Genomic DNA, 112,417 nt, shown 5'->3' with positions numbered 1-112,417 from the left:
CGACGATCAATTGTCCGCCCGTTTTCATTTTGCTGCTCTCTCCAGTTCGGCAAGGATTTCCTCAGTGTGCTCGCCGAGACGCGGCGAGGGGCGCTCATAGACGAGCGGCGTGCCGGACATCACCATCGGCGCACGTACCGAAGGCAGCAAATTGCCATGGCCGTCCTCCAGGTCGAGCTTCATGCCGCGCGCGATCGTCTGCGGGTCGGCGAACATCTGGCCGATCGTGTTGATCGGGCTTGCCGGCACGCCGGCTGCCTCGAGCTTCGCCAGCAGCGGATCGCGATCCCACGTGCTCAGCTTCTCGATGATCCGCTCGCGCAGCTTGGCGCGATTGGCGACGCGGGCGGGGTTGGTGGCGAAATCGGAATCGGCGGGCAACTCGGTCAGCCCGACCGCTGCGCAGAACTTGGTGAATTGTCCGTCGTTGCCGACCGCGAGGATGATATGGCCGTCCCTGACCGGCAGCACCTCGTAAGGCGCGATGTTCATATGCGCGTTGCCCATCTGCACGGGCGACTTGCCGGAGACCAGATAGTTGAGATTCTGGTTGCCGAGCGCCGAGATCTGGCTGTCGAAGAGCGCCATGTCGATATGCTGGCCTTCACCGGTCCTTTCTGCGTGGCGGAGCGCCGCCTGGATGGCGATCACCGAATAAAGGCCAGTGAACAGGTCGGAGATGGCGACGCCCGCCTTCTGCGGCTCGCGGCCGACCTCGCCGGTGATCGACATCATGCCGGCCATCGCCTGGATGATGAAATCGTACCCAGCGCGGGGCGCGTAGGGCCCGTCCTGGCCAAAACCGGTGATCGAGCAATAGACGAGACGCGGGTTGATCCTCTTCAGGCTTTCATAGTCGAGCCCGTATTTCTTGAGACCGCCGAGCTTGAAGTTCTCGATCAGCACGTCGGCCGTGGCGACGAGGCGGCGGAGCGTGTCGGCGCCCTCGGGCTTGGAGAAATCGATGGCGACCGAGCGCTTGCCGCGATTGCAGGAATGATAGTACGCCGCCGAAAGGTTCTCGCCGTCATGGCTCATGACGAAGGGCGGGCCCCATTTGCGGGTGTCGTCGCCGCCGTGCGGGCTCTCCACCTTGATGACATCGGCGCCGAGATCGGCGAGCAACTGCCCGGCCCAGGGGCCTGCCAGGATGCGAGCGAGTTCGATGACGCGGATGCCTTTCAGCGGGGGTTCAGCCATGGATCACCGTGAAGGGTTGAAAGCGCAGCGTCTACCAACAGAGGTCGCCCCTGTCACGACCCATGCAATGGGCCAATGCCGCTAGGTTTCAGCGTATGATCCGCCCAGGCGGCGAAATCATTCATGATGATGTCGCGGTTGACCTCGTTCAGGCTCTCGTGGCGGGTGTCGGCGTAAACCTTTGAAACCAGATTCGAAAAGCCCATTTTGTCCATCCGCCGGGCAAGGTGGTGAACCGCTTTGCCGTGGTCCGATGCCGGATCCTTCCCGCCGCCGATCAGATTGACGAAGAGGTCGCGGCGCACGCCGGCGAAGCTAGAATCCCTGCCGGCGTAGAGCGCCAGGTTGACCACATCGCGCCACATGGAGACCGAGGCATCCCAGCCGCAGAGCGGGTCAGCGATGTATTTGTCGACCTCGACCGGATCACGCGACAGCCAGTCGAACAAGGTCCGGTGATTGGGTACGGCCTTGCCCCAGGCCTGGAAGGTCAGCTTGGGCAGCAGCCGAGATGGCACGTCGGAGCCCAGCCGCATCCTTTCCCAGCCCAGGATGGCCAGGGCCAGCCGGCCGAGCAGGCCTTGCGAGAAATTGCCGTTCCAGATTGCGGCGGCATGGACGCGATCGGAATGGCGGAGCACGAAATTCAGCGCGATCGAGGCGCCGAGCGAGTGTCCAAAAGCGATGACCGGCAATCCCGGATGTTCAACGGCGATCAGATCATGCACCGCGCCGACATCGGCAATCACCTTGGCGATGCCGTCGGTATCGGCGAACCGGCCGAGCGGCGCATCGGGCGCCTTTGTCGCGCCATGGCCGCGATGGTCATGGGCGTAGACATGGAAGCCGCGCGCGCCGAGGAAGTCGGCAAAGCGGGCGTAACGCGCCGCATGCTCGGCCAAGCCGTGATTGATCTGGATGACGGCGCGCGGGGATAGTTGCGCATGTTTCACATAGAGGTTGAGGTCGGCCCCGGTCGGTGAGGCCAGCCTGGTCTGCTTGTCGAATGGCATGTCTCGCTCCCTTGGCGACTGATGGGCGAGGGCTTCGGCTGCGTCAAGAGTGCGAGATCCTTTCGAGCCTATGGAGTGCGCTTATCGCTCTCCTGGGGATTATTTTCGCGCGACGACAAAGATCGCAATTCTGACACGTCGCCTGTTCTAATGTGGCGAATCCGATACGGTTCGATGATCGCCGGGAGAGCGGGAATGCGGGTTTGGGCAGTATGGGGTTCGGTTGTTCTGGCCCTGGTTGGCGCCGGCGCGGCTCAGGCCGATGTGAGGATGAGCGGCACCTTCGTGGCCGACAGCGCCTGTCCGGCAACGCAAGCCATCAGGAGCGGCAAGAACTCCGGCAACGTGTCTACCGAAGCGGGACAGACCTATCAGCTTCTGGCAGGCAACAAGGACGAGCCCACCCATTATCTCATCCAGGTTCCTGGCGCCGATCCGGAGCGACGCTGGGTGAAGATCGGCTGCGGTCATGTCACCGGCAGCAGCGCGTCCGCCACGCCCTCGCCGGCCGATCCGATGAAGCCGTCGCAACCTGGTTCCGGCAAGCCTGAATATGTGTTCGCGCTGAGCTGGCAGCCCGCATTCTGTGAGACCAAGGCCAACAAACCCGAATGCAAGGCGCAGAATCCCAACGAATTCGACGCTTCGCACTTCACGCTGCATGGGCTGTGGCCGCAGCCGAACGGCAATTTCTATTGCCAGGTGTCGGCGGCCGACAAGGCCAACGACAATCCCGCGCATTGGGGGGATTTGCCGCCCGTCGAACTCGACGTCAACACGCGCGCCGAGCTCGACCAGATGATGCCGGGCACGGCGTCCAAGCTGGAGCGCCATGAATGGATCAAGCACGGCACCTGCTACGGCAAGAGCCAGCAAGAGTATTTCTCCGACGCGCTCAATCTGATGCGCGCGGTGAACGCCTCGCCGGTGCGCGATCTTTTTGTCAAAAACATCGGCAAGCAGCTGACATCGGAGCAGATACGCAATGCCTTCGACCAGGCCTTCGGCAAGGGCGCCGGCGACCGCGTGCGCGTCTCCTGCCTTGTCGATCCGTCGAGCGGAAGGCGGTTGATCGGCGAGCTGACGCTCGGTCTCTCCGGTCCGATCGCCCCCGACAGCAAGCTCGCCAGCCTGCTGATCGCCTCGGCGCCGACGAGCAAGGCGGGCTGCCCGAAGGGCATGGTGGACGCGATAGGGTTTCAATAGGGCGCGTGCCAGGCCCGGATCTGGCCGCCGAACCGAGCATGATCGCCGGCTGGTGAAGATCGCGGCGTGCCGAAAGCGATTGCCGTTCGGCGCTTCATCGCCTACATAGCGCGCAACTCCACCCAATTCGACAGTTCAGTTTCAGGGAAAGCGCGCGTGGCTCGCCAGTTCATCTATCACATGTCAGGCCTGTCGAAGGCCTACGGCACCAAGAAGGTGCTCGATAACATCCACCTGTCCTTCTATCCGGACGCCAAGATCGGCATCCTCGGCCCCAACGGTTCGGGCAAGTCAACCATCCTGCGCATCATGGCCGGGCTCGACAAGGAGTTTCAGGGCGAGGCGTGGCTGGCCGAAGGCGCGACCGTGGGCTACCTCGCTCAGGAGCCGCAGCTCGACAACAGCAAGACCGTGCGTGAAAACGTCATGGACGGCGTCGCCAGGAAGACCGCCATCATCGAGCGCTATAACGAGCTGATGATGAACTATTCCGACGAGACGGCGGACGAGTCGGCCAAGCTGCAGGACGAGATGGACCGGCTGAACCTGTGGGATCTCGAGCAGCAGGTCGAGATGGCGATGGACGCCCTGCAGTGCCCGCCGGCCGATTCCGAAGTGACCAACCTCTCGGGCGGCGAGCGGCGCCGGGTGGCGCTCTGCCGGCTGCTTCTCGAGCAGCCCGACCTTTTGCTGCTCGACGAGCCGACCAACCATCTCGACGCCGAGACCACGCAATGGCTGGAAAAGCACCTGCGCGACTATCCGGGCTCGGTGCTGATCATCACACACGACCGCTACTTCCTCGACAACGTCACCGGCTGGATTCTCGAGCTCGACCGCGGCCGCGGCATTCCCTACGAGGGCAACTACACCAAATATCTGGATGCCAAGGCCAAGCGCCTGATCCAGGAAGGGCGCGAGGACGACGCCCGCCAGAAGGCGATCTGGCGCGAGCGCGAATGGATCCAATCCTCGCCGAAGGCGCGCCAGACCAAGTCCAAGGCGCGCATCAAGGCCTACGAGGAATTGGTCGAGCAGTCGCAGAACCGCAAGCCGACCGACACGCAGATCGTCATCCCGTCGAGCGAGCGCCTCGGCAATGTCGTCATCGAGGTCGAGGGCCTCAACAAGGGCTTTGCCGACGAGCTTTTGATCGAGGATCTGTCGTTCAAACTGCCGCCGGGCGGTATCGTCGGCGTCATCGGCCCGAACGGTGCCGGCAAGACGACGCTGTTCAGGATGATCACCGGCCAGGAAACACCGGATGCCGGCTCGATCCGCAAGGGCGAGACTGTGAAGCTCGGCTATGTCGACCAAAGCCGCGACGCGCTCGACCCGAACAAGACGGTTTGGGAAGAGATCTCGGGCGGCGCCGAGGTCATCAAGCTCGGCAAGCACGAGGTCAACAGCCGCGCTTACTGCTCGTCCTTCAACTTCCGCGGCGGCGACCAGCAGCAGAAGGTCGGCAATCTTTCCGGCGGCCAGCGCAACCGCGTGCATCTGGCCAAGATGCTGAAGGGCGGCGGCAATGTGCTGCTGCTCGACGAACCGACCAACGATCTCGACACCGAAACGCTGGGCGCGCTTGAAGATGCGCTCGAAGCCTATGCCGGTTGCGCGGTGATCATCAGCCACGACCGCATGTTCCTCGACCGCATGGCGACCCACATGCTCGCCTTCGAGGGCGACGCGCATGTCGAATGGTTCGAAGGCAACTTCGAGGAATATGAGAAGGACAAGCTGCGCCGCCTGGGCGCGGAGGCGGCAACCCCGCACCGCATGACGCACAAGCGGCTGACGCGGTAACAAAGTCCGTGGGCGGCGAACACATATGAGGCTCTGAAATGGCTGACTGGTCCGCCGCCCAATATCTGAAGTTCGAGGACGAGCGCACGCGGCCCGCGCGGGACCTGGCAGCACAAGTCCCGGTCGATTTCCCGCGCCGCGTCGTCGATATCGGCTGCGGTCCGGGCAACTCGACGGAGCTGCTGGTCGAGCGCTGGCCGGATGCGGAGGTCAGCGGCTTCGACACCTCACCCGACATGATCGAGAAGGCGAAGGCGCGGCTGCCCAACGTGAATTTCGCTCTAGCCGATGCTTCCGCATGGCAGCCGGCACAGCCCGTCGACGTGATCTTCGCAAACGCGGTCTTTCAATGGCTGCCGGAGCATCCGGCGGTGTTCCAGCAGCTGATCGGGCTGCTCGCGCCGGGCGGCGCCTTGGCCATCCAGATGCCCGATAATCTTGGTGAACCCTCGCATCGGTTGATGCGCGACACCGCGGCCGAGATGCCGTTCTCGGCCAAGCTCAGGAGCGCCGCCCGCGCGCCGCTGCCCCCGGTTTCCTTCTACTACGATCTTCTGTCGCCGCTCGCCGATCGCGTGGATATCTGGCACACGATCTACAATCATCCGTTGGCCAATGCCGAAGCGATCGTCGAATGGGTCAAGGCGACGGGGCTGAAGCCGTTCCTCGATCCGCTCGACGCGGACGAGAGAAAGACATTCCTCGAAAGCTACACCGCAAAGATCGCAAAGGCCTATCCGAAGACGGCGACCGGCAAGGTGCTGCTGCGCTTCCCGCGCATCTTCATCATTGCCAAGCGGGCCTGACCGTTTCCGGTCAACTCATCGCGATAGCCGGAACTGCGATTTAGGCTGGCATAAACCGGCCAAATGCGACAAGGGTAGCGCGCTCCGGCACAAAGGCCGTGCCTCGGACGGATTGGACATGCATCGCGTCATCATCAGCGGCATCGGCGCCGAAATCCCCGAGCCTGTCATCACCAATGAAGAGCTGGTCGAAAGCTTCAACAGCTGGGTCGACACCGAGAATGCGCGCCGCGCCGTCACAGGCGAGACGCTGCTGCAGAAGTCGGACAGCGACTTCATCGTCCATGCGTCGGGCGTGCAGACCCGCCATGTGATCGAACGCGAAGGCATCCTCGATCCAACCCGCATGGCGCCGCGCATTCCGGCCCGGCCGGACGACGCGCTGTCGCTGCAGGCGGAGTTCGGCATCGCTTCGGCCAAAAAGGCCATCGCCCATGCCGGCGTGGAAGGCTCGGATATCGATCTGGTGATCTGCTCGGCCTCGCATCATCAGCGGCCTTATCCGGCGATCGCCATCGAGATGCAGCAGGCCCTGGGCACCAATGGCGCCGGCTTCGACATGGGGCTCGGCTGCTCTTCCGCCGCGGCGGCGCTGCACATCGCGGTCAACCTGGTCAGGGCAGGGGCGCACAAGCGCATCCTGGTGTCGACGCCCGAAATCATCACCGGCCATCTCAACTTCCGCGACCGGCAGACGCATTTCATCTTCGGCGACGCCTCGGTCGCCATGATCGTCGAAGGGCTCCACCAGGGCGAGAAGCGGCCGGGACGCTTCGAGGTGCTCGACACGCGCACCTGGACGCAAATGTCGAATAACATCCGCACCAATCTCGGCTACCACACCCGCACTGCCCAGGACGATCCCTACCAGATCAAACTCGAGGGCAACCTGATCAAGCAGGTCGGCAACAAGGTGTTCAAGGAAGTCACGGTCGCGGGCCACAAATTCATCGTCGAGTTCCTGGCCGAGCATGGTCTGACGCCGCAAGGCATCCGCCGCTTCTGGCTGCATCAGGCCAATGCGCGCATGAATGCGATGATCCTGAAACTCGCCTTCGGCCATGATGTCAACCACGACCGCGCGCCGATGGTGCTGGAACGCCTCGGCAACACGGCGGGCGCCGGCGCCATCGTTGCACTGTCCGAAAATCATGCGGACATGAAGGCCGGCGATTTCGGCCTGCTCTGCGCCTTCGGCGCCGGCTATTCCATCGGCGGCGCGCTGCTGAGGATGTTGTAAACCGGCTCAGGCGGGGACGAACGGCACCAGCATCGGCACGCGCCTGGCATAGTCGTCATAGGCGGGGCCGAGCTCGCCGCGCAGGAAGCTCTCCTCCAGCCTGGCCTTGACGACGATGCCGACAAGCAGCAGGGCAGCGCCGGCAACACCCCAGACAGTGCCCTTGGCTACCATGGTGGCGAGGATCGACACCAGCAGGCCGGTGTAGATCGGGTGGCGGACCAGCCGATAGGGACCGGTGTCGACCACGCGGTGATCGGCTTTGGCGGTGACGGTGCCCGACCACAGCCGACCGAGATGCAAGCGCGCCCACCAGGCGAAAGCGATGCCGATCGCGATCAGGGCGACGCAGATCCAGCCCTCGGCAAGCGTCGGCGTCCACAGCCGCAATCGGCCGACATAGCCGTGCGCCGGCGCGAACAGCAGAAAGGTGCCGGCCAGCCAGAGAACCCGGTAACGGGCCTCAGCCTTGAAGTCCGCGCGCTTTTGCGCTGGATCGGCCCACGCGGCGGCCAGCACCCAAGACACCACCCAGGCCAACCAGAGCGCGGCGATCGCATGTTGAACCTGCATGATCTGAACCCTCCCAAGTTTCGCGCCGCCATTTACGCCGCCGGCGCGGCGGCAATGCGGCGGAACGTGAAAGCGTGCGGCATCTTCAGGTAAGAAAGTCGTGATCGCCATCAAGCGCTGTGATCGGATCATCAGCGCTTTCGACTGGACCGAGTAGCCGAGCGTCTCTAGACCAACACTATGCAGGAAACGAACCTAGAGCTTTTTCCGTCGGCGGAGCCGACGGCCGACATCGTCGCCGGCCGCAAGCTGACAGCATTGGCAGCGGCACTCTATGCCGCTCCGTCCGATCATTTCGAGTCAAGGCCCGTGGACGAATTGCGCCTTGGCTTCGACGGGATCGAGGGTGACTTCCATGCCGGCGCGACGCGGCGCTCCGGCGGGCGCGAGCCCTGGTACCCGCGCGGCACCGAAATGCGCAACGAGCGGCAATTGTCGCTCGTCGCCGCGGATGAGCTCGCCATCGTCGCCCACCGCATGGGCCTCGAGGAGATCAAGGCGGAATGGATCGGCGCCAACCTGATGATCGAAGGCCTGCCGCATCTTTCGATGCTGCCGGCGGGGTCGCTGTTGTTCTTCAAGGGCGGCGTGACGATCAAGATCGACGGCCAGAACAAGCCCTGCCGGGTCGCCGGGCAATCGATCGCCCAACATGTCAACGCGGCGGATCGCGACGCGACGGCCTTGCTGTTTCCGAAGACGGCGAAGAGGCTGCGCGGTCTGGTCGCCTGGGTCGAAAAACCCGGCATCATCAGGACCGGCGAAGAGATTTCGGTGCGGGTGCCGGAGCAGTGGATCTATCGCGCGTGATCGGGCTTCGGCTTTGGATATCGCCGGTTCAAGTCTCGCTCTGAGTGAACTGTGGCAGTGGCTTTGGTTGTCATCCGTAGCGCACTGCGCTCGACCAGGCCGGATCCTCGTGCTTTTGCCAGTAGAGGCGCATCAGACGCTCAGTGATCGCCCCGACCTTGCCATCGGCAACCGGAGCACCGTCGATCATCGTGACGGGCATGATGCCGCCGGCCGTCGAGGTGATGAAGACTTCGTCGGCTGACTTGAGCGCGGCCACGCTGACATCCGCGGCAACCGCGGGCAGTCCCGCCTCGGCGCACAGGTCAAACACGGTGCGGCGCGTTATGCCGGGCAGCACGCCGACGGCGGGCGTGGTCAATTTGCCTGCCCTGACACAGAACACGTTGAAGCCTGGACCTTCGGCGAGGTTGCCGTTGAAGTCGAGCACCAGCGCCGTGTCGGCGCCGCGGTCATAAGCGTCGTAGAGCCCGCGCACCAGGTCCAGCCAATGGTAGTTCTTGATCGAGGGATCGATCGAGGCAGGTGGGATACGGACTTTGTCGCTGATCGCGACGTGGAGGCCGCTTCGCAATTGTTCGGCATTGGCGACCGAGCCGAAGGGGACGGCGAAAGCCATGAACCGGTTGATCGCCTGACGCGGATCGCGGCTGAAGGTCGGCGAGGCGCCGCGCGTGCACAGCATCTCGACATAGGCGGCGCGATGGCCGGACAGCGCGACGCAATTGTGCAGGATTTCGGCAACGCCGTCGCGGCCGAACGGGATGGTCATGCGAAGCTTTTCCAGCCCGCCGAAGAAACGGTCGAGATGCAGATCGAGACGGAAAAAGCGGCCGTCCCAGACATGGACCGTGTCGTAAGTGGCGTCGGAATGCAGAAAGCCCCAGTCCAGCACCGACACCTTTGCCTGCTACATCGGCAGATATTGTCCATCGAGGTAAGCGACGCCGTTGGGATAGGCATGCGGATCGAGATGATGCTCTGACAGAACGGGTAGTGGCGCGGCAGGCGCGGGGGCGGCTTGGCTCATTCGCTCCTTCTTCGTCGTTGTGGAAAGGCAGGCTAGCGTCCCGCTTCGAATGAAGTAAGAGCTAGGCCAACGGCGCTGTCTAGCCTAGCCTGTGCTTTACTCGTCCTCGTCATCCTCTTCCAGCAGCCGCGTCGCGCGCCAGCGGGTCAGCACCTCATTGGTCTCGTCGATGACAAAGAAGCGTGCCGAGTCGCGGTCATAGCCTTCGGCCAGCAGTTTGTCATAGTCGGTATGGGTGTGGCGGACATGCGCGATGGTTGCCAGCCACACCGCGATCGTCGGCGGCAAGCTCTTCATATGCACGGCTCCGGCATCGGCGCGGATTTTTTCCATGTCGGAATAGGGGGCGAGCGGTAAGAGCGCGGTGAGCGCCTTGGCAATCGCGCGGCGGCGGCCGGTCGGCGCGCTCATTTCTCCTCGCGTCCGGCAATGGCCGCCTCAGGGAAGGCATCGGTCGACGCATAGTAGGGCTTGATGTCGACGACCGGCGTGCCGTCGAGCACGTCGATGGCGTCGATCTCGATCCGGCCTTCCTCGATATCGAGCGCGACGAGCTTGGCGATGTGCAGGCCGACAGGGTTCGGCCGGGCAGGGGAGCGCAGCGAGAAAACGCCTTTCGGTTCAGCCGCATGGCGCGGTTTCTGCACAATCAGATTCCGTGGGGCATGATCGAGCCAGGACAGGATGACGATGTGGCTGGCGCGATCGAGGTTCTGCAGCCCCCGGCGGTAGGGCTTGTCGATCAGGATGGCCGCAGTCCGGCCGGTCTCGCGGGCGGCGCGCATGTTTTTGGGACAATCCTCGCGGCTTGTCCAAGGCGAGGCGATCCGGCCGATGAAGACGACATGGCCGTCCGGCGGCAGATCGGCCGGGTCGTTTTCCAGGAGCGTCTCGTCCTCGCGTCTCTCGAACATCGTTCAATCAATCCGCGCACGCATGGCCTGCAATGCGCGGATCATGGCTGCGCCATTTTCTTGTCCGGGAGCGACATAGCGCTTGCCAGGCTTTCAAATTCGACATAAACATATCTTTATATCTTTCAGCGAGAACCTTTCATGCATGTCACGCTCGACACGATGGTAGATACATTGAAGGCGGCTGCCGAATCCAGCCGCCTGCGCATTCTGGTGCTGCTGTCGCGCGGGGATCTCACGGTCTCCGACCTTACCGAAATCCTTGGCCAGTCGCAGCCGCGCGTCTCACGGCATCTGAAGTTGCTGCTCGATGCCGGGCTGATCGGCCGCTACCAGGAAGGGTCCTGGGCCTTTTTCAGGCTGTCGGACACAGACAGCTCGCGCGATTTCGTTCAGCGGCTCGTCTCGGGCGTGCGCGAGGCCGATCCGCAGGTGGTGCGCGACCTGGAGCGGCTGGCCGCTGTCAAGCGCAAGCGGCAGGACCGGGCCGCGGAGTATTTTTCGGAGAACGCCGCCAGCTGGGATCGCATCCGCTCGCTGCATGTGCCGGATCGCGCGGTGGAAGCGGCATTGCTCAAGCTTGTCGGCAAACGGCCGTTCCAGTCGATGCTCGACCTCGGAACCGGAACGGGCAGGCTGCTGGAGATCTTCGCGCCGCTCTACCGGCGCGGCGTCGGCATCGACATGTCGCGCGAGATGCTGACCGTGGCGCGCGCCAATCTCGACAAAGCCGGCGTCGCCAATGCGCAGGTGCGCCAGGGCGACATCTTTTCGCCGCCGGTCGAGCGCAACGCCTTCGATCTCGTCACCATCCACCAGGTGCTGCACTATCTCGACGATCCGGCCCGCGCCATCGGCGAGGCCGCGAGGCTGCTGCGTCCGTCCGGCAGGCTGGTGATCGTCGATTTCGCGCCTCATAATCTGGAGTTCCTGCGCGACCAGCACGCGCATATGCGGCTCGGCTTTTCCGACCGGCAGATCGCCGACTGGTTCGAGGAGGCAGGGCTTGACCTCGAAGAGAGCCAGGAGTTCGAGCCGCGCGGCCAGGCCGAAGCGAGACTCACCGTCAAGCTCTGGTTGGGTCGCGATCGCCGCCTGCTGATCGCCGATCCGTCCAACGACACACTTCCAGCAAGGGAAACAGCCTGATGAACCAGTTCCGCTTTTCCCGCCGCCCCGACATTGGCGACAAGGTCCGGGTTTCGTTCGAGTTCTTCCCGCCCAAAACGGATGAGATGGAAGCAAGGCTCTGGGACACCGTCACAAGGCTCGAGCCGCTCAAGCCGCGCTTCGTCTCGGTGACCTACGGTGCCGGCGGCTCGACCCGAGAGCGCACGGCGCGCACCGTGAAGCGCATCCTCAACGAGACGACGCTGACCCCGGCGGCGCATATGACCTGCGTCGACGCGGCCCGTTATGAGGTCGACGCCGTCATCCAGGAATTCGCCGACTTTGGCGTCACCCGTTTCGTCGCCTTGCGCGGCGATCCGGCAGCAGGCGTGGGCACCGCCTATCGTCCGCATCCCGATGGTTATGCGAACGGCGCCGAACTGGTCGGGGCGCTGAAGAGCGTCGGCGATTTCGACATCTCGGTCTCGGCCTATCCGGAAAAGCATCCGGAAAGCCCGGACTTCGCCACCGACATCGATATGCTGAAGCGCAAGGTCGACAATGGCGCGACGCGGGCGATCACCCAGTTCTTCTTCGACAACGACCTCTACGAGCGCTATGTCGAGCGCGCGCGCCGCGCCGGCATCTACATCCCGATCGTGCCGGGTATCCTGCCGGTGCACAACTTCACCCAGGTCGCCAATTTTTCCTCCCGCTGCGGCGCGCTGGTGCCGGCCTGGCTGGCCGAGCGCTTCGAAGGGCTGGAGAACGATCCGCAAACGCATGCACTGGTGGCCTCAGCGGTCGCGGCAGAGCAGGTCCATGATCTGGTCGAGCGCGGCGTCGGCGATTTCCATTTCTACACGATGAACCGTGCCGATCTGGTCTTCGCCGTCTGCCACATGATCGGCATCCGCTCGCATGAGGCGGAGGCGGCCGGCTCGGCCGCGGCCTGATCAAACTCGCCGAAAAGTGTGCAGCGGTTTTGCGAAACGACATGCATTCAAAACAATGATTGAAACGGAAAAGGCCGGGCGGAACCCGGCCTTTTCGAATCGGTTGGACTCATCCTCGGTGCTGGTCTTCCCGGCTTCGGCGGGTCAGGGAAGAACGCCCATGATAAGGGCGCCGATGAATGCAAACGCAGCACAAATCATCAATGCGTTGATTGGCCTCGTCAGTCCCATGCCATAGCCTCCTCTTAAGAGCTATGGCCGGAATCTAGAGTCATTTGGGTCACAGGCAAGCGGAAAATGTGCTGCATTGCGACGTGATTGTGGAATTTGCGACCTCGAATTTGCCGTTAGCCATTGAAACTCTTCGGCAAAAATCGATCCAAGAGTTTGTGAATAAATTATGGCGAAGCCGTGGCATGGCACCGCTACCATCGGCCGAACAGGCGCCCGTCAATGGTGATCAGACCGACTCCGATCAGCGCCATGCCGCCCATTTCGAAGAGCTGCAGCCGCTCGCCCAGAAACAGGAATCCGAGCAGCACGGCACTCACCGGTACGATCAAAGTGACCAGCGAGGCGTTGGTGGCGCCGGCCGAGGCCACGAGGTTGAAATAGAGGATGTAGGCAAAGGCTGTGGAGAGCAGGGCCAGCCCGAGCACCGCGGCCCAGACCGGCGGCGAGACCGAAAACAGCCCGGCTGGGCCGTAGGCAATCAGCACGACGGGGATCATGATGATGGTCGATGCGGTCAGTTGCCCGGTGGCGATGACCGGCGAAGGCACCCCCTTGAAGCGGCGCGCGATCATCAGGGCAATCGCGTAGGACACCGAGGCGCCGATCAGCGCGAACTTGGCCCAGGCCGGCTCGCCGAGGCCAGCAGCCAAACCAGGACTGATCATGACAGCTGTTCCTGCAACGCCGAGCGAGATGCCGGCCAGCTTGTTCCAGGACAGTTTTTCGTCAGCGGTGAGCGCATTGGCGAGGAGCAGCGTCCAAAATGGCGTCGTGGCATTGAGCACAGAGGCAATACCGGCGCCGAGCTCGGTCTGGCCGGCGAAGATCAGCGAAAACGGAATGACATTGTTGGCCAACGCCAGCAGGAAGAACAGGCCGGCGTGGGGAAAGGCGAGACGGAAGGACGGGCCGCGGATCGCCAGATAGAGCTGAAGCGCGGCCGCCGCGATGGCGACGCGAAACAGCACCAGCGCCAAAGGATGGATCTCCGCCACGGCAATGCGGGCAAAGAAGAAGGAGCCGCCCCAGATCGCGCCGAGCAGCAGGAGCTGCGCCCAATCTCTGAGCGTCATCGGTCCGCGTGTCGGCGCGGCGCCAGCCGCCATCGTCATGTCGTCACCCCTCCCATGCCGATCGCTCCCTCAATCCGCCGAACCAACTCCAACCGATATACGGTTCGGTGGCAAGGGCCACCCGAAACCTGCCCAATGGTTTAGCGTGGCGCAAAAGGGTGCGGCCGCTCGCAGGCGAAGGCGAGACACAGAACTGTTTTCTTTGGCGGCTAGCTAGGATTAATTGTGCGCGCCGAGATCAAGGATTCGTCCATGCAGCGATTCGAAAATGCCCGCGAGGCGGCACTGGCGCTTCGTCCGGACGATCCGGTCTATTGCTTCCGCCCGCAGGTGCTTAAGGCCGATGCTTTGCAGTTCATGGGCATGTTCCCGGGCAAGACCGCCTATGCGGTCAAGACCAATGGCGAGCAGATCGTGCTGAAGACGCTGGTCGAGGCCGGCGTGAGCGCCTTCGACGTCGCCTCGCCCGGCGAGTTCGCCGCTGTGCGGGGGGTCTCGCCCGAGGCCGAAATGCTCTACATGCATCCGATCAAGGCGCAGTCGGACATCAAGCTGGCGTTGGAGAAATACGGCATCCGCGTGATTTCGCTCGATCATGAGGACGAGATCACCAAGCTGACGCGCGTGGTGCGTGCGCTCGACATCGATCCCGGCGCTCTCACCGTCTTCGTGCGCATCCAGACCAAGGGCCACGCGGCCTATGAGCTGTCCAAGAAATTCGGCGCCGGTCCCGCCAATGCGGTGGAGCTTGCCGAGCGGCTCAACCGTACCGGCTACAAGGTCGGGCTGTGCTTCCATGTCGGCAGCCAGATCGAGGACCCCGACACCTACGAGCGCGCGCTGGCCTCTGCCGACTGGGTGCGCAACCGGCTGACCTTCGACATTGCCGGGCTCGACGTGGGCGGCGGCTTTCCGGCCGAGTACGGCCACGATCCCAACCGCAAACACATCGAGATGCCGTCGCTCGGCCAGCTCATGTCGCGGCTGGCCGGCGACCTCAAGGAATACCGGTTCGACGAGATGCCGCTGGTCGCCGAACCCGGCCGCGTGATCGTGGCGCGCTGCCTGTCGCTGATCGTGCGCGTGCTCTTGCGCAAGGGCAAAAGGCTCTACATCAATGACGGCATCTGGGCGTCGCTCTCGGATTCATGGACCGGCAAGATCACGCTGCCGGCGCGCTTCATTCCCGATCCGGCGATCCGCACGCGCAATGGCAGCGACAAGACGGTCGTGCCGTTCAAGGTTTGCGGCGCAACGTGCGATTCCGTCGACATCCTGTCGCGCCCATTCTGGCTGCCGGAAACGGTCGACACCGGCGACTGGATCGAGATCGGCCATATCGGCGCCTACTCGCTGTCACTGAGGACGCGATTCAACGGGTTCTATCCCGACACGTTCGTGGAGGTGACGACGCCGTTCGACGAGGGCGACGCGCCGCAAGGTTTCGCGAGCTTGGAGACGATGGCGGATTGAGCTCCCCCTTCTCCCCTTGGGGGAAGGACAGGGCGCTACAATTTCGCCAGCAATTCCGGCGTCGGCCAACCGTCCACGGCCATGCCGAGCCGCATCTGCTCCTTGCGGATCGCTTCGCGGGTATTCGTGCCGAGGATACCGTCGACCGTGCCGACATCGTAGCCCTTGGCCTCAAGCTTGGTCTGCAGGGCCTTCATCTGGTCACCGTTGAGGCCGGGCTCGGGCTTGCGCGGATCGAATTGCGGCGCCCCGGCCAGACGGGTCGCCAGCACCGCAGCGGTGAGCGCGTAAGTGAAGGACTGGTTCCATTCCAGATAAACGTCGAAATTGTCGTAGGTCAGGAAGGCTGGACCCTTGCGACCCATGGGCAAGGCGAGCCCGGCCTTCAGGCCGTTGTCGACGAGCGGCGTGCCGTCCGGATTGGTCACGCCCCATTGGGCCCATTGCGACAGCGGCAGCTTGTTGGTGCGGCCGGTCTGGTCCCAAGGCATGTCGTCGGGAACACGCACCTCCTCGACCCAGGGCTGGTCGCGCTTCCAGCCGCGCGACAGGATTTTGTCGGCCGTGGTCATGATCACGTCCGCCACGCTCTTCCGGAGATCGACCTTGCCGTCGCCGTCGCCGTCGACGCCGCGGGCGAGATAGTCGGTCGGTAGAATCTGCGTCTGGCCGATCTCGCCGGCCCAGGCGCCCTTGACGTCGGCCGGCAGCACGCCGCGGTCGATCAAGGTCAGCAACGGCACCAATTGCGGCCGGAACAACTGAGGGCGGCGGCAGTCATGCGCGAGGGTGACCAGCGCGTCCAGCGTGTGGAAATCGCCCTGCACGGCGCCGAAATCCGTCTCCAGTCCCCAGAACGCTGTGATGACGGCCGGCTGCACACCGAATTCCTTGTCGGCGCGCGCGAAGACGTCGGCATATTTCTTGAGGTTGGCCGCGCCCTGCTTCAGGCGATAGGCCGAGATCATGCGGTTCGAGAATTGGGTGAAGGTCTGGGCGAACACCCCTTGAGCGCGGTCGCGCGCCAGCACCTTTTCATCGATCGCGGCATTTTCCAGCGCCTTCAGGCCAACGGCGCCGACGCCGGCTGCCTTGGCTTCCGCGGCCACGCCCTGTTTCCACGCTTCGAAATCGCCGCCGCATTCCTGCGCCACCGCAGGCCAAGCGAAAGCGCCGACCAGCAGCGCCGCCAGGATTTCAACGCGCAATCGCATCGCTTCCCTTACGAGACCGGGGCATGATCACGGCCGGGTGCGGACGCATCATGCGTAGATTTCAAAATTCAGGAGCGCCGTGCGGCACCCCGGTGGGGTGCGCCGCTCCGCATCGCCAGCGGTTGCAACTATCACCGCCCGCCATGTCGAAAGCAGGCAAGGGGGCCGATGTCAACGGGTGTTCTGCCGCAGCCACTTGTTCCAGGCGGCTTCCGAGCCGTTGAAAACATTGATGTCGGACTTGCCGGTCATGCCGGGCACGATGCCGGTTCCGGTGTACTGCCAAAAGGTGAAAGGATGGCTGCCATACTTCTGGCGCGGATGGCCGGCGACCGAGCGCAGCCAGTAAGGATAGCCGCGGAACGTCGCCAGGTTATTGTCATCGAAGAAGTCGAGCGACGTATAGATGATCGGCTTCTTGCCATAATGGCGCTCGACGATCTCGAGAAAGGTGGTCATCTCGCTGCGCACCGTCGCGGGATCGGGGCGCAGTCGGCAGGTCGGGGACTTCGGGTTCCATTCCATGTCGAGCACCGGCGGCATCGCCGACGGATCTTTCGGAACATTGGCGATGAACCAGCGCGCCTGGGTGGCGGCCGGGGTGCAGAAATAGAAGAAATGATAGGCCGCGCGCGGGAGTCCGACGGCCTTGGTGCGTGCCCAATGCTCGTTGAAATAATCGTCGAAGCGATCGCCGCCCTCGGTCGCCTTGATGAAGGCGAAGGAGATGCCGCTGGCCTTGGCCGTCGGCCAGTCGACAGAGGTCTGGTATTTTGAGACGTCGGTGCCGTGGATCGCATAATTCCACGGCGCGCCGCTGTCCCATTCATGCGGTTTGGAATCTTCGAAACGGGGCGCGCGCAGGGCGACCGTCTGCGATGACGGCGCCAGCGGCGATAGATCGTCCACGGTCGAGCAGGCGCTCAACAGCGTCAGCATCAGGATGGCCGCAAGACGGCGCATGATATCCCCCGAGCCGGGATCAGCCGGCCGCTGATGGGTCCTTCACTGATGGTGGTCGCTTCCGCAGGCCCCCTCCGGACGGTCGCCCCACAGGACCGCCCAGTCTCTCCGTTCATCGCCGAACATGGTTGATAATCCATTGACGGCGCTCGACATCGACCATGATTTTGGAGAAGCAATGGCGGCAAATCAATGACATAAAGCGAACCGGAAAACCCAAGGGCGGAAAGATGCGGGCTGTCGTGAAGTTCATCAAATGGCTGTTCGGCCTCATTGTGCTGGCGGTGATCGCGCTCTTCGCCTGGCTCTACTTTGCGCCGCCCGAACTGATCCGTGTCGGCTCGGGCTATGCGGCCAAGATCGTCTGCTCCAACGTGTTCATCGCCGGCCGCGACCCGAATGAAGTGCTGGCCGTCGACGTGCAGGCGCCGGGCCATCCGCTGCTCAAGCTGATGAAGGTATCCGTCGACAAGGAAAGGGGCCTTGTTTCGGCGGGCCTGCTTTGGACGCTGGGCAAGAGCGTCGCCGTAGAGCGCCACGGGGTCGGCTGCGCGTCGGTTCCGGATGGCGACACCGGCAGGGCGCGGCAGACCTCCGTCCATATCGAGCCTTTGGCGGTGGCCTCGCAGGATGCGCTCTGGCCGGAGGGCGAAAGGGTGGACGCCCTGCAAAACCCCTCCGTCACGAAGATCGTCGACGATGCCGCGATGGTCGGGACAGGCATGCGCGCGGTCGTGGCGGTGAAGAACGGCCGCATCGTCGCGGAACGCTATGGCGAGGGTTTTTCGGCCAAGACGCCGCTGCTCGGCTGGTCGATGACCAAGACGGTGAATGCCGCGATCGTCGGCACGCTGGTCAAGGACGGCAAGATGGCGCTCGACAAGAAGGGCCTGTTCTCGCCGTGGAAGGCCGACGGTCGGGCGGCGATCAGCCTTGCCGACATGATGGCGATGTCGAGCGGGCTGGAGTTCAACGAGGATTATGGCGACGTCGCCGACGTGACGCGCATGCTCTATCTCGAGCCGGACATGGCGGGCTTTGCCGAGGCCAAGCCGCTCGGCGGCGAGGTGGGCAAGGCATTTTCCTATTCGAGCGGCACGGCCGTCATGCTGTCGCGGCTGTGGCAGGAGGCAATCGGCGACAAGGCGAAGGCGCTGACCTGGCCGCGCACGGCGCTGTTCGAGCCGCTCGGCATGCACAGCGCGGTGCTCGAAACCGACGAGCGAGGCACTTTCGTCGGCTCGTCCTATCTCTACGCCACGGCGCACGACTGGGCCCGCTTCGGCCAGTTCCTGCTGCAGGGCGGTGTCTGGAACGGCGCGCAGATCCTGCCCGCCGGATTCGTCGACTGGATGCGGCAGCCGGCGCCGGCCTCGAAGGTCTACGGCAACGGCCAGGTGTGGATCGAGGGTCCGGGCGATGAGGAGAATCCGGGCGCGGGCGCTGCCGCCGGCCTGCCCAAGGACACCTACTGGATGGAAGGCCATGACGGCCAGACGGTGGCCATCATTCCGTCGGAGCAATTGGTGGTGGTGCGGCTCGGGCTGACACCTGCCAAGCTCGGCTATCGGCCGCAGGCGATGGTGGCCGCGCTGGTGAAAGCTTTACACCAGTAAGGCTCTCTACATCCGAGCTCCGATGACGCCGAGCCAGGCATAGCCGCGATAAAGCGTTCTGAAACGGAAGGTTGCGCCGGTCCGTTTCGACTCCGAGTCAAGGACGTCGCGCAGCGAGGCGCGCGGCGTGACATGGAATTTCCGCAGCCAGCCGCGCAGCAAGGCCCGGAACCAGTTTGGCAGACCTTCCTGCTGGCCGAAATCGACGACATGCAGCGAGCCGCCGGGTGCGAGCGCGGCAAGCGCGGCCGACACGGTCTTCTCCCAGCCGGGGATCATCGACAACGAATAGGATATGAAGACACGGTCGAAGCGCTCGATGCCGAAGAGCGCCGCCGGATCGAAATCCGTGGCGTCGCCGCGCGCCAGTTCGACCCTGTCGGAGAGACCTTCGCGAGCGATAGCCGCGTTTGCCGTCTCCAGCATCTCGGCCGAGATATCCAAACCGAAGAAGCGGGCGTCTGGATAGCTCCGGGCGGCAAGAACGATGTTGCGGCCGGTACCGCAGCCGAGCTCGAGCACGGTGCCGCCTTGCGGCACGTCGAGCTCCGCTATCAGCCGGTCGCGGCCGAGCAGGTAGTATTTGCGGGTAATGTCGTAGATATGGCGCTGCCAGCGATAGACGCCATCCATCAGATCGGCATGGCGGACCGGCAGCTCCGTCGTGCTCATGCGGCGCGCTTCACATAGAGATGGAAGCCGCCATAGATCGCCGAGCGATCCCTGGCCGAGAATTCGCGCGAGGCCTCGGCTTCGTAGCGCCACTGGTCGAGCAGGGAACTGGAGACGCGGCCCGGCAGCAGGCTGGGCTCGGCCGCGGTGCGGAAGATCACGCGCGCGCCAACCGAGGCCGTGCGGGTGATCTCGGTCCACAGATCGTTGAGCAGGTCGTCGGTCATCCAGTCCTGGGCATCGAGCAGGACGAAGCGATCGACCGAGCCCGCATCCTTGCCGGCGAGGAATTTGATCAAGTTGGCATGATGGATGGCGACGCGTTCGGTGTTGGCGCGGATCGTCCTGTAGTTGCGCTGTTCCAAATAGGCGGGCAGGGCTGCCTCGCCGGGCTGCGGATAGCGGCGGGCAAAGGCCTGCCAGGCGAAATAGTTGTTCTTCAGCGGGAAATCGCAGGCGAGCTTCTCCAGCCGCGCCTTCAAGACGCTCGCCATCGAACCGTCGCCGGACGTGATCAGCGAGTCGTACTGTGCCGGCGGGATACCCAGACCGAAAAGCGAGGCCTTGCGCGATGTCGCCCAGCGTAGCAGCTTTTTGTCGAAGACCGGCGCCAGCTCCTCGTTAAAGAAACGGCGCTGCTCGCCGATGTTCTCGGCCTTCATGATGCCGGCCGGATCGACACCGAACAGTTTTGCCACACGATGGCCCATGGCGATGAAGAGGCCAAGCAGGCCGGTCTGGTAGAAGTTGCGGTCGAAAACCGCGATGCGGCGGCGGCCGCGCCAGTTCCTGCGCTCCCAGTAGTGACGGCTGACCGGGTCGAGATGCGGCGCGATGAAGCGGTCGTAAGCTTCCGAGTTGTGGCTGGTATCGGCTGCGCCGAAGAAGCGGAACAGATCGCCCTGCGAGGGCAGATGGCGCACCGCCTCCAGCTTCATGCGGTTCAGCGCGATGTGCGCGGCGTTGAGGTCGACGGCGTCGATCCGGGCCGGCGAGCGGGTGAGGTAAGCCAGAATGTTGCAGCCGCCCGACGCGATTGTGACGACGCGATGGCCGGCGCCAAGCTGCATGGCGTCCATGTCGACATCCGGGTCTTCCCAGATCTGGGGATAGACGAGGCCGGAAAACAGGAAGGCGAAAAGCCGCTCGGAAATGCCGTCCTTCGACAGGGCGCGGTTCTGGTAGACGGCCTTTCCAACTTCCTTGCCGCGTCGAAAAACGAGTTCTCCCGATACATCCGACATGGCAAGCTGATTCCCCGTTTGCATTGGCGCAAGCGGGTAGCGCAGCGTTGTGACAGGCGGGTGACAGGCTGCTGACGCTGAGTCTTAGGCCTTGCCGAATCCGCCGGGCGTCGGCGTGACGACGATGACGGCCTCGCCGGCGTCGAGCGTGGTCTGGTCGCAGGCCTTCAGCACCTCGATCGAGCCGTCGTTGCGTCTGACCTTGGTCGAGCCGGCCTCGCCGTCGCCGCCGCCGTTCAGACCCTGCGGCGGGCGGTTGCGGTGTGAGGAGAGGATGGCGCATTCCATTTTTTCGAGGAAGCGGATCGTGCGTTTGGTGCCGTTGCCGGCGTTCCATTTGCCCTTGCCGCCGGAACCGTCGCGGATGTGGAAGTCTTCCAGCACGACCGGGAAGCGCAGTTCCAGCACTTCGGGATCGGTAAGTCGCGAATTGGTCATATGCGTGTGGACGCCGGAGGTGCCGGCAAAGCCGCGGCCCGAATTCATTTGGCCGGCCGGCGAGCCGGAGCAGATCGTCTCATAATATTGGTATTGCCGGTTGCCGAAGGTGAGATTGTTCATTGTGCCTTGCGCGTTGGCCATCGCGCCCATGGCGCCGAACAGCGCGTTGGTGACATGCTGCGAGGTCTCGACATTGCCGGCGACGACGGCGGCAGGGTAGGAGGGTTTGAGCATGCAACCGTCGGGGATGACGATGTTGATCGGCCTGAGACATCCGGCGTTCATCGGGATCATGTCCTCGACCATGACGCGGAAGACATAGAGCACAGCGGCTCGCGCCACCGGCTCCGGCGCATTGAAATTGTTCTTCATGACCTTCGAGGTGCCGGCGAAATCGACCGTCGCGTCGCGCCTTTGCCGATCGACGGTGATCTTCACTTTGATCACCTGGCCGGTGTCGGTGGCATACTCGTAGTCGGAACTGTCGGGCAGCCTTTCCAGCACGCGGCGCACGCTCTCGGCGGCATTGTCCTGAACATGGCCCATATAGGCCTCGACGACAGCGAGGCCAAAATGCGCGACCATCTTGCGCAACTCCGCCACGCCCTTTTCGTTGGCGGCGATCTGCGCCTTGAGGTCGGCGATGTTCTGGGCGGGATTGCGGGCAGGATAGGGATGGTCGGTGAGGAGCGCCTCGAGCTCCTCCTCGCGGAAGCGGCCGCGATCGACGATGCGGAAATTGTCGAACAGCACGCCTTCCTCGTCGACGGTTGTGGCCAAAGGCGTCATCGAGCCCGGCGCGGTGCCGCCGACATCGGCATGGTGGCCGCGCGAGGCCGTCCAGAAGAGGATTTCCTTGCGTGCGTCGTCGAACACCGGCGTCACCACGGTGATGTCGGGCAGATGCGTGCCGCCATTGTAGGGCGCGTTGAGCGCAAAAACGTCGCCGGGATGGATATCGCCTGAATTCAGGCGGATGACGGTTTCGACCGAGCGGTCCATGGACCCAAGATGCACCGGCATGTGCGGCGCGTTGGCGACCAGCGCGCCATGGCGGTCGAACACGGCGCAGGAAAAATCGAGCCGCTCCTTGATGTTGACGGAATAGGCGGTGTTCTGCAGCGTGACGCCCATCTGCTCGGCGATCGACATGAAAAGGTTGTTGAAGACCTCGAGCATCACCGGATCGGCTTTGGTGCCGAGCGCCGCCTGTCGGGCCTTTTTCTCTATGCGCCGCAGCAGCACATGGTTCCTGGCCGTGATCTCGGCCTGCCAGCCCGGCTCGACGACGATGGTCTGGTTCGGCTCGATCACGAGCGCGGGGCCGGCCATCTTGTGACCAGGCTTCAAATCCTCGCGACGGAAGATGCCGGCATCGCGCCAGGCGCCGTCGGCGAAGAATTGCCGGGACTGCCAGGGGCTTCCCACCTGGTCTTCGAGCCCTGATTCACTTTCGTCGCGGCTGGCGGTCCCGACATCGCTGCCTTCGACGCCGACTGCCTCGACGATCATCGGCTTGTCTTCGTAGACGAAGCCGAATTGCGCTTGATGGGCGGCCTCGAAATCGCTCGTGGCGCGAAAAATCGAGCCGTGCTCGAAGTTGACCGGCAAAGTTGTGTCGGTGCCGTCATAACGGATCTGCAGGACCGGCTTTGAGGCGATGGCGTCTTGCGCAATGCCTTGCACTGCAAGCTCGGCGATGACGCCCTGGTGCAAGGTCGCAATCAGGTCCTCGATCGAGGAGCGGGACTCTTCGGCGAGCGGCTTCAGCAACGCCTGCTGGCGCGAGGCGAAAACCGTCGACAGCCCGATGCCGTAAGCCGAAAGCAAGCCGGAGAAGGGGTGGATAAGCACCGCTTCCATGCCGAGCGCATCGGCGACGAGGCAGGCATGCTGGCCGCCGGCGCCACCGAAACAGTTCAGGAGATATTCAGTGACATCGTAACCGCGCTGCACCGAAATCTTCTTGATGGCGTTGGCCATGTTCTCGACGGCGATGGTGACGAAACCCTCGGCCACCGCTTCGGGCGAGCGTCCATCGCCGATCTCGGCGGCTAAAGCCGCGAATTTTTCGCGCACGGCGGCGACGTCGAGCGGCTGGTCTTGACCGGGGCCGAAGATCGCCGGGAAGACATCGGGCTGCAGCTTGCCGAGCATGACATTGGCGTCGGTGACGGCGAGCGGGCCGCCGCGTCGGTAAGCGGCCGGGCCGGGATTGGCGCCGGCGGAGTCCGGGCCGACGCGGAAGCGACCGGCCTCGTAGTGCAGGATCGAGCCACCGCCGGCCGCGACGGTATGAATACGCATCATCGGCGCGCGGATGCGAACGCCGGCGACTTCAGTGTCGAAGGCGCGCTCGTATTCGCCGTCATAATGGGCGACGTCGGTCGAGGTGCCGCCCATGTCGAAGCCGACGACCTTGTCGAAGCCGGCGAGCTTCGCCGTCTCGACCATGCCGACGACGCCGCCGGCTGGGCCGGAAAGCAGCGCATCCTTGCCTTGGAACATGTCGGCGGCGGTCAACCCGCCCGATGACATCATGAACATCAGCCGCGGGCCGGCGCCCAATTCTCCCGCCACCCTTTCGACGTAGCGTGACAGGATCGGCGACAGATAGGCGTCGACCACCGTGGTGTCGCCACGACCGACCAGCTTGATGAGCGGCGAGACCTCGTGGCTGACCGATATCTGGCTGAAGCCGATCTTGCGGCAGACTTTCGCGACTGCCTTTTCATGGTCGGGATATTTCCAGGCGTGCATCAAGACGATGGCGACCGCGTCGATGCCGTCGGCCTTGGCCTGCTCGATGGCCGGGCGGCAGGCGGCGATGTCGAGCAGGCGCTCGACGGACCCGTCCACGCGCACGCGCTCGTCGATCTCTACCACCCGCTCATAGAGCTGTTCGGGCAGGATGATCTCCTTGGCGAAAATATCCGGCCGCGCCTGATAGGCGATGCGCAGCGCGTCGCGAAAACCCCTGGTGATGAGCAGCAGCACGCGGTCGCCCTTGCGCTCCAGCAGCGCGTTGGTAGCGACAGTGGTGCCCATTTTTATGTCGCCGATGCGCTCCGCGGGGATGGCGGCGCCGGTTTTCAGTCCAAGCAGTTCGCGGATGCCCTGGATAGCGGCATCGGCATAGGCCTCAGGGTTCTCCGACAAAAGCTTCCGGGGATGCAGTCGGCCTTGCGGATCGCGGCCGATGATGTCGGTGAAGGTCCCGCCCCGGTCGATCCAGAAATCCCATTTGTTGGCTACGGCGTCCTGCATGCTGCTTATCCGTTACCTGCGACAACCCGTTCTGTTAGTTCGCCGTTTTGGCCCCGGCAACCATGCGCTTGGTGTTACACATGGAAACGCAACGTTACGAAACCCAGGTCAGATTTCTGCATTTCCTCTGCGACGTTCACCGAAACGTGAGCGTTTGCTGAAGGAGAGATACCATGAAGAAGCTTATTCTGGCGTCTGTTTCGGCGCTCGCCCTGCTGGGGGTCGCGGCTTGCAGCGACAGCAGCACCGACAACACCACCACGCAGAGCACCAACCCGCCGGCCAACGAACAGCCAATGAAGCCGGCTACCCCTGACCCTTCGAAGCCTGCTGAACCGGCTCCGGCAACACCTCCTGCTGCGCCCGCGCAGTAGAAGTTCATCCACTGAAATCAGGAAGGCCGGCCCCTGTGCCGGCCTTCCTTTTGGCGGGACTGTCCCCAAAGTCGATCGACCTGCGGCATCGTCCCGGCTTGATAGCGGTGCCCGGTTCGCACTAAGAAGCCGCATGTCGATTTGGGACCGCCTCGGCGACTTCATCGCTCGTGTTTCGTTGTCGGCGTCCTCGGGCGTCGGCGATGTCGTCGAAGCCGTGCGGACCGTGTACTCGGGCGACCCCGATCTACGCCGGCGCGTGGCCTTCTCGGTGGCGATGATCGCGCTTTCGGCCAAGATGGCGAAGGCCGACGGCATCGTCACCCAGGACGAGGTGAGGGCCTTCCAGGAAATCTTTGAGGTGCCGCCGAGCGAAACGCGCAATGTGGCGCGCCTCTATGACCTCGCCAAGCGCGATGTTGCCGGATTTGAAATCTACGCCCAGCGCATGTCGCAGCTTTGCGGTTCCGGTCATGCGAATTGCAAGATGCTGGAAGACATACTCGACGGGCTGTTCCACATCGCCAAGGCGGATGGCCTGGTTCACGAGAGGGAAGGGCAATTCCTGCATCGCATCGCCGAGATTTTTCAGATCGATGAGGCGCATTACCAGGCGATCCTGGCGCGCCACGTCAATCTGGGCGCCGCCGATCCCTATGTGGTTCTCGGCGTCGAACGCGGGAAGCCATTCGAGGAGGTCAGGAAGCGTTATCGCAAGCTGATCTCCGACAACCATCCCGACCGGCTGATCGCGCGCGGCCTGCCGCAGGAATTCATCAAGATCGCCACGACAAGGGTCGCTGCGATCAATGCCGCCTATGAGATGATCGAGCGGGGCCTCAGGCACGTATGAGCGGTTTCTTGCCCGACCAGCCGGGTGCCGAGGTCAGGCTATCGCCGAATTTCGGTCCGCGACGCGAGACGCTCAGGCCCGACATGATCGTGCTGCACTATACCGGCATGCCGACGGGGCCTGAGGCCGAGGCCTGGCTGTGCGATCCGGCAAGCGAGGTATCCTCGCACTATCTTGTGCATGAGGACGGCCGCATCGTGCAAATGGTGCGCGAAAGCGACCGCGCCTGGCATGCCGGCAAGAGTTCATGGTTCGGGTGCACCGACATCAACTCCTGCTCTGTCGGCATCGAGATCGTCAACCCCGGGCATTCGCTGGGCTACAAAACCTTCCCGAAGCGGCAGGTCAAGGCCGTGATCGATTTATGCGCAGGGATCGCGGGCCGGCATTCCATTCCACCGCAAAGGGTGCTTGCGCATTCCGATGTGGCGCCGGGACGCAAGGTCGACCCGGGCGAGAAGTTTCCCTGGAAGGCGCTCTTTGCCGCCGGTGTCGGCCATCTGGTTCCCGCGGCTCCGATCAGGACGGGCGCGGCGCTGAGGGCGGGCGACGCAGGTGCTGACGTGGAAGCCCTGCAATCGATGCTGGCGCTTTACGGCTACAGCGCCGAGATATCGGGTGTCTTCGACCGCCAGACGGAAATCGTGGTGGCGGCGTTTCAGCGGCATTTCCGACGGCGGCTCGTCGACGGCGTGGCGGACGGTTCGACGATCAGCACGCTCCAAAGGCTTTTGGCTGCGATAAAGGCAGCCCCTTCCAAATAGCCTGCCAAGCTGGCTAAATTACAATTTGTCATACAAAGTGAATTGCCTCGCCTTTATTGGCGCCAATTCGGTCTCCAAACGCATCTCCCGCAAGTTGTCGGGCATCTATCCCTCCAAGATGCTCCGGTGTTGGATTGGCCCCGCCGCGTGAAATTCTTCGCGCGGTTCTAACAGAACAGGAATACATGCAAAGATTGACCGTTGTAGCGGCAGCCGTTGCTGCCGGAGTGATGACTTTTGCCTTCAGCCCAGCGAACAGCGCCCCCCTGAGCCTCCGGGCGGCGGACAATGGGTTTGCTGCGACCCCCTCAAAGCCCAAGGCTGCGCCAAGCGCCAAGACTTCGACGGCCAAGAGAGCTACCCCGGCGAAGGTGCAGAAAGCCGCCGCAGCGCGGTCCGCGAAATCAAGAGTCAAACGCTACGCAAAGCGCAGCAGGCAAACCATCGACCTGACCGCGACAGCTTCCATCCGTCCTGAAAAGCCCGCCTTGTCTTCTTCGGCAACTGGCGACGGCCAATATTCGGCGATCATCGCCCGCTATGCGGCAAGCTACGGCGTGCCGGTGTCGCTGGCCAAGGCCGTCATCACGATCGAGAGCAACTTCCGGCCCAACATGGTCGGCGGCGCCGGCGAGATCGGCCTGATGCAGATCAAGCCGGCGACGGCCCGGATGATGGGCTATACCGGTTCAGTCAAGGGACTGTTCGATCCCGACACCAACATCAAATACGGCATGAAGTACCTCGCCATGGCGCAGGGGCTAGGTGGCGGCACCACCTGCGGTACCATCCTCAAATACAATGCCGGCCATGGGGCGACGCGGATGAATCCGATTTCGGCCGCCTATTGCAGCAAGGTGAAGGTGCAGATGGCAGCGCTCGGTTCGCCTGTCTAAGCGGGACAGTTGCCTTTTTTGTTGCGTTTTCAGGCGCGAATCCTTTTATACGCCCTTGCCAGCTGGCCGGGCGGCCGCGCCCGCAAGAGCCGAAAGGCTGCGGGTGAGGAAAGTCCGGGCTCCATGGAGACACGGTGCCGGCTAACGGCCGGCGGGGGAGACCCCAGGGAAAGTGCCACAGAAAGCAAACCGCCGCGGCATTCGCCGCGGCAAGGGTGAAAGGGTGGGGTAAGAGCCCACCGCGCGACTGGCAACAGAAGCGGCACGGCAAACCCCACCGGGAGCAAGACCGAATAGGGGCGGTGCGAAGGGAAACCTTCGAGGGCTGTTTCCGGCCCACCGCCCGGGTAGGTTGCGTGAGGCGCATGGCGACATGCGCCCAAGATGAATGGCCGCCACGTTCCCGCGCCGCAAGGCGTGGGGGCCATACAGAACCCGGCTTACAGGCCAGCTGGCATTTTCCTCCACAGCGTTCCGAGCCGCTCAGCCGTCAAGCCGGTCCAAAGACGCCTCGATCGCCTGCCAGAGCTCTTCCACCGGCTCGCAGCCGACGGCCAGCCGCACGAAGCCGGGCGGCACGGCATCGCCGCGCTTCGATCGCCGCTCGGCCGATGTATGGACGCCACCAAACGAGGTCGCCGATTCAATCAGCGCGCAGTTGTTGATGAAATCCTCGGCCTTCTCTTCCGAAGCCAGTTCGAACGAGATGAGAAAGCCGAAGCGCTCCATCTGGGCACGCGCCAGATTGTGCGAGGGGTCGCCCTCAAGGCCTGGAAAGCGCAAGCCGCTCACGGCGCGATGCCCCTTGAGCCGGCGGGCGATCGTTTCCGCCGAGGAGCACATGCGATCGTACCGCACCTCAAGTGTTTCAAGGCCGCGATGCACGAGCCAGGCCTCGAACGGCCCGGGAATGCCGCCGGCGGTTTCTCGCCAGGCCCTGACCTTGGCGATAATATCCGGATCACGGCTGGCGACATGGCCGAACAGCACATCCGAGTGACCGTTGATCGCCTTGGTGTCGGCCGAGACCACGATGTGGGCGCCAAGGTTGAGCGGGCGCTGGCCGAAGGGCGTCATCGTCGTGTTGTCGACGATGAGGAGCGCACCTTGTTCGTGGGCGGTCTTGGCTACGGCGGCGATGTCGCAGATATCCAGCCTTGGGTTCGAGGGGGTTTCGACGAAGACCAGCCGGTAGCCGGCGAAGCCGCCGTCGAGCATGCTCGATGTCGGCCTCACGTCATAGGCGATGCCGAGCGGTTTCAGGAAACGCTCCGCCAGAGCCCGCGTCGTGCGGTAGCCGTCCGAGGGCAAGAGGATGCGGTCGCCAGATTTGACCAGCGCAAAGAACGTTGCCGAAATCGCCGCCATGCCCGACGGAAAGGCGATGCACTGCGCATCTTCGAGATGACCAAGCGCATGCTCGACCGCGTGCCATGTCGGATTGCTGAAGCGGCCGTATTGATCGAAGCCCGTCGCGTCGCCCGGCGAATGAAAGATCGAGGCCATTGTCAGCGGCAAAGGGATCGGATCGCCCTTGGCGAAATCGCCGCTGCGCAGATGGGCAAGTGTCGCGGCGCGTGACTTCGCGGTTTCGGACATTGGGCGCATTCCTTCACTGAACTGACGTCCGAACGCTAGGCGTGCCGGGCCTTCGCGGCAAGCCGCGTCCTTTTGGGCCAGAGCCTTCTAAACGCTTCGTTAGGCTTAATGGACGATAAAGACGACACGTGCCGCGAGCCTGCGCTTTTAGGTTGTGGCATGCGTGTTTGTGATGCCTCTTCCCGTTGACGCCCACATTACCCCATGATATCCCATTCCCATCAAGCTTTCGTTCCGCGTCAGGGTGAAGCGTACGCCAATCGGGCAGTCGCGGCGGCTGCGCGTTTGCCGGTTTTCGCCTTGGTGAATGAAGCGATTTGTCGCGAGGCGATGCGCGGCGGCGACGCGGAGAAAAACATGGGCAGGGGTGCGGCGGCGACAGCGGCTGTAAGGCGTAGTGGACCGATTTCTGTCAAACGCAGTGAACAGGATCGATGCGAAGGGGCGGGTATCCGTTCCGGCGCATTTCCGTTCGGTCGTGCAGAAACGTGGCTATGCGGAACTCTATGCGCTACGCTGCCTCGACCTTCCGGCGATGGACGTCGGCGGGCTCGATCTGCTCGACCGCTACGAGCAGCGGATCGCGCTGGAAGATCCCTTCCTGCAGACGGCGGACGATATGTCCTTCTTCTGCCATGGCGACGGGACGTTCCTGAAACTCGACCAGGACGGCCGCATCACGATGACCGATTTCATCCGCGAGCACACGGGCATCTCGAACGAGGTGGCCTTTGTCGGCCGCGGCAATTTCTTCCAGATCTGGGAGCCGGGCCGACTTGCCGCCTATGGGGCGCAGGCTCGAGCCAGGCTTTTGCAGCTTCGGCAGGGGACGAAGCCCGGGGAGCGACCGGAATGATGACTGGCCACGGCGATGATCCTCACGCCGTTGGCGGACTGGTCCGTCACATTCCGGTCCTCCTTGCCGAAGTGCTGGAGGCGCTTGAACCCAAGGCGGGCGAGACGATCGTCGACGGCACGTTCGGCGCCGGCGGATACACCACCGCCATCCTCGAGCGCGGCGCCTCGGTCGTGGCCATCGACCGTGATCCGGATGCGATCGCCGCGGGCAAGGCTCTGGAACAGCAGGCCGGCGGCAGGCTGAAGCTCGTTCAGGAGCCGTTCTCGACCCTGGACAAGCATGTCGAAAGCGCCGACGGCGTCGTGCTCGACATCGGCGTCTCGTCGATGCAGCTCGACCAGGCCGGGCGCGGCTTTTCCTTTCGCGCCGACGGACCGCTCGACATGCGCATGGCGCAGGCTGGCCTGAGCGCCGCCGACGTCGTGAACACCTTCAAGGCGGGCGACCTTGCCCGCATCTTCGGCTTTCTCGGCGAAGAGCGGCATGCCGGCCGCATCGCCCGCATGATCGAGGCCCGGCGCGAGAAGCGGCCCTTCGAGCGCACGCTCGATCTTGCCGACGCCATCGCCACCCATGTCGGCCGCGCGCCGAAGGACAAGATCCATCCCGCCACCCGCGTCTTCCAGGCGCTGCGCATCTTCGTCAATGACGAGCTCGGCGAGTTGGCGAGCGCGCTGTTCGCCGCCGAGCGGGTGCTGAAGCCGGGCGGCAGGCTCGCCGTCGTGACCTTTCATTCGCTGGAGGATCGCATCGTCAAGCGCTTCATCGCCGATCGCGCCGATGCGGCCAGCGGATCGCGTCATATGCCGGACGCGCCGGCGCGGCTGGCGACCTTCCGCAAATCCGGCGGCGGGGTGACGCCGGGAGAGGCCGAGATCGCCGGCAATCCGCGGGCGCGCTCGGCGAGGCTGCGCGCGGCAATCCGCACCGGCGCGCCTGCGCGCGCCGGCGACTTTTCGATTTTCGGCCTTCCAAAGCTTCCCGCCGTCGAGCGGCCGGGGGAGAGGTAAGCACGTGTTTCGCACCAGCGATATAGTCCTGATCGCCGTAATGGTCTCGGCGGCGGCATTGACCTACAAGACCAAGCGCGAGGCCGAGGACCAGCTGGCGGCGGTGCAGAAGCTGCAGGCGCAGATCCGCTACGAGGAAGACACAATCGATCTTCTCAAGGCGGACTGGAGCCTGCTCACCCAGCCGGCGCGGCTGCAGAAGCTTGCCGAAATCTACAAGTCGCAGCTCGGGCTCGAGCCGCTCAACGCCCACCAAATCGGCGGGCTCGACGACGTGCCGATGAAGCCGCTCAATATCGAGGACCTGTCGTCGCAGCCGCTCGGCGGCATGGCCGACAATTCGGGCAAAGGGCCGTCGGACGGCAAGGATCCGGTGGTGACCGGGAGCACCGTGCAATGATCAGCAGGCTTCCAGGGATCGGCAACCTGCTGAAGCGCCGAAGCAAGGCAGCTGAGGACGGCTCGATCGTCGTCGACGCCGCCCGCAAGGCAACCGGCGGCAAGGCCAAGACCCGCATCGTCATGACGATGGCGGTGTTCTTCACCATCTATTCGACGATTGCCGGCCGACTGGTCTATCTCGGCCTGCAGAATCCGGACAATTCGGGTGGTCCGCAGAGCCGCGTCACTGCATCGCGGCCGGACATCGTCGACCGCAACGGCGAGGTGCTGGCGACCGACATCAAGACGGCGTCGCTGTTCGCCGAGCCGCGCCGTATCGTCGACGCCGACGAGGCGATCGAGAAGCTCTCGACCGTGCTTCCCGAGATTGACTACGAGCAGACTTATCACAAGCTGAAGAGCGGCGCCGGCTTCGTCTGGCTGCAGCGGCAGCTGACGCCGAAGCAGCAGGCCGACATCATGGCGCTCGGCATCCCGGGTCTCGGTTTCCGCACCGAAAAGCGCCGCTTCTATCCGAGCGGCGAAACGTCATCCTACATTGTCGGGCTCACCAACATCGACAATCAGGGCATCTCCGGTATGGAGAAGTACATCGATGACCAGGGCCTGACCGATCTGCAGGCGTCAGGACTGGCGGTGGCCAGGGATCTGAAGCCGGTGAAGCTGTCGATAGACCTGCGCGTCCAGCATGTGGTGCGCGACGAGGTGGCGACCGGCATGGAACGGTTCCACGCGATCGCGGCCGGCGCGGTGGTCCTCAATATCAAGACCGGCGAAGTCCTGGCCATGGCCTCGGTGCCGGATTTTGACCCCAACAATCCCTACAATGCTCAGGAAAAGGACCGGCTGAACCGTATGTCGGCCGGGCTCTACGAGATGGGCTCGACCTTCAAGAGCTTCACCACCGGCATGGCGCTCGATTCCGGCAAGGTGACGCTGGAGAGTCGCTTCGATGCGTCGCGCCCGATCAGGATCGGCCGCCAGACCATCCATGACTTCCACAGCAAAGGCCGTGTGCTTTCGGTGCCCGAAGTGTTCATCTATTCGTCCAACATCGGCTCGGCCAAAGAAGCCGAGGCTGTCGGCATCGAAGGGCATCGCGAGTTCCTGCATCGGCTAGGCGTGCTCGAAAAGATGCAGACGGAATTGCCGGAAGTGGCGCGCCCGACCGAACCGAAAGTATGGAAGCAGGTCAATTCGATCACCATCGCCTTCGGCCATGGCGTCTCGACAACGCCCCTGCAGACTGCCGTCGGCTGCGCCGCATTGATGAGTGGCTATTTGATCGAGCCGACTTTTCTGCCGCGCACGGCCGAGCAGGCGATGGAGGTGGCCAAAAGGGTGGTCAAGGACACGACCGTGGAAGGGATGCGCTATCTCTACGCACTCAACGCCGAGAAAGGCTCGGGCAAGAGCGCCAGGGTTCCGGGTTACCGCGTCGGCGGCAAGACGGGCACGGCGGAAAAGGTCGTCAACGGCCGTTATTCGAAAGAGAAGAATTTCAACGCCTTCGTCGCCGCCTTTCCGATGGACGATCCGCAATATATCGTGCTGACCATCGCCGATGAGCCGAAGCCGGAAAAGCCCGGCATGGGCGCCACCGCCGCCTCGAATGCCGGCATCATGGCAGGCAACATCATCAGGCGTGCGGCTTCGATGCTTGGCGTGAAGCCAGATTTCAGCCATGAAAATGGTGCAACGCTGGTTTCCTATCAGTGATTCTTGGGGCGCGCCGGCAACTGCGCGCTATTTTGTTGCGGTGAACGGGACTCAATGTATCTGAAAAATCTAGCCGGTATCCTGCCTGTCGAGGGAACAGCTTCCCCCGATCTGGAGGTTACCGGTCTCTCCTCCGATTCCCGCCAGGTAAGACCGGGCGTCGTTTTTTTCGCGCTCGCCGGCAGCAAGGCTGATGGCTCGACCTATGCCGCCGATGCCGCCGGCCGCGGCGCTGCCGCAATCGTGGCGGCCAAAGGCAATACAATCTCCGGTCTGTCGATCCCGGTTCTTGCCGTCGATGATCCCCGTCTGGCATTGGCGCTGAGCGCGGCGCGCTTCTTCGGCAAGCAGCCTCGGACGATGGTCGCCGTAACCGGGACCAGCGGCAAGACATCGGTTGCCGCGTTCACCCGCCAGATCTGGGAGCAGGCAGGTTTTGCCGCCGCTTCGATCGGCACGACCGGCGTGGTGGCGCCGGGCCGCAACGAATATGGCTCATTGACTACGCCCGATCCGGTCGCGCTGCACGAGTTGCTCAAGGAACTGGCGGAGGCAGGGGTAACGCACGCCTCGATGGAGGCTTCCAGCCATGGTCTCGACCAGCGTCGGCTCGACGGCGTCAAACTGGCCGCCGGCGGCTTTACCAATCTCGGCCGCGACCACATGGATTACCATCCGACGGTCGAGGATTATCATCGTGCCAAGCTGCGTCTGTTCGACACGCTGCTGCCGAAGGGGGCGCCGGCCGTGATCTTCGCTGACGATCCCTGGTCGCAGCCGACGGTTCATGCCGCGCGGGCAGCGGGCCTCAATGTTCTGACCGTCGGCCGCCACGGCGAATTCCTGACGCTGAAGCGCGTCGAGCATGAGCGGCGGCGCCAGCGTGCCGAGGTGGAGGCCGATGGTGTGCTTCACGAGATCGACCTGCCGTTGGCAGGTGATTTCCAGATCGCCAACGCCCTGGTTTCGGCCGGCCTCGCCATCTCGACTGGAACATCCGTTGATAAGGCATTGGCCGCATTGGAGAAACTCAAAGGTGCGCCGGGCCGCCTCGACCTTGTGGGCACGACGGCCGCCGGCGCTCCGGTCTATGTCGACTACGCGCACAAGCCCGACGCGTTGGAAAATGTCCTGACCTCGGTTCGTCCGTTCACCACGGGCCGGGTCGTTGTCGTCTTCGGCTGCGGCGGCGACCGCGATCGCGGCAAGCGGCCGATCATGGGCGAGATCGCGACCCGGCTCGCCGATGTCGTCATCGTCACCGACGATAATCCGCGCACGGAAATCCCCGAAACCATCCGCGCGGCAATCCTTGCCGCGGCGCCCGGCGCCATCGAGATCGGCGACCGCCGCAAAGCGATCCACGAGGCCGTCGCCATGCTCCATGCCGGCGATACGCTGATCGTTGCCGGCAAGGGGCATGAGGAAGGCCAGACGATCGGCACCGAAACCTTCCACTTTTCCGATCACGAGGAAGTGCGCGAGGCGCTCCAGGAGCGCGCCGCATGAGCTTGCTGTGGACGTCGCAAGCGCTTGTCGAGGCCATGGGCGGCAGGCCGATCGGCTCGCTGCCGGAAGGCATCACCGGCATTTCGATCGACAGCCGCAGCCTCGAACCGGGCAACGCCTTCTTCGCCATCAAGGGCGAGACGATGGACGGCCACGATTTCGCGACCGCCGCAGTGAAGGCGGGCGCTGCCGTGCTGGTCGTCGCCGAGGGCAAGCTGCCGTCGCTCGGCCGGCTGACGGCGCCGATGATCGTCGTGCAGGATGTGCTTGCGGCGCTGGAAAAGCTCGGCATTGCGGCGCGCGCTCGCTCACGGGCCAAGATCATCGCGGTGACCGGCTCTGCGGGCAAGACGACCACAAAGGAAGCGCTGCGCCATGTGCTGTCGGCGGTGGGCAAGGTGCACGCCTCGGCGCAGTCGTTTAACAATCACTGGGGCGTGCCACTTACCTTGGCGCGCATGCCCGCAGACTGCGACTACGCGATCTTCGAGATCGGCATGAATCATCCGGGCGAGATAAGGCCGCTGGTCAAGATGGTGAGGCCGCATGTCGCGATCGTCACGCTGATCGCGGCCGCCCATCTCGGCTTCTTCAAGAATCTCGACGAGATCGCCATGGCCAAGGCCGAGATTTTCGAGGGCATAGAGGCCGGCGGCGCCGCGCTGCTCAATCGCGACGATCCGCGTTGGAAGCTGCTCGGGAAAGTGGCCAAGGATGCAGGTGTCGAGCATGTCTTCGGCTTCGGCGAGAACGCCCGCTCGGCCTTTCGTCTTATTGGCTGCGACCTTTATGCCGATCACTCCGATATCGCGGTCAAGATCGGCAAGAGGGACGTGACGGCCCGTGTGGGGGCGCCCGGCCGCCACATCGTGCAGAATGTGCTGGCGGTACTTGGCGCCGCGCAACTGGTCGACGCCAATCTCGACAAGGTCGCGGCGGCGCTCGCCGATCTTTCGGCCGAGCGCGGGCGCGGCCGGCGCCACATTTTGCGCCATCCGAACGGTCCGATCACGCTGATCGACGAGAGCTACAATGCCAATCCGGCGTCGATGGCGGCAGCCATGGCGCTGCTCAACGCCACGCCGGTATCGGGCGAGGGCAGGCGCATCGCCGTGCTTGGCGACATGCTGGAACTCGGCAGCCATTCGGCGAAGCTCCACGCGGCCCTTGCCGAACTTATTGTCGGCACAGAAACGCGCAACGTCTTTCTCGGCGGCCCGGAGATGCGGGCACTGGCCGAGGTTTTGCCTTCGGATGTCGAAACCGAGTACCGGCCAGGAGCCGAAGAGCTGAAGCCCGTCGTCATGTCGGCGATCAGGCCGGGCGACGTGGTGATGGTCAAGTCGTCGAAAGGCATCGGCTTTTCAAAGCTGGTCGAGGCATTGCTCGGCAAATTTCCGGCGGAAGCCGCAACCATTGAACCGACCTGAGGTCGGGATCCGGGGGACCGATGCTCACTTTACTCGTTGATTTCGCGGACAAGATCTCGGCCTTCAATGTCTTCCGCTACATCACCTTTCGCACCGGCGGTGCGCTGATCACTTCGGCGCTGATCGTCTTCATATTCGGACCGACCATCATCAATTCGCTGCGGCTTCGCCAGGGCAAGGGCCAGCCGATCCGCGCCGACGGACCGCAGACGCATTTCAAGAAGGCCGGAACGCCGACGATGGGCGGGCTGATGATCCTGTCCGGCATCATCGGCTCCTCGCTTCTGTGGGCAAACCTCTCCAGCATCTATGTCTGGGTGGTGCTTTTGGTCACCGTCGGCTTCGGCTCGATCGGTTTCTACGACGACTATCTCAAGGTGACGAAACAGTCGCATCTGGGCTTCTCCGGCAAGGCGCGGCTGGCGATCGAATTCGTTGTCGCCGGCATCGCGGCCTGGGTGATCATGCATAACGGCCAGGCGCCGTTCTCGTCGTCGCTGACCTTCCCGTTCGCCAAGGAATTCCTGATCCATCTCGGCTGGTTCTTCGTGCCGTTCTCCTGCTTCGTGATCGTCGGCGCCGGCAATGCGGTGAACCTGACCGACGGTCTGGACGGGCTGGCGATCGTGCCGATCATGATCGCTGCGGCGTCGTTCGGCGTCATCGCCTATCTTTCCGGCAACGCGGTGTTCGCCGAGTATCTGCAGATCCATTTCGTTCCCGGCACCGGCGAACTGGCGGTCGTGCTGGGCGCCGTCATCGGCGCCGGCCTCGGCTTCCTGTGGTTCAACGCACCGCCGGCCGCAATCTTCATGGGCGACACCGGCTCGCTTGCCATGGGCGGCCTGATCGGCACCATCGCTGTCGCCACCAAGCACGAGATCGTGCTGGTCATTGTAGGCGGCCTGTTCGTGGTGGAGATCCTGTCGGTCATCATCCAGGTCGGCTATTTCAAGATGACCGGCAAGCGCGTCTTCCTGATGGCACCGATCCATCACCATTTCGAAAAGCTCGGCTGGACCGAAAGCCAGGTGGTGATCCGCTTCTGGATCATCGCCGTCATCCTGGCGCTGGTCGGCCTCTCCACCCTCAAGCTCAGATAGGATGCCCGCTTGATCGCCGCCGCTTCATTTGCAGGCAAACGCGTTTCGCTCTTCGGGCTCGGCGGGTCGGGGATTGCCACCGCGCATGCGCTGATCGCCGGCGGCGCCGAGATCCTCGCCTGGGACGACAATCCGGACAGCGTCGCCAAGGCAGCAGCCGCCGGGATCGCGACCGGCGACCTGCGCGGCGCCGACTGGTCGCGCTTTGCGGCCTTCGTCCTGTCGCCCGGTGTGCCGCTCACGCATCCGAAGCCGCACTGGACGGTGGAACTGGCGCGCGGCGCCGGCGTCGAGGTGATCGGCGATATCGAGCTGTTCTGCCGCGAGCGCATCCAGCGCGCGCCGGCCGCACCCTTCGTCGCGATCACCGGCACCAACGGCAAATCGACGACCACAGCGATGACGGCGCACATCCTGAAGTCGGCCGGACGCGACACCCAGATGGGCGGCAATATTGGCCGCGCCATCATGACGCTCGATCCGCCCGAGGCCGAACGGCACTATGTGGTGGAGTGCTCTTCCTACCAGATCGATCTCGCGCCCTCGATCAATCCGACCGCCGGCATCCTGCTCAATCTGACGCCCGACCATCTCGACCGCCACGGCACCATGGCCCATTACGCCTCGATCAAGGAAAGGCTGGTCGCCGGCAGCGACACCGCGATCATCGGCGTCGACGATTCCTGGTGCGCCCAGATCGCCGACCGGCTGGAGCGGGCAGGCCGGCAAGTGATCCGCATTTCCAAGCGCCTGCCGCTGACCGACGGCTATTTCGCTGACGGCACGAATCTGATGGAAGCCGTGCACGGTCGCTACAGCCGCATCGCATTCCTGGAAGGCATCGGCTCGCTGCGCGGCCAGCATAATGCGCAGAACGCGCTCGCCGCCGTGGCCGCCTGCCTCAGGGTCGGGCTGGAACTCGGCGAGATCCAGGCGGGGCTGGAAAGCTTCCCGGGGCTGGCGCACCGCATGGAGCAGGTGGGCCGCAAGGATCATGTGCTGTTCGTCAACGATTCCAAGGCGACCAATGCCGATGCGGCGGCTCCTGCGCTGTCGAGCTTCAACCGCATCTATTGGATCGCAGGCGGCCTGCCCAAGGAAGGCGGGATAGAGCCGCTGCGCGGTTTCTTCCCACGCATCGCCAAGGCCTATCTGATCGGCGAGGCCGCTCCCGCTTTCGCCGCCACGCTCGGCGAGGCGGTGCCTTACGAAATTTCCGGAACGTTGGCGGCCGCGGTCGAGCACGCCGCCCATGACGCCGCGGGCGACACCGGCGGCGAGGCCGTCGTCCTGCTTTCGCCGGCCTGCGCCAGTTTCGACCAGTTCAAGAATTTCGAGGTTCGCGGCGAAGCCTTCAGGCAAGCTGCGACTGCTATTGATGGGGTGAAACCCATCGGAGGGCCACGTTGATGCAAAGCCGTCTCGACAAAAGTCCGGTCGCAACCTGGTGGTGGACGATCGATCGCTGGTTCCTGGCGGCATTTCTGTCGCTGATGGGGCTCGGCATCGTCTTGTCCTTCGCCGCAAGCCCGGCGGTCGCCGAGCGCATCGGTCTCGACAGCTTCCACTTCGCCACAAGACAGATCATCTTCACCATCCCGGCGCTCGTCGTGATGCTCGCGGTTTCCTTCCTGGAAGCGCGACAAATAAGGCGCATGTCGCTGGCGATGATCTGCATCATGCTGGTGCTGATGGTGGCGGTTCTCTATATCGGCGTCGAGGTGAAGGGCGCGCGGCGCTGGGTATCGCTGGCCGGGCTCTCGATCCAGCCGTCCGAGTTCCTGAAGCCGGCCTTTGTCATCATTTGCGCCTGGCTGTTTGCCGAGCACAAGCGCCAGCCAGACATTCCCGGCAATCTGTTCGCCATGCTGCTGCTGGCCTTGGTGATCTCGCTGCTGATCGCGCAGCCGGATCTCGGCCAGACCATGCTGGTGCTGGGCACCTGGGGCGTGATGTTCTTCATGGCCGGCCTGCCGTGGTTCTGGATCGTCGCGCTGGGGGCTGCCGGCGTCGGCGGCGTGTTCGCGGCCTATACAGTGTTTCCGCATGTGGCCGCCCGCATTGACAAGTTCCTCACCGGCGAAGGCGACACTTTCCAGGTCGACATGGGCCGCGAGGCGCTGATCAATGGCGGCTGGTTCGGCGTCGGCCCAGGCGAGGGCACGGTGAAGCGGGTCATCCCCGACAGCCACGCCGACTTCGTGTTTTCGGTCGCGGGCGAGGAGTTCGGGCTGATCATGTGCTTCTTCATCATGTCGATTTTCGCTTTCATCGTGCTGCGCGGATTGAGCATCGCGCTCAAGGAGCATGACGACTTCACCCGTTACGCCGTCGGCGGGCTCGTCACCATTTTCGGCTTGCAGTCGGCCATCAACATGTGCGTGAACCTACAGTTGATGCCGGCCAAGGGTATGACGCTGCCCTTCATTTCCTACGGCGGCTCCTCGCAGATCGCGATTGCCGTCTCGATGGGCATGGTGCTGGCGCTGACGCGCAGGCATCCCGAAAAGCGCAAGCAGATTGGCTACGCCTTCTCGCAGCGCGCCATGCCGGCGGAATGAGGCGGGATGTCGAGGGGTGTCATCCTGCTGGCGGCCGGCGGAACGGGCGGACATCTGTTCCCAGCCGAGGCGCTTGCGCATGAGCTGATCGAGCGGGGCTGGGAGGTGCATCTTGCCACCGACCGCCGCGCGGAGCGCTACTCCGGCCACTTTCCCGCCGCCGCGATCCACTCCATCCGATCGGCGACTTTGGGCTCGAAGAATCCCTTCGCCGTGCTCGCCGCCTTCTGGGCGATCTGGCAAGGCGTGCGGCAAGCGGGGCGTGTCATCGCCAGGATCAAGCCCGACGTCGTCGTCGGCTTCGGCGGCTATCCGACATTGCCGCCGCTCTATGCGGCGACACGGCGCAAGGTGCCGACGCTGATCCATGAGCAGAACGCCGTCATGGGACGTGCCAACAAGGCGCTGTCGAGCCGGGTCGATGTGATTGCCGGCGGGTTCCTGCCCGAGGGGGAAAGCGCGGCCGGCGCCAAGACGGTGACCACGGGCAATCCTGTGAGGCCGCAGATACTTGAAGCGGCGAAATCGCCTTATGTCGCGTCGGATGCCAGCGAGCCGTTCCGCTTCCTGGTCTTCGGCGGCAGCCAGGGTGCGCAGTTCTTTTCCGATGCTGTGCCGGCGGCGATAGCGCTTTTGCCCGAAGCGCAGCGCAAGCGGCTGGCGATCACCCAGCAAGCGCGCGCGGAAGACGTGGCGCGAGTGAAGACCGCCTATGCCGATCTCGGCGTCGACGCGCAGGTCTCGCCCTTCTTCACCGATATGGCGGCGCGCATGGCGGCCGCACATCTGGTGATGTCGCGGTCCGGTGCCTCGACCGTATCGGAGATCGCGGTCATCGGACGCCCGGCGCTGCTGGTGCCTTACCCGCATGCGCTCGATCACGACCAGGCGGCGAATGCCGCGGCACTTGCCTCCGCCGGTGGGGCCGAGGTCCATCAGCAATCGACGCTCTCGGCCGAGCGGATCGCCGCGCTGGTCGGCGGGCTGATGGAGGATCCCGGCCGGCTGACCGCAATGGCCGCGGCTGCCCGCTCGGCCGGAAAACCCGACGCGGCGCGGTTGCTCGGCGATCTCACAGAGGCTATTGCGTCCGGCAAAACGGTTTCCGACTACAGGAGGACGCGCGCATGAAGATGCCGCAGACGATCGGCCTCGTGCATTTCATCGGCATCGGCGGAATCGGCATGAGCGGCATTGCCGAGGTGCTGCACAATCTCGGCTACAAGGTGCAGGGCTCGGACCAGGCGGACGGCGCCAATGTGCAGCGGCTGCGCGACAAGGGCATCGAATGTTTCGTCGGCCACAAGGCCGAGAACATCGGCGAGGCCGAGGTGGTCGTGGTGTCGACCGCCATCAAGAAATCCAACCCAGAGCTCAAGGCGGCGCGCGAGAAACTGCTGCCGGTCGTGCGCCGCGCCGAGATGCTGGCCGAGCTGATGCGCTTCCGCCAGGCGGTCGCCATCGGCGGCACGCATGGCAAGACGACGACCACCTCCATGGTCGCGACGCTGCTCGAAGCCGGCGGGCTCGACCCGACCGTCATCAATGGCGGCATCATCAACGCGTATGGTACCAATGCCCGCATGGGTGACGGCGAGTGGATGGTGGTCGAGGCCGACGAGAGCGACGGTACCTTCCTCAAGCTGCCGGCCGACATCGCCGTCGTCACCAACATCGACCCCGAGCATCTCGACCACTATGGCAGCTTCGACAAGGTGCGCGAGGCCTTCCGCCAGTTCGTCGAGAACGTACCGTTCTACGGTTTCGGCGTGATGTGCACCGACCATCCGGAGGTGCAGGCGCTGGTCGGCAGCATCGAGGATCGGCGCGTCATCACCTATGGCGAGAATGCCCAGGCCGACGTGCGCTTCGCCAATCATCGCATGGACGGAGCTACATCCGAGTTCGACGTGGTGATCCGCGACCGCAAGGGGCGGGGCACGACGACGATCACGGGTCTGCGGCTGCCGATGCCGGGCCGCCATAATGTCTCCAACGCGACGGCAGCGATCGCGGTCGCGCACGAGCTCGGTCTGTCCGCCGAAGCCATCAAGAAAGGCCTGTCATCCTTCGCCGGCGTCAAGCGGCGTTTCACGCACACCGGTTCCTGGAACGGCGTCGAGGTCTTCGACGATTACGGCCACCACCCGGTGGAGATCGCGGCGGTGCTCAAGGCCGCGCGCGGGGCCACAAAGGGCCGCGTCATCGCGATCGCGCAACCGCACCGCTTCACCCGGCTGCACGACCTGTTCAATGAGTTTTCCGTCTGCTTCAACGATGCCGACACGGTCATGGTGGCGCCCGTTTACGCGGCCGGCGAGGAACCGATCGAGGGCGTGACCTCGGACGCGCTGGTGTCGCGCATCCGTGCCGGCGGCCATCGCGACGCGCGCTATATCGAAGGCCCGACGGCGGTCGGGCCGGCCGTCCGCGAACTTGCCAAGCCCGGCGACTTCGTCATCTTCCTTGGCGCCGGCAACATCACGCAATGGGCCTATGCGCTGCCCAAGGAACTCGGTGGGGCCCCCTCATGATGCGCGGCCAGGACCTGATCGACAAGCTCGGCGACAAGCTTGCCGGCCTGCGCGGCCGCGTCACGCCCAATGCCGAGATGGACAAGATCACCTGGTTCCGTGCCGGTGGGCTGGCGGAAGCGCTGTTCCAGCCGGCCGACGAGGAGGACCTCGCGGCCTTCCTGCGCGCGGTGCCGGAGGAAATCCTGATTACGGTCGTCGGCGTCGGCTCAAACCTTCTGGTGCGCGACGGCGGCATCCCCGGTTTTGTGGTGAGGCTCTCCGCCAAGGGCTTCGGCGAGGCCGAAGTCACCGGATCGACCACCATTAAGGCTGGCGCGGCAACGCCGGACAAGCGTCTGGCTGCCGTGGCTTATGAAGCCGGCATCGGCGGGTTCCATTTCTATCACGGCATTCCGGGCGCTGTCGGCGGGGCGCTGAGGATGAACGCTGGCGCCAATGGCGTCGAGACGCGCGAGCGCGTGGTCGAGGTGCAGGCGCTCGATCGCGCAGGCAATGTCCATACGCTGAGCAATGCGGATATGGGCTATGCCTACCGCCATTCGTCGGCGCCTGGCGGGTTGATCTTTACCTCCGCCATCTTCGAGGGCATCCCGCAAGACAAGGTTGCGATTAAGGCGGCGATGGATGCCGTGCAGAACCATCGCGAGACGGTGCAGCCGATCCGCGAGAAGACCGGCGGTTCGACCTTCAAGAACCCGGAAGGCTCGTCGGCGTGGAGAGAGATCGACAAGGCCGGCTGCCGCGGGCTGATGATCGGCGGCGCGCAGATGTCTCCCATGCACTGCAACTTCATGATCAACACCGGCACGGCGACCGGCTACGATCTCGAATATCTCGGCGAGACGGTGCGCGCGCGGGTGCTGGAAAATTCGGGCATCCGCCTGCATTGGGAGATCAAGCGGCTGGGCAACTTCCGGCCGGGTCACGCGGTGCAGGAGTTCCTGGGCCAGCTTCTTTAGCTCGCTGCGATGTTCAAGTAGTGCTTGAACTTGCGTCGTCGGCGACGCCGTCAAGCGTTACCGCAAAGACTCAACAAACACACTTTTCTCGCCCGTTTTCGCGGAAAGTGAATCTCTCGGAATCATAGGTACTTGCCAGGGAATCAACTCTCTGATTCTCTGCTCTAAAGCGTTTCCTGATTTGAGTCGTTTGACGCGTTACCCGCGTTTTCCGTCTGGGGGGGCAACCTGCCGGAAGACTCGGACTCAATGTGCGGAAATGTTGCGTGCGGAAATATTGGTTGCAGGCCCGGCGTGAAAGGGGAAGGCGGGATGAAGAAGAAGCATGTGGCTGTTCTCCTGGGGGGATTTTCCTCGGAGCGGCCCGTGTCTCTGTCGTCGGGGAAGGCATGTGCGGATGCGCTCGAGAATGAAGGCTATCAGGTCACCCGCGTCGATGTTTCGCGCGATGTCGGGTCTGTGCTTGCCGAGCTCAAGCCCGATGTCGCCTTCAACGCGCTGCATGGCCCGTTCGGCGAGGATGGCACCATCCAGGGAATTCTCGAATATCTCGGAATTCCCTACACCCATTCGGGCGTGCTCGCTTCGGCGCTGGCCATGAACAAGGAGCAGGCCAAGAAGGTCGCCAAGGCGTCCGGCATTCCCGTCGCGGAATCGAAGGTGGTCAACCGCTTCTCCGTCCAGAACAAGCATCCGATGAAGCCGCCTTACGTGGTGAAGCCGGTCAATGAAGGCTCGAGCTTCGGCGTCGTCATCGTGCACGAGGGGCAGTCGCATCCGCCGCAAGTCATCGGCTCGTCCGAATGGAAGTATGGCGAGATCGTCATGGTCGAGCGCTACATCCACGGGCGCGAGTTGACCTGCGCGGTGATGGGTGACGTGGCGCTCGGGGTCTGTGAAATCATCCCGACCGGTCATTCCTTCTACGACTACGATTCAAAGTACGTCCCGGGTGGATCAAAACACGAAACCCCTGCAAAAATTTCACCGAATATTTACCAAAAAATACAGACACTGGCCCTCAAGGCTCATCTTGCTATCGGTTGCCGGGGCGTTTCCCGGTCGGACTTCCGTTACGACGACCGTCACTCCGAAAACGGCGAGGTTGTCTGGCTCGAGATCAACACCCAGCCGGGCATGACGCCGACGTCTCTGGTGCCTGAAATCGCCGCGCAAGCGGGGCATTCGTTCGGTGAATTGTTGAGTTGGATGGTGGAGGACGCTTCGTGTCTGCGTTGAGGTGGGGCCAGGGCAAGGGCCGCGGGACTGGGCCCGCGCTGTTCGGCGTGCCGCTATCGTTCGACCATTTCGTGTTGCCGCGCCAGCTGCGGCGGCCGGTGCGTTTGCTTGCCCGTCTCTGCGATGGCGAGTACGAGGCGCCGCGCTTCTCGGCTGCGATCCTCTCGGCTGCCTTGTTGGCTTCCGCCGGAGCCTACGGGGCCTATCTCGGCGGCTACGCCGACAGCATCGTGCAGGGCGTGACGGCCCGAACCGGTTTTGCCGTCGACCAGATCAAGGTCGTCGGCAATCGCCAGACTTCCGAGATCGATATCCTGGACCGCCTCGGCCTCGATGGCTGGACGTCGCTGATCGGCTTTGATGCCGAGGCTGCGCGCGAGCGCATCGCGACGTTGCCCTGGGTCGAGGTTGCGGCGGTGCGCAAGATCTATCCTCACACGCTGGAGGTCCGTGTCGAGGAGCGTGAGCCCTTCGCGCTCTGGCAGCAGGGCAATTCGCTTTCGGTCATCGAGCGGTCGGGCGAGGTGATCGCGCCGTTCTCGGGCGGCAAGCAGGCTTTGCTGCCGCTGATCATCGGCACGGGCGCGCCGGCCAAGGCGCCGGATTTCCTGGAGAGGATCAAGCGCTATCCCGAGCTGGCGGCGCGGGTCAAAGGCTATATTCGTGTCGGCGAGCGGCGCTGGGATCTCAAGCTGGAGAACGGCATCACCGTGAAGCTGCCGGAAGACGGCGAGGATCAGGCGATCGCCGAGCTCGTCAAGCTTGACCATGATAACGGACTGTTGACGCGCGACATCGCTGCCGTCGACATGAGGTTGTCCGATCGCCTGGTCGTCGAGCTCTCGCCGGAAGCGGCGACGCAGCGCGAAGCCGCGCTCAGCGACAAGCCGAAGACCCTGACGAAACGCAAGCCGGAGACGAAGATATGAGCTGGCTTGGCGGCGGCGGTGATGCCTCTTCGCGCCGGTCGGGCACGCTGACGGTGCTCGATGTCGGCTCGAGCAAGGTCTGCTGCGTGGTGGCGAAGCTGAAGCCGCGCGAGGACGGCAAGCTGTTGCGCGGCCGCTCGCATCGCATCCAGGTGATCGGCATCGGCCATCAGAAGTCGCAGGGAGTTAAGTCGGGCGTCGTGGTCGATCTCGACCGCGCCGAGCATGCCATCCGTCTCGCCGTCGACGCCGCCGAGCGCATGGCGGGGCTCACCGTCGATTCCCTTATCGTCAACATGACGGCCGGCCGGCTGAAGAGCGAGGCCTTTTCGGCAACCATCAATCTCGGCGGCCATCAGGTCGAGGAAGCCGACATCAAGCGCGTGCTCGCTGCCGGCGCGAAGCAGGCGCTGCGGGCCGAGCGAGAGGTGGTTCATTCGCTTCCCGTCGGCTTCTCGCTCGATGCCGAGCGCGGCGTGCGGGATCCCCGCGGTATGGTCGGGGAGACGCTGGGCGTCGATATGCATGTGCTGACCGGCGATGCTGCGCCGATGCGCAATCTCGAGCTTTGCATCAACCGCTCGCATCTGTCGGTCGAGCGCATGGTGGCGACGCCCTATGCCAGCGGTCTCGCGGCTTTGGTCGACGACGAGCTCGAAATGGGCGCGGCCTGCATCGATATGGGCGGCGGCACGACCACGATTTCGGTGTTCTCGGAAGGCAAGTTCGTGCATGGCGACGCCATCGCTATCGGCGGCAATCATGTGACGCTCGACATGGCCAAGGGGCTGTCGACTTCGCTCGACGCCGCCGAGCGATTGAAGGTAATGCATGGCTCTGCGCTGCCGGGCAGTGCGGACGACCGCGACCTGGTTTCCATCCAGCCGATCGGCGAGGAGGGCGAGCTGCCGCTACAGATCCCGCGCTCGGTGATGACGCGGATCATCCGGGCGCGCATCGACGAGACGCTGGAGCTTTTGCGCGACCGGCTGAACAAATCGGGCTACGGCAACGCCGTCGGCAAGCGGGTCGTCCTCACCGGCGGCGCCAGCCAACTGGCGGGCCTGCCGGAGGCGGCGCGCCGCATTCTTGGGCGCAACGTGCGCATCGGCCGGCCGCTCGGCGTGGCAGGCCTGCCGGAAGCGGCCAAGGGGCCGGCGTTTTCGACCCCGGTCGGGCTTCTGATCTATCCTCAAATGGCGAGCTTCGAGAGCCATTCGGCGAAAGGACTTTCCGGTTTCAGGATGACCGGAACGGGCGGAAAACTGCATCGCATGGGTCAGTGGTTGAGAGACAGTTTTTAATTTGACGGGGACAGCCCCAAAGGCGGCCGCAGCGGCGAGGCGGCGGGAAAGGCAAAGGACGGAGACTATGACCATCAATCTCAAGAAGCCGGACATCACCGAGCTTAAGCCACGCATCACCGTGTTCGGTGTCGGCGGCGGCGGCGGCAACGCGGTCAACAACATGATCACAGCCGGCTTGCGCGGCGTCGAGTTCGTGGTGGCCAACACCGACGCGCAGGCGCTGACGATGTCGAAGGCTGAGCGGCTGATTCAGCTCGGCGCGCATGTCACGGAAGGCCTCGGCGCCGGCTCGCAGCCGGAAGTCGGCCGCGCGGCGGCGGAAGAGTGCATCGACGAGATCATCGATCATCTGTCCAACACGCATATGTGCTTCGTCACCGCCGGCATGGGCGGCGGCACCGGCACGGGCGCTGCACCCGTCGTTGCCCGCGCGGCGCGCGAAAAGGGCATCCTCACCGTCGGCGTCGTCACCAAGCCGTTCCATTTCGAGGGCCAGCGCCGCATGAAGACGGCCGACATGGGCATCGAGGAACTGCAGAAATGCGTCGATACGCTCATCGTCATCCCCAACCAGAACCTGTTCCGGCTGGCCAACGACAAGACCACCTTCGCCGATGCCTTCGCCATGGCCGACCAGGTACTCTACTCCGGCGTTGCCTGCATCACCGACCTGATGGTCAAGGAAGGCCTCATCAATCTCGACTTCGCCGACGTCCGCTCGGTGATGCGCGAGATGGGCAAGGCGATGATGGGCACCGGCGAGGCTTCGGGCGAGGGCCGCGCCATGGCCGCCGCCGAGGCGGCGATCGCCAACCCGCTGCTCGACGAGACCTCGATGAAGGGCGCCAAGGGCCTGCTGATCTCGATCACCGGCGGCCGCGACCTCACCCTGTTCGAGGTCGACGAAGCCGCGACCCGGATCCGCGAGGAGGTCGACCAGGACGCCAACATTATCCTCGGCGCCACCTTCGACGAGGAACTGGAAGGCGTGATCCGCGTCTCGGTGGTCGCTACCGGCATCGACAAGTCGGCGGCCGAAATCGCCGCGGCGCCAATCTCCATCCGCGCGCCGCAGAAGCCGGTCGCCCGTCCCGCGGCACCTGTTCAGGAAAGCCGTCCCGCACCGGTTCAGCAGCAGGCCTACGAGCCGCGCGCCGTCGATCCGGTTGCCGAGGCGATCCAGCTTGCAGAGGCGAACGCCGCCGCGATGGCACAGCCGCGCCCCGCGCCGGTCGACGACTTCCGCCCGCAGAGCAAGATCTTCCAGGCTCCGCCGGCCCAGCCTCAGCCGCAGCCGATCGCCCAGCAGCCGGTCATGCAGCCCGCGCCGCAGCGCGAGATGCCGCAGCCTGTGGCTGCAGCGCCGCAGCGCATGCCGCGCGTCGAGGACTTTCCACCGGTCGTGAGGGCCGAGGTGGAGGCCAAGAGCCGCCCTGCGGATCATGAGAACAGCGGACCGATGGGGCTGATCAAGCGGCTGACCAACGGCCTGACCCGCCGCGAGGAAGAGCCGGCCCGGCTGCAGCCGGCGCAGCCGCGCGAGCCGAAACTGCGCCAGGCGGCACCGGAAATGCGCCGCCTCGCCAGCCAGGACCCGCAGCTCTATGCGCCGCGCCGCGGCCAGCTCGACGACCAGGGGCGCCTCACGCCTCAAAGCCGCACGGTGCAGGAAGACGACCAGCTGGAGATCCCGGCGTTCCTGCGTCGCCAGGCGAACTAATCGTTAAAGCGCGCCGCCTATGCGGCGCGCTTTAAGCAATGTTTGATAATGTCGTTCTCCCAAAACCGCTGTGCACTTTCGGGCAGAACATACACTAACGATATATAACAGCTGTTAACAGGCGGGCGAGAGATCGTCTGTCTGTTGCCTTTAAAAGTTATAGAAAAACAACGCATTACGAGTGCTTTTTCGCTCAGGGCAGCGGTTACACGGGGTAAGAAACCGTGATTTGGAGTCTCACAGACGGGCCACTATCTTCGCGTCGGACTAAAGTCGGTTTGCCGGGATTCGGGGAGTTGGCCCTGCCTGCCGATACATCAGAGCCGCTGCCTTGCTCATTCGCCGCTTTTGCGCGCAGGCCAGATGATCCGTCGGGCCGATAATGCCTAAGGCTGACAAGCGGACACAGGCGGTTTGGGCTTATGGGGTTTGTCTTGCACGACTATCAGACGACAGTTAAGGCGCGCGTGACGCTGACCGGCACCGGCGTCCACAGCGGCAAGCCCGTCACCGTTCATTTCCTGCCCGCCGACGCCGATACCGGCATCGTGTTCCACCTCGCGAATGGCGGCGAGTTCCGCGAGTTCCGCGCGCTGGTCTCCGAGGTCGGCGCCACCGACCTGTGCACCATGCTCGGCGATCCGGTCGGCCAGCATATCGGAACCGTCGAACATCTCATGGCGACGGTGTTCGGACTTGGCATCGACAATCTCATCATCGAGATCGACGGTCCGGAAGTCCCCATTCTCGACGGCAGCGCGGTGGCCTTTGTCGAAGCCTTCGACCAGGCGGGGATCGACACGCTTTCGGTCAAGCGCCGCTATATCCGCGTGGTCAAGCCGATCCGCGTCGAAGCCGGTGCATCCTGGGCCGAGTTCCGCCCCTATGACGGCACGCGATTCGAGGTCGAGATCGACTTCGAGAGCCCGGCAATCGGCCGCCAGCTCTTCGCCTCCGATATCAACCCCGACATCTTCCGCCGCGACATCGCGCGGGCCCGCACCTTCGGCTTCATGAAGGATGTCGAGCGGCTGTGGGCCGCCGGCTACGCGCTCGGGTCGTCGCTGGAGAACTCGCTGGTCATCGGCGACGACAACCGCGTCATCAATGTCGGCGGACTGCGCTATCCGAACGAATTCGCCCGCCACAAGACGCTCGACGCCATGGGCGACCTGGCGCTTGCCGGCGCGCGCTTCATCGGCTGCTTCCGCTCCTATCGTGGCGGCCATCGGATGAACGCGGCGGCGCTGCGCCGCCTGCTTTCGGACCGTACGGCCTTCGAGATCGTCGAGACGCGGCGCCGCGAGCGCGGCCGGGTCGCCGAAATGATCGCCGTCAGCGGACCGGTCTACGCGCCCTGGGTCATCTGATTTTTAACGATTTTCGGGCTTTGTAGCGAAGCCGGTGTTGCGCAAATGCATCACAAACCCGTGAAATCGAGCGGCTTTGGGGACGGTCCCAAACCGCCACAAAAATGTGCGATTGGCCGGACATAGCGTTGCCGGGCAAGGGGATAATGGTTTATGGCTGCGGCCGGGACCGAAACGACGCCGAAAGGGCGGAATCCAAACATGTTTTTTTCGCGAGTTGGTCAATCGAAGGCGCCGTATCGGGCTGTTTTCCTGGCGTTTTCGTTGGTCGCCCCGTCGCTCATGCTGTCGGCCTGCATGTCCTCCGAAAAGGACGTCAATCTGGCGACCTATGTCGACCACACCGAACCCGCAGACGTTCTCTACAACCAGGGCCTCGCCAATCTGAATGCCGGCCGCCTCGATGAGGCGAGCAAGAAGTTCGACGCCGTCGACCGCCAGCATCCCTACTCGGAATTCGCCCGCAAATCGATGGTGATGGGCGCCTTCGCCGATTATCGCGCCGGCAACTATGACGAGGCGATCGGTTCCGCCAAACGTTACCTGACGCTCTATCCGTCAACCGACGATGCCGCCTATGCGCAGTACATCATCGGCTTGAGCTACTACCGGCAGATCAAGGACGTCACCCAGGACCAGAAGGAAGCGCGCCAGACGGTGCAGACCATGCAGGACCTGGTGACCCGCTGGCCGAATTCCGAGTATGTCGACGACGCCAAGGACAAGATCCGCTTTGCCACCGACCAGCTCGCCGGCAAAGAGATGCAGATCGGCCGCTACTATCTGGAACGCCGCGAATATATCGCCGCCGTCAAGCGCTTCCGCACCGTGGTCGAGAACTACTCCAACACGCGCCATGTCGAGGAGGCGCTCGCGCGACTGACCGAAGCCTACTACGCGATGGGCCTGACTTCGGAAGCGCAGACAGCCGCAGCGGTGCTCGGCCACAACTATCCGGACAGCCAGTGGTACAAGGATTCCTACAAGCTCTTGCAGAGCAACGGGCTTGAACCGCGCGAGAATGCCGGGTCGTGGATCTCCAAGGCCGGGAAGCTGATCACCGGCGCCTGACACTTCTGATGCTGTCCAGACTGTCGATCCGCGATATCGTCCTGATCGAGAAGCTGGACATCGACTTCTTGCCTGGGCTTTCGGTGCTGACCGGAGAGACCGGCGCCGGCAAATCCATCCTGCTCGATGCGCTGTCGCTGGCGCTTGGCGCGCGCGGCGACGCTTCGCTCGTCCGCCATGGCGCGGCGCAGGGCCAGGTCATCGCCGTGTTCGACGTGCCGCGCAACCACCCGGCGCGCGCGCTGCTTGCCGACAACGACATCGAGGATGATGGCGACATCATCCTGCGCCGCGTGCAGACCGCTGACGGCCGCACCCGCGTTTTCGTCAATGATCAGCCGTCCAGCGTGACCCTGATGCGCGACGTCGGCCGCGCGCTCGTCGAGATTCACGGCCAGCATGACGAGCGGGCGCTCGTCGATCCCGGCGCCCACCGCGAATTGCTGGACAGTTTCGGCGGCCATCTCGGCGCCGTGCGCGGGACGGGCGAAGCCTGGCGCTATTGGCGGAACTGCGAACAGGAGCTTTCGCGGCACCGCGCCAAGGTCGAGGCGGCGGCGCGCGAGGCCGATTATCTCAGGGCCTCGGTCGCCGAGTTGGCGAAGCTCGATCCGCAGCCGGGCGAAGAGACCGAGCTTGCCGAATTACGCGCCCAGATGATGCGCGCCGAAAAGATCGCGTCCGAGATTCACGATGCGCAGGATGTGCTGTCGGGGCCGTCTTCGCCCCTGCCGCAGCTCGCCAGCCTGCTCAGGCGGCTGCAGCGCAAATCGGGCGAGGTGCCGGGCCTGCTCGACGATGTGGTCAAGTCGCTGGACGAGGCAATGATCTCGCTCGACGCGGCGCAGTCCGGCGTCCAGACAGCACTACGCGCCACCGAATACGATCCGCAGCGCCTGGAAAAGGCCGAAGAGCGGCTGTTCTCGCTGCGCGCGGCCTCACGCAAGCACAATGTCGCGGTCGACGATCTGGCGCAGCTGCGCGACACGATGGCGGCCGACCTTGCCGATCTCGATGCGGGCGAGGAACGCCTGCACGGGCTGCAGAAACAAGCAGCCGCCGCGCGCGAAGCTTACGACATAGCCGCGGCGCAGCTCTCTTCGCTGCGCCATGCGGCGGCGGCGGGCCTCACCAAGGCGGTGATGGCCGAACTGCCGGCCCTCAAGCTCGAGCGGGCGGAGTTCATCGTCGAGATGGTGAGCGATGCCGATGGCCGCATGGAAGAAGGCATCGACCAGGTCGAGTTCTGGGTGCGCACCAATCCGGGCACACGGCCCGGGCCGATGATGAAGGTTGCGTCCGGCGGCGAGCTGTCGCGCTTCCTTCTGGCCCTGAAGGTGGCGCTTGCCGACCGCGGCTCGGCGCCGACCCTGGTCTTCGACGAGATCGACACCGGCGTCGGCGGCGCCGTGGCCGATGCCATCGGCCAGCGGCTGGCGAGGCTGTCGAAGCGGGTGCAGGTGCTTTCGGTCACGCATGCGCCGCAAGTGGCGGCGCGCGCCGCGACGCATTTTCTAATCTCGAAGTCCGGCGGCAAGGACCGTGTCGCCACCGGCATTGCCGAAATGGATCGCGCGGCGCGCCAGGAAGAGATCGCGCGCATGCTGGCCGGCGCCACCATCACCGATGAAGCGCGCGCCGCCGCTGAGCGGTTGCTGCGCGAGAACACGGCGGCAGCCTAGGCTTCTTGATTCCCCGGCTGGAATGCCGAGTCAGCAGGTGGCTGCATCCTGCTGTTCGGCAATGATTTTTGCGCAAGCGGACTCCTCCATACCGAATCCTGATTTATAGTGGCCCGCCACAATTCGAGGACCGCGCTTCATGTCTGAAAAACCAGTCGATTCGCTGAGCGAAAGCGAGGCCGCGGAGGAGCTGAAGCGGCTGGCGGCGGAGATCGCCGAGCACGACCGGCGCTACCATATGGAGGATGCGCCCACGATTTCGGACGCCGAATACGACGCACTGGCGCGGCGCAACCTTGCCATCGAGGGGCGCTTTCCCGATCTCGTTCGCGAGGATTCGCCGTCGCGTCGGGTCGGCGCGCCGCCGGCGGAAGGCTTCACCAAGGTGCGGCATGCCGTGCCGATGCTGAGCCTCGCCAAGGCCTATACCGACCAGGACGTGGCCGATTTCATCGAGCGTGGCCGGCGCTTCTTCGACCGCGACAAGGACCTCGATATCGCCTTCACGGCGGAGCCGAAGATCGACGGGCTATCGGCATCACTGCGCTACGAAAACGGCATCTTCGTGCAAGGCGCGACGCGCGGCGACGGCGCGGTCGGCGAGGACATAACCGCCAATCTCAAGACCATCGCCGACCTCCCGAAGAAGTTGCAGGGCTCGGGCTGGCCGGAGGTCATCGAAATCCGCGGCGAGGTCTACATGACCTACGCGGAGTTCGAGGCTTTGAAGCAGCGCTCGGCGGCTATTGGCGGCCAGGACTATGTCAATCCGCGCAACACGGCGGCCGGGTCGCTGCGCCAGAAGGATCCAGCCGTCACCGCCAGCCGCAATCTGAAATTCTTCGCCTATGCCTGGGGCTACACGACGGCGGATCCCGCTCCGACCCAGTACGATTCCGTGCAGAAGTTCCAGGAATGGGGCTTCAAGATCAGTCCGCTGATGGTGCGGGCAAGGTCGATCGACGACCTCATCGGGCACTACCACCGGATCGAGGAACAGCGTTCTTCGCTGGGTTACGACATCGACGGCGTCGTCTACAAGGTCGACCAGCTCGAGCTGCAGCGCCGCTGGGGTTTTGTGACCGGCGAGCCGCGCTGGGCAGTTGCCCACAAATTCCCGGCCGAACAGGCGATGACGACGGTCGAGAAGATCGACATCCAGGTGGGCCGCACCGGCACGTTGGCGCCGGTGGCGCGGCTGGCGCCGGTGACGGTCGGCGGCGTGGTGGTGGAAAACGTCACGCTGCACAATGAAGATTACATCAAGGGTTTTGACAGCAACGGGCAGCCAATCCGCGACGGCATTGACGTTCGCATCGGCGACACGGTGGTGATCCAGCGGGCAGGGGACGTCATCCCGCAGATCGTCAGGGTCCTCATCGACAAGCGGCCGGCCGATGCGGTGCCGTATGAGTTCCCGCACACCTGCCCGGTCTGCGGCTCGCCGGCGACGCGCGAGATCAACGAGAAGACCGGCAAGGAGGATTCGCGGCGCCGCTGCACCGGCGAGCTGATCTGCGCAGCGCAGGCCGTGGAGGGGCTGCGCCACTTCGTGTCGCGCGGCGCGCTCGATATCGAGGGCCTCGGCGCCGAGAACATCGACCTGTTCTTCAATGCCGGGTTGGTGAAGACCGCCGCCGACATCTTTACGCTGAAGGACCGCCGGCCGGCCGTCACCAAGGCGTTGGCGGAGCGGCGTGAGGAGCAGGCCAGACTGCGCGAGGCCGCATCGGGCAAGACGCGCAAGAATGTGCGCAGCATTGAAGATCGCAACTACGAAGGCCTCGACAAACTGTTCGCAGCCATCGACGCGCGCCGCGAGCCGGAGCTCGACCGCTTCATCTTCGCGCTCGGCATCCGCCATATCGGCGAGACGACGGCGGCGGTGCTTGCCCGCCAGTTCTCGACCATCGAGGAACTGATCCGCGTCGGCAAGGAGACGGCGAAGGCGCAGGATCCGCATGACGTGTTCCCGTCGATCAACGGCATCGGCGATACCGTGATCAACGCCTTGCGCGACTTCTTCGGCAATGAGCGCAATGACGACGTGCTCGATGCGCTGCTGGCGCAAGTCCATCCCAAGCCCTATGTGGTCGAGATCTCGGCCGGCAGCGAGGTATCCGGGAAGACGGTGGTGTTCACCGGCACGCTGGAAAAGATGACGCGCTCCGAGGCCAAGGCGATGGCGGAGCGCCTGGGGGCGAAGGTCGCCGGCTCGGTTTCGGCCAAGACCGATCTGGTGGTGGCGGGTCCGGGCGCCGGCTCCAAGCTCAAGGTTGCGAGCGATCTCGGCATCGAGGTGATCGACGAGGACACCTGGCTGCAGCGCATCGGCAGGGGCGGCTGATGGCCGGAGCGTTCAAGGGTTTTGGCGAGAAGGCCATTCCGTTCCTCAAGGCGCTCGACTTCCACCAGAGCCGCGAATGGTTTCAGGAAAACCGCGGTCTCTACGAGAGTGAGCTGCACGAGCCGTTCTGCGATCTCGTCGAAGCGCTCAGCGAGCGTTTCGCGGCGGCGGGACTTGGCCTGCGCGGCGACCGCAAGAAGTCGCTGTTCCGCATCAATCGCGACGTTCGCTTCTCCAAGGACAAGCGCCCCTATAATCGGCACCTGTCGGCAATCCTGTCGCCAGACGGCACCAAGATGGAGCAGGGCGTGTTCTATGTGCATATCGGCCTCGAGCGCTGCTTTGCCGGCGTCGCCTGGTGGCAGCCCGGACCGGAGTTGCTGCAGGCGATGCGCAAGGCGATCGTGACGAAGCCGGCCGCCTTCCGCGCCATGGTTTCAGCGCTGAAAAAGACTGGGCTGGAGCTGGATAGGGAAGATTGCCTGAAGCGCGCGCCGCGTGGTTTCGAGGACGTCAGCGAAGCCGATCTCGCGCAAGCAGTCCGCAACCGCCATTTCGTGGTGCGGCATAATATTGATCCCGAAACCATCTACATGGCGGCGCTAGTTGACGATCTCGTCGGCTTCACCTTGCGCGCCAAGCCGCTGCTCGATTGGGGCAGGGCGATCCAGGGCAAGGCTGCCTGAGCCGCTCAAAGCCCGGCAATCAGTTCCGCTGATCGTCGGCTCAAGCGAATTGGTGTGACAAGCGGGGCGACGCTCCCTAAATCAAGCCGCTCAAGGGAGCAGTTGGATGACGGCGGAAGCAATCTCCGAAAGCCGTGCGAGGAGCGATTTCTGGGACGGCGTGCGGCTGTCGATGCCGGTCGTCGTCGCCTCCGCGCCGTTCGCGATCCTGTTCGGCGCGATTGCCGTGGACAACGGGTTTTCGGTCCTGGAAGCATTCCTAATGAGCGCGCTGATCTTCGGCGGCGCCAGCCAGATGGTCGGCATCGAATTGTTCGGCCAGCATGTCGCGCCCTGGCTGATCGTGCTCTCGATCTTCGCGGTGAATTTCCGTCACGTGCTCTATTCCGCCGGCATCGGCCGGCGCATGGCGCATTGGCCGCTGCTGCAGCAGGCGCTAGGCTATTTCATCCTGACCGATCCGCAATATGCCGTGGCCGAGGCGCGCGCGGCCTCCGGCCGATCGGTCGGGTTCGTCTGGTATCTCGGGCTCGGCCTGCCGGTCTATGTGTTCTGGGTGGCCGAAAGCGCGCTCGGCGCGGTCTTCGGCAAGATGATCCCGGACACCCATGCGCTGGGCATCGATTTCCTGCTGCCGATCTATTTCCTCGGCCTGGTTCTCGGCTTCCGCAAGCGGCCACTTGGCTGCCGGTGGTCGTCGCCAGCGCGGCCGCCTCGATCGTCGCCTACAAGACGGTCGGCTCGCCCTGGCATGTCTCGATCGGCGCCATTGCCGGCGTGCTCCTAGCGGTGATTCTGCCGCCGCATCATAGCGGCGTGGGGCAGCGCACATGAGCACGACCTTCTGGATCATCCTCGCCGGCGCCGTCGCCACCTATCTCACCCGTGTCGGCGGCCATCTCGTCATCTCGCGCTTCGAGACCGTCCACCCGCGCGTCGAGGCCGGCCTCAACGCCGTGCCGGCCGCTGTGCTGACGACACTTGTGGCACCTGCCGCGCTCGGCGCCGGACCGGCCGAATGGGCAGCGCTGATCGTCACCGCGCTGGTGTCGCTGCGCGGCGGCCTGATGGCGATGTTTTTGGCCGGTGCCGCGGTGCTGATTCTGGCCAGGCAGTTCGTCGGCTAGAAGTCAGATCTTGGCGTCGTGCGGCAGCGGGGCCGTGGCTTTCTCCAGCCAGGCCAGCGTCTCGCCGTCCACCATCGGACCGATCTCGGCCAGAACCCGCGCGTGATACTGGTCGAGCCAGTGCAGTTCGTCGCGGGTCAGCAAGTCGCTGCGGATGAGGCGCTTGTCGATCGGCGCCATCGTCAGCGTCTCGAAGCCGTGCATGGCGATGTCGCCGCCCTCGATCTGCTCGGCAGGCGTGACCAGGATCAGGTTCTCGATGCGAATGCCGTAGGAGCCTTCCTTGTAATAGCCCGGCTCGTTGGACAGCATCATGCCGGCAAGCAGTTTCTCGGTGCCGGTGCGGGCAATGCGCTGCGGGCCCTCATGCACGGCGAGGTAAGAGCCGACGCCATGGCCGGTGCCGTGGGCGAAGTCGCAGCCATGCTTCCACAGCGCCACGCGGGCAACGGCATCGATTTCCGAACCGCGCGTGCCGGCCGGAAAGCGCAGCGTCGAGATGCCGATCATGCCCTTCAGCACCAGCGTGAAGCGCTCGCGCATCTCTTCGGTCGGCTGGCCGATCGGCACGGTGCGGGTGATGTCGGTGGTGCCGTCCTGGTATTGTCCGCCGGAATCGAGCAGGAACAGCTCGCCGCTTTGGAGCTTGCGGCTAGTGGCGCGGGAGACGCGGTAGTGCATGATGGCGCCGTTCGGGCCGGCGCCGGAAATCGTGTCGAAGGAGACGTCGCGCAGCGGCATCTGCGTTTCCTCTCCGGTCTGGCGCCGCACCTCCTCGAGTTTGGTCACGACGTCGATCTCGTCGAGCGTATCCGGCTGCTGCCGGTCGAGCCAGCAGAGCAGCTTGGCGACTGCGGCGCCGTCGCGACGATGCGCGGCGCGGCTGCCGGCGACCTCGGCCTGGTTCTTGGTGGCGCGCGGAATGCGGGCGGGGTCTGGCGCAGAGACAACGGTGCCGCCATTGCCCTCGACCAGCATCTTGAGCTTTTCCGCCGCCAGCACGGGATCGAGCGCGATTTTTGCGCCGCCCTTGGCGAGGTTGGCGACCGCCGCTTCGAATTCGCCTGGATCGTGCGGATCGGCAAGCTGGGTGAGATAGGCCGCGACCTGGCGCGAAAATTTGCGCTGGTCCATAAAGAGTTGATGCTTGCCGTCGGCGGCAAGAATGGCGAAGCCGAGCGCCAGCGGCGTATGCGCCACATCACCGCCGCGGATGTTGAAGGCCCAGGCGATGGAAGAAGGGTCGGTGAGCACGGCGTGCGTCGCGCCCTCCTTTTCGATCGCGCCCGCCAGCCGCGCCAGCTTGTCCTTGGCGAGCTCGCCGGCGAAGGCGATCGGGTGGAGTTCCACCAGTGCGCGCGGCGGCTCGGGCTGATCTTCCCAGATGATGTCGATCGGATTCTTGTCGAGCGGCACCAGTGTCGCGCCGGACTGCTCGGCCGAGGCTTTCAATGCCTTGATCTCGCCGATCGTGTGCAGCCAAGGGTCGAAGCCGAGCCTAGCCCCTTTGCCGAGATTGTCCTTGATCCAGGAGGCCGGCGGATTGTCGATGAGGCTCTCGACAGTGAAGATCGAAAGATCGACCTCATTGCGCACCTGCAGCGTGTAGCGGCCGTCAACGAAGATGAAGGCGCGGTCGCGCAGGATGATGGCGACGCCCGCTGAGCCGGAAAAGCCGGTCAGCCATTTCAGCCGTGCCGAGCGGTCGGCGACATATTCGCCCTGATGCTCGTCGGCGCGCGGCACCATGAAGCCGTCCAGCTTGTTCTCGGCCAGCCATTGGCGCAGCGTCGCCACGCGCGGCTTGCCGACAGCCGGATCGCCGGCGGAATCAAAGGTCTGGAACATTTTTCCGCATCTCCTCGAATGGCTCGCGCGACCGTAGCGCAAGGTCTTCGAAACCGGAATCGATTTCGACAGGGCCAGTCTTGAACGATCCGGTTTTCAGCGCTTGAGGTGGATGGTCACCCAGCCCTCGCGGTGCAAGGTGCGGACGTGGCGGAAGCTCTGGCCGACATAGGCCGAGATCACCGCATCGCGCTGACGGTCGAGAACGCCGGAGAGCACCAGCGAGCCGCCGAGCCTGATGTGCCTGGCCATCTCGGGCGCCAACCGCATCAGCGGGCGCGCCAGGATATTGGCGACGATGAGGTCGAAGGGCGCGCGCCTGGCGAAGATCGGATGGTGGAAGCCGGGCGCCGTCACCGTCTCGACAAGCGCCTTCACGTGATTGAGTCGCGCATTGGTCGCAGCGACGCGAACGGCGACCGGATCGATGTCGGTCGCCAGCACCGGGATGTGCGCGAGCTTGGCCAGCGCTATCGCCAGCACGGCACTGCCGGTGCCGAGGTCGAGCGCGTTGCCGGGGCGTTCGCGCACCACCACCTGTTCCAGCAGTTCGAGGCAGCCGGCCGTGGTGCCGTGATGGCCGGTGCCGAAGGCAAGACCCGCCTCGATCTCAATGGCGAGGTCACCGCTGCGGCGCTTGTCGCGATCATGCGCGCCGTGGACAAAGAAACGCCCGGCGCGGACCGGCTTCAGTCCTTCGAGCGAGCGTGCAACCCAGTCGATGTCGGGGAGCGCCTCGCGCTCGACCTGCTTCGGCAGGGCCAGGTCCGCGAGTATGCCGTTGATCCGGACTGCGACGGCATCGACATCGCCATCGGCATAGAGCGACACTTCGTGGATGTCATTGGCCTCGTCGACCTCCAGCAGGGCAAGCGGCAGGCCTTCGTCCTCGAAAGCTGCATCAAGCGCCGCGAAGATGCGGTCAGCCTCGGCCTTGCCCGCCGTGAAATGGAACCTGGTCTGCCCCATCAGGGCGACTCATGTTTGAGCGTGATCATTTCCGAGAACCGGTTCCATTTGTTGCTACGCAAACCTTCGGTTCGGGATCACGCCTGGCCGCCTGCTGCGAGCCGCTTCAGCTTCGCAATAGCCGTGTCGGCGCTTTCGCCATAGGCGATGGTGCCGGCGAACTCGCCCTTGGCGTTGAGGAGCAGCACGGAGGCCGTGTGGTCCATCGTGTAATCGCCGTCGCCGGTGTCGACCTTCTTCCAGTAGATGCCGAAGGCCTTGGCCATTGCATGCACCTTGTCCGGGTCGCCGGTGATGCCGGTGATGCGGTCGGAGAAATTGCCGACGTAGGAATTGATGATCTGCGGCGTGTCCCGCTCCGGGTCGACCGTGACGAAGTAGGCGTTGAGGTTCTTGCCGCTGTCGCCCATCGTCTTCAGCCAGCCGGCCATTTCGAACAGCGTTGTCGGGCAGACTTCCGGACAATGCGTGAAGCCGAAGAAGACGACGCTTGGGTGGCCCCGGAACGCGGCCTCGGTGATCGGCGCGCTCTTCTGGTCGATCAGTGTGAACGGTGCGCCGTAGGGCTGGCCGCCATAATGGCCGCGATACCAGTCGAAAGTGAGCCAGCCGATGCCCGCCGCCATCAGGACGAGGATGCCGACCAGAATTGAGCGCATCATCAGAAACTATCCGTTGCGATCGTCGCGGCCCGGCGGATCCGGCGCGAGCCTGTTCGGCGACAGTCTTAGCGGTTTGGCGGCGCGCGCGCAAAGAGGTCGCGTTGCCGCAACCACGAGACCTGCCGCCTCCGTCGCGACGATCATCGAATGGCTTGCAAATGCCATTGTCCTGTCCCACCTGACATCGGCTAAACGCAAAACCCGAGGAGGCTTCCTTGCGAAAACTGATCGGCTTGATTGCCGCCTGCATTGCCCTCGGCGCCGGCGCAGCGATGGCGGACGAGGTCGGCAAGGTCGGCGTCGACTGGGTCGGCAACGACATCATGATCGATGCGATCAAGGATCCAAAGGTCGACGGCGTCACCTGCCACGTCGCCTATTTCGACCGCAGCATCATCGATCGGCTGCACAAGGGCAACTGGTTCGAGGATCCGTCGGACTCGTCGATCTCCTGCCGCCAGACCGGGCCGATCACCATCGGCGACATCGACATGAGCGAGCGCGGCGAAGAGGTGTTCAAGCAGGGCCTCAGCCTGATCTGGAAGAAACAGGTGGTGAACCGCATCTACGACAAGAAGAACGAGACGCTGATCTATCTCTCGCATTCGCGCCAGGTCCAGAACGGCTCGGCGAAGATGTCGGTCACGACCGTGCCGCTCTATGGCCAGAACGTCGTGTGGACCAAGGGCAAGCCGCAATTAGGCTCCGATCCGCCCGGATGATTGGTCCCGCTTGCCGGGGCAATCGCTCGGGCGTAAAGCCGCGCCATGGACCGTCCTGAACATCTCGTTGCGAAGGATCCCGAGCCGCGCATCCATCCGACCGCGGAGTTGAAGGGGTGCAAGCTTGGCCGCTATGCATCGATCGGCGAGCGGGTGATCCTGCGCGACGTGACGGTCGGCGATTTTTCCTATTTCGAGCGTCATTCGGAAGCGATCTACACGACGATCGGCAAGTTCTGCTCGATTGCCGCCAACAGCCGCATCAACGCGCTCGAGCATCCGATCGAGCGGCTGACCCAGCACAAAGTGAGCTACCGGCCCAACGAATATTTCCGCTGGCTTGGCGTCGACGCGGCATTTCGAGAGCGGCGGCAGGCAAAGCCGGTCAGCATCGGGCACGATGTCTGGATCGGCCATGGCGCCGTCATCATGCCAGGCATCACGATCGGCAATGGCGCCGTCATCGGTGCCAACGCGGTGGTGACGCATGACGTGCCGCCTTACGCTGTCGTCGCCGGCGTTCCGGCCAAACCCTTGCGCCAGCGCTTTAGCGCCGACGTGGCGGCGCGCATTGAAGACCTCGCCTGGTGGGACTGGACGCCGGAAAAACTCGCCAGGGCGATCCCGGACATGCAGTCGTTGCCGATCGAGGCCTTCCTCGATCGTTGGGAAAACGCCGCGACCTGAACCCGTGAAGCGCGCCCCTTCCGCCATGCGGGGGGTGGCCCGGCGGAAGGGCCGGAGGTAAGCCGCCGTGAAGCGGAACGAGCAGGCTTTTCGACCTGCACCGGCACCATGGCAACAACGCATAAGGTGTTTTTTCGTCGTCATGCGCCTCTCGCGTGTATGCGATTGCAGGCGGAAAATCGGGCCGGCGGGAACCGGAGAGGCCGGCCCTTGTTTCTCTCGAAATGCCGCGCTCTTGCGTTTTGTGAGGACTGGATGATCGAAAAGCTTTTCACCAAGGTTGCCAATTGGGTGGCTCACCTGGCCGGTATGCCTTTGACTTTTGCCGTCTGCGTTCTGATCGTGGTGATCTGGGCGGCGACTGGCCCGGTCTTCGGCTTCTCGGATACCTGGCAACTGGTGATCAACACGGGGACAACCATCATCACCTTCCTGATGGTGTTCCTGATCCAGAACACGCAGAACCGCGATGGCGCCGCAATCCAGACCAAGCTCGACGAGTTGATTCGCGTCAGCGAGGCCCACAACCATTTCATCGGCATCGAGCACCTGACGGAATCGGAGGTCGAGGAGATCCGCGCCAAATGCGAAGCGGCGGCAAAACGGCACGACCGCAAGATCGCCGAAACAGCGGCCAAGCAGGCTATGACGATAAAAAACGGTTCCGGGCGCGACCGCAAGATCGCTGAGGCGGCCGCCAAGAAGACCGTGCCAGGGAAGGCAAGCTCCAAGAAGAAGGCGCCGCCTGAACGGCCCGTCAGCGGTTCATAAAGGCGGCGAAAGCGTCCTTGTGATCCGGATGCCAGCGCGACAAAGCTGGGCGGTTTTCGATGATGTCGCCGATCGCCCAGGCCATGCGCTTTTCATCCATGGGCCGAGCGACCTCGTTGTCCGGGCAAAGAATGTAGAAGTCGTCCTGCTTGAGCGATGCCAGCATGAAATCGATCACCTGCTCGCCCGTCCAGGCGCCGACCGGCTTTTCCGTCGCGCCCTCGGTCAGGCCGGTATAGGTGAAGCCGGGGATCAGCAAATGCGCGGAAAGCTTCGCTCCAGGCTCGTTGCGCAGCGTGTGGGCCAGGCCCTCGGTGAAGGTCTTTACGCCCGCCTTGGAGACGTTGTAGGCGAGATTGCCGGGCGGCGTGGTGATGCCTTGCTTGGATCCGGTGTTGATGATCAGGCCGGGCTCGCCCGCAGCCAGCATGCGCGGCGCAAAGGCCTCGACACCATGCACGACGCCCCAGAAATTGATGTCCAGCAGCCGCTTCCAGGCATCACGGTTTTCCCACGGCTTGCCGGGATTGTTGCCGACGCCGGCATTGTTCATCAGCACCGAAACCGCACCGAACGCACCGTAGGCGAGGTCAGCGAGCCGGTCGACTTCGTCGGCCTTGGAGACGTCGGTGGGGATAGGGAGAACGGCATCGTCCCCGGCAATGACGGCGACCGCCTGCCGGGCCTGGTCGAGGCGCACGCCGCCTATGTCGGCAAGCACGGTCTTCATGCCCATGGCCGCGAAGCGCTTCGCGGCGGCCAGGCCTATGCCGCTGGCGCCGCCGGTGATGACGGCGATATTGCCGGAGGCGAAAGCGGGCAGGGCGGTCTGGATTTCGGCGTCGCTGGTCATGGTTGATGTCCTTATTCCGGGTCGAGCCGAACTTAACGCCGGTCAGGGGCGAGGCAAGCCTTGATCGCTGCAATGATCGACGGCGGTACCGCCAATGGGTTGACCGCAGCAGCTTGCCCCGCGCATGCTGCCGGAAAAGGAGTTCGGCATTGACCGATTGGATCGGAATCCTGAAGGAGCAGACCGCCACCGGCGAACAGATGGGCCGGGATGTGCCGAAGATGCTCGCCAACCCCGATATCAGCGAGGCGCAGGTCAAGACCCTGTTTTCGGCACTGGAGCAACAGGCGGACTTCGCGGAAAAGCTGCGCCTGGCGCTGGAGAAGTTCGGCCATGACTTTCCCGTCATCAAGGCCGCAGAGCGGCTGGAAGAGCGCTATGCCGACCTTGCCGCCTCGGCGGCAGAAAAACTGAAAGCGATGCGGCAGTAAGAACCCGCTATCTTTCCACGAGACGCTCGAACCGCCTGTCCGGCGTAAACCAGGTAATCGCAACTAGTTTGCGGCGAGACTGTTCCCCGACAGGCCGGGCAGGGTAACCTGATAGACCAGGAAGGTGGTGTCGACATCGGCGCCATCCTCGGCCTTGTACGGGGCACCAACCTGGAAGCCGTCCTGGGTGAGAAAGTCGTTGTCGTTGGCGACGAACAGGAAATAGTCGTCAGGCAGCTTCGGGTCCAGCACGCTCACCAGCGACATCGCCTCCCACTTCTCCGAGAGGTTGTTCCTGTCGTTCGGCGCGCCGTTGTGCAGGCCGAAACGGCCGAGTTCGCCCTTGTCGTTGATGTCGATGAACGAGGTGAGCTTGGCCGGCGTCACCGACGGATCGAGCACGCCTTTCGGCGCAACCGGCTTGTCGGCGGCGTCGAATGGGCCGTTGGCGATATCGGTGGCCGCGGACAGGTCGACGATCTCGATCTTGCGGTAGACCGATTCGGCGTCCTTCAGCCCCTGGCCGTTGCCGCTGTCGCGTGCCAGCATCAAAAAGCTCTTGTCGGACAGCGCCACGATCTCGCTCTGCGCGGCCACTTTGGTCTTGCCCTTGGCGTCCTTGAACACCGGCAGCGGTACGACATATTCGTGCGCCAGCTTGAGGTGGGCGAGGTCGGAGGCGTCATAGACCAGCGCGCGGGTGTTCCGGCGGGTCGAGCCGGAATCGCCGCCATCCTGGCGCGGCGCCGACTGCAGCACGGCGATCAGGAACTTGCCGTCCGGCGTCATCGACATGCCTTCGAGGCCTTGATTGTTCTGGCGGCCGGTCTCGGGATCCTTGGGATCCGGCTCGGCGGCACCCGGGCCAGGATTGTCGGAAGCGAAGTTCGGCTTGCCATGGCGTATCGGCACCAGGGCCGCCGGCGGCTGCGTCGCCGACATCAGGCGGCCGTCGGCCGAAAAGCGATAGATGTTGGGGCCATATTCGTCGGAAATGAACATGGTGCCGACGGGCAGGCGCACGACCGCCTCGTCGTCGAGCGAAAGCTTGCCATTGTCGGCCTGCGGCAGGATCGGCATGTCGCCGGCAGCGGGGCGCACGCCGTTGAGCGGGTCGAGGCCGGTGGCGTCGGCGCCCTTGTCGTCGGTCAGGAGCATGGTGTCGACGAGCGTTGCCTTGACGCCCGACTGTTCCTGGCCGGCGGCGGGCGCAGCACCCGGAGCGGTCGGGGTCAGCTCGATTGCAATGGTGTTCAAGCGGGGCCGGTAGTCTGGTGCCGGCGACGTTGTAGCCGCGGTCCGGCAGCAGCCAGAGCGAGCCTTTGTAGCCGGCGCCGTCACGCGCCCAGCTCTTGGCGTCGATCGCCATGCCGGAGCCCGAACCAAAGGTCTCGCCGAACTTGTCCTTCTGGCTGGCGGGGATGCGGCCAACGCCGACCAGCCCCTTGTTGACATAGCCAACACCCTCGGCGAGCGCAGGGCTCAGCACGGTGAACAGGGCGATTGCCGCGCCAAGCGCGACGGTTCGGTTGAGGTGCTTCATGATGTCGCCATGTGACGAGCAGAGCCGGAATGGTGTCACATCGGGTCTAGGACGCGAACATGATACTTGCGTGACAGGAGTGGGGCTCCTTCCTTCTCCCCATGTGGGAGAAGGTGGATCGGCGCGCAGCGTCGAGACGGATGAGGGGTGTTCCAGCGGAGCGAGACGTTGGCTTTCTCTGGAGCACCCCTCATCCGTCGCCTTCGGCGACACCTTCTCCCGCAAGGGGAGAAGGAGAGGTGCTCAATCGCTCTCGCGCGCGACGAGCTCCAGCGGCCAGACTTCGCGGATCGTGCGTGGCCCCTCCGGACCGGCATGGGCCGGGAGTGACGCCAGCAGCATCTCGGCCAGCCGCCGGCCCATCGGCTCCAGCGCCGGACGGAAGGCGGTCAGCGTCGGCGAGAAGTAGCGGCAGAGCGGCGTGTCGACGATGACGATCACCGCGATGTCGTGGCCGGGCCTGATGCCCATCTCGGCCAGTGCCTTGCAGCCGCCGAGCGCCATCGCGTCATTGTTGAAGATGATGGCTGTCGGCCGGTCCTTGGAGAGCATCACACGCGGCGTCACCTGGTAGCCGCCGGTCTCGTTGATGAAGCCGTCGGCGATCAGGCCGGGGTCGACCTCGATGCCATGCCGTTTCAGAGCCTTGCGGTAGCCGTCGAGGAACAGGTAGCCGAAGTTGAGATCAAGCGAAGGGCGGATGGCAGCTATGCGGCGGTGGCCGCGCGCAACCAGCCGGTCGACGGCTTCATCACCCGCCCTCTCGAAATCGATATCGAGCGAAGGATAGGTGTCGCCGCCGGATTGACTTCGGCCAAGCGTGGCGAAGGGAAAGCCGGCCTTGCTCAGATAGTCGATCCGATCGTCTTCCCGCCGTGTATTGGCCAACACGACCGCGTCGGCCCGGCGCGTCTCAACCACGCGGCGCAGCCGCTCCTGCTGATACTGGCCGGGCTCGCCCATGACGACCATCAGATCCAACTCATGCTCGGCGAGCCGCGCCTGCAGGCCGGTCAGGAACGGAATGAAGAACGGCTCGCCATATTGCTGGTCGCCGGGATGCGGTTGCAGCATGAAGGCGATCGAGCGGGTGGCGCCCTGGCGCAGGCTGCGGCCCGACTGGTTGGGCGAATAGTTCAGCTTCCTGGCCGCCTCGAGCACGCGCTGGCGCGTCTCCGCATTGACGTCGGCGCGGCCGTTCAGCGCGCGCGACACGGTGCCGATCGAAATGTTCAGGTGACGCGCGAGATCGTGGATGCTGGACGCCAAGGCAGGTTCTCCCCCTGACTTCGCTAGCACCGGCCGTCCTTCAGGCCAAGCAGTGGATGTCGATTTTCGCGAGCAGGTGATTGACATTCTACGCCATCGGGTGTGTTCTCGTAAACGTTTACGGAAAAACGTTTACGGTGAAGCCGGAAATGCCGTGACACTCGGCCTGGAGGGGCCGAGCGGAGGAGGAGCGCTGGATGATGAAGGTCGTCCTGGTCGGGTGCGGAGCCATGAGCAGGCAGTGGCTCGATGCCGCGAGGCAGATCGACGGGCTTGCCATTGCCGGCCTTGTCGATCTCGATGCCGAGCGGGCGCAGGCGAGGGCGCGCGAGTACGAGCTCCCCAATGCCGTCATCGGCACCAGCCTCGATGCCGTTCTCGATCAGACCCGGCCCGATGCCGTGTTCGATGTCGTGGTTCCTGCTGCGCGGCGCCAAGTCGCGCTTTCGGCCTTTGCCCATAACTGCCATCTGCTCACCGAAAAGCCGCTTGCCGACAGCCCAGAAAATGCGCGCGCCATCATCGAAGCGGCGCGCCGCGCGGGGCGGGTCCATGCCGTGGTTCAGAACCGGCGCTATGTCGCCAATGTCAGGCGGATCCGGCGGTTCCTCGATTCCGGCGCCATCGGCAAGCCGACCAGCATCCATGCCGACTTCTTCGTCGCGCCGCACTTCGGCGGCTTTCGCGAGGAGATGCGCCACGTGCTTTTGCTCGACATGGCGATCCACACGTTCGACGCCGCCCGCTACATGGTCGCCGGCGAACCGGCCGGCGTCTATTGCCAGGAGTGGGAGCCTGCCAATTCCTGGTACCGTCAGGGCTCGTCGGCCAGCGCGGTGTTCGATTTCGGCGGCGGCAAGGTCTTCACCTATGCCGGCTCCTGGTGCGCGGACGGTTTCCGCACGAGTTGGGAAGGCAGCTGGCGCATCGTCGCCGAGCGCGGCAGCCTGTTGTGGGACGGGCATGACGGGTTGAAGGCCGAGGTGGTTGCATCCGGCCGCGACGGTATCATCGACAAGACCCAGTCGATCGAGGTGCCGGCGCTCGACGCGGCCGACAGAGTCGACGGCCATCTCGGCATCATCCAGGATTTCATGCGCGCGATCGAGACCGGCACCGAACCGGAGACGCGCGGCACCGACAACATCAAAAGCCTAGCCATGGTCTTTGGCGCCATCGAAAGCGCAGAGACCGGACGCCGCGTCGCAATCGCAAAGGAAACGCCGTGATGCCGAACCCGCTTCTCGACATCAGGATCGGCGCCATGGTGCGAGCCAATCTCGACGACCCGGCCGTCTATGTGAAACAGATCCTGCCGCTCGGCTTCGAGAGCATCCAGCCCTTTTTCTGGCAGACGCTGGGCGGCAAGGACCTAAAGCGCCTGGCGGGCGAAATCCGCGAAGCGATCGGCGATGCGGACGTCGCCGTCTCATCGATCGGCGTGTTCGGCAATCCGCTGGAGAACGGCGAGGTCGACCGCGGCGTGCTCGCGGCGTGGGAGACCGTCATCGACAACGCACATCTGTTCGGCACCACGATGGTCTGCGGCTTCACCGGCCGGCTGCGCGGCAAACCGCTGACCGACAGCCTGCCCCGTTTCCGCGAGGTCTGGGGGCCGCTGGCCAGGCGCGCCGCCGACAAGGGCGTGCGCATCGCCTTCGAGAACTGTGCGATGGACGGCAACTGGGCGAGCGGCGACTGGAACATCGCCCACAACCCGGACGCCTGGGAGCTGATGTTCAACGAATTGCCCGACGACAATCTCGGGCTCGAATGGGAGCCCTGCCACCAGCTCGTCTATCTGATCGACCCGATTCCGCAGATTCGCAAATGGGCGCCGCGTATCTTCCACGTCCACGGCAAGGACGCCACCGTGCGCTGGGACGTGATCCGCGAGCACGGCGTGTTCGGACGCCTGCCATTCGTGCAGATGCGCAGCCCCGGCTTCGGCGACAGCGACTGGACCCGGGTGATCAGCGAATTGCGGCTGGCCGGCTACAAGGGCGCCATCGACATCGAAGGCTGGCACGACCCGGTCTATCGCGGCGACCTCGAGATGACCGGTCAGGTGCGGGCGCTGGGCTATCTGAAGCAGTGCAGGGGAGGAGCCAGCTACCTGCCCAATCCGGTGTGAGGACCGGCCGGCGGGAGGAGCCGGCCACCAAGACTACGGCCGAAGCAATCGTCGAAACCCTCCGTTGCGAGGGACCAAAAGGGAGGAACGTGCATGAGCATCACGACCAGAAGGACTGTTCTGCGCTCGACCGTCGTGGCGGCCGCCGCGGCGCTCTGCGCCTCGATCTCCACCTTGCCGGCAAAGGCGCTTGACGCCCAATGGTGCAAGGACGTCCATATCCGCTTCTTCGTCGGCGGCGCCGAGGGCGACGCCTTCGGCACCATCGTCTACAATGGCGCCAAGCAGGCGGCGGCCGATCTTGGGCCGAAGGTCGACTACATCTTCTCCCAGTGGGATGTCGAGAAGATGGTGCAGCAATTGCGCGAGGCGGTCGCGGTCAAGCCGCAAGGCATCGCCATGATGGGCCATCCGGGCGATGCCGCGATCATGCCGCTGGCCGAGCAGGCGCATAAGGACGGCATCAAGATGATGTACCAGAACGTGCCGGTGCCGAAGGTGGTGGAAGCATTCGGCGGCGGCTATGTCGGCGCGCAGCAGGAGCAGCAGGGCCGCGCGCTCGGCGCCGAGGCGTTCAAGCTCGGCAAGCTCAAGGCCGGCGACAAGGCGATCATGATCGGCCCGTTCGAGAACGAGAATCGCGGTGCGCGCGAGCGCGGCACGGTCGCGGCGCTGAAGGAGGCGGGTGTCGAGGTGATCCAGCTGTCCTCGCCGCCGAGCGGCGAGTGGGCGTCCGATCCGAACCTCGCCATTCCGGTGATCACCGCGGCTCTGCTCAACCACCCCGACGTCAAGGCGGTCGGCTATCCCGGCGGACAGATGCTCGGCAACGTCGCCACCTATATGCAGGCGGCGGGACGCAAGCCTGGCGACATCTTCAACTTCGGCTTCGACACCAGCCCGCAGATCGTCGAAGGCTTCAAGGGCGGCTGGGTGCAGCTCACGGCCGACCAGCAGCCGTTCCTGCAGGGCTATCTGCCGATCCTCAGCCTCTGCCAGCAGGTGGTGCTCGGACTGGCGCCGATGAATGTCGACACCGGCGCCGGTTTCGTGACGCCTGAAAATTATCAGGTCGTCTCGGAGCTCGCCAAGCAGGCGCTGCGCTAACCTCCCAGGCTGCCGGCCGGGAATACGCCCGGCCGGCCGGATCGCCGGCAAGCGGCCGGCAGACAGACAGTTCAAGCGAGGATCGCATGGGCGAACGCATCATCGAACTGCGCGACATCACGAAATCCTATGGCCAGGTCTATGCGCTGGGCGGCGTCAACCTCAGCGTCGACCGCGGCGAGGTGGTCGGGCTCATCGGCGACAACGGCGCCGGCAAATCGACGCTGATCAAGATCCTATCCGGCGTGGTCAAGCCGACCAGCGGCGACATCCTCGTACGCGGCAAGCCGGTGACCGGATGGAGTGCCGCCCGCTCGCGCGATGCCGGCATCGAGACGGTGTTCCAGGACCGGGCTTTGGCCGTGCAGCAAACGATCGTGCGCAACATCTTCATGGGCCGCGAGCTGACCGGCTTCATGGGCTGGCTCAAGGTCGGCAAGGAGATCGAGGAGGCAAGCCGGCTGATGCGTGAGATCGGCTTCACCTCGAAAGTGTTCACGCCGCATTCCATCGTCGGCCAGCTTTCGGGCGGCGAGCGTCAGGGTGTGGCGATCGCGCGCGCCATCTACAAGCAGGCGGAGCTGATTATCCTCGACGAGCCGACGACGGCGCTGTCGCTGACGGAGACCGCCAAGGTCTTCCATTTCGTGCGCCAGGTGCGGGCGAGTGGCCGCTCGATCCTGTTCATCGGCCACAACATTCATCATGTCTTCGACATCGCCGACCGCTTCGTGGTGCTCGACCGCGGCAAGGTGGCGTTGACGGCTGACCGCAGCGAGGTCAAGTCAGCCGACGACCTCATCAACTTTATGGAAGAGATCGCGCATCCGGGTGGCCTGCCAGGGCTACACGAGGCGGGCGGAGCGGAGCAGAGAGCGTGATGAGCAAGGCCATGGAACCCGATCTGCAAACACCTCTGGGAAGGGCAAGCGGCCCGACAGAATCAGGCAAGCAGTGGAGTCATCCTTCCGATCACTGGCTGCGCGGCTTCGTCCTCGACAATCGCGCGGCGCTAGGCACGCTCGCCGTGTTCATCGTCATGATGGCGATCTTCATGATCGCCAACCCGACCGTCTTCACCACCTGGTATCTTTACAGCTCGGTGCTGACGACGCTTCCCGTCGCGCTGTTCGTTGTCGTGCCGCTGGTCTTCGTAGTCACCTGCGGCGAGATCGACCTATCGTTCCCGGCGACGATGGGTTTCGCCTCATGGGCCTTCGCGATCGTCGTGCAGGCCGGCTACGATCCGTTCCTCGGCATCGCCGCGGCGCTTCTCACCGGCACGCTGCTCGGCTTCCTGGTCGGATCGCTGGTGGTCTATGGCGGCCTGTCGTCGCTGATTGCCACGCTCGGCATGAACTTCCTGCTGCGCGGGCTGATCCAGATCATCAACGAGGGCAAGTCGACGGCGCTGACCAGTCTGGCCGACAGCTCAGCTTACGCGATCTTCTCCGGCCAGCTCTGGGGCATCCCGGTGCAGATCTTCTGGGCGATCGCCTTCGTCGTGTTTTCGGCGCTGCTCTACAACCGCCACCGCTTCGGCGCCCAGGTCAAGGTGGTCGGCGACAATCCGGACAGCGCCAAGCAAATGGGCATCGACGTTCAGCGCGTCCGGGTCAAGGTGTTCGTCTTCACCGGCATCGGGGCGGCGATCGCCGGAACCTTCTCGGTGATGATCAACTTCACCTGGTGGCCGACGGCGGGCGACGGCTACCTGCTGCCGGTGCTGGCATCGGTGTTCGTCGGCGGCACGCCGACCTGGGGCGGTATCGGCACAGTGGTCGGCGGCGCGATCGGCGCGGTCACCGTGTCGTTCATCCAGACCGGCGTCGTCGCCGCGGGCCTCAGCGGCTTCTACGTGCAGTTCTTCAACGGGCTGATCATCATCCTGTCCCTGCTCGGCCACAAATGGAACCAGGCGCGGTATCGCTGAGAGGCTGCGGTTTTCGGACGGTAATCCGTTGGCGGCCGCCGCTCAAACGCTGGTGACAAACCCGTCCAGCACACGTTTCTGGCCGGCCTTGTCAAAGTCGATGGTCAGCTTGTTGCCGTCGATGGCGGCGATATTGCCGTTGCCGAATTTCTGGTGGAAGACGCGGTCGCCGAGCTTGAATGGCGAAGGTGTGTCGGCGACCGATTTGGCGACCAGCTCGCCTTCGATGGTGCGGCCTTTCACCGAGGTGCGGCCGGCGCCATAGCCGCTGTCGGTCTCGCCATAGCCGATGCGTTCGACCTGGTGGCCGGAGCGTGTGCCCCAGTTGCGGTCGGTCGCTTCGGTGCGGTTCGCCTGCGCGCGCTGCCAGCCGGGTGTCGCATAGGTGTTGGAGAAGCTGCCGGATTTTTCCGCGCCGATATTGTCGAAGCGCGAGGCGCCGTAGGGATTCTGCCGGCCGCCGCCGCCGCGGCCTGAGGCGAAGGAGCCGCCGCCATAGGGATTGCCATAGCCGCCATAGGAATTGCCGCCATCGGCGACATCGACATGGGCTTCCGGCAATTCATTGACGAAACGCGACGGAATGGTCGATTGCCACAGGCCGTGGATCTGGCGGTTTGAGACGAACCAGACGTGCAGGTTCTTTTTCGCGCGCGTCAGGCCGACATAGGCGAGGCGGCGTTCTTCCTCGAGGCCGGAGCGGCCGCCTTCGTCCAGCGCGCGCTGATGCGGGAACAGACCTTCCTCCCAGCCGGGCAAGAATACGGTCTCGAATTCAAGCCCTTTCGCCGAATGCAGCGTCATGATGGAGACCGCATCGAGCGATTCGCCCTGCTCTGCCTCCATGACCAGCGCGACATGCTCGAGGAACGAACGCAGGGATTCATACTCCTCCATGGAGCGGATCAGTTCCTTAAGGTTCTCCAGCCGCCCGGGCGCTTCGGCCGAACGGTCGTTCTTCCACATGTCGGTGTAGCCGCTCTCCTCGAGGATGGTCTCGGCGAGCTCGGTGTGCGGCGTGGTCTCCAGCGCCTTCTGCCAGCGCTCGAAATTGGCCGCGACCTCGCGCAGCGCGGCGCGCGGCTTCGGCTTCAACTCGTCGCTTTCGGCGAGTGTCGCCGCGGCCTCAAGCATCGGGATTTGCATGGCGCGCGCGGTGTCGTGGATCTGGCGGATGGTGGCTTCGCCGAGCCCGCGCTTCGGCACGTTGACAATGCGCTCGAAGGCAAGGTCGTCGCCGCTGTTGGCGACGACGCGGAAGAAGGCCAGCGCGTCGCGGATTTCCAACCGTTCGTAGAAGCGCGGGCCGCCGATGACTCGGTAGCTCAAGCCGAGCGTGATGAAGCGGTCTTCGAAGGCGCGCATCTGGAAGGACGCGCGCACCAGGATCGCCATATCGTTGAGGTTGTGCTTTTGCCGCTGGTAGGCCTCGATCGCCTCGCCGATGGCGCGCGCCTCTTCCTCCGAATCCCAGGCGGCATGGACATGCACCTTGTCGTCCTCGGGGTCGTTGCGGTCGGTGAACAGCGTCTTGCCGAAGCGGCCCTCATTGTGGGCGATGAGATGCGAAGCCGCACCCAGTATATGCGCGGTGGAGCGGTAGTTGCGCTCCAGCCTGATGATGGTGGCGCCGGGAAAATCCTTGTCGAAGCGCAGGATATTGTCGACCTCGGCGCCGCGCCAGCCATAGATAGACTGGTCGTCGTCGCCGACGCAGCAAATGTTGACAGTGGATTGACGCCGGTTTCCCTCCCCCTTGAGGGGAGGGTGGCCGGGTGAAGCCCGGTCGGGAGGGGTCCTCGCGGCAGTGCTCGACGCTCCGGCGCCTGATGACTGGGCGGCGCCTTCCGCGGCGACCCCCTCCGTCCGCTTCGCGGACACCTCCCCCTCAAGGGGGGAGGATTGCGGCCTCTGCGCCAACAGGCGCAGCCACATGTATTGCGCGGTGTTGGTGTCCTGGTACTCGTCGACCAGGATGTATTTGAACTTGCGGTGATAGTCCCTCAGCACGTCCGGATAGGCGCGGAAGATGCGGATCGGGTGATAGAGGAGATCGCCGAAGTCGCAGGAATTCAGCGTCTGCAGCCGCTCCTGATAGGCCTTGTAGAGCTGGCGCCCCTTGCCGTTGCCGAAGCTGCGCGCGTCGCCTTCCGGAATCTCGTCGGGGCCAAGGCCCTTGTTCTTCCAGTTGTCGATCATCTGCGCGAAGGTCTTGGCCGGCCAGCGCTTGTCGTCCAGATTTTCGGCCTGGACCAGCTGCTTGATCAGCCGCACCACGTCATCGGTATCGAGGATGGTGAAATCGGATTTCAATCCGGCAAGCTCGGCATGCCGGCGCAGCAGCTTGACGCCGATCGAGTGGAAGGTGCCGAGCCAGGGCATGCCCTCGACATTCTGCTCGCCGATCAGCAAGCCGATGCGCTGCTTCATCTCGCGCGCGGCCTTGTTGGTGAAGGTGACGGCGAGAATCTGCGAGGGGAAGGCCCTGCCGGTGGCAAGGATGTGGGCGATTCGCGTGGTGAGCACCCGCGTCTTGCCGGTGCCGGCGCCGGCCAGCACCAGAACCGGGCCTTCGGTCGTTTCAACAGCGAGCCGCTGTTCGGGATTGAGGCCGTTCAGATAATCGGGCGCACGGTTCTGCGCGTTGCGTGCGGCCATGGCGCGCGCGGCAAGGCCGGATGGGGCGGCGGGCCGCGCATTCGGTTCGTCAAAAAAGGGCATGTCTTCCGAAAAGCCGGACATCGCCCCCGAATGTAGTGATTCGGCAGCGAAAGGCCAGAAGTGTCTCCGTTTTGTTCTAGTTGTTCCTGTTCGGGGCCGCCTTGACAGGCGCAACTTGCGAGAGAAAGCTGCCAACAGGGCAGGGACGGCAAGCCGTTGCCTCAGAGGCGCCGCAAGCGCGCAACAGTCGAAGGAGTATCGTCTTGGCTGTCACCATCACCTCCCTCGTCCTTTTGCTTATCGGCCTGGTCCTCGGCGGCGGCGGCATCTGGCTGGTGACGTTGGGTGGCAGCTGGTACTACCTGATTACCGGACTGGCCTTCCTGATCACCGCCTGGCTCGTTTTCCGCCGCAGATCGACAGGGCTCTGGCTCTATGCCGCGATCGTGCTCGCCTCGCTGTGCTGGGCGGTGTGGGAAACCGGCTTTGATTGGTGGCAGCTCGGCCCGCGCGGCGGCATCATCGTTCTCATCGCGCTCTGGCTGCTGACGCCATGGGCCAGGCGGGGATTCACCGGTCCGGACGGACGCGCTCCGCTCATCCTGGCGGTGCTCGCATCGCTTGCAGTGGCTGGCTATTCGATGACCGCCGATCCGAAGGACATCGGCGGCACGCTCACCACCGATAAGGTGACGCCGACGGCCAATCTCGGCGGCGACATGCCGGCGGGCGAATGGCATTTCTACGGCCGCACGCCGTTCGGCCAGCGTTACTCGCCGCTCGCTCAGATCACGCCGGATAATGTCGCCAAGCTGCAGCCGGCCTGGACCTACCGCACCGGCGACATGAAGGGTCCGGACGACATCGGCGAGACGACCTATCAGGTAACGCCACTCAAGGTCGGTGATGCGCTCTACATCTGCACGCCCCACAATTTCGCCATCGCCATCGATGCCGCGACCGGCAAGGAGAAATGGCGCTACGACCCGAAGATCAAGCTCGATCCCAACCGCCAGCACCAGACCTGCCGCGGAGTTTCCTATTACGCCGATGCGAAGATCGCGGCGGGCCAGCCCTGCGCGGCACGCATCTACCTGCCGACTTCGGACGCCCGGCTGATCGCTCTCGATGCCGCGAACGGGCAAGTTTGTCCGTCCTTCGCCGAAGGCGGCACGCTGAACCTGATGGCCAACATGCCCTTTCCGAAGTCGGGCTATTACTATTCGACCTCGGCGCCGCTCATCCTCGCCGGCAAGATCATCGTTGGGGGCGCGGTCAACGACAATTATTCGACCGAGGAGCCGTCGGGCGTCATCCGCGCCTATGACGCGGGCACCGGCGCGCTGTTGTGGAATTGGGATTCCGGCAAACCGGATCAGACGACGCCGCTGCCGGCGGGGCAGAACTACACCAACAACTCGCCCAACATGTGGTCAACGGCGAGCGCCGACGAGAAGCTTGGCCTGCTCTACCTGCCGCTCGGCAACCAGACGCCCGACCAGCTCGGCATGGGCCGCAGCGCCGATGTCGAAAAATTCTCCTCCTCGATCACTGCGCTCGACCTCAACACCGGACAGTTGCGCTGGGTGCGCCAGACGGTGCATCACGACCTGTGGGACATGGACGTGCCGGCGCAGCCGACGCTGGTCGACATCACGACGGGGAGCGGCGTGGTGCCGGCACTGGTAGGGCCGACCAAGCAGGGCGATCTTTATGTGCTCGATCGGCGCACTGGCGAACCGATCATTCCGGTGAAGGAAGTGCCGGCACCGGGCGGAGCGATCGAAGGCGACCATACCTCGCCGACGCAGCCGTCCTCCGACCTGTCGTTCAACCCGAAGCCGCTGACCGGCGCCGACATGTGGGGAATCACCATGTTCGATCAGCTGGCGTGTCGGATCGAACTGAAGAGACTGCGTTACGAGGGACGCTACACGCCGCCCTCGCTGCAGGGCACGCTGGTCTATCCCGGCAATTTCGGTGTGTTCAACTGGGGCGGCGTCGCGGTCGACCCGGTGCGACAGGTGATGTTCGGCATGCCGACTTATCTCGCTTTCACGTCGAAACTCATTCCGCGCGCGGACGTGCCGCCGCCCGGCGACACCAAGGGCAGCGAGCAGGGGCTCAACCGCAATGAGGGCGCGCCTTACGCGGTGGTGATGGGGCCATTCCTGTCGCCACTCGGCATTCCCTGCCAGGCGCCGCCCTGGGGCTATGTCGCCGGCGTCGACCTGAGAACCGGCCAGATCGCCTACAAGCATCGCAACGGCACCGTCTACGACATGACGCCGCTGCCCCTGCCGCTCAAGGTCGGCGTTCCAGGCATCGGCGGGCCGATGATCACGGCCGGCGGCGTCGCCTTCCTCGGGGCCGCCGTCGACGACTATCTGCGTGCATATGACCTTACGACGGGCAAGCAGCTCTGGCGCGCGAGGCTGCCGGCCGGCGGCCAGTCGACACCGATGACCTACACCGTCGCCGACGGCCGCCAGTTCGTGGTCATCGTCGCCGGCGGCCACGGCTCGGTCGGTACCAAGCCGGGCGATTATGTGATGGCTTACACGCTGCCCAAGTAGACGAGGACATCCAATCGCGCCGGCCTTTTTCGCCGAGCACGTGGCCAAGCGCCTGCAGCGACGACAGCAAGCGCCGCCTCAGCCAGCCGCTACGCCGGCGGCCATCACGTTCCCGGCATTCCCCTTTTTGCCTTTCGGACCGGGCGGGGCCGCTCCGCAGTTTCCCGTCCCACCGTGACAGCACCATCAACTTTTTCGGAATGACCAAAATGTGATGGATGCAGAAGCCACCGGCAATCGTCATGGTCGAAGTTCGGATCGAGTGCCGTTGTCGCCGGCGGATGACTGGACCGTGCGCGTTCTAACCCTATCTTGCGCGTCAAACAGTCGTCGAGGAGAGCCATGACCGAACCTGTCGCCAAGCCTGTCGTCACACAGCCCATCGTCACTCAGGCGATGATCGATGCCTATGACGAATATACGCATCTGACGCTCGACCGGCGGCGCTTCATGGAGCAATTGACTCGGCTCGCTGGATCGGGCGCCGCGGCCGCCGCGATCGCGCCGATGCTGGCTGCGAATTCGGCCAAGGCGGCGATCGTCGCCGAGAACGATCCGAGGGTGAAGGGCGAGGACATCACCTATCCCGGCAGCCGCGGCGAGATGAAGGGCTATCTGGTCAAGCCGGCGAATCACTCCGGCAAACTCGGCACGGTGATCGTCGTCCATGAGAACCGGGGGCTCAATGGGCATATCCGCGACGTCGCCCGGCGCGTGGCGCTGGAAGGCTTCGTCGCGCTGGCGCCGGACTTCCTGTCGCCGCTCGGCGGCACGCCAGCCGACGAGGACAAGGCGCGCGACATGTTCAGCAAGCTCGATGCTGCCCAAGTCGCGGCCGACGGCGTAGCCACGGTCGCCTATCTCAAGGCTTACCAAGACAGCAACGGCAAGGTCGGGGCGGTCGGCTTCTGCTGGGGCGGCGGCACGGTGAACACGCTCGCCGTCAATGCGCCGGACCTCAGCGCCGGCGTCGCCTATTACGGCATGCAGCCGAAGGCCGAGGATGTGCCGAAGATCAAGGCGGCGCTGCTGCTGCATTATGCCGGGCTGGACGAGCGCATCAATGCCGGCATCGACGCCTACAAGAAGGCGCTCGACGCCGCGCATATCGAATACACCGTTTATGTCTATGACGGCGCCAACCACGCCTTCAACAACGACACCTCGGCCGCGCGCTACGACAAGAAGGCGGCCGATCTGGCCTGGGGGAGGACGGTCGCCTTCCTTAAGGAGAAACTGGCCTGAGGTGTGTTGATATTCAGGTGAGCCCGGCCTGCGAATGGCGGCTTCCTGCGCTTCCGGTGCTCACGTACTTCAAAGTACGCTCCGCTCCGGTTCTCGGAATCCACCATTCTCGGCTCGGCCTGACCTGAAGCTCAACACACCTCGACGGCGGCGGATCACTCCGGCGCTGGCTTGTGCATGGCGACGCCCGCCACAACCAGCGCGATGCCGAGGCAATCGGTGAGGCTCGGAACCTGCCTGAGCACGACCACGCCGATCAGGGTCGCGGTGAGCGGCAAGAGCGATAGCATGAGCGCGAAGCTCGCGCGCGCCAGCCGCGCCATGGCGAGCTGATCGCAAATGTAGGGGATGACGGAGGAGCAGAGGCCGACGCCGATACCGGCGATCAGCAGTTGCGGCGCCGAGAAGGCTGGCAGCGCCTCGCTGAAGCCGACCGGCAGCACGACGAGCAAGGCGATCGCCATGGCGGTGCCGAGGCCGGCGATGCCGAGGCCAGTTCGGGCGATGCGGTGGCCCAAAACGATATAGCCGATGAACAGCGCGCCGTTGAGAAAAGCCCAGAACAGGCCGACGGGATCGCTCGACCACTTGACATCGATGAGCAGCAACGTGCCGGCGACAGCGATGGCGAGCGCCGCGAAATTGCGCGGGGTTCTGAGGCCGACCATCGCGACGCCTATGGTGCCGACAAATTCGATCGCGGCGACTAGCGAGATCGGCAGGCGGTCTAGAGCCAGATAGAAGGCGCAGTTCATCACCGCCAGGCAGGCGCCGAAAGGCCAACAGCAGCAGGCGGGCCGAGCGGTCGGCGCGCGTGAAAACCGCCCATGGCCTGGTAAGCGGCGCGAAGACGAGCGCGGCCGTGGCGATGCGCAGCCAGGCCATGCCGAGCACGCCGACCTGAGCGAACAGCAGCACGGCGAAGGCCGGCCCAAGATAGTGGAAGATCGCGCTGACGCAGAACCAGACATGCGGCGGCACCGCATCGGCCAGTCCGGCGAGGGCAGGGCGTGCAGCGTCGGTGTCGCTGCCGGCCCGGTTTGTCGGATGAACTTGCGCTTCAGAATTCATAGGGTCATTATCGCAGGCGAACTTCGCGACTTATATGGATGATGCACGGCTCCGATCACCGTTCACCTTCTGAAGAAAAGAGAATTATTTGAAACGCCTTCGAAATGAAAATGGCGAGCTGGATGCGGCGGACCTGAAAATCCTGCGACTCCTGGAAAAGGATGCGCGCACCAGCACGGCGGAACTGGCGCGCGCCGTCGGGCTCTCGGCGCCGAGCGTGGCCGAACGCATTCGCAAGCTGCAGGAGAATGGCGTGATCGAAGCCTATACGGTGAAGATCAATCCGACGGCGCTCGGCATGAAGCTGTCGGCATGGCTGCGAATCAGGCCGGTCCCGGGGCAGCTTGCCGTGGTGGCCGGGATCATTCGCGACCTGCCGGAAATCGCCCAATGCGACCGAGTGACCGGCGAGGATTGCTTCATCGCGCTCGCGCATGTCGGCTCGGTGGCCGAGTTGGAGCGGGTGATCGACAAAATTATTCCCTATGCGATGACCAACACCGCCATCATACAGTCGTCGCCGGTCGAGGCGCGCTCGCCGCTTGGCAGTTTAAGGGAGCGCTGAAGGCTCAGTGTGACCGCGTCTGATGCGCGCCTGCTTGAGAATCGCGCGCCAGCGGATCATGTCGAAGGGGATGGGCTCGTTGTTGTTGGCGATGTGGAAGATCTCGTTGTTGACGTTCTTCAACGATCGCCAGAAATCATAGTCGGTGATGCGCGGATCGGCCGCCAACCGCTCCACTTCGACCTTGATGTCGGTTTTCATGCACTGTCCTCGCACCGCATTCCGCCTGCCGCCCGCGCGTAAACCCGGTGCGGCGGTTTTCGAACGCGCCACTGAGTCGTTCAACAGACTCGATCGGCTTGTTCACGTTAAAACCTTGGTAAGGTTAACGCGGGTGTGCGGGTTTTCAAGCGCTCCTGCGTTTGATGCCGATCGAACGGCCGGCACGCTCCGGCATCGGCAACGCGGCGTGGGCGGCGCGCATGGCTTCAACCTGTGCCATTACATCGGCCGGGAAGGGAGCGACTCTCGGCCCGGCCATGTCGACATGCAGCGCAAGCTGCTCGGACGTCGCGGCCAGCCAGCCATCGACGTGGCGAATCTCCTGATAGGCCCTCAGCCGCTTCTCGTCGTGGTCGATGAGCTGGAACGAGACCTTCACCTTGTGGTCGAGGTGAAGCTCCTGCACGTAGCAGACATGGACTTCCGCTGTGTAGATGGTGAGGCGGCGGTCCCTGGCATAGTTCGGTCCCATGCCCATCAGCTCGAACGCTTGGTCCGAGCAGCGGTCGAACAGCACGTTGTAATAGGCCATATTGAGATGGCCGTTATAGTCGATCCAGTCCTTCTCGATCGCCATCGGGCTGGAAATGATCGGCGCGGGCATCGTCATCTGGCTTTCCTTGATCGTCGCTGGACATGGCCTGGCTGGTGAGGTTCTCTTCGCTCTGGCGCAATTCCGGTGCTTCACTCTTTTCCTGGAATTGCTTTAGGCATCATCCATAGCTGCATTACAAGAGTGGCCGCTGGTCCATTCGCGGAGGAATTCATGGCTTTGAGCGACCTCAACCCCGTCGAGCGCAACGAGAAAGGCATCGCCGCCGCACTCGGCATCCTCAAGCAGCGGTTCGGCGAGCGTTTTCAGACCGGCGAGGCGATCCGCGACCAGCATGCGCACACCACCACCTACATCCCGACCCAGGCGCCGGACGGCGTCGTCTTCGCCGAAACCACGCCGGAGGTGCAGGAGATCGTGCGCACCTGCGCCGCGCACCGCGTCCCGGTCATCGCCTTCGGCGTCGGCTCCTCGCTCGAGGGCCACACCAATGCGCCGGGCGGAGGCATATCCATCGACACCTCTCGCATGAACCGCATCCTCTCGGTCAATCCGCAGGATCTCGACTGCACGGTCGAGCCCGGAGTGACACGCGAGGATCTCAACCGCCATTTGCGCGACACCGGCCTGTTCTTCCCGATCGACCCCGGCGCCAATGCCTCGCTGGGCGGCATGGCGGCAACACGGGCGTCGGGCACCAATGCCGTGCGCTACGGCACGATGCGCGACAACGTGCTGTCGCTGACGGCGGTGATGGCCGACGGCGAGGCAGTGACGACCGGCAAACGGGCGAAGAAGAGCTCGGCCGGCTACGACTTGACGCGGCTCTTGGTCGGCTCGGAAGGCACGCTCGGCATCATCACAGCACTGACGCTCAGGCTGCAGGGCATTCCGCAGGCGATCTCCGGCGGCGTCTGCCCGTTCCCGACCTTGGAGGTGGCCTGCAACGCAGTGATAGCGACCATTCAGATGGGCATCCCTGTGGCGCGCATCGAACTGGTCAACGCGCTGCAGATGCGGGCGATGAAGAATTATTCGAAGCTCGACTACCCCGAGGGCCCGTGCCTTTTCGTCGAATTCCACGGCAGCGACGCTGGCGTCGCCGAACAGGCCGAGACTTTCGGCATGATCGCCGAGGAGAATGGCGGCGGACCGTTCCTGTGGACCAGCGTCGCCGAGGAGCGGACGAAGCTCTGGAAGGCGCGGCACGACGCCTACTGGTCGTCGCTGACGCTGCGCCCCGGCGCCAAGGGGCTGTCGACCGATGTCTGCGTGCCGATCTCGCGGCTTGCCGAATGCGTCACGGAGACCGAAGCCGACATTGCCGAAATGGGCCTCATCGCGCCGATCGTCGGCCACGCCGGCGACGGCAATTTCCATGTGCTGGTGCTGATGGATGTGGACAGCCCGCAGGAGATCGCACTCGCTGAAAAATTCGTCGCGCGGCTCAACATGCGGGCGATCGCCATGGAAGGCACCTGCACCGGCGAGCACGGCATCGGCCAGGGCAAGGTCGGCTTCCTGCGCCATGAGCTCGGCCATGGCGTTGAGGTCATGCGAACGATCAAGCAGGCGCTCGATCCGCTGAACATCATGAACCCCGGCAAGATCTTGCCGAGAGCCTAGACGCCGAGGGTTGCAGCCGAATTGCCTCTTTATCGCCGCGCGGATGCGGGTAGAGTGCGGCTGACTTAATCCTAGGCTTTGGGGCCGATGCTCGCTCGCCTGTTCGTGATCTTCGGTGGCCTGTTCGTGCTGGTGCTGTGCGCGGCGCTGGTGGTGCCGTATTTCGTCGACTGGACCGGCTACCGCGCCGATTTCGAGCGCGAGGCGAGCACCATCCTCGGTCGCAAGGTGACCGTGAAAGGCGACGCGACCGCGCGGCTCTTGCCATTCCCTTCGGTGACCTTCTCCAATGTCGAGGTCGCAGGCGGCCCTGGTGGACAGCCGGCGATGACGATGGAGACCTTCTCCATGGACGCGGAGCTGGCGCCGTTCCTGCGCGGCGAACTGCTGATCTTCGACATGCGGCTGGTGCATCCGAAGGCGACCATCGATGTTGCCGGCGACGGCACGGTCGACTGGGCGATCCGGCCGTCGACGCCCTTCGATCCCGGACAGATCGCGATCGAGAAGCTGACGGTGACCGAAGGGCAGATCGAATTGCGCCATGCCGCCGGCGGGCGCAGCCATTTCATCTCCGAGATCAACTCGACCGTTTCGGCAAAGTCGCTCGCCGGCCCGTGGCGGATGGACGGCTCGCTGCGCTTCGACGGCCTGCGCACGGAAGTCTCGGCCTCAACCGGCAGAACGGAAGCCGACGGCCAGATGCGGGTCAGACTCAAAGCCGACCCGGATGCCTATCCGCTCATCATCGAGACAGACGGCAATGCCGGCATCGTCAAAGGCGCGGCGGTCTATTCCGGTCAGTTCAAGGTTTCGGCCTCTGACAAGAATGGGGCCGACAGGAGCTCGGCCGAATTGCGCGGCACTGACGGCGAGCCCGTGAAGGTCAGCGCCGGCAAGCCCGATCCCGGCTTCCGGCTGAACGGCAAATTCGCGCTCGACCATCAGAAGCTCGGTGTCGATGAATTCCGCTTCGAGACCGGACCGCTCGACAACCCCTATACCGCCGACGGCAAGGCCTCGGTCGATCTCGGCCTGAAACCGCGTTTTTCGATCGAAGCGAGCGGCGCGCAGGTGCAGTTCGACGAGGCGGTGGGCGCATCCGCAGGTGCCGGATTGACGCTCGACCAGCGCATCGCGGCGTTCGAGCAGACGCTTCAGCACATGCCGAAGCCGACCATACCGGGCACGGTCGAGGTCAGGCTGCCGGCGGTGGTGGCGGGAGATACCACGGTTCGCGACGTGCGGCTCTCGGCGGAGCCGGCCGAAGGCGGCTGGTCGGTGAAGTCGCTTGCCGCGACACTGCCGGGCCGGGCGACGCTCGAAGCCGACGGCATGCTGAACGTCGAGAACCATTTCGGCTTCACCGGATCCCTGCTGCTTGCCGTCGGACAGCCGTCCGGTTTCGCCGCCTGGCTGTCGAAGGATGTCGACGACGCGATCCGCCGTCTGCCGGCGGCGGGCTTCAAGGCCAAGGTCGATCTCAGCGAGAACCGGCAGTCGTTCAGCGATCTCGAGCTGATCCTCGGCAAGGCGAAATTTTCCGGCCGCATCGATTCCAGCCAGCCCGATGGCGCCAGGCCCTCGGTGCTGATGCAGCTGGAGGGCGGCGAGCTCGACGTCGATGGGCTGGCGGCCTTCGCCTCGATCTTCGTCAGCGACAAGGGCGCCAACCGCTTCTCCGACCGCGACCTCGATTTCCAGATCAAGGCGGGCCCGGTCAGCGCCGCCGGGCTGACCGCCGACAGAGTGGATACGGCGTTGAGGCTGCGCAAGGGCCTGCTCGAGATCGACCGGCTCTCGGTCGGAGGGCTCGCCGGCGCTTCGATCAGCGCCACCGGGCGCATCAAGGATTTTCCGGAAAGCCCGACCGGCAAGCTCGACGCATCCGTGGTGGCCGTCGATCTCAAGCCGCTCATAGATGTCGCAGCCCAGCATTATCCGGACAATGAGGTTCTGAAAGGCCTTGCTGCCCGTGTTGCTGCCTATCCGGAGCTGTTCCAGGACGCCCGGATCGACCTGGTGACAAGTGCCGCCGACAATGGCGACGGCACCACCGGACTCGCGCTCTCGGCGCAAGGCAAGGCCGGCGGTTCCGCTTTCTCGGCTTCGCTTTCGGGCAGGGGGACGCGGGATCGGCTTCCCGATGCGCCGGTATCGATCACCTTCAATGCCAGGAACGAGAACGCCGCCACGCTGCTTGCACTCTACGGCCTGCCGGCGCTGCCGCTCGGCATGCTTGGACAGGCCACCACCGATATCACGGCCAAAGGCTCGCTGGGCGGCGGTCTGGCAACCAGCTTCAACCTGACGGCCGACGATTTCAGGGCGAGCTTTGACGGGACGATCGCCGAGACAGAGCAAGGCGCCACCGCCAAGGGCAAGGTCAATCTCGACGCCGTCGATATCGAGCCATGGCTGATGACGACCGGCGTCGGGCTGCCCGGCATGGGCACCGGGACGTCGGCTTCGCTCGCCAGCGATGCCGACTTCGGCAATGGGCTTCTGGTGCTGAGCGGGCTCAGCGGCGCCATCAACAAGGCGACTGTGTCCGGCGACGTCAACGCCGACATGAAAGACGGACTGCCGCATCTTGCCGGCGCGCTGGCGCTCGATGAGCTCGACCTCGATCCGTTGGCGGTGTCGCTGTTCGGCGACCAGTCCTTCCTCGCCGGGAAGGACGGTGGCTGGCCGACGACGCCGTTCAGCCGGAAATCGACCCTGCCGTTCAGCGCCGATCTCGACCTCAACACGGCGGCCCTTGCCGCCGGACCGTTCGCGACTGCGCATGACGCGACGCTGTCGCTGAAGCTCGACCGGGAAGGCATCCGTGTCTCGGACCTCAAAGCCAAGCTCTATGAGGGCACGCTGACCGGCCTGTTCGAGCTCAAGAACACGGAGGGCACCGGCCTGTTATCGGGTCAGTTGAAGCTGGCGGGCAGTGATCTTGCCGCAGTGCTGCCTGGCGCCGGAATCAGCGGCAGCGGCGACATTTCGGCCGCGCTGTCGACCAGCGGCAAGTCTGTCGATGCGATGATCGCCGCCCTGTCAGGGTCCGGCACGGCCGCGCTGAAGGGACTGACCATCGCCGGCATCAATCCCGATGCTTTTGCCCCCGTCATCGCCAAGGCCGATGCAATCGGACGCGACATCGATGCCGCCAAGACCGCCGGCTTCGCGCCTGAGATCGCCGGACAGGGAAGTTTCGCGGCCGGCAACACCGATATCCCCTTCACCGTTGCCAATGGCACGCTGCGGGCGCCGCCGATCAGCCTCGACAATCCGGCGGCGACGCTGTCGGCGGAAGTTACCGCCGACCTCGATGCGAGCACGCTGGCCGCCAAGGGAGCGATCACCTATCGACCGGGCGACGAGGCGCTTGTCGGCTCCGAACCGGCTGTGAACTTCAGCCTTGCAGGCCAGATCGGGGCGACGTCGCTCCAGTTCGACAGCGCGCCGCTGGCGCAGTTCCTGACCCAGCGCGCGCTGGAGAAGGAGCAGCAGCGCGTCGAGGCGATGCAGGCGGCGCTGCTCGAGAAGCAGAGGCTGCGGCGCGAGGTGCGCTACTACGCTGCGCTGCAGACGGAGCGCGACCGGGCGGCCGAGGAACTGCGCCGGCAAGAGGAAGAGGCGCGGCAGAAAGCCGAGGCTGAAGCCAGGGCGAATGCCGAAGCGGAAGCGCAAGCGAAGGCAGAAGCCGAGGCGCAAGCCAAAGCGGAAGAAGAGGCAAGGGCAAAAGCGGAAGCCGATGCCAAGGCTCAGGCCGAGGCCGAGGCCGAGGCGCGTGCCAAGGCGGAGGCTGATGCGCAAGCAGCGGCGAATGCCGACGCCAAGGCAAAGGCCGAACAACAGGCCGCAGCCGCGAAAGCCCAGGCCGAGGCGGATCGCAAGCGTGCCGAGCAGGCGAGGCTGGAAGCTGAACGCAGGGCGGCTGAGCAGGCGCCAAAAGTCGACCGGTCGCTTCCCGGCGTCAACGACGGTTCCGTTCCAGAGCCGCCGAAGCCCAAGTCCAATCCGTTCACGATCGACAACCTCTTGAAGTCGCTGGACGGCGGTTGAAACTCGTTATTCCAGGAAAACTGCATAGCGGTTCCGCCCGGAATCGCGGGCGAACAAAACACCCAAGACGTCGCGAAGGACAGCGCTGGATGTAGCGCTCAAACCGGCTCCTGCCGCGAAAGCAGGCGCTTGAGCATAGGTTCGATGCGGGCAAGCTCGTCGAGATGGGCGGCCGACAATTCGGCGAGACGGTCGTCGGCGAGCGGGGTGAGTTGCAGCAGGACGCGGCGGTGGTCGGCCTTGTCTTGATCCCGCGCGACCAAGCCGGCCTCGCTCAGCCGATTCACCAGTTCGACGGCGCTGTGGTGGCGGATGCGCAACCGCTCCGCCAGATCGCCCACTGCCACCGGCCCGCCGCCGGGATAGCCCTTGATCGCCAGCAGCGCCTGGTGCTGGCGCGGGGTCAAGCCCGCCTCATTCGCCTGCAACTGGCTGAATTCGAGGAAGCGGCGGATCAGGTAGCGGAACTCCGAAAGCCGCTGATAGTCGGCCTGGCTGATGGCGGGACGTGGTTTCTTCGGATGCGTCATGCCACGACTTATCGCCCTTTCCGGCCAAAGCTCAACTCTAATGAAAGCCTGGCGCATCCATGACCAAAATGACGCGGAGCAACCACCAAAAACGGCCTTGAAGAATTATATCGTGTTACGATATGTAGCCGCCCGACAACCGGACGGTACCGCGCCGCCAGAAAGCTCAGGCTCCCAAATGAAATCCGCTCATGCCGGAAACGGCCATCTCCGCGACTTCACCACCGATCCGCGGGTGCTCATCATCGCCGCCATCGCAGTCGTTGTGGCGACCGCCGGGCTGTTTGCCGGCATCGCGCTGTTGAAGCTGATAAGGCTCGCCACCAACATCGCCTATTTCGGCCAGTTCACACTGGCCGAGCTCAGGCTCGAGGACACGCCGCTCGGCTATGCCGCCGTGCTGGTTCCAGTAATCGGCGCGCTGGTCATCGGGCTGATGGCGCGCTTCGGCAGCGAAAAGATCCGCGGCCACGGCATTCCGGAAGCCATCGAAGCAATCCTGCTCGGCCGCTCGCGGCTCGACGCCAAAGTGGCGGTATTGAAGCCATTGTCGTCGGCGATCTCGATCGGCTCAGGCGGACCGTTCGGCGCCGAAGGGCCGATCATCATGACCGGCGGGGCGATCGGCTCGCTGATCGCGCAGATGCTGCCGGTCAGCGACAATGAACGCAAGACGCTGCTGGTTGCGGGCGCGGCGGCCGGCATGACGACCGTGTTCGGCACGCCGATCGCGGCAATCATGCTTGCCGTCGAGCTGCTGCTGTTCGAATGGACGCCGCGCAGCTTCATCCCGGTCGCCGTCGCCGCCATCATCGCCGAGGTCGAACGCACCTTGCTGCACCTGCCCGGACCGATCTTCCCGTTCTCGGGCAGCATGGAAGCGTCGATCGCCGGATTGGGTGGCTGGGTGCTGGTCGGGATTGCCGCCGGCCTGCTCTCCGGCTTGCTGACGCAAATGGTCTATGCCTGCGAGGACGCCTTCCAGAAGCTGCCGATACACTGGATGTGGTGGCCGATGATCGGCGGCCTGGTGGTCGGTATCGGTGGACTGATCGAGCCGCAGGCGCTCGGTGTCGGCTACGACAACATCGCCAACATGTTGGATGGCCATGTGCTGGCGGCGGCAGCGCTGACGCTTTTGGTCGTCAAGGCCATTATCTGGTCGGTGGCGCTGGGTTCGGGAACGTCGGGCGGCGTGCTGGCGCCGCTCTTGATCATGGGCGGCGCGATGGGCGCGGTGCTTGCCGGTATCCTGCCCGAGGCGACGCCCGGCTTCTGGCCGCTGCTGGCGATGGCCGCGACCATGGGCGGCACCATGCGCGCGCCGCTGACCGCGACCTTCTTCGCGGTCGAACTCACCGGCAACACCCACATGCTGGTGCCGCTGATCGCAGCCTGCGCCACCGCCCATGCCGTCACCGTGCTGTTGATGAAGCGATCGATCCTGACCGAAAAGGTGGCGCGGCGCGGACACCACCTCGTTCGCGAATACCGCGTCGATCCCTTCGCGCTGACCAGGGTGCGCGAGGTGATGACGACCAAGGTCGAGAGCGTGCCGGCGACGATGACGCTGCACGGCGCGGCGGCATTCCTGACCGCCCCGGACACGCGCCATCCGAGCTTTCCTGTGATCGACGAGAAAGGCCATGTGCTCGGCCTCATCGATCCGCCGGCGATCCTGCGTTGGCGCCGCGCCGGCAAGCACCGCAAGACGACGCTCGGCGAACTTTTGGCCGGCAGCAAGGTCACGCTCGCCTATCCCGACGAATATCTGGAAGGACTGTCAGACAAGCTGCTCCTGGCCAACGTCTCGCATCTGCCGGTCGTCTCGCGCGAGGATGCACGGCTGGTCGGCTATATCGGCTGGAAGGACCTGATGCGGGTGCGGTCGAAAAAGCAGGCCGAGGAACGGGACCGTTCGGCCCTGCTCAGCTTCGGCGCCAAGCGCAAGGCGCAGGAAAGCCTCGGCGATCCGGTCTGAGGCCGGTCAAGATGCCTTGCCGCCCCGCTTTGCCCAGGCGAGCACGTAGAGTCTCAGCGCGGAGGAGAGGTTGGCGTCACGTGTCCGCGTTTCGTCGATCTCGGCAACGAGGGCCGCGAGCGACAGCGAGCGCTGCGTCGCGATCGCCACCAAATCGTCGTAGAAGGGTTGCTCCAGGGAAAAACTGGTGCGGTGGCCGCGGATCGTCACCGAGCGTTTTTCGACAGCGGCCATCCGGGCGCTCAGCGCCGGTCCGGATCGCCGGGCTTTTCGCGGCGATGGCCGTCCATGAATTTTTCCGTCATGTCGGACGTCAGCCGGTCACGCTCGCGCTCGGCTTTGGAACGGCCGTGCAATGCCCGGTTTTCCCTGGCCAGGCGTTCCTTCTCGATGCGCGCTTTCTGCTTGCGGGCCTGGCGGAGATTGACGACCTCGCCCATTTCCCCGGCTCACTTCTTGCGAAAGGCGTCGAGCGAAACCACTTCGGCACCCTTGCCGCCGGTATCGGCGGCAGCCGGCTTCTTCTCGGCCTCGGTGGCCTTTTTCTTCGATTCCGGTTTCTTTTCGGTCACGACCGCGATCGGCAGCTCCGGGGCCGGCGCGGCGTCGTCGTCTTCCGCGGCGTTGTCCGCCTTGACGTCGAATTCGAGTTCGAAATTCACTGATGGGTCATAGAAACCGCGCACGGCGGAAAAGGGGATTTCGAGCTTTTCGGGCACGTCGGAAAAGGAGAGTCCCACCTCGAAACCGGTGTCGGTCACCTTCAGGTCCCAGTACTGGAACTGGATGACGATGGTCATCTGCTCCGGATAACGCTCGCGCAGCCGCGAGGAGATGCGCACGCCCGGCGCGCCGGTCAGGAAGGTGATGAAGAAATGATGGTTGCCCGGAAGGCCCGTGCGCGCGACTTCGGCCAGGACCTTGCGCATGACACCGCGCAATGCCTCCTGGGCCAGAATGTCGTAGCGGATGTGGTCGTCGGCCATGTGACGGTCGGGTTCCGTTGAATCGTCCGCATAGCTGTAATCAAGCTTGGGCGCGGCGTAAACCGCATATAGGCGCCGAAAGCTAAGGCCAAGAGGGCTGGCGGCGATTTGATCGCTCAGGCGTGGGCGAGGGCGGCCTGCCGGGCGGCTGCCGCTTTCTTCCTGCCGAAGGCGGCCAGGAAGGTGCGCACGCCATTGGTCGCTGAGCGCAACACCTCTTCCTCCGTCGGTATGCCGCCGAGCATGAAGGTTGTCTGCAACTCGGCGTTGACTAGTGCGAGGAACTGCCGCGCCGCCACGTCCGGATCGTCGATCGAGAGGTGCCCGGCATAGGCCAGCCGCGCGAAGCGGGCGGCAAGCGCCGACCAGGTGCGGCCCGGTCCCTGTTCGCGCCACTCGGCAAAAAGCTCGGGATAGCGCTCGCCCTCGGCCTGGATCAGCTTGCGCAGGAAGCGGCCGTCGCGGTTGCAGATACAGTTGCGGTTCATGCGCACCGCGAAGGCGACAAGATCGGCTTCGAGATCGGCGGGCTGGTCGGGAAAGGTGGCAATGGTGGCGAAGATGCCGGCATTGCAGCGCTCCGTCAGGTCGCGCACAATGGCCATGAACAGCTTTTCCTTATCGCCATGGTGATTGTAGACGGTCTGGCGCGAAACGCCGGCCTCGGCCGCGATCAGGTCGATATTGGCGCCGGCATAGCCTTCGCGGCAGAAGACCGAAGCGGCAGCATCAACCACCGATATGCGCTTGGCCTCGTGGCTGCGTGGCGGGAAAGTGTCAGGAGAAACGCCGACCTTCATAAAAAACTATATAGCGATGATTGACGAATTGGACAAGGCTGTCTAAATTTGTAGACACAATAAAGCGAAGCCCGCTCCCGGGAACGACAGAATCGCGCTTTGAAGCGACGATGATTTCACATCCCGGATGTCGGGGTTCCACGGGATGGAACGTCCTCGGGTAGACGCCGGACCACGGCGGCAACCAGATCCGAAAGAAGCCCTTATCATGAGTCCCAAATTCCTCCGCATCGCGGTCGTGCTAGGCTTGTTGTCCGCAATCGGCCCGTTCGCCATCGATATGTACCTTCCCGCGCTGCCCTCGATCGGTGCGGATTTGAAGGCTGGCACCGCCGCCGTGCAGATGAGCCTTTTGATCTTCTTCCTGTCGATGGGTTTCGGCCAGATCGTCGTCGGACCGATCTCGGACATTGTCGGGCGCAAGCTGCCGCTTTATGTCGGACTCGCGCTGTTCATGGTTGGCGGCGTCGGCTCGGCTATGGCGCCCAGTATCGAGTGGCTGATCGCCTTCCGCTTCCTGCAAGGGCTCGGCGCCAGCGCCGGCATGGCAGTGCCGCGCGCCATCGTGCGCGACCTGCACACCGGTAACGAGGCCGCCAAGCTGATGTCGTTGCTGATGCTTGTGTTCTCGGTGTCGCCTATTCTCGCGCCGCTCACGGGCAGTCAGATCATCGAGAGCTTCGGCTGGCGTGCCGTGTTCTGGACTGTGACGGGCGCCGCCGCTTTAGCCACCATCCTGCTCGCGACCTCGCTGAAAGAGACGCGTTCGGCGGAGGAGCGCGCCAACTCGTCCTTCGGCACGGCACTTGCCGGTTACCGCTACCTGATGAGCGACCGCAACTTCCTTGGCCTGACGACGATCGCCGGCTTCGGCATCGCGAGCTTCTTCGTCTATCTGTCGAGTTCGTCCTTCATCCTGATCGACCACTACGGCCTGTCGCCGTCGGTCTACAGCGTGTTCTTCTCGATCAACGCGGTCGCCTTCATCGGCATGTCGCAGCTGACCGGGATGCTGGCGGATCGCTTCGGCTTGAAGCGGGTCGTGTGGGTGGCGGTGACCGGCTATGCCACGGTGATGGTGGCGCTGTTCGCGATCATGGCATCCGGTGTCGACCGGCTCGACGTGATGGCGGCGCTGCTCTTTGTCGGCTACGGCTTCCTTGGCCTGGTCATTCCGACCACCTCGGTGCTGGCGATGGAAGAGCATGGCGAGATCGCCGGCACGGCCTCGGCGCTGATGGGCACGCTGCACTTCGCCATCGGCGCGCTGGCCATGGGCGTGGCGGGCCTCTTCTTCGACGGCACGCCGCTGCCGATGGTGGCCGGCATCACGCTCTGCGCGGTGATTTCCTTCACGCTGGCCAAGCTGACGCTCGGCCGTGCGCGCGAAGCGGTCGAAGCGCCTGCCGAGTAAGACGCGGATAGAAAATCGGAAGAGGCCGGGATTGCCCGGCCTTTTTCAGCCCAGGCAGGACCGCAAGCATGCGCGCCAAGCATGCTCGGCCGTTCAATTGACTTGGAAAGAAGGCGAGGGGGAAGGTGGAGGTTTCTGTTGCCAGGTACCTCCGAACCCCGCCTAGAAGTGCGAACCTCTAGGGCTTGATTTGAAGCGTTCGCACTGCATTAAGCAGCGAGACGAGCTTCCGCATAGTTGTCGTTGGCAACTATAAGTTTAGCCCGATGACGGTGGTACAATGCCGGGCAAAAGTACGATCTTTACACCTTCGTCGATCCTATTTCGCCCCCAGCAAAAGCCGCTCCCTTTGGAAGAGCGGTTTTTGGTGGAGGCGCCGGGTACCGCCCCCGGGTCCGAACGGCTTATTTCATCGCCTGTTTATCGCCATAGTCGGTCAAGCCGACGAAGCGAATATAGGGAGCGGTTACGGAAAATGAAAGGGCCAAGTCGAGGCTTGTCCCCTGCGCCAAACTCGACAGCCGAGGGTTGACTTGCGCGTCTACTCAATCGAAGCTCCGCCGGCGATGAGGATATCCTGACCTAGCGCACAAGTTGCGCGGCGCGCCACAAGCCTCATCGATCGGATCCGTGGCGCCGACGAGGGGAAGTTTCATGGCCGACTATCTTGCGGATGTGAAGAAATACGATGCCGGCGCCAGCGCCGATGCGGTCGAGAAGATCGTCAAGCATTTGGGCATCGCGCTCAGGAACCGCGATTCCTCCCTGGTCTCCTGTGCGGACCCGAAGGAGCTCGAGCGCGTCCGGGACAACTGGGTGACCAAGAAGCTTGGGATTGCCGACGCCAAGAAGGCCGACGCCTCGATCGAGAAGGCGTGCAAGGCGATGGCCGCCGACAACACCAAGAGCCGCGTGACCTTCTACTATCTGGTGGCGAAGGACCTGGGCAAACTGGGTTCTCTGTGAGGCAAGGCGATCGGCAGCCGGCATGGCAACGTGCCGGCGCCGTGGATTTTTCGCGCCGGATCGACATCTGTAGGCTTTGGGTATTCGACCGACCGCCAGTCGGCTATGATCGCTTGTCATCCGAATCGAGGCCGAGCCGATGCGCCAATATCTCGACCTGTTGAAGCATGTGCTGGAGAACGGCGCCGATCGCGGCGACCGCACCGGTACCGGCACGCGGTCGGTGTTCGGCTACCAAATGCGCTTCGACCTTTCGCGCGGCTTCCCGGTTACCACCACCAAGAAGCTGCATCTGAAGTCGATCATCCACGAGTTGCTGTGGTTCCTGGCCGGCGACACCAACATCAAATATCTCAACGACAACGGCGTCACCATCTGGGACGAATGGGCCGACGAGAACGGCGATCTCGGCCCTGTCTACGGCAAGCAGTGGCGCTCATGGCCGGATGGGCATGGCGGCGAGATCGACCAGATCGCCGCCCTTCTCAAGGAGGTACGCAAGAATCCCAATTCGCGCCGGCTGATCGTCTCAGCCTGGAATCCGGCCCAAGTGGAGGCGATGGCGCTGCCGCCCTGCCATTGCCTGTTCCAGTTCTACGTTTCGGAAGGCCGGCTCTCCTGCCAGCTCTACCAGCGCTCGGCCGACATTTTCCTGGGCGTGCCGTTCAACATCGCATCCTACGCCCTGCTGACCCTGATGGTGGCGCAGGTCACCGGCCTGAAGCCTGGCGATTTCGTCCACACGCTCGGCGATGCGCATCTTTACTCGAACCATTTCGAGCAGGCGCGCGAGCAGATGCGGCGCACGCCGAAGTCGCTACCGAAGATGTGGATCAACCCGGATGTGAAGGATCTTTTTGCCTTCCGCTTCGAGGATTTCCGCCTCGAGAACTATTTTGCGGACGCCAATATCAAGGCGCCGATCGCGGTATAAGGCCCGCTTTGAGCGCTGCCAGCGCTCAAGCCGTCAGCCAGTCCCGACGATGACGTCGGAGGCCTTGATCACTTCATAGGCCCTACTTGCCCAGTCGCAGATCGGCAACCGCTTCGTTGGTGATCGAAGCCGTGTCGAGGACGCCGCCGCCGATAGCTATCCGGACATGCGACGTGGTCGCTCCCTCGACGATGACCTTGCCCTTCAGGACATTGCCGGCGCTGATCTACATCTGCCTATGCCTCGCTGTATCGAACGGACTTCACCGTGGGCTGGTGGGATCCTGACGGACAACGGCGCGGAGCCTAAAAGTCCTTTTCTTGTTATGTTCATCGGGATATATCGGTCAGGGCTCGAGCCGAACGGATTTTCAGAAGAGGACGAGGTTTCATGACGGGCAAGGGTTTTGGCTTGAAGGCGATCCCCATCGGCGGACTGACGGCAGCGTTGATGGCGGCTGTCCCCGCTGCTCAGGCCGACGACAAGGTGATCGTGTTCGCCGCGGCCAGCCTCAAGGACGCGCTCGATGCGGTCAACAAGGCCTGCGAGCCGGAGGTCGGCGAGGCGGCCACGATTTCCTATGCGGCAAGCTCGGCGCTGGCCAAGCAGATCGAAGGCGGCGCGCCGGCCGATGTCTTCGTCTCGGCCGACCTCGACTGGATGAAGTATCTCTCCGACAAGAAGCTGACCAGGCCCGACACCGAAGCGAAACTGCTCGGCAACCAGATCGTTCTGGTGGCGCCGCAAGATTCCAAGGTCGAGGCGAAGGTCGAGAAGGGCTTCGACCTCGCCGGGCTCATCGGCGACGGTCGGCTCGCCATGGGCGATTTCAAGGCGGTGCCCGCCGGCAAATATGGCAAGGCGGCGCTGGAATGGCTGGGCGTGTGGTCCTCGGTCGAAGGCAAGGTCGCGCAGGCCGAGAATGTCCGCGCCGCGCTCAAGCTGGTATCGACGGGCGAGGCCGCGCTCGGAATCGTCTACGCCACCGACGCCCATGCCGAAAAGGGCGTCAAGGTCGTCGGCACCTTCCCCGAGGATTCGCACCCGCCGATCATCTATCCGATTGCCCAGACCGCGGATTCGAAGGACAAGGATACGGCTGCCTTCCTGAAATGCGTCGAGTCGGCCAAGGCCGCCGCGCTCTTCAAGGAACAGGGTTTTACGGTGCTCGCGCCGAGCAACTGAGAAAGACCTAACACCGCATATGAACTGGCTGGACCTCACTCCCGACGAATGGAATGCGGTCCGGCTGTCGATCAAGGTGGCGACGGTGGCGATGATCGCCAGTCTGCCGCCCGGCATCCTGATCGCGCTGGTCCTGGCCCGGGGGCGGTTCTGGGGCAAGACCTTGCTCAACGGGCTGGTGCATTTGCCGCTGATCCTGCCGCCGGTGGTGACCGGTTATCTGCTGCTGCTCACCTTCGGCCGGCGCGGGCCGGCCGGCGCCTTCCTCGCCGAGCATTTCGGCATCGTCTTTTCCTTCCGCTGGACGGGGGCAGCACTTGCCTGCGCGGTGATGGGTTTTCCACTGATGGTGCGGGCGATCCGGTTGTCGATCGAGGCAGTCGACCGCAAGATGGAGGCGGCCGCCGGCACGCTCGGCGCCAACCCGGTCTGGGTGTTCGCCACAATCACGCTGCCGCTGATCCTGCCCGGCCTGATCGCCGGCGCGATCCTGTCCTTCGCCAAGGCGATGGGCGAGTTCGGCGCGACCATTACTTTCGTCTCCAACATCCCCAACGAGACGCAGACGCTGCCCTCGGCGATCTACACCTTCACGCAGGTGCCGGGCGGCGATCCCGGAGCGCTGCGCCTGACGCTGATTTCGATCGTCATCTCGATGGTGGCGCTGGTGGCCTCCGAGGTTCTGGCGCGCCGGATCGGCCAGCGGATGGACGTCGAATGACGCTCTCGGTGGACGTCAGTCATCGTCTCGGCGATTTCGCCATCGAGGCGAGTTTCGAAAGCGCCGGCCGGCTGACGGCGCTGTTCGGGCCTTCGGGCTCGGGCAAGTCGACGCTGATCAATGTGATCGCCGGGCTGATCCGGCCGCGGAAAGGGCGGATCGCGGTGGACGGGCGCGTGCTGGTCGACACCGCCGCCGGCATCTTCGTGCCGATGCACAAGCGACGGATCGGCATGGTGTTCCAGGATGCGCGGCTCTTCCCGCATTTGAGCGTCGCCGGCAATCTGCGCTATGGCCGCTGGTTCACGCCGGTTGCCGAGCGCTACGCCAGTATGGATGCGGTGGTCGAACTCCTTGGCATCGGTCCCCTGCTCGACCGGCGGCCGGCGAAATTGTCGGGTGGTGAAAAGCAGCGCGTGGCGATCGGCCGCGCGCTCCTTGCCAGCCCGAAACTGCTTTTGATGGACGAGCCTCTCGCCTCGCTCGACGAGGCGCGAAAGGCCGAAATCCTGCCCTATATCGAGCGGCTGCGCGATGAGACGAAGATCCCGATCGCCTATGTCAGCCATTCCGTCGCCGAGGTGGCGCGGCTGGCGACCGACGTGGCGGTGCTGTCCCAAGGCAAGATCGCGGCTTTCGGCCCGACCGAGGCGATCATGCAGCGGCTCGACCTCTTGCCGGCGGAGGAGCGCGGCGAGGGCGGCGCGGTGCTCGACACCAGGGTTTCGCGTCACGACGAAGTTTTCGGCATGACTGTGCTCGCCTCGCCGGCCGGCGAGATCCGCGTGCCGCGCCTTCCAAGGCCGGTCGGCGCCCTGGTGCGCCTCCGCATCCGCGCCCGCGATGTCATGATCGCGACCGAACAGCCGTCGGGTCTTAGCGCGCTCAACATACTGCCGGGCAAGATCGCCGCGGTCAGGCCGGGCGTCGGGCCTACGGTGGAGATCGCCATCGACTGCAACGGAGCAACGGTGCTGGCGCGCATCACCGAACAGTCGAAGCAGAGCCTTCGGCTCGCGCTCGGCCGCGAGGTCTTCGCGGTGATCAAGACGGTGAGCTTTGACAGCGCGACGACAGGTGCTGGGCTGCCGGTGGAGGCCGATGGTTGACGAAAGGGCAATATCGCTATGTTGGTTTGGAATAGCGATGTGGCGGCGGAGAGGGTAATCTCGACATGATCGCAGAGGACAAGGGATGCCATCGCTGAGCCTGCGGATAAATCTCGACCCTGACGGACGAATTGGTCCGGGCAAGATCGAATTGTTGGAGCAGATCGCCGCTTTCGGCTCGATTTCGGCCGCGGCGCGCGGCATGGAGATGTCCTACAAGCATGCCTGGGACCTGGTCGAGGACATGAACCGGGTGTTCGGCAAGCCGCTGGTGGCGGCGCAGACCGGCGGCCGAAAAGGCGGCGGCGCGCAATTGACCGCCGTGGGTCTCGCCGTCGTCAGCCGTTTCAGAGCGATCGAGCGCGCGGCGGCTTCAGCGGCGGCCGTACATATGCAGGCGTTGCAGGCCGAGATCGACGCCGGTTGATTGGGCCTGTAAGGGGCCTATTCCTCCGGCTCCCCGGGCTTGCGGAGCAAATAGGTGTCCATGATCCAGCCCTTTTTGCGCCGAGCTTCCTCTCGGACCTTCTCGATTTCGGCGCTGACATCGCCGAGGCGGCCGGAAAGGATGATCTCGTCCGCCGTGCCGAGATAAGCGCCCCACTGAATGAAAACATCTTGGTCGACCAGTGTGTTGAAGGCGCACTTGCCGTCCAGCATGACAACGGTGCTTCCGGCATTCGCGGGCAGGCCTTCCTCAGTCAGCCGGCGGCCGGTGGTGACCAGGATCGAATCGCCGATGCGGTTGAGCGCAGTGGCATGGGAGGCGGCCAGCGCCTGGATCGCGGTGATGCCCGGAATGACCTCCAGCTCGAAACCGACATTGCCCCTCAGGCGCACGCGCTCCAGTATGCGCAGCGCGCTGTCGTAGAGCGAGGGGTCGCCCCAGATCAGGAATGCGCCGCAGCCGTCCTCGGCAAGCTCGTTGCCGATCAGCCCTTCATAGATTTCGGCGATCGCCTCGTGCCAGTCGTCGACGGTCACGCGATAGGACGATGTCGGCTCGGCCCGAACCGGGACGTCGAATTCGACGCGGCGCGATTTCGGGTTGGTGACGAAGCGGTCGCAGATCTGCCGACGGAGTTCCGCGAGGTCGTTCTTTCTCGCGCCTTTGTCGGGAACGAACAGCACGTCGGCCCGGTTCACGCCGTTGATGGCCTGTACGGTCATGTGGTCGGGATTGCCGGCGCCGATGCCGATGACGAGAAGCTTGCGCATAGGCGTCCTCCTGCCCGATCGGGCGGCCGGTGTCCAGACGGGGGCAGGCAGGCACGCGGGAACGCAAAACTCGGCCGGTTGGCAGAAACACTGAACGCCTCTAGCTACTTCTCCTGGAATTGCTCTAGATGGAAGCGCATACGCATGATCCCGGTCATGCCGTCGAGAGGGGAGCCATGACACGCACTATCCTGACCGCAGCGCTGGCATTCTCGGTTGCACCGGCCTTCGCCAACGATTCCGTTGCCGCGCTTGGCACCGGCGGGCTGATCCTGTCGCGCAGCGATGCGGTTGCCATGGAAAGCGAAGATCTCTTCATCTCGCCGGAAAAAGTGACCGTCGACTACGTTTTCCGCAACAATACCGACAAGGACGTCAGCGCGATCGTCGCCTTCCCGATGCCGGACATCGAAGGCGACCCGAACGAGATGCCGGCGATCCCGGAAGCGCAGAGCGACAATTTCCTCGGCTTCGAGGTGACGATCGACGGCGTCGACGCCAACCCGCAGCTCGAACAAAAGGCGTTCGCGCTGGGCATCGACATCACCGCGGAACTCCAGGCGCACGACGTGCCGCTCTATCCGTTCGGCGACGTCGCCAAGGCGGCGCTGGCAAAGCTGCCCAAGGACGTCGCCCAGGATTGGGAAGATCGCGGCATCATCATCGAAGACACCGCCGACAACGGTTCGGGCATGCAAACCGCCTACGCGCCGTTCTGGCAATTGCGCTCGACCTATTGGTGGCGCTCCACCTTCCCGGCCAACAAGCAAGTCCATGTCTCGCACCGCTACAAGCCGAGCGTCGGCGGCACGTCATCGGTCAGCTTCTATTACGACGGCAAGTTCCAGGGGCAGTACGACACTTACAAGACCCGCTACTGCATGGACGGCGGGTTCGAGAACGCTGTGCGCAAGGCAGCGAAGGAAAATCCCGACGGCTATCCCAAATATTTCGAGAGCCGCATCGCATATATCCTGACCACCGGCGGCAACTGGGCGTCCGGTAGTATCGGCAATTTCAAGCTCACCATCGACAAGGGCAGCCCAAAGAATCTGGTCTCCTTCTGCGGCGACAACGTCCGCAAGGTGGGTCCGACGACGTTCGAGATGACGGCCAAGGATTTTTATCCGGAGCACGATATCGGCATCTTGCTGCTCGAGCCGTCGGACAATAGCGGGAACGGCGGCTGATGGACATCGCGATCTACGTCGCCATTGCCGAGAACGGCGTGATCGGACGCGAAGGCGGGCTGCCGTGGCGGCTTTCCAGCGACCTGAGACGCTTCAAGGCCGATACGATGGGCAAGCCGATCATCATGGGCCGCAAGACCTATGAGGGCATCGGCCGGCCGCTGCCCGGCAGGCTCAACATCGTGGTGACGCGAGCCAGAGACTGGCGATCCGAGGGCACCGAAGTTGCCCATTCGCTCGACGAGGCGATCACGCTGGCCAAGGTGCGCGGCCGCTGCATGGCAGGTGCCGAGGAGATCTGCGTCGTCGGCGGCGGCGAGATCTATGCCCAGGCCCTGCCGTTGGCCGATCGTCTCCACGTCACGCATGTGCTGGCCGCGGTCGATGGCGACGCTCATTTTCCGCCGATCGACCCCGCGATCTGGCGGATCGTCCGATCCGAGGATTTTCCGGCGGGCGAAAAGGACAGCCACGCGACACGCTATACGGTTTACGAGCGCCGCGGCGACGGTCACTGACGAGGACAAAGGGTCGCTGACGGCTCAAATCGCAGGCGCGCGTAGCGGATCGCGTTGAAAGCGCGTCACGGCGTCCCTATAGAAGAACGAGGGTACAGCGCCACGCTTCCAACCGGACGCGCAAGAAGGTCGCCGTAAAACTTTGATTTGGCGCATGATTCCTTTCGGAAAACCGATATCGGTTTTCGAGGTCATGCGCTAGGATCGCGCCGCAAGGCCTGAGGGAACCGAAGCGAAAGGACATTCATGCCCTGGAACGACAAGAGCGGTGGCGGCGGCCCATGGGGCGGCGGCGGCAATCAGGGGCCCTGGGGACAGGGACCGAAAGGCCCGAGCGGCCCGCCCGGGTCGCCTCCCGATCTCGAGGACATCATCCGCCGCGGCCAGGACAGGCTGCGGCGCGCTCTTCCGGGAGGCGGCGGCGCCAGCCCGGCCGTCCTCGGGCTGATCGCGCTCGCGCTTGTCGTGCTTTGGGCTTTCAAGGCTATCTATACCGTGCAGCCTGACGAGGTCGCGGTCGAATTGCGCTTCGGCAAGCCGAAGGCCGAGCTCTCGCAGCCAGGCCTGCATTTCCACTGGTGGCCGATCGAAACGGTCGAAACGGCAAAGATTTCCGAGCAGCTCGTCAGCATCGGCGGCGGGGCGAGCAGCGGCTCCGGGCTCATGCTCTCCGGCGACCAGAACATCGTCAATGTGCAGTTCTCGGTCGCCTACCAGGTTTCCGATCCAAGGGCCTATCTTTTCGACGTCTCAGATCCCGACGGCATGCTGACGCAGGTGGCCGAAAGCGCCATGCGCGAGGTCGTCGGCCGGCGCCCCGCGCAGGATATTTTCCGCGACGATCGCCAGGGTATTGCCACATCGGTGCGTGAGATCATCCAAAACACGCTCGACGGTTACAAGACGGGTCTGCAAGTCAACGCAATCTCCATCGAGGACGCCGCCCCGCCGCGCGAGGTCGCCGATGCTTTCGACGAGGTGCAGCGCGCCGAGCAGGACGAGGACAAGTTCGTCGAGCAGGCCAATCAATATTCCAACCAGAAGCTCGGCCAGGCGCGCGGCGAGGCGGCCCAGATCCGCGAAGATGCCGCCGCCTACAAGAACCGGGTCGTGCAGGAAGCCGAAGGTGAGGCGCAGCGCTTCATCTCCGTTTACAACGAATACGCCAAGGCGCCCGACGTGACGCGCAAGCGCCTTTACCTGGAAACAATGGAGAGGATCCTGAAGGACTCGAACAAGGTCGTCGTCGAGCAGGGCAACGGGCAGGGTGTGCTTCCTTATCTGCCGCTGCCGGCACTGCAGCCCAAGGCGCCGCCCGCGCCTGCGCTGGGAGGTAACCAGTGATGGCCAACCGTCTTCCCATCATCGCGGTCATCGCGGCCGTCCTTCTGTTTCTGCTCTATTCGTCGGTGTTCGTCGTCAAGGCGGGCGAGCAGGCAATCGTGCTGAGGTTCGGCGAGATCATCGACGTCAAGACCGAGCCGGGCATCTATTTCAAGGCGCCATTCGCCTTCTTCGATGCCGACAGCGTTCAGACGATCGAGAAAAAAGTCATGCGCTTCGACCTCGACAATATCCGCGTTCAGGTCTCCGGCGGCAAGTTCTACGAGGTCGATGCCTTCATCGCCTACCGCATTTCGGATCCGCGCACGTTCCGCGCGGCGGTATCGGGGCAGGTGGAACTCGCCGAAGCCCGGCTGAAGACGCGTCTCGATGCGGCGCTGCGCCGCGTCTATGGTCTGCGCGATTTCGAGGCGGCACTTTCCGAAGAACGCGGCGTCATGATGCGCGAGGTGCGTGACCAACTGCGTCCGGACGCGACGTCGCTCGGCCTCGACATCGAAGATGTGCGCATCCGCCGGACGGATCTGACCGCCGAAGTATCGCAGCAGACCTACGATCGCATGAAAGCCGAACGCCTGGCGGAAGCCGAGCGGCTGAGAGCCCGCGGCAACGAGGCGGCGCAGCGTATCAAAGCCAGGGCCGACCGCGAGGTCGTCGAGATCATCGCCGAGGCGCAGAAAGAATCGGAGATCCTGCGCGGCGAGGGCGAGGCGCAGCGCAGCGCCACCTTTGCTGAAGCCTATAAGCGGGACCCGGGCTTCTTCGATTTCTATCGCTCGATGAATGCTTACGGCACAGCCTTGGACAGCACCGGAACCACCATGGTGCTGTCGCCCGACTCCGAGTTCTTCCGTTTCTTCCGCGATCCGGAAAGCAAGCCCGAGCCCGGACAGCCGGCGGCATCGCAGCCCGCGCCCGCGACGCCGGCAGCCCCGGCCACGCAACCCGGCAGCGCCCAGTAGCGGACGGTGCAGGATTTCCTCGCGGCCATCGGCCTGGTCCTCGTCATCGAGGGCCTGGTCTATGGCGGGTTTCCGGCTCTGGCCAGGAAACTGGCGGCGGAGGTGCTGTCGTTGCCGGAGAATGTGCTGCGGATCGCCGGATTGGCTGCAATCGCCCTCGGCGTCGCCATCGTCTGGCTGGTTCGCGGCTGATGAAATTCCTTGGTGCCGAGGCGATTGACGATTTATCTTCCGCCGATAGCTATAGCCGCAAACGTGCCTTATTTCTTGCCAACATGAATTGACGGGCGCCTTTGCGGAAGCGCCTTTCTTTTTCAAAACGCCGGGAGGCCACGATGATATCCGACACCCTGTTGCGCGCGGCGCGGCGCAGGTTTTTCGCCGGCGCCACCGCATTCGTCGTCGGCATAGTTGCCGTCCCGTCCTTCGTCACGCCCACGATCGCTTCCGACGCGCCGCCTTCCGTCGCCGACCTTGCCGAACGCCTGCTCGGCGCGGTGGTCAACATCTCGACCTCGCAAACCGTCAAAGGCACGGAAGGCCCCGGTGCGGTGCCGATGCCGCAGCTTCCGGAAGGCTCGCCCTTCCAGGATTTTTTCGATGACTTCTTCAAGAACCGCGGCGGCGACAAGGGCGGTGGGCAGAAGGTGCAGTCGCTTGGCTCCGGCTTCGTCATCGATGCCGAGCAGGGCATCGTGGTGACCAACAATCACGTCATCGCCGATGCCGACGACATCGAGGTCAATTTCTCCGACGGCGTGACGCTGAAGGCGACGCTTGTCGGCACCGATACAAAGACCGACGTCGCGTTGCTGAAGGTCGATCCGAAGGGCCACAAATTGACGGCGGTGAAGTTCGGCGATTCCACTAAGATGCGCGTCGGCGACTGGGTGATGGCGATCGGCAATCCTTTCGGTCTTGGCGGCACGGTCACGGTCGGCATCGTCTCGGCGCGCAACCGCGACATCAATTCCGGCCCCTATGACGACTTCATCCAGACCGACGCCGCCATCAATCGCGGCAATTCCGGCGGTCCGCTGTTCAACAGCAGTGGCGAGGTCATCGGCATCAACACGGCGATCATCTCGCCGTCCGGCGGCTCGATCGGCATCGGCTTTTCCATTCCCTCGCAGCTCGCCGCGGGCGTCGTCGATCAGCTTCGCCAGTTCGGCGAAACGCGGCGCGGCTGGCTTGGCGTGCGCATCCAGCCAGTGACGGAAGACATCGCCGAAAGCCTCGGCATGGCGACGGCCAAGGGCGCGCTGGTGGCCGGTGTCATCAAGGGCGGACCGGTCGACAACGGCACGGTTCAAGCCGGCGACGTCATCATCAAATTCGACGGCAAGGACATCCACGAAATGCGCGACCTGCCGCGCGTCGTCGCCGAAAGCCCGGTCGGCAAGGCCGTCGACGTCGTCATCGTGCGCAAGGGCGTCGAGCAGACAGTGAAGGTGACGCTCGGCCGGCTCGAGGACGGCGAGAAGCTGGCCAGCGGCGAGAACGGCAGTACCGGCGAGGACAAGGGCGACAAGGCGGCTCCTGTGTCGACGGCTTCGGTGCTCGGCATGACCGTTGGCGAGCTCAACGAGCAGACCAGACAGAAATTCGGCATCGCGGCCGATGTGTCGGGCGTGGTCATCACCGACGTCGCCAAGGATTCGGCCGCCGCCGAACGCGGCATCCAGCCCGGCGAGGTGATCACCGAGATCGCGCAGGAATCGGTCGGCACGCCAAAGGATGTCATGGACCGGATCGGCGCGCTGAAAGAGCAGGGCCGCAAGAACGCGCTGCTGATGCTCGCCTCGAAATCCGGCGAGTTGCGCTTCGTCACGATCCGGATGGACTGATTCCGGAGAGCCCGAACGGGTTGATTCGCAAGAATGGGCGGCTAGCGGGCCGCCCTTTTTCGCGCCTGCCAGTCGTCGCGCGACAGCCGGTACAGCGCATGCCGCTTAAGATGAGGGTGGCTGTCCGGCACGGCGGGATGGTCGAAATCGGCGCCCGGGTCGGCGCGCATGCCGAGCCGCTTCATGACGGCGATCGAACGATGGTTTTCCACGACGGCAAAGGAGACGATTTCGTCCAGCTCCAGCGTTTCGAAACCGAAGGAGAGCCAGGCTTCGGATGCCTCGGTGACATAGCCCTTGCGCCAGTATTCCGGTGCCAGCCGCCAGCCGATCTCGATCGTGCCGGCCGGCAGGGAAGGCACATGATCGGTTTGGAGGAGGCCGACGAAGCCGATGCACTCGCCGGTGGCGGCGATCTCGGCGGCGGCGAAACCGTAGCCATCCTCATCGATCCAGGCGCGGAGCTCGTCCATCTTTGCGTCCGCCGCGGCCCGGTCGCGGCGGAACGGAAAAAATTCCATCACGCGCTCGTCCGAGTTGATGCGATGGAAGAGCGCGCGGTCGCGCTCTTCCCAATTGCGCAGGATGAGGCGCTCGGTGCGGATCGGCTTCATTGCACGAACTCGTCCTGGCGATAGCCCTGGAGGTAGAGCAGCGCCGTCAGATCGCCGTGGTCGATGCGGATCCTTGCCTGCTCAGCCACCGCCGGCTTGGCGTGAAGAGCGACGCCAGTGCCGGCCAGGCGGATCATGTCGAGGTCATTGGCGCCGTCGCCCACGGCAACGGCATCCTGCGTCGTCACGCCCAGCCTTGCCGCGATGTCGAGCAGCGCCTCGGCCTTGGCGGCGCGGCCGAGAATAGGCGCGGCCACCGTGCCGGTGAATCTGCCGCCGTCCTCGATCAGCCGGTTGGCGCGGTTTTCCTGGAAGCCCAGCATTGCGGCGATGCGGTTGGTGAAGACGTCGAAGCCGCCTGAGACCAGCGCCGTCCAGGCGCCGTTGGCACGCATGGTCTGCACCAGCGCGCGGCCGCCGGCGGCCAGCGTCAGCCGGTTGGCGAGGATGCGCTCGACCACCGCCGTGTCGAGGCCCTTCAGCAAGGCGACGCGTTCGCGCAAGGCCGGCTCGAATGCGATCTCGCCATTCATCGATCGCGCGGTGATCGCAGCGACACGGTCTTTGACGCCGATCTCGTCAGCAAGCTCGTCGATGCATTCCTGATTGATCATGGTCGAATCCATATCGGCAAGCAGGATCCTCTTCCTCCTGCCTTCAGCCGGCTGGACGATGATGTCGACCGGCTCGGAGGCCAATGCCGCGCGCAGATTGGCCGTCAATTCGCCGATGTCGGGAGTCTCCGGCAAAACCAGATCGCAGGCGACATCCTCGGCCAGCCAATGAACGGCGCTTGCGCCTGCCGCTCGCGAGGCGATATTCGCAAGCGGGACCGACACTCGGCGGTCTTTGGGATTGGACACAAGCGTGGCGATCAGAGGCATCGAAAATTCCGGCAGGCAGGCGGGCAAAGGCCGCGTGAAAAACGCCATCCTGATAGCGGGGCCGACCGCCAGCGGCAAGTCGGCGCTGGCGCTGGACATCGCCGAGCGCAAGGGCGGCGTGATCGTCAACACCGATTCCATGCAGGGCTATTCGGTTCTGGACGTGCTGACGGCGCGTCCGAGCGCGGCCGAAACGGCGCGCGTGCCGCATTATCTGTACGGTCACGTGCATCCTTCGACAGCCTACTCGACCGGCGCCTGGCTGCGCGACGTCACCGGGCTGATCGCGGAAGGTATTTTCTCCGGCCGGCCGGCTGTCTTCGTCGGCGGCACCGGGCTCTATTTCCGAGCTTTAGCCGAAGGCATCTCGGACATGCCCGACATTCCGCCTTCGGTGCGTGAGCGCTGGCGCTACGAACTCAAGGAACAAGGGGCAGAACGGCTGCACCGTGTACTGATGCATCAGGATTCGGCTGTCGCCATGCAGCTCCGGCCGACCGATGGCCAGCGCATTGTGCGGGCACTGGAGGTGCTCGACGCGTCGGGACGGTCGATCCTTGAATGGCAAGCGGCACGCGGCCAGCCGCTCATCGACCGCGACAGCGCACGCTTCCTGGTGATCGAGCTGGATCGCGGCGAACTGGTGGCGCGTATCCGGGCGCGTTTCGATCAAATGCTCGACAAGGGCGCGCTCGACGAGGTCAGGCAGTTGATGGCACTCGACCTCGATCCGAACCTGCCGGCGATGAAGGCGATCGGCGTGCGCGAGCTGCAGGCCGCGATGGCCGGACACATGGGCTTTCCCCAAGCGATTGAGCGAGCCAAGATCGCGACGCGCCAATATGCCAAGCGGCAGACGACCTGGTTCAAACACCAACTGGGGCCGGAGTGGCAAAGGTTACGCCCGGGCGAGAAATGGTCAATCGCGGACTGATAGAATGCGATTTGATCAGGGCTTGGAATTGTGAGCGCAGCTTCCCGTCACGGTTGTCCGGGTTAACCGTCCGTAAGGCCTGGCATGCCATAACGGCGACGGTCGCAGTACCGCGGGGCGTTATGCGTTTTCACAAGGCGGAATCGGCGTTTTTCGTCTTTATCTTCGTGATCCTGGCCGCCGGCCTGGTGACCTTTCACGCCTATGGCCAATTGCAGGATATCGCGACCGCTCTCGACACCGCATCGCGTCTCGACAGAATCGCCTATCTCAACAAATTGCTGTTCGTGACCGGTGCGCTGCTGGCTGCTGCCTTGTTCTTTGGAACCTTCTTCATCTACCCGCTGATCCGCGGCCAGGTGAGGGAAGAGGGCAAGTTGCGCGCCATGACGGTGTCGCTGAGCGCCCGTTCGCAAACGCTCGAGCACGCAGCGCTCACCGACGGCCTGACCGGAATGCAGAACCGCCGCTACTTCGATGACGCGTTGCGGGAATATCTCGACGAGTTCGGCCGCATCGACAAGCCGGTGGGCCTGATGATCCTCGATCTCGATCATTTCAAGCAGGTCAACGACACGCATGGCCACGATGTCGGCGACGAGGTTCTGCGGTCCGTCGCGCAGTGCGTACGGGGCATGACCCGCTATCACGATGTGGTGGCGAGGCTGGGCGGCGAGGAGTTCGCCGTGGTCACGCCCAACATGGATGCGGAACTGCTCGCGCGGTTCGCCGAGCGCATCCGCAAGGCGATCGCCAACCTGTCGATCATGTCGGGCAATGTGCGGCTGAAGGTCACCACCAGCGTCGGCCTCGCCGTCTGGGACCGCAAGGAGAGTGCCGAGGACTTCTATCGCCGCGCCGACCGGCAGCTCTACGAGGCGAAGAAGCAGGGCCGCAACCGCGTCTGCGCCTGAAATTCCATGATCAAATTCTTGACGCTGGCCGCCTGGAGCCGTGTGCTGCGCTTCTACCGCGCCGCGCGTCTCCTATGATCCTTTCCGAAAAGCGTTCTCGATTTTCGGGGTCATGCGCGTGCTCACGGACTATATGTCCGCTCCGGTTCTCGAAAGCGACTTCAGTCGACTCAGCCCGGGACTCAGTCGGCGCGAAGATGCAGAACGATTAGTCGTTCTGCTGGCGCATGCCGAAGGTCGAGGGCCTCAGGCCGTAACGCATGTCGAAATCGTCGTCCGGTTGCACGCGCGGCGCCGATGGCTTGCGGTAGTCGGGGTCGCCAGCCTGGCGCCCGGTATCGACGGCTTCGGCGAACGCTATCGACTGCTGCGGTTTCGGCACGTTGCGCAGACGCTCGACAATTCCGGCGAGATCGACATCGTCGCCGGAATCCGCGGGCAAGGCCTGCTCCCGCTTCGCTGTGCCGGGAATGAATTCCTGGGACAGTTTCTCGAATTTGAGCCGCATGGTGGTCGCCACGCCTTCGCCGAAGGCAATGGCTTCGCGCTGGCCCATGGAGGACAGGAACGCCAGCGTCGAGGCCGAGGAATCGGCGATCGCCGAGCGGATGATCGCCTGGTCCTGCTCGTTGGCGAGCCGCATGGCGAAGAAAGTCGAGCATTGCGACAGGATGGTCGGATCGAGCTCGCCTGGACGCTGGGTCACAACGCCGAGATAGCAGCCATATTTGCGGCCTTCCTTGGCGATGCGCGACAAAGCGTGCCTGGTCGGCGCGAAGCCGAGACGCGGATCGGCAGGCATGTAGCGGTGCGCTTCCTCGCAAAGCAGGAGCAGCCGCAGCCGGCCCTCGCTCCAGAGCGCAAGGTCGAAGGCGAGGCGCGCCAGCACCGAGCAGACCGAATTGACGACTTCGGACGGCATGCCCGCCATCTCGAAGCAGGTCACCGGACGTCCATGGTTCGGTACGCGGAAGATGTTGCCGATCGTCTCGTGGATGGTGTCCTCGATCAGCCGCGAATTAAACATGAAACGGTAGCGCGGGTCGGAAGCGGCCGATTCGATGCGCGTCCTCAACGACTTCAGTGTCGGCCGATCGTTCTTGCTTTCGAGCAGACCCATGCGCTCGTCGATCTGCTTGAGCAGATCGGCGATGCGGTAAGGCACCGGCGTATCCGCCGTCAGCGCATCGCTGCCGCGCCTGATATACGAGCCGGAGCTCGGGTTGCGATAGAGGTTCTTGGCGGCCGGGATGAGGTCGCGCAGGACGTCGACTTCCTCCGGAACGGTCTCGCGACCGCGAAACAGAACTTCGGCGAATTCTTCCAGTCTGAACATCCAGAACGGCAGGTCGAGCGTCTTGGAATCAACCTTCACGCAGTATTCCGGAAGCGAGGCGGCAAACTCGTTGTGCGGGTCGAGGATCAGCACGCGCAGATCGGGCCGCGCCTCGATCGATTTGCGCAACAGCAGCGAGACAGCCGTGGATTTGCCGACGCCGGTCGTGCCGACAATGGCGAAATGGCGCGCCAGCGTGTCGTCGACAGCGATGTTGGCGTCGATCGCCTCGTCCTGGGACAGCGTGCCGATGGTGATCGAATGGCGGCCGGCGAGATCGTAGACGGCCTGCAGGTCGCGGCTGCGGATACGGTGGGCAACCGCGCCGATATGCGGATAGGTGGTGATGCCGCGGTCGAAGACCGGTTTGGCGCCGGGCTCGGCGCCGTCGCGCACCTCGCCGATCAGTTCGATGCTGACCTCGATTGCGTTCTGGCCCTCATTGCTCCAGGCGCGGTCAGACTTGCCGATCGCATAGACAAGGCCAACGGTTCGCGTCGCGCCAAGGTTGATGGAAATCATCTTGCCGACGGTCCACAGGCCGGTCACCGTGCCTTCGGCATCTTCGGCATAGGCGCTGATGGTAGCGCGCGCACCGTCGCATTGCACGACGTTGCCCAGGATGCGCTTGTCGCTCTGCTGGGCGTCGCGGCGCTCCTGCGAGGTCGGCTCCCCAATGGAGGCTTCGCGTTCAACAAACATCGGTTACCTGTCCCATTCCCCTCGGCGGTCAAAGCTATCCCAATCGGGGTTAAAGCCGCGTGAGGTCGGATGGTGTAGGTCCCGTTAAACCACTCGCGAAAATGCGATCGACCAGCCTCTTCCTTCATCCCGGAATTTCGATATATTGGATGAATGACTGATATATCGAACGACATCACGTCCACGATCGGCAGGCGGATACGCTCCGAGCGTGATTTGCGGGGATGGTCGCTGGCCGAGTTGGCCGAGCGTTCCGACGTTTCCAAGGCGATGCTGAGCGCCATGGAGCGCGGCATGACAAGTCCGACCGCGGCGCTCCTCGTGCGCATCGCGTCGGCTTTCGGCATGACGCTCTCGACGCTGATTGCCCGCGCCGAAATGCAGGGCGGCAGCGTGTCCCGCAAGGACGAGCAGCCGGTCTGGCAGGATCCGGCGACCGGCTATGTGCGACGCCATCTGTCGCCTGCAACGCAAATGCCGCTCGAGCTGATCCGGGTCAGCCTGCCGGCAGGCGCCAAGGTCGATTTCCCGGCAGCGTCCTATGCCTTCATCAAGCAGCAGATCTGGCTGATCGGCGGCCGCCTGGACTTCACCGAAGGCAATGTCGTGCACAGGCTGGAGCCGGGCGACTGCCTGGCGCTCGGAGCCCCGTCGGACTGCACCTTCCACGCTCCGGGACCGGAAGCCGCCGAGTATCTGGTGGCGCTGGTCCGGGGCTGATCGCATGGCACGCCGGCCTGAACGGTCCCACAATGGCGGGCCGCCTCTCGACGACTACGAAGGTCCGCCCTGGGGCAAGGGCGACCCCTACATCTTTCTTGCCTGGCGCACCGCCCACGACAAAGCCTGGAAGGCGCCGAGCCATGCCGTCATGCTGATGCGGCTGGAAAAGGCCGAGCGGCTTGGGCTCACCTATGAGGAATACACGCTCGAGATCCTGGAGCGCGGGCGGCACCTCAGCGAGGACGATGCCGAGCGGATCGCGGAAATCCGAAGGGCGCGCCGCCGAAGTCGGAGCAGTCATTTCGCATGACCGCGGCCCGACACCTTATCACCTGGAGACCCCCGACATGAATCCCCTTGAAATCAGGGCGTTGAACGACGACGCAAAAACCAGCGGGATGCTCGCCGACCTGCTGATCGAGACAGTCGCCGCCGGCGGATCGGTAAGCTTCATGCATCCCTTGTCTCCCGATGCGGCCCATGAGTTCTGGCGCAAATCGCTCGCTGCCGCGGCGCGCGGAGAACGGGCGGTGCTGGGCGCATGGGATGGCAAGACGCTTGCCGGCACCGTCTCACTGCTTCTCGACTGCCCGCCCAACCAACCGCACCGCGCCGAGATTGCGAAGCTGATGACCCGCCTCGACTATCGCGGCAAAGGTATTGCCACCGGCCTGATGCGGGCCGCCGAGGAACTGGCGGTCAAGAAAGGGCGCACCCTGCTGGTGTTGGACACAGCAAGCGAAGAGGGGGCCGGCGGCCTTTACGAAAAACTCGACTTCTCGCTGACCGGCGAGATTCCGGACTATGCGCTAAAACCCCATGGTGGGCTCACCGGCACGCTCATCTATTGGAAGCGGATAGGGGAGCCAGCCCGGGCGCTATGCTGAAATGCTGGCGAGACGCGACAAAAGCCAGCGGCGAAAATCCTGTTCGGCGCCGGACAGCCGCGATGACGATGGCCATGTTAGGAAGTGACCCGATGGGCTCGAGAGCTCGAAATCGGAAAGCCTGACAAGGAGATTGTCCTTAAGCGCGGCGTCGATGAGCGGCCGCGAGCCCAGCAGCGCTCCGGCGCCGGACTTCGCCGCCTCCATCGCGGCGACAAAACTGTCGAAGCGATGCGAGCGTTGGGAGTGGCCGGCAAGGCCGGAGGCTGCGAACCACTCCGCCCACATCTCGCGCGCGCCCGCCACCAACAGCAGCGGCAGCGATGTCCATTCGGCATTTCCGGCCAAGATCGGCGCAGCGACCGGAACGAGCCGCTCGACCGTCAACCGGTCGGCGTCGCGCCCGGAAAATGAACCGTTGCCGAAGCGGATGTCGAGCGTCGAGCCTGCCTCGTCGTAGTCCGTCGGTCGATGGATGGTCACCAGATCGAGCCTGATCCACGGCAGCGCCTTTGCGAGATCGGGAAGAGCCGGGACCAGCACCAGCAGCGCGAAAGAAATCGGAACGCGAATGGTGACGGTTTGCAAAACGCGTGGCTCGAACAACTCGCGCGTGCTGCTGCCGATGATCGCGAATGCCGACTGGATATGGGGAAGATAGGCGGCGCCCTCCGGCGACAACGCCACGCCGCGTGCCAGCCGCGCGAACAGTCGCGTCTTGAGACGCTCTTCCAGAAAGCGGATGTGCTGGCTGACGGCGGCTTGCGTGAGCCCGAGCTCGGCGGCCGCGGCGGTGAAATTCGACAGGCGCGCGGCCGCTTCGAAACTGCGTAGCCAGTCGAGCGGAGGCATGGGATCGGCAGCTTTTCCAGTCATTAGGTTTTTGGCGGCATTGGCTGAAAAACAATAATTTGAATTATGTCTTTGGCAAAGACAGCATGCAATCGGTACCGCGGCGCCGGCCCGAAGACGGGAGTTTCAGAAGCGTGCTGACTAGAGCAAACCTTGGCGACGAAGGGCGAACGATCGCGCTTGGCTGGGACGATGGGACACGCAGCCGATTCCATGCCATGTGGCTGCGCGACAACGCACTGGACGACAGGACCCGCAGCGCCGGTAACGGCCAGCGGCTGGTCACCATTTTGGACATTCCGGGCGAGACACGGATCGGAGAGGCCTCGATCAAGGGCGAGGCGCTGGTGGTCACGTTCGTGCCTGAAGACAAGACCGTCAGCTTTCCCGCAAGCTGGCTTCGCGCCCATACTTACGACCGCGAAGAAAATCGGCAGCCCGGCTG

General features: G+C 64.2%; 101 protein-coding genes, 2 other RNA genes and 4 pseudogenes (2 of these 107 running past the window's edge). 71 read left to right on the top strand and 36 right to left on the bottom strand.

Annotated elements, in window-relative coordinates; all coding sequences use genetic code 11:
- The 3 genes in view from P9254_RS04910 to P9254_RS04900 are tightly spaced (at most 53 nt apart) and all read right to left on the bottom strand, a layout consistent with a single transcriptional unit that may run on beyond the window.
- Window positions 1-28, bottom strand: partial view of a thiamine pyrophosphate-binding protein gene (locus P9254_RS04910; RefSeq protein WP_278057314.1) — the beginning only. The gene continues 1,622 nt to the left of window position 1, outside the view; the window shows 28 of its 1,650 coding nt (coding positions 1-28); its start codon is at window positions 26-28; its stop codon lies off the left edge, out of view.
- Window positions 25-1,200 carry a CaiB/BaiF CoA transferase family protein gene (locus P9254_RS04905; protein WP_067328979.1) on the bottom strand — a complete coding sequence of 392 codons (1,176 nt, stop codon included), beginning with the start codon at window positions 1,198-1,200 and terminating at the stop codon, window positions 25-27. The genes P9254_RS04910 and P9254_RS04905 overlap by 4 nt, the downstream gene beginning before the upstream one ends.
- Window positions 1,201-1,253: 53 nt before the next feature.
- On the bottom strand, window positions 1,254-2,213 hold the full coding sequence (locus tag P9254_RS04900; protein WP_278057315.1) for an alpha/beta fold hydrolase: 960 nt from the start codon (window positions 2,211-2,213) through the stop codon (window positions 1,254-1,256).
- A gap of 195 nt (window positions 2,214-2,408) precedes the next feature.
- Here P9254_RS04900 and P9254_RS04895 point away from each other — a divergent pair, with 195 nt between their 5' ends.
- The 4 genes from P9254_RS04895 (at window position 2,409) to P9254_RS04880 (ending at window position 7,271) form a co-directional block, all read left to right on the top strand.
- Window positions 2,409-3,419, top strand: a complete 1,011-nt coding sequence (locus P9254_RS04895; protein WP_127216252.1) for a ribonuclease T2 family protein — start codon at window positions 2,409-2,411, stop codon at window positions 3,417-3,419.
- A 156-nt stretch (window positions 3,420-3,575) separates the two neighbouring features.
- Window positions 3,576-5,225 carry an energy-dependent translational throttle protein EttA gene (gene ettA, locus P9254_RS04890; protein WP_067328984.1) on the top strand — a complete coding sequence of 550 codons (1,650 nt, stop codon included), beginning with the start codon at window positions 3,576-3,578 and terminating at the stop codon, window positions 5,223-5,225.
- A 38-nt stretch (window positions 5,226-5,263) separates the two neighbouring features.
- Window positions 5,264-6,031, top strand: a complete 768-nt coding sequence (tam, locus tag P9254_RS04885) for a trans-aconitate 2-methyltransferase (protein ID WP_095824939.1) — start codon at window positions 5,264-5,266, stop codon at window positions 6,029-6,031.
- A gap of 118 nt (window positions 6,032-6,149) precedes the next feature.
- Window positions 6,150-7,271 (top strand): beta-ketoacyl-ACP synthase III, encoded by a 1,122-nt coding sequence (locus P9254_RS04880; protein ID WP_278057316.1) that lies wholly within the window; start codon window positions 6,150-6,152, stop codon window positions 7,269-7,271.
- A gap of 6 nt (window positions 7,272-7,277) precedes the next feature.
- Here the strand turns inward: P9254_RS04880 and P9254_RS04875 are convergent, their stop codons facing one another.
- Complete coding sequence (locus P9254_RS04875; RefSeq protein WP_278057317.1) at window positions 7,278-7,844, bottom strand: methyltransferase family protein; 567 nt, start codon at window positions 7,842-7,844, stop codon at window positions 7,278-7,280.
- Window positions 7,845-8,024: 180 nt separating this feature from the next.
- On the opposite strand from P9254_RS04875, the gene P9254_RS04870 reads away from it, so the two are divergent.
- Entirely contained in the window at window positions 8,025-8,654 is a 630-nt protein-coding gene (locus tag P9254_RS04870) for an MOSC domain-containing protein (RefSeq protein ID WP_278057318.1), read from the top strand.
- 70 nt (window positions 8,655-8,724) lie between these two features.
- On the opposite strand, the gene P9254_RS04865 is transcribed toward P9254_RS04870, so the two are convergent.
- The 3 genes from P9254_RS04865 to tsaA form a co-directional block, all read right to left on the bottom strand.
- Window positions 8,725-9,555, bottom strand: a complete 831-nt coding sequence (locus P9254_RS04865) for an aminotransferase class IV (RefSeq protein ID WP_278057319.1) — start codon at window positions 9,553-9,555, stop codon at window positions 8,725-8,727.
- A 225-nt stretch (window positions 9,556-9,780) separates the two neighbouring features.
- Window positions 9,781-10,095 carry a DUF2293 domain-containing protein gene (locus P9254_RS04860; RefSeq protein ID WP_066990672.1) on the bottom strand — a complete coding sequence of 105 codons (315 nt, stop codon included), beginning with the start codon at window positions 10,093-10,095 and terminating at the stop codon, window positions 9,781-9,783.
- A complete protein-coding gene (gene tsaA / locus P9254_RS04855; RefSeq protein WP_066990675.1) occupies window positions 10,092-10,598 on the bottom strand; it encodes a tRNA (N6-threonylcarbamoyladenosine(37)-N6)-methyltransferase TrmO in 507 nt (168 codons plus the stop codon). The genes P9254_RS04860 and tsaA overlap by 4 nt, the downstream gene beginning before the upstream one ends.
- A 141-nt stretch (window positions 10,599-10,739) precedes the next feature.
- Here tsaA and P9254_RS04850 point away from each other — a divergent pair, with 141 nt between their 5' ends.
- Window positions 10,740-11,747 carry an ArsR/SmtB family transcription factor gene (locus P9254_RS04850; protein ID WP_067328997.1) on the top strand — a complete coding sequence of 336 codons (1,008 nt, stop codon included), beginning with the start codon at window positions 10,740-10,742 and terminating at the stop codon, window positions 11,745-11,747.
- A complete protein-coding gene (gene metF / locus P9254_RS04845; RefSeq protein WP_067328999.1) occupies window positions 11,747-12,664 on the top strand; it encodes a methylenetetrahydrofolate reductase [NAD(P)H] in 918 nt (305 codons plus the stop codon). The genes P9254_RS04850 and metF overlap by 1 nt, the downstream gene beginning before the upstream one ends.
- Window positions 12,665-13,089: 425 nt before the next feature.
- Here the strand turns inward: metF and P9254_RS04840 are convergent, their stop codons facing one another.
- Window positions 13,090-14,010: a DMT family transporter gene (locus P9254_RS04840; RefSeq protein ID WP_127217351.1), complete on the bottom strand. Its 921-nt coding sequence runs from the start codon at window positions 14,008-14,010 to the stop codon at window positions 13,090-13,092.
- Between the two features lie 213 nt (window positions 14,011-14,223).
- On the opposite strand from P9254_RS04840, the gene P9254_RS04835 reads away from it, so the two are divergent.
- Entirely contained in the window at window positions 14,224-15,444 is a 1,221-nt protein-coding gene (locus P9254_RS04835) for an alanine racemase (protein ID WP_067329154.1), read from the top strand.
- A 35-nt stretch (window positions 15,445-15,479) separates the two neighbouring features.
- Here P9254_RS04835 and P9254_RS04830 read toward each other — a convergent pair whose 3' ends face one another.
- A complete protein-coding gene (locus P9254_RS04830; RefSeq protein WP_278057320.1) occupies window positions 15,480-16,658 on the bottom strand; it encodes a lytic murein transglycosylase in 1,179 nt (392 codons plus the stop codon).
- 171 nt (window positions 16,659-16,829) lie between these two features.
- On the bottom strand, window positions 16,830-17,621 hold the full coding sequence (locus P9254_RS04825; protein WP_067329008.1) for a glycoside hydrolase family 25 protein: 792 nt from the start codon (window positions 17,619-17,621) through the stop codon (window positions 16,830-16,832).
- Between the two features lie 230 nt (window positions 17,622-17,851).
- Here P9254_RS04825 and P9254_RS04820 point away from each other — a divergent pair, with 230 nt between their 5' ends.
- The gene (locus tag P9254_RS04820; RefSeq protein WP_278057321.1) at window positions 17,852-19,237 is read left to right on the top strand and encodes a serine hydrolase domain-containing protein; all 1,386 of its coding nucleotides are present in this window, start codon (window positions 17,852-17,854) and stop codon (window positions 19,235-19,237) included.
- 6 nt (window positions 19,238-19,243) lie between these two features.
- Here P9254_RS04820 and P9254_RS04815 read toward each other — a convergent pair whose 3' ends face one another.
- From P9254_RS04815 to P9254_RS04805, 3 genes are all read right to left on the bottom strand, one after another.
- The gene (locus P9254_RS04815; protein WP_278057322.1) at window positions 19,244-19,909 is read right to left on the bottom strand and encodes a class I SAM-dependent methyltransferase; all 666 of its coding nucleotides are present in this window, start codon (window positions 19,907-19,909) and stop codon (window positions 19,244-19,246) included.
- Complete coding sequence (locus P9254_RS04810; protein ID WP_067329013.1) at window positions 19,906-21,153, bottom strand: DUF3419 family protein; 1,248 nt, start codon at window positions 21,151-21,153, stop codon at window positions 19,906-19,908. Before P9254_RS04810 ends, P9254_RS04815 begins: the two co-directional genes overlap by 4 nt.
- Window positions 21,154-21,237: 84 nt before the next feature.
- The gene (locus P9254_RS04805; RefSeq protein ID WP_278057323.1) at window positions 21,238-24,861 is read right to left on the bottom strand and encodes a hydantoinase B/oxoprolinase family protein; all 3,624 of its coding nucleotides are present in this window, start codon (window positions 24,859-24,861) and stop codon (window positions 21,238-21,240) included.
- A 173-nt stretch (window positions 24,862-25,034) separates the two neighbouring features.
- On the opposite strand from P9254_RS04805, the gene P9254_RS04800 reads away from it, so the two are divergent.
- The 5 genes from P9254_RS04800 to rnpB all read left to right on the top strand — a co-directional run bounded on the left by P9254_RS04800 (window position 25,035) and on the right by rnpB (window position 28,207).
- Window positions 25,035-25,235: a hypothetical protein gene (locus tag P9254_RS04800; RefSeq protein WP_082954075.1), complete on the top strand. Its 201-nt coding sequence runs from the start codon at window positions 25,035-25,037 to the stop codon at window positions 25,233-25,235.
- Between the two features lie 133 nt (window positions 25,236-25,368).
- A complete protein-coding gene (locus P9254_RS04795; protein ID WP_127335048.1) occupies window positions 25,369-26,088 on the top strand; it encodes a J domain-containing protein in 720 nt (239 codons plus the stop codon).
- Window positions 26,085-26,852, top strand: coding sequence for a peptidoglycan recognition protein family protein (locus P9254_RS04790; protein WP_278057324.1), 768 nt, complete (start codon window positions 26,085-26,087; stop codon window positions 26,850-26,852). The genes P9254_RS04795 and P9254_RS04790 overlap by 4 nt, the downstream gene beginning before the upstream one ends.
- A gap of 185 nt (window positions 26,853-27,037) precedes the next feature.
- A complete protein-coding gene (locus P9254_RS04785; RefSeq protein ID WP_095828955.1) occupies window positions 27,038-27,748 on the top strand; it encodes a lytic transglycosylase domain-containing protein in 711 nt (236 codons plus the stop codon).
- A 58-nt stretch (window positions 27,749-27,806) separates the two neighbouring features.
- Window positions 27,807-28,207, top strand: an RNA gene (gene rnpB / locus P9254_RS04780) — RNase P RNA component class A.
- A gap of 24 nt (window positions 28,208-28,231) precedes the next feature.
- Here the strand turns inward: rnpB and P9254_RS04775 are convergent.
- Window positions 28,232-29,347, bottom strand: a complete 1,116-nt coding sequence (locus tag P9254_RS04775) for a cystathionine gamma-lyase (RefSeq protein ID WP_278057325.1) — start codon at window positions 29,345-29,347, stop codon at window positions 28,232-28,234.
- A 397-nt stretch (window positions 29,348-29,744) separates the two neighbouring features.
- On the opposite strand from P9254_RS04775, the gene mraZ reads away from it, so the two are divergent.
- The 23 genes and pseudogenes from mraZ (at window position 29,745) to P9254_RS04660 (ending at window position 56,914) form a co-directional block, all read left to right on the top strand.
- Window positions 29,745-30,203, top strand: coding sequence for a division/cell wall cluster transcriptional repressor MraZ (gene mraZ, locus P9254_RS04770; protein WP_095783823.1), 459 nt, complete (start codon window positions 29,745-29,747; stop codon window positions 30,201-30,203).
- A complete protein-coding gene (gene rsmH / locus P9254_RS04765) occupies window positions 30,200-31,216 on the top strand; it encodes a 16S rRNA (cytosine(1402)-N(4))-methyltransferase RsmH (protein WP_095779050.1) in 1,017 nt (338 codons plus the stop codon). Before mraZ ends, rsmH begins: the two co-directional genes overlap by 4 nt.
- Before the next feature lie 4 nt (window positions 31,217-31,220).
- On the top strand, window positions 31,221-31,616 hold the full coding sequence (ftsL, locus tag P9254_RS04760) for a cell division protein FtsL (RefSeq protein ID WP_066990723.1): 396 nt from the start codon (window positions 31,221-31,223) through the stop codon (window positions 31,614-31,616).
- Window positions 31,613-33,337: a peptidoglycan D,D-transpeptidase FtsI family protein gene (locus P9254_RS04755; RefSeq protein WP_066990727.1), complete on the top strand. Its 1,725-nt coding sequence runs from the start codon at window positions 31,613-31,615 to the stop codon at window positions 33,335-33,337. Before ftsL ends, P9254_RS04755 begins: the two co-directional genes overlap by 4 nt.
- Window positions 33,338-33,391: 54 nt before the next feature.
- Window positions 33,392-34,846, top strand: coding sequence for a UDP-N-acetylmuramoyl-L-alanyl-D-glutamate--2,6-diaminopimelate ligase (locus P9254_RS04750; protein WP_095824925.1), 1,455 nt, complete (start codon window positions 33,392-33,394; stop codon window positions 34,844-34,846).
- Window positions 34,843-36,276, top strand: coding sequence for a UDP-N-acetylmuramoylalanyl-D-glutamyl-2,6-diaminopimelate--D-alanyl-D-alanine ligase (locus P9254_RS04745; RefSeq protein ID WP_278057326.1), 1,434 nt, complete (start codon window positions 34,843-34,845; stop codon window positions 36,274-36,276). Before P9254_RS04750 ends, P9254_RS04745 begins: the two co-directional genes overlap by 4 nt.
- A 20-nt stretch (window positions 36,277-36,296) precedes the next feature.
- Window positions 36,297-37,379 (top strand): phospho-N-acetylmuramoyl-pentapeptide-transferase, encoded by a 1,083-nt coding sequence (gene mraY / locus P9254_RS04740; RefSeq protein WP_095802416.1) that lies wholly within the window; start codon window positions 36,297-36,299, stop codon window positions 37,377-37,379.
- A 9-nt stretch (window positions 37,380-37,388) separates the two neighbouring features.
- Window positions 37,389-38,789 (top strand): UDP-N-acetylmuramoyl-L-alanine--D-glutamate ligase, encoded by a 1,401-nt coding sequence (gene murD / locus P9254_RS04735; RefSeq protein WP_066990739.1) that lies wholly within the window; start codon window positions 37,389-37,391, stop codon window positions 38,787-38,789.
- Window positions 38,789-39,940 (top strand): putative lipid II flippase FtsW, encoded by a 1,152-nt coding sequence (gene ftsW / locus P9254_RS04730; RefSeq protein ID WP_067329044.1) that lies wholly within the window; start codon window positions 38,789-38,791, stop codon window positions 39,938-39,940. The genes murD and ftsW overlap by 1 nt, the downstream gene beginning before the upstream one ends.
- A gap of 6 nt (window positions 39,941-39,946) precedes the next feature.
- Window positions 39,947-41,071: an undecaprenyldiphospho-muramoylpentapeptide beta-N-acetylglucosaminyltransferase gene (gene murG, locus P9254_RS04725; RefSeq protein ID WP_278057327.1), complete on the top strand. Its 1,125-nt coding sequence runs from the start codon at window positions 39,947-39,949 to the stop codon at window positions 41,069-41,071.
- Window positions 41,068-42,474 (top strand): UDP-N-acetylmuramate--L-alanine ligase, encoded by a 1,407-nt coding sequence (gene murC, locus P9254_RS04720; protein WP_278057328.1) that lies wholly within the window; start codon window positions 41,068-41,070, stop codon window positions 42,472-42,474. Before murG ends, murC begins: the two co-directional genes overlap by 4 nt.
- Window positions 42,471-43,436 (top strand): UDP-N-acetylmuramate dehydrogenase, encoded by a 966-nt coding sequence (murB, locus tag P9254_RS04715; RefSeq protein ID WP_067329050.1) that lies wholly within the window; start codon window positions 42,471-42,473, stop codon window positions 43,434-43,436. The genes murC and murB overlap by 4 nt, the downstream gene beginning before the upstream one ends.
- A gap of 312 nt (window positions 43,437-43,748) precedes the next feature.
- The gene (locus P9254_RS04710) at window positions 43,749-44,675 is read left to right on the top strand and encodes a D-alanine--D-alanine ligase (protein ID WP_066990754.1); all 927 of its coding nucleotides are present in this window, start codon (window positions 43,749-43,751) and stop codon (window positions 44,673-44,675) included.
- Window positions 44,663-45,604, top strand: a complete 942-nt coding sequence (locus tag P9254_RS04705; protein ID WP_067329052.1) for a cell division protein FtsQ/DivIB — start codon at window positions 44,663-44,665, stop codon at window positions 45,602-45,604. Before P9254_RS04710 ends, P9254_RS04705 begins: the two co-directional genes overlap by 13 nt.
- Entirely contained in the window at window positions 45,601-46,908 is a 1,308-nt protein-coding gene (gene ftsA, locus P9254_RS04700) for a cell division protein FtsA (protein ID WP_067329054.1), read from the top strand. The genes P9254_RS04705 and ftsA overlap by 4 nt, the downstream gene beginning before the upstream one ends.
- Window positions 46,909-46,975: 67 nt before the next feature.
- Window positions 46,976-48,631, top strand: coding sequence for a cell division protein FtsZ (gene ftsZ / locus P9254_RS04695; protein WP_067329056.1), 1,656 nt, complete (start codon window positions 46,976-46,978; stop codon window positions 48,629-48,631).
- 422 nt (window positions 48,632-49,053) lie between these two features.
- Window positions 49,054-50,001, top strand: coding sequence for a UDP-3-O-acyl-N-acetylglucosamine deacetylase (lpxC, locus tag P9254_RS04690; RefSeq protein ID WP_095832082.1), 948 nt, complete (start codon window positions 49,054-49,056; stop codon window positions 49,999-50,001).
- Between the two features lie 201 nt (window positions 50,002-50,202).
- Window positions 50,203-51,072 (top strand): outer membrane protein assembly factor BamD, encoded by an 870-nt coding sequence (locus tag P9254_RS04685; protein WP_066990991.1) that lies wholly within the window; start codon window positions 50,203-50,205, stop codon window positions 51,070-51,072.
- 8 nt (window positions 51,073-51,080) lie between these two features.
- Window positions 51,081-52,754 carry a DNA repair protein RecN gene (gene recN, locus P9254_RS04680; RefSeq protein WP_127216228.1) on the top strand — a complete coding sequence of 558 codons (1,674 nt, stop codon included), beginning with the start codon at window positions 51,081-51,083 and terminating at the stop codon, window positions 52,752-52,754.
- A gap of 139 nt (window positions 52,755-52,893) precedes the next feature.
- Window positions 52,894-55,101, top strand: a complete 2,208-nt coding sequence (gene ligA / locus P9254_RS04675; RefSeq protein ID WP_278057329.1) for an NAD-dependent DNA ligase LigA — start codon at window positions 52,894-52,896, stop codon at window positions 55,099-55,101.
- A complete protein-coding gene (locus tag P9254_RS04670; RefSeq protein WP_278057330.1) occupies window positions 55,101-55,787 on the top strand; it encodes a DUF2461 domain-containing protein in 687 nt (228 codons plus the stop codon). Before ligA ends, P9254_RS04670 begins: the two co-directional genes overlap by 1 nt.
- Before the next feature lie 106 nt (window positions 55,788-55,893).
- Window positions 55,894-56,621, top strand: a pseudogene (locus P9254_RS04665) (AzlC family ABC transporter permease).
- Entirely contained in the window at window positions 56,618-56,914 is a 297-nt protein-coding gene (locus P9254_RS04660) for an AzlD family protein (protein WP_067329066.1), read from the top strand. Before P9254_RS04665 ends, P9254_RS04660 begins: the two are co-directional and overlap by 4 nt.
- Window positions 56,915-56,917: 3 nt before the next feature.
- On the opposite strand, the gene P9254_RS04655 is transcribed toward P9254_RS04660, so the two are convergent.
- From P9254_RS04655 to P9254_RS04645, 3 genes are all read right to left on the bottom strand, one after another.
- On the bottom strand, window positions 56,918-58,762 hold the full coding sequence (locus tag P9254_RS04655) for an aminopeptidase P family protein (protein ID WP_278057331.1): 1,845 nt from the start codon (window positions 58,760-58,762) through the stop codon (window positions 56,918-56,920).
- Between the two features lie 96 nt (window positions 58,763-58,858).
- Window positions 58,859-59,731, bottom strand: a complete 873-nt coding sequence (locus P9254_RS04650; RefSeq protein ID WP_278057332.1) for a 50S ribosomal protein L11 methyltransferase — start codon at window positions 59,729-59,731, stop codon at window positions 58,859-58,861.
- Window positions 59,732-59,808: 77 nt separating this feature from the next.
- A complete protein-coding gene (locus P9254_RS04645) occupies window positions 59,809-60,393 on the bottom strand; it encodes an SCO family protein (RefSeq protein ID WP_066990790.1) in 585 nt (194 codons plus the stop codon).
- A 272-nt stretch (window positions 60,394-60,665) separates the two neighbouring features.
- Between P9254_RS04645 and P9254_RS04640 the strand changes: the two genes are divergently transcribed.
- The 3 genes from P9254_RS04640 (at window position 60,666) to P9254_RS04630 (ending at window position 62,573) form a co-directional block, all read left to right on the top strand.
- Window positions 60,666-61,115 (top strand): CreA family protein, encoded by a 450-nt coding sequence (locus P9254_RS04640; protein ID WP_082980332.1) that lies wholly within the window; start codon window positions 60,666-60,668, stop codon window positions 61,113-61,115.
- A gap of 45 nt (window positions 61,116-61,160) precedes the next feature.
- A complete protein-coding gene (locus P9254_RS04635; RefSeq protein ID WP_278053156.1) occupies window positions 61,161-61,802 on the top strand; it encodes a DapH/DapD/GlmU-related protein in 642 nt (213 codons plus the stop codon).
- A 255-nt stretch (window positions 61,803-62,057) separates the two neighbouring features.
- The gene (locus tag P9254_RS04630; RefSeq protein ID WP_067329076.1) at window positions 62,058-62,573 is read left to right on the top strand and encodes a low affinity iron permease family protein; all 516 of its coding nucleotides are present in this window, start codon (window positions 62,058-62,060) and stop codon (window positions 62,571-62,573) included.
- On the opposite strand, the gene P9254_RS04625 is transcribed toward P9254_RS04630, so the two are convergent.
- On the bottom strand, window positions 62,560-63,426 hold the full coding sequence (locus P9254_RS04625; RefSeq protein WP_278057333.1) for an SDR family NAD(P)-dependent oxidoreductase: 867 nt from the start codon (window positions 63,424-63,426) through the stop codon (window positions 62,560-62,562). The two genes, P9254_RS04630 and P9254_RS04625, sit on opposite strands and share 14 nt — an antisense overlap.
- 149 nt (window positions 63,427-63,575) lie before the next feature.
- On the opposite strand from P9254_RS04625, the gene P9254_RS04620 reads away from it, so the two are divergent.
- Window positions 63,576-63,857 (top strand): hypothetical protein, encoded by a 282-nt coding sequence (locus tag P9254_RS04620; RefSeq protein WP_066990806.1) that lies wholly within the window; start codon window positions 63,576-63,578, stop codon window positions 63,855-63,857.
- A gap of 63 nt (window positions 63,858-63,920) precedes the next feature.
- On the opposite strand, the pseudogene P9254_RS04615 reads toward P9254_RS04620, so the two are convergent.
- Both P9254_RS04615 and P9254_RS04610 read right to left on the bottom strand, forming a co-directional pair.
- Window positions 63,921-65,400: pseudogene (locus P9254_RS04615) on the bottom strand (esterase-like activity of phytase family protein).
- A 243-nt stretch (window positions 65,401-65,643) separates the two neighbouring features.
- Window positions 65,644-66,669: a LacI family DNA-binding transcriptional regulator gene (locus P9254_RS04610; protein ID WP_095783804.1), complete on the bottom strand. Its 1,026-nt coding sequence runs from the start codon at window positions 66,667-66,669 to the stop codon at window positions 65,644-65,646.
- A gap of 197 nt (window positions 66,670-66,866) precedes the next feature.
- On the opposite strand from P9254_RS04610, the gene P9254_RS04605 reads away from it, so the two are divergent.
- From P9254_RS04605 to P9254_RS04585, 5 genes are all read left to right on the top strand, one after another.
- Window positions 66,867-67,898, top strand: a complete 1,032-nt coding sequence (locus tag P9254_RS04605) for a Gfo/Idh/MocA family protein (RefSeq protein ID WP_127215480.1) — start codon at window positions 66,867-66,869, stop codon at window positions 67,896-67,898.
- Window positions 67,898-68,803, top strand: coding sequence for a sugar phosphate isomerase/epimerase family protein (locus tag P9254_RS04600; protein ID WP_206519912.1), 906 nt, complete (start codon window positions 67,898-67,900; stop codon window positions 68,801-68,803). The genes P9254_RS04605 and P9254_RS04600 overlap by 1 nt, the downstream gene beginning before the upstream one ends.
- 93 nt (window positions 68,804-68,896) lie before the next feature.
- Window positions 68,897-69,910, top strand: a complete 1,014-nt coding sequence (locus tag P9254_RS04595) for a substrate-binding domain-containing protein (protein ID WP_066990822.1) — start codon at window positions 68,897-68,899, stop codon at window positions 69,908-69,910.
- An 86-nt stretch (window positions 69,911-69,996) separates the two neighbouring features.
- Complete coding sequence (locus P9254_RS04590; protein ID WP_127240840.1) at window positions 69,997-70,791, top strand: ATP-binding cassette domain-containing protein; 795 nt, start codon at window positions 69,997-69,999, stop codon at window positions 70,789-70,791.
- Entirely contained in the window at window positions 70,791-71,843 is a 1,053-nt protein-coding gene (locus tag P9254_RS04585) for an ABC transporter permease (RefSeq protein ID WP_095779023.1), read from the top strand. The genes P9254_RS04590 and P9254_RS04585 overlap by 1 nt, the downstream gene beginning before the upstream one ends.
- A 42-nt stretch (window positions 71,844-71,885) precedes the next feature.
- Here P9254_RS04585 and P9254_RS04580 read toward each other — a convergent pair whose 3' ends face one another.
- Window positions 71,886-74,585, bottom strand: a complete 2,700-nt coding sequence (locus tag P9254_RS04580; RefSeq protein WP_278057334.1) for an ATP-dependent helicase — start codon at window positions 74,583-74,585, stop codon at window positions 71,886-71,888.
- Window positions 74,586-74,767: 182 nt separating this feature from the next.
- Between P9254_RS04580 and P9254_RS04575 the strand changes: the two genes are divergently transcribed.
- Window positions 74,768-77,080: a glucose/quinate/shikimate family membrane-bound PQQ-dependent dehydrogenase gene (locus tag P9254_RS04575; RefSeq protein WP_278057335.1), complete on the top strand. Its 2,313-nt coding sequence runs from the start codon at window positions 74,768-74,770 to the stop codon at window positions 77,078-77,080.
- Between the two features lie 342 nt (window positions 77,081-77,422).
- Window positions 77,423-78,325: a dienelactone hydrolase family protein gene (locus P9254_RS04570; protein ID WP_278057336.1), complete on the top strand. Its 903-nt coding sequence runs from the start codon at window positions 77,423-77,425 to the stop codon at window positions 78,323-78,325.
- A gap of 155 nt (window positions 78,326-78,480) precedes the next feature.
- Here the strand turns inward: P9254_RS04570 and P9254_RS04565 are convergent.
- A pseudogene (locus P9254_RS04565) lies at window positions 78,481-79,396 on the bottom strand (EamA family transporter).
- Between the two features lie 88 nt (window positions 79,397-79,484).
- Here P9254_RS04565 and P9254_RS04560 point away from each other — a divergent pair.
- Window positions 79,485-79,961: an Lrp/AsnC family transcriptional regulator gene (locus tag P9254_RS04560; RefSeq protein ID WP_067323168.1), complete on the top strand. Its 477-nt coding sequence runs from the start codon at window positions 79,485-79,487 to the stop codon at window positions 79,959-79,961.
- Here P9254_RS04560 and P9254_RS04555 read toward each other — a convergent pair.
- On the bottom strand, window positions 79,947-80,162 hold the full coding sequence (locus P9254_RS04555) for a hypothetical protein (protein WP_067323171.1): 216 nt from the start codon (window positions 80,160-80,162) through the stop codon (window positions 79,947-79,949). The genes P9254_RS04560 and P9254_RS04555 overlap by 15 nt on opposite strands.
- Window positions 80,163-80,307: 145 nt before the next feature.
- Window positions 80,308-80,793: a thioesterase family protein gene (locus P9254_RS04550; RefSeq protein ID WP_278057337.1), complete on the bottom strand. Its 486-nt coding sequence runs from the start codon at window positions 80,791-80,793 to the stop codon at window positions 80,308-80,310.
- Between the two features lie 156 nt (window positions 80,794-80,949).
- Here P9254_RS04550 and P9254_RS04545 point away from each other — a divergent pair, with 156 nt between their 5' ends.
- Window positions 80,950-82,362 (top strand): FAD-binding oxidoreductase, encoded by a 1,413-nt coding sequence (locus P9254_RS04545; protein WP_278057338.1) that lies wholly within the window; start codon window positions 80,950-80,952, stop codon window positions 82,360-82,362.
- An 87-nt stretch (window positions 82,363-82,449) separates the two neighbouring features.
- Window positions 82,450-86,421 (top strand): AsmA family protein, encoded by a 3,972-nt coding sequence (locus tag P9254_RS04540; RefSeq protein WP_095802679.1) that lies wholly within the window; start codon window positions 82,450-82,452, stop codon window positions 86,419-86,421.
- A gap of 98 nt (window positions 86,422-86,519) precedes the next feature.
- On the opposite strand, the gene P9254_RS04535 is transcribed toward P9254_RS04540, so the two are convergent.
- Complete coding sequence (locus P9254_RS04535; protein ID WP_066990862.1) at window positions 86,520-86,951, bottom strand: MarR family winged helix-turn-helix transcriptional regulator; 432 nt, start codon at window positions 86,949-86,951, stop codon at window positions 86,520-86,522.
- Window positions 86,952-87,129: 178 nt separating this feature from the next.
- Here P9254_RS04535 and P9254_RS04530 point away from each other — a divergent pair, with 178 nt between their 5' ends.
- The gene (locus P9254_RS04530; protein WP_278057339.1) at window positions 87,130-88,932 is read left to right on the top strand and encodes a chloride channel protein; all 1,803 of its coding nucleotides are present in this window, start codon (window positions 87,130-87,132) and stop codon (window positions 88,930-88,932) included.
- 6 nt (window positions 88,933-88,938) lie between these two features.
- Here the strand turns inward: P9254_RS04530 and P9254_RS04525 are convergent, their stop codons facing one another.
- From P9254_RS04525 to P9254_RS04510, 4 genes are all read right to left on the bottom strand, one after another.
- The gene (locus P9254_RS04525; RefSeq protein WP_095779013.1) at window positions 88,939-89,166 is read right to left on the bottom strand and encodes a ribbon-helix-helix domain-containing protein; all 228 of its coding nucleotides are present in this window, start codon (window positions 89,164-89,166) and stop codon (window positions 88,939-88,941) included.
- A gap of 8 nt (window positions 89,167-89,174) precedes the next feature.
- Window positions 89,175-89,372: a DUF4169 family protein gene (locus P9254_RS04520; protein WP_095802677.1), complete on the bottom strand. Its 198-nt coding sequence runs from the start codon at window positions 89,370-89,372 to the stop codon at window positions 89,175-89,177.
- 9 nt (window positions 89,373-89,381) lie between these two features.
- Window positions 89,382-89,918, bottom strand: coding sequence for an SspB family protein (locus P9254_RS04515; protein WP_066990875.1), 537 nt, complete (start codon window positions 89,916-89,918; stop codon window positions 89,382-89,384).
- A 116-nt stretch (window positions 89,919-90,034) separates the two neighbouring features.
- Window positions 90,035-90,718 (bottom strand): TetR/AcrR family transcriptional regulator, encoded by a 684-nt coding sequence (locus P9254_RS04510; protein ID WP_095783789.1) that lies wholly within the window; start codon window positions 90,716-90,718, stop codon window positions 90,035-90,037.
- 208 nt (window positions 90,719-90,926) lie between these two features.
- On the opposite strand from P9254_RS04510, the gene P9254_RS04505 reads away from it, so the two are divergent.
- Window positions 90,927-92,132: a multidrug effflux MFS transporter gene (locus P9254_RS04505; protein WP_127325452.1), complete on the top strand. Its 1,206-nt coding sequence runs from the start codon at window positions 90,927-90,929 to the stop codon at window positions 92,130-92,132.
- 124 nt (window positions 92,133-92,256) lie between these two features.
- On the opposite strand, the gene ssrA is transcribed toward P9254_RS04505, so the two are convergent.
- Window positions 92,257-92,617: a transfer-messenger RNA gene (ssrA, locus tag P9254_RS04500) on the bottom strand.
- A gap of 169 nt (window positions 92,618-92,786) precedes the next feature.
- On the opposite strand from ssrA, the gene P9254_RS04495 reads away from it, so the two are divergent.
- Window positions 92,787-93,098 carry a DUF2853 family protein gene (locus tag P9254_RS04495; RefSeq protein ID WP_066990883.1) on the top strand — a complete coding sequence of 104 codons (312 nt, stop codon included), beginning with the start codon at window positions 92,787-92,789 and terminating at the stop codon, window positions 93,096-93,098.
- A gap of 139 nt (window positions 93,099-93,237) precedes the next feature.
- Window positions 93,238-94,032, top strand: coding sequence for a thymidylate synthase (locus P9254_RS04490; protein ID WP_278057340.1), 795 nt, complete (start codon window positions 93,238-93,240; stop codon window positions 94,030-94,032).
- Between the two features lie 33 nt (window positions 94,033-94,065).
- Here the strand turns inward: P9254_RS04490 and P9254_RS04485 are convergent.
- Window positions 94,066-94,258, bottom strand: a pseudogene (locus P9254_RS04485) (TOBE domain-containing protein).
- A 164-nt stretch (window positions 94,259-94,422) separates the two neighbouring features.
- On the opposite strand from P9254_RS04485, the gene modA reads away from it, so the two are divergent.
- From modA to P9254_RS04465, 4 genes are all read left to right on the top strand, one after another.
- Window positions 94,423-95,217 carry a molybdate ABC transporter substrate-binding protein gene (modA, locus tag P9254_RS04480; RefSeq protein ID WP_278057341.1) on the top strand — a complete coding sequence of 265 codons (795 nt, stop codon included), beginning with the start codon at window positions 94,423-94,425 and terminating at the stop codon, window positions 95,215-95,217.
- Between the two features lie 19 nt (window positions 95,218-95,236).
- On the top strand, window positions 95,237-95,938 hold the full coding sequence (gene modB, locus P9254_RS04475; RefSeq protein WP_278057342.1) for a molybdate ABC transporter permease subunit: 702 nt from the start codon (window positions 95,237-95,239) through the stop codon (window positions 95,936-95,938).
- Window positions 95,935-97,047: a molybdenum ABC transporter ATP-binding protein gene (gene modC, locus P9254_RS04470; protein WP_278057343.1), complete on the top strand. Its 1,113-nt coding sequence runs from the start codon at window positions 95,935-95,937 to the stop codon at window positions 97,045-97,047. The genes modB and modC overlap by 4 nt, the downstream gene beginning before the upstream one ends.
- A gap of 85 nt (window positions 97,048-97,132) precedes the next feature.
- On the top strand, window positions 97,133-97,474 hold the full coding sequence (locus tag P9254_RS04465; protein WP_066990897.1) for a winged helix-turn-helix domain-containing protein: 342 nt from the start codon (window positions 97,133-97,135) through the stop codon (window positions 97,472-97,474).
- A 17-nt stretch (window positions 97,475-97,491) separates the two neighbouring features.
- Here P9254_RS04465 and cobF read toward each other — a convergent pair whose 3' ends face one another.
- The gene (cobF, locus tag P9254_RS04460) at window positions 97,492-98,265 is read right to left on the bottom strand and encodes a precorrin-6A synthase (deacetylating) (protein WP_278057344.1); all 774 of its coding nucleotides are present in this window, start codon (window positions 98,263-98,265) and stop codon (window positions 97,492-97,494) included.
- Window positions 98,266-98,441: 176 nt separating this feature from the next.
- Here cobF and P9254_RS04455 point away from each other — a divergent pair, with 176 nt between their 5' ends.
- The 6 genes from P9254_RS04455 (at window position 98,442) to P9254_RS04430 (ending at window position 104,126) form a co-directional block, all read left to right on the top strand.
- The gene (locus tag P9254_RS04455; RefSeq protein WP_278057345.1) at window positions 98,442-99,455 is read left to right on the top strand and encodes a DUF4424 domain-containing protein; all 1,014 of its coding nucleotides are present in this window, start codon (window positions 98,442-98,444) and stop codon (window positions 99,453-99,455) included.
- Window positions 99,455-99,973, top strand: a complete 519-nt coding sequence (locus P9254_RS04450; RefSeq protein ID WP_278057346.1) for a dihydrofolate reductase — start codon at window positions 99,455-99,457, stop codon at window positions 99,971-99,973. Before P9254_RS04455 ends, P9254_RS04450 begins: the two co-directional genes overlap by 1 nt.
- Before the next feature lie 246 nt (window positions 99,974-100,219).
- Window positions 100,220-101,317, top strand: coding sequence for an FtsH protease activity modulator HflK (hflK, locus tag P9254_RS04445; RefSeq protein WP_066990906.1), 1,098 nt, complete (start codon window positions 100,220-100,222; stop codon window positions 101,315-101,317).
- Window positions 101,317-102,279 (top strand): protease modulator HflC, encoded by a 963-nt coding sequence (hflC, locus tag P9254_RS04440; RefSeq protein ID WP_095779003.1) that lies wholly within the window; start codon window positions 101,317-101,319, stop codon window positions 102,277-102,279. Before hflK ends, hflC begins: the two co-directional genes overlap by 1 nt.
- 6 nt (window positions 102,280-102,285) lie before the next feature.
- On the top strand, window positions 102,286-102,471 hold the full coding sequence (locus P9254_RS04435; RefSeq protein ID WP_095783779.1) for a DUF2065 domain-containing protein: 186 nt from the start codon (window positions 102,286-102,288) through the stop codon (window positions 102,469-102,471).
- 143 nt (window positions 102,472-102,614) lie between these two features.
- Window positions 102,615-104,126: a DegQ family serine endoprotease gene (locus tag P9254_RS04430; protein WP_127245773.1), complete on the top strand. Its 1,512-nt coding sequence runs from the start codon at window positions 102,615-102,617 to the stop codon at window positions 104,124-104,126.
- A gap of 41 nt (window positions 104,127-104,167) precedes the next feature.
- Here the strand turns inward: P9254_RS04430 and P9254_RS04425 are convergent, their stop codons facing one another.
- Both P9254_RS04425 and serB read right to left on the bottom strand, forming a co-directional pair.
- Window positions 104,168-104,740, bottom strand: coding sequence for a GNAT family N-acetyltransferase (locus P9254_RS04425; RefSeq protein ID WP_095802670.1), 573 nt, complete (start codon window positions 104,738-104,740; stop codon window positions 104,168-104,170).
- Window positions 104,737-105,624 (bottom strand): phosphoserine phosphatase SerB, encoded by an 888-nt coding sequence (gene serB, locus P9254_RS04420; protein WP_082953817.1) that lies wholly within the window; start codon window positions 105,622-105,624, stop codon window positions 104,737-104,739. The genes P9254_RS04425 and serB overlap by 4 nt, the downstream gene beginning before the upstream one ends.
- Here serB and miaA point away from each other — a divergent pair.
- Window positions 105,614-106,558 carry a tRNA (adenosine(37)-N6)-dimethylallyltransferase MiaA gene (miaA, locus tag P9254_RS04415; RefSeq protein WP_278057347.1) on the top strand — a complete coding sequence of 315 codons (945 nt, stop codon included), beginning with the start codon at window positions 105,614-105,616 and terminating at the stop codon, window positions 106,556-106,558. The genes serB and miaA overlap by 11 nt on opposite strands.
- Window positions 106,559-106,680: 122 nt before the next feature.
- Window positions 106,681-107,472: a GGDEF domain-containing protein gene (locus P9254_RS04410; RefSeq protein ID WP_066990920.1), complete on the top strand. Its 792-nt coding sequence runs from the start codon at window positions 106,681-106,683 to the stop codon at window positions 107,470-107,472.
- A 208-nt stretch (window positions 107,473-107,680) separates the two neighbouring features.
- Here P9254_RS04410 and P9254_RS04405 read toward each other — a convergent pair whose 3' ends face one another.
- Window positions 107,681-109,510 carry an ATP-binding protein gene (locus P9254_RS04405; RefSeq protein WP_278053590.1) on the bottom strand — a complete coding sequence of 610 codons (1,830 nt, stop codon included), beginning with the start codon at window positions 109,508-109,510 and terminating at the stop codon, window positions 107,681-107,683.
- A gap of 153 nt (window positions 109,511-109,663) precedes the next feature.
- Here P9254_RS04405 and P9254_RS04400 point away from each other — a divergent pair, with 153 nt between their 5' ends.
- The 3 genes from P9254_RS04400 to P9254_RS04390 are packed head-to-tail and all read left to right on the top strand — an operon-like array spanning window position 109,664 to window position 111,120.
- A complete protein-coding gene (locus P9254_RS04400; RefSeq protein WP_067323226.1) occupies window positions 109,664-110,230 on the top strand; it encodes a helix-turn-helix domain-containing protein in 567 nt (188 codons plus the stop codon).
- Between the two features lie 4 nt (window positions 110,231-110,234).
- Window positions 110,235-110,543, top strand: coding sequence for a hypothetical protein (locus P9254_RS04395; protein WP_278053591.1), 309 nt, complete (start codon window positions 110,235-110,237; stop codon window positions 110,541-110,543).
- A 37-nt stretch (window positions 110,544-110,580) separates the two neighbouring features.
- Window positions 110,581-111,120, top strand: a complete 540-nt coding sequence (locus tag P9254_RS04390; RefSeq protein WP_067323233.1) for a GNAT family N-acetyltransferase — start codon at window positions 110,581-110,583, stop codon at window positions 111,118-111,120.
- On the opposite strand, the gene P9254_RS04385 is transcribed toward P9254_RS04390, so the two are convergent.
- On the bottom strand, window positions 111,112-111,972 hold the full coding sequence (locus tag P9254_RS04385) for a LysR family transcriptional regulator (RefSeq protein ID WP_278053592.1): 861 nt from the start codon (window positions 111,970-111,972) through the stop codon (window positions 111,112-111,114). The two genes, P9254_RS04390 and P9254_RS04385, sit on opposite strands and share 9 nt — an antisense overlap.
- A 134-nt stretch (window positions 111,973-112,106) precedes the next feature.
- Here P9254_RS04385 and tmpA point away from each other — a divergent pair, with 134 nt between their 5' ends.
- On the top strand, window positions 112,107-112,417 hold the 5' portion of the coding sequence (tmpA, locus tag P9254_RS04380) for a 2-trimethylaminoethylphosphonate dioxygenase (RefSeq protein ID WP_278053593.1). Its footprint extends 841 nt past the window's final position; only the first 311 of its 1,152 coding nucleotides appear in the window; it begins with the start codon at window positions 112,107-112,109; its stop codon lies off the right edge, out of view.

It is taken from the genome of Mesorhizobium sp. WSM4983, from assembly GCF_029625765.1.
Classification (GTDB): Bacteria; Pseudomonadota; Alphaproteobacteria; order Rhizobiales; family Rhizobiaceae; genus Mesorhizobium.
Note: the sequence above shows the minus strand (reverse complement) of the source record. Positions and strands in the feature narration are given on the sequence as shown.

What these genes read in the sequence shown, in the direction of transcription:
- P9254_RS04905 (WP_067328979.1), bottom strand. Translation starts at nt 1,200, where the DNA reads ATGGCTGAACCCCCGCTGAAAGGCATCCGCGTCATCGAACTCGCTCGC.
- P9254_RS04900 (WP_278057315.1), bottom strand. Translation starts at nt 2,213, where the DNA reads ATGCCATTCGACAAGCAGACCAGGCTGGCCTCACCGACCGGGGCCGAC.
- P9254_RS04895 (WP_127216252.1), top strand. Translation starts at nt 2,409, where the DNA reads ATGCGGGTTTGGGCAGTATGGGGTTCGGTTGTTCTGGCCCTGGTTGGC.
- tam (WP_095824939.1), top strand. Translation starts at nt 5,264, where the DNA reads ATGGCTGACTGGTCCGCCGCCCAATATCTGAAGTTCGAGGACGAGCGC.
- P9254_RS04880 (WP_278057316.1), top strand. Translation starts at nt 6,150, where the DNA reads ATGCATCGCGTCATCATCAGCGGCATCGGCGCCGAAATCCCCGAGCCT.
- P9254_RS04875 (WP_278057317.1), bottom strand. Translation starts at nt 7,844, where the DNA reads ATGCAGGTTCAACATGCGATCGCCGCGCTCTGGTTGGCCTGGGTGGTG.
- P9254_RS04870 (WP_278057318.1), top strand. Translation starts at nt 8,025, where the DNA reads ATGCAGGAAACGAACCTAGAGCTTTTTCCGTCGGCGGAGCCGACGGCC.
- P9254_RS04860 (WP_066990672.1), bottom strand. Translation starts at nt 10,095, where the DNA reads ATGAGCGCGCCGACCGGCCGCCGCCGCGCGATTGCCAAGGCGCTCACC.
- tsaA (WP_066990675.1), bottom strand. Translation starts at nt 10,598, where the DNA reads ATGTTCGAGAGACGCGAGGACGAGACGCTCCTGGAAAACGACCCGGCC.
- P9254_RS04850 (WP_067328997.1), top strand. Translation starts at nt 10,740, where the DNA reads ATGCATGTCACGCTCGACACGATGGTAGATACATTGAAGGCGGCTGCC.
- metF (WP_067328999.1), top strand. Translation starts at nt 11,747, where the DNA reads ATGAACCAGTTCCGCTTTTCCCGCCGCCCCGACATTGGCGACAAGGTC.
- P9254_RS04840 (WP_127217351.1), bottom strand. Translation starts at nt 14,010, where the DNA reads ATGACGATGGCGGCTGGCGCCGCGCCGACACGCGGACCGATGACGCTC.
- P9254_RS04835 (WP_067329154.1), top strand. Translation starts at nt 14,224, where the DNA reads ATGCAGCGATTCGAAAATGCCCGCGAGGCGGCACTGGCGCTTCGTCCG.
- P9254_RS04830 (WP_278057320.1), bottom strand. Translation starts at nt 16,658, where the DNA reads ATGCGATTGCGCGTTGAAATCCTGGCGGCGCTGCTGGTCGGCGCTTTC.
- P9254_RS04825 (WP_067329008.1), bottom strand. Translation starts at nt 17,621, where the DNA reads ATGCGCCGTCTTGCGGCCATCCTGATGCTGACGCTGTTGAGCGCCTGC.
- P9254_RS04820 (WP_278057321.1), top strand. Translation starts at nt 17,852, where the DNA reads ATGCGGGCTGTCGTGAAGTTCATCAAATGGCTGTTCGGCCTCATTGTG.
- P9254_RS04815 (WP_278057322.1), bottom strand. Translation starts at nt 19,909, where the DNA reads ATGAGCACGACGGAGCTGCCGGTCCGCCATGCCGATCTGATGGATGGC.
- P9254_RS04810 (WP_067329013.1), bottom strand. Translation starts at nt 21,153, where the DNA reads ATGTCGGATGTATCGGGAGAACTCGTTTTTCGACGCGGCAAGGAAGTT.
- P9254_RS04805 (WP_278057323.1), bottom strand. Translation starts at nt 24,861, where the DNA reads ATGCAGGACGCCGTAGCCAACAAATGGGATTTCTGGATCGACCGGGGC.
- P9254_RS04800 (WP_082954075.1), top strand. Translation starts at nt 25,035, where the DNA reads ATGAAGAAGCTTATTCTGGCGTCTGTTTCGGCGCTCGCCCTGCTGGGG.
- P9254_RS04795 (WP_127335048.1), top strand. Translation starts at nt 25,369, where the DNA reads ATGTCGATTTGGGACCGCCTCGGCGACTTCATCGCTCGTGTTTCGTTG.
- P9254_RS04790 (WP_278057324.1), top strand. Translation starts at nt 26,085, where the DNA reads ATGAGCGGTTTCTTGCCCGACCAGCCGGGTGCCGAGGTCAGGCTATCG.
- P9254_RS04785 (WP_095828955.1), top strand. Translation starts at nt 27,038, where the DNA reads ATGCAAAGATTGACCGTTGTAGCGGCAGCCGTTGCTGCCGGAGTGATG.
- P9254_RS04775 (WP_278057325.1), bottom strand. Translation starts at nt 29,347, where the DNA reads ATGTCCGAAACCGCGAAGTCACGCGCCGCGACACTTGCCCATCTGCGC.
- rsmH (WP_095779050.1), top strand. Translation starts at nt 30,200, where the DNA reads ATGATGACTGGCCACGGCGATGATCCTCACGCCGTTGGCGGACTGGTC.
- P9254_RS04755 (WP_066990727.1), top strand. Translation starts at nt 31,613, where the DNA reads ATGATCAGCAGGCTTCCAGGGATCGGCAACCTGCTGAAGCGCCGAAGC.
- P9254_RS04750 (WP_095824925.1), top strand. Translation starts at nt 33,392, where the DNA reads ATGTATCTGAAAAATCTAGCCGGTATCCTGCCTGTCGAGGGAACAGCT.
- P9254_RS04745 (WP_278057326.1), top strand. Translation starts at nt 34,843, where the DNA reads ATGAGCTTGCTGTGGACGTCGCAAGCGCTTGTCGAGGCCATGGGCGGC.
- mraY (WP_095802416.1), top strand. Translation starts at nt 36,297, where the DNA reads ATGCTCACTTTACTCGTTGATTTCGCGGACAAGATCTCGGCCTTCAAT.
- ftsW (WP_067329044.1), top strand. Translation starts at nt 38,789, where the DNA reads ATGCAAAGCCGTCTCGACAAAAGTCCGGTCGCAACCTGGTGGTGGACG.
- murG (WP_278057327.1), top strand. Translation starts at nt 39,947, where the DNA reads ATGTCGAGGGGTGTCATCCTGCTGGCGGCCGGCGGAACGGGCGGACAT.
- murC (WP_278057328.1), top strand. Translation starts at nt 41,068, where the DNA reads ATGAAGATGCCGCAGACGATCGGCCTCGTGCATTTCATCGGCATCGGC.
- murB (WP_067329050.1), top strand. Translation starts at nt 42,471, where the DNA reads ATGATGCGCGGCCAGGACCTGATCGACAAGCTCGGCGACAAGCTTGCC.
- P9254_RS04710 (WP_066990754.1), top strand. Translation starts at nt 43,749, where the DNA reads ATGAAGAAGAAGCATGTGGCTGTTCTCCTGGGGGGATTTTCCTCGGAG.
- ftsA (WP_067329054.1), top strand. Translation starts at nt 45,601, where the DNA reads ATGAGCTGGCTTGGCGGCGGCGGTGATGCCTCTTCGCGCCGGTCGGGC.
- ftsZ (WP_067329056.1), top strand. Translation starts at nt 46,976, where the DNA reads ATGACCATCAATCTCAAGAAGCCGGACATCACCGAGCTTAAGCCACGC.
- lpxC (WP_095832082.1), top strand. Translation starts at nt 49,054, where the DNA reads ATGGGGTTTGTCTTGCACGACTATCAGACGACAGTTAAGGCGCGCGTG.
- P9254_RS04685 (WP_066990991.1), top strand. Translation starts at nt 50,203, where the DNA reads ATGTTTTTTTCGCGAGTTGGTCAATCGAAGGCGCCGTATCGGGCTGTT.
- recN (WP_127216228.1), top strand. Translation starts at nt 51,081, where the DNA reads ATGCTGTCCAGACTGTCGATCCGCGATATCGTCCTGATCGAGAAGCTG.
- ligA (WP_278057329.1), top strand. Translation starts at nt 52,894, where the DNA reads ATGTCTGAAAAACCAGTCGATTCGCTGAGCGAAAGCGAGGCCGCGGAG.
- P9254_RS04670 (WP_278057330.1), top strand. Translation starts at nt 55,101, where the DNA reads ATGGCCGGAGCGTTCAAGGGTTTTGGCGAGAAGGCCATTCCGTTCCTC.
- P9254_RS04660 (WP_067329066.1), top strand. Translation starts at nt 56,618, where the DNA reads ATGAGCACGACCTTCTGGATCATCCTCGCCGGCGCCGTCGCCACCTAT.
- P9254_RS04655 (WP_278057331.1), bottom strand. Translation starts at nt 58,762, where the DNA reads ATGTTCCAGACCTTTGATTCCGCCGGCGATCCGGCTGTCGGCAAGCCG.
- P9254_RS04650 (WP_278057332.1), bottom strand. Translation starts at nt 59,731, where the DNA reads ATGGGGCAGACCAGGTTCCATTTCACGGCGGGCAAGGCCGAGGCTGAC.
- P9254_RS04645 (WP_066990790.1), bottom strand. Translation starts at nt 60,393, where the DNA reads ATGATGCGCTCAATTCTGGTCGGCATCCTCGTCCTGATGGCGGCGGGC.
- P9254_RS04640 (WP_082980332.1), top strand. Translation starts at nt 60,666, where the DNA reads ATGGCGGACGAGGTCGGCAAGGTCGGCGTCGACTGGGTCGGCAACGAC.
- P9254_RS04635 (WP_278053156.1), top strand. Translation starts at nt 61,161, where the DNA reads ATGGACCGTCCTGAACATCTCGTTGCGAAGGATCCCGAGCCGCGCATC.
- P9254_RS04630 (WP_067329076.1), top strand. Translation starts at nt 62,058, where the DNA reads ATGATCGAAAAGCTTTTCACCAAGGTTGCCAATTGGGTGGCTCACCTG.
- P9254_RS04625 (WP_278057333.1), bottom strand. Translation starts at nt 63,426, where the DNA reads ATGACCAGCGACGCCGAAATCCAGACCGCCCTGCCCGCTTTCGCCTCC.
- P9254_RS04605 (WP_127215480.1), top strand. Translation starts at nt 66,867, where the DNA reads ATGATGAAGGTCGTCCTGGTCGGGTGCGGAGCCATGAGCAGGCAGTGG.
- P9254_RS04600 (WP_206519912.1), top strand. Translation starts at nt 67,898, where the DNA reads ATGCCGAACCCGCTTCTCGACATCAGGATCGGCGCCATGGTGCGAGCC.
- P9254_RS04595 (WP_066990822.1), top strand. Translation starts at nt 68,897, where the DNA reads ATGAGCATCACGACCAGAAGGACTGTTCTGCGCTCGACCGTCGTGGCG.
- P9254_RS04590 (WP_127240840.1), top strand. Translation starts at nt 69,997, where the DNA reads ATGGGCGAACGCATCATCGAACTGCGCGACATCACGAAATCCTATGGC.
- P9254_RS04585 (WP_095779023.1), top strand. Translation starts at nt 70,791, where the DNA reads ATGAGCAAGGCCATGGAACCCGATCTGCAAACACCTCTGGGAAGGGCA.
- P9254_RS04580 (WP_278057334.1), bottom strand. Translation starts at nt 74,585, where the DNA reads ATGTCCGGCTTTTCGGAAGACATGCCCTTTTTTGACGAACCGAATGCG.
- P9254_RS04570 (WP_278057336.1), top strand. Translation starts at nt 77,423, where the DNA reads ATGACCGAACCTGTCGCCAAGCCTGTCGTCACACAGCCCATCGTCACT.
- P9254_RS04555 (WP_067323171.1), bottom strand. Translation starts at nt 80,162, where the DNA reads ATGAAAACCGACATCAAGGTCGAAGTGGAGCGGTTGGCGGCCGATCCG.
- P9254_RS04550 (WP_278057337.1), bottom strand. Translation starts at nt 80,793, where the DNA reads ATGACGATGCCCGCGCCGATCATTTCCAGCCCGATGGCGATCGAGAAG.
- P9254_RS04545 (WP_278057338.1), top strand. Translation starts at nt 80,950, where the DNA reads ATGGCTTTGAGCGACCTCAACCCCGTCGAGCGCAACGAGAAAGGCATC.
- P9254_RS04540 (WP_095802679.1), top strand. Translation starts at nt 82,450, where the DNA reads ATGCTCGCTCGCCTGTTCGTGATCTTCGGTGGCCTGTTCGTGCTGGTG.
- P9254_RS04535 (WP_066990862.1), bottom strand. Translation starts at nt 86,951, where the DNA reads ATGACGCATCCGAAGAAACCACGTCCCGCCATCAGCCAGGCCGACTAT.
- P9254_RS04530 (WP_278057339.1), top strand. Translation starts at nt 87,130, where the DNA reads ATGAAATCCGCTCATGCCGGAAACGGCCATCTCCGCGACTTCACCACC.
- P9254_RS04525 (WP_095779013.1), bottom strand. Translation starts at nt 89,166, where the DNA reads ATGGCCGCTGTCGAAAAACGCTCGGTGACGATCCGCGGCCACCGCACC.
- P9254_RS04520 (WP_095802677.1), bottom strand. Translation starts at nt 89,372, where the DNA reads ATGGGCGAGGTCGTCAATCTCCGCCAGGCCCGCAAGCAGAAAGCGCGC.
- P9254_RS04515 (WP_066990875.1), bottom strand. Translation starts at nt 89,918, where the DNA reads ATGGCCGACGACCACATCCGCTACGACATTCTGGCCCAGGAGGCATTG.
- P9254_RS04510 (WP_095783789.1), bottom strand. Translation starts at nt 90,718, where the DNA reads ATGAAGGTCGGCGTTTCTCCTGACACTTTCCCGCCACGCAGCCACGAG.
- P9254_RS04505 (WP_127325452.1), top strand. Translation starts at nt 90,927, where the DNA reads ATGAGTCCCAAATTCCTCCGCATCGCGGTCGTGCTAGGCTTGTTGTCC.
- P9254_RS04495 (WP_066990883.1), top strand. Translation starts at nt 92,787, where the DNA reads ATGGCCGACTATCTTGCGGATGTGAAGAAATACGATGCCGGCGCCAGC.
- P9254_RS04490 (WP_278057340.1), top strand. Translation starts at nt 93,238, where the DNA reads ATGCGCCAATATCTCGACCTGTTGAAGCATGTGCTGGAGAACGGCGCC.
- modA (WP_278057341.1), top strand. Translation starts at nt 94,423, where the DNA reads ATGACGGGCAAGGGTTTTGGCTTGAAGGCGATCCCCATCGGCGGACTG.
- modB (WP_278057342.1), top strand. Translation starts at nt 95,237, where the DNA reads ATGAACTGGCTGGACCTCACTCCCGACGAATGGAATGCGGTCCGGCTG.
- modC (WP_278057343.1), top strand. Translation starts at nt 95,935, where the DNA reads ATGACGCTCTCGGTGGACGTCAGTCATCGTCTCGGCGATTTCGCCATC.
- P9254_RS04465 (WP_066990897.1), top strand. Translation starts at nt 97,133, where the DNA reads ATGCCATCGCTGAGCCTGCGGATAAATCTCGACCCTGACGGACGAATT.
- cobF (WP_278057344.1), bottom strand. Translation starts at nt 98,265, where the DNA reads ATGCGCAAGCTTCTCGTCATCGGCATCGGCGCCGGCAATCCCGACCAC.
- P9254_RS04455 (WP_278057345.1), top strand. Translation starts at nt 98,442, where the DNA reads ATGACACGCACTATCCTGACCGCAGCGCTGGCATTCTCGGTTGCACCG.
- P9254_RS04450 (WP_278057346.1), top strand. Translation starts at nt 99,455, where the DNA reads ATGGACATCGCGATCTACGTCGCCATTGCCGAGAACGGCGTGATCGGA.
- hflK (WP_066990906.1), top strand. Translation starts at nt 100,220, where the DNA reads ATGCCCTGGAACGACAAGAGCGGTGGCGGCGGCCCATGGGGCGGCGGC.
- hflC (WP_095779003.1), top strand. Translation starts at nt 101,317, where the DNA reads ATGGCCAACCGTCTTCCCATCATCGCGGTCATCGCGGCCGTCCTTCTG.
- P9254_RS04430 (WP_127245773.1), top strand. Translation starts at nt 102,615, where the DNA reads ATGATATCCGACACCCTGTTGCGCGCGGCGCGGCGCAGGTTTTTCGCC.
- P9254_RS04425 (WP_095802670.1), bottom strand. Translation starts at nt 104,740, where the DNA reads ATGAAGCCGATCCGCACCGAGCGCCTCATCCTGCGCAATTGGGAAGAG.
- serB (WP_082953817.1), bottom strand. Translation starts at nt 105,624, where the DNA reads ATGCCTCTGATCGCCACGCTTGTGTCCAATCCCAAAGACCGCCGAGTG.
- P9254_RS04410 (WP_066990920.1), top strand. Translation starts at nt 106,681, where the DNA reads ATGCGTTTTCACAAGGCGGAATCGGCGTTTTTCGTCTTTATCTTCGTG.
- P9254_RS04405 (WP_278053590.1), bottom strand. Translation starts at nt 109,510, where the DNA reads ATGTTTGTTGAACGCGAAGCCTCCATTGGGGAGCCGACCTCGCAGGAG.
- P9254_RS04400 (WP_067323226.1), top strand. Translation starts at nt 109,664, where the DNA reads ATGACTGATATATCGAACGACATCACGTCCACGATCGGCAGGCGGATA.
- P9254_RS04395 (WP_278053591.1), top strand. Translation starts at nt 110,235, where the DNA reads ATGGCACGCCGGCCTGAACGGTCCCACAATGGCGGGCCGCCTCTCGAC.
- P9254_RS04390 (WP_067323233.1), top strand. Translation starts at nt 110,581, where the DNA reads ATGAATCCCCTTGAAATCAGGGCGTTGAACGACGACGCAAAAACCAGC.
- P9254_RS04385 (WP_278053592.1), bottom strand. Translation starts at nt 111,972, where the DNA reads ATGCCTCCGCTCGACTGGCTACGCAGTTTCGAAGCGGCCGCGCGCCTG.